This window comes from Microbacterium sp., from assembly GCF_036823965.1.
Classification (GTDB): Bacteria; Actinomycetota; Actinomycetes; order Actinomycetales; family Microbacteriaceae; genus Microbacterium.
This window is the reverse complement of sequence record NZ_DAITBE010000005.1, coordinates 1-111,694: the sequence shown is the minus strand read 5'-3', so window position 1 is coordinate 111,694 and position 111,694 is coordinate 1. Positions and strand designations below refer to the sequence as shown.

The 111,694-nt window shown below is 68.7% G+C and carries 110 protein-coding genes and 1 tRNA gene (1 of these 111 cut by a window edge); 70 read left to right on the top strand and 41 right to left on the bottom strand.

All coding sequences use genetic code 11. The annotated features are described in order from the left end of the window. The 3 genes from pnuC to sigJ all read right to left on the bottom strand — a co-directional run. Positions 1-696, bottom strand: partial view of a nicotinamide riboside transporter PnuC gene (gene pnuC, locus V7Z82_RS10325; protein ID WP_334151074.1) — the 5' portion only. It extends 18 nt beyond the left edge of the window; the window shows 696 of its 714 coding nt (coding positions 1-696); it begins with the start codon at positions 694-696; its stop codon lies beyond the left edge, outside the window. 14 nt (positions 697-710) lie between these two features. Then, positions 711-1,238 carry a GNAT family N-acetyltransferase gene (locus V7Z82_RS10320; RefSeq protein WP_334151072.1) on the bottom strand — a complete coding sequence of 176 codons (528 nt, stop codon included), beginning with the start codon at positions 1,236-1,238 and terminating at the stop codon, positions 711-713. Between the two features lie 119 nt (positions 1,239-1,357). Continuing rightward, positions 1,358-2,260: an RNA polymerase sigma factor SigJ gene (gene sigJ / locus V7Z82_RS10315; RefSeq protein WP_334151070.1), complete on the bottom strand. Its 903-nt coding sequence runs from the start codon at positions 2,258-2,260 to the stop codon at positions 1,358-1,360. A gap of 115 nt (positions 2,261-2,375) precedes the next feature. On the opposite strand from sigJ, the gene V7Z82_RS10310 reads away from it, so the two are divergent. After that, complete coding sequence (locus V7Z82_RS10310; protein ID WP_334151068.1) at positions 2,376-3,131, top strand: SDR family oxidoreductase; 756 nt, start codon at positions 2,376-2,378, stop codon at positions 3,129-3,131. Between the two features lie 8 nt (positions 3,132-3,139). Here the strand turns inward: V7Z82_RS10310 and V7Z82_RS10305 are convergent, their stop codons facing one another. Beyond that, positions 3,140-4,057: a DUF808 domain-containing protein gene (locus V7Z82_RS10305; protein WP_334151065.1), complete on the bottom strand. Its 918-nt coding sequence runs from the start codon at positions 4,055-4,057 to the stop codon at positions 3,140-3,142. Between the two features lie 153 nt (positions 4,058-4,210). On the opposite strand from V7Z82_RS10305, the gene msrB reads away from it, so the two are divergent. Together msrB and msrA are read left to right on the top strand one after the other, a co-directional pair. Continuing rightward, positions 4,211-4,687, top strand: coding sequence for a peptide-methionine (R)-S-oxide reductase MsrB (msrB, locus tag V7Z82_RS10300; protein WP_334151061.1), 477 nt, complete (start codon positions 4,211-4,213; stop codon positions 4,685-4,687). Then, positions 4,684-5,229, top strand: coding sequence for a peptide-methionine (S)-S-oxide reductase MsrA (msrA, locus tag V7Z82_RS10295; RefSeq protein ID WP_334151059.1), 546 nt, complete (start codon positions 4,684-4,686; stop codon positions 5,227-5,229). Before msrB ends, msrA begins: the two co-directional genes overlap by 4 nt. Before the next feature lie 87 nt (positions 5,230-5,316). Here the strand turns inward: msrA and V7Z82_RS10290 are convergent, their stop codons facing one another. The 12 genes from V7Z82_RS10290 to V7Z82_RS10235 all read right to left on the bottom strand — a co-directional run bounded on the left by V7Z82_RS10290 (position 5,317) and on the right by V7Z82_RS10235 (position 18,538). Then, positions 5,317-6,126, bottom strand: coding sequence for an alpha/beta fold hydrolase (locus tag V7Z82_RS10290; protein WP_442927608.1), 810 nt, complete (start codon positions 6,124-6,126; stop codon positions 5,317-5,319). 140 nt (positions 6,127-6,266) lie between these two features. Further along, the gene (locus V7Z82_RS10285; protein ID WP_334151054.1) at positions 6,267-7,718 is read right to left on the bottom strand and encodes a catalase; all 1,452 of its coding nucleotides are present in this window, start codon (positions 7,716-7,718) and stop codon (positions 6,267-6,269) included. A 70-nt stretch (positions 7,719-7,788) separates the two neighbouring features. Then, a complete protein-coding gene (locus tag V7Z82_RS10280) occupies positions 7,789-8,211 on the bottom strand; it encodes a Fur family transcriptional regulator (RefSeq protein ID WP_334151051.1) in 423 nt (140 codons plus the stop codon). A gap of 153 nt (positions 8,212-8,364) precedes the next feature. Next, positions 8,365-10,395, bottom strand: coding sequence for a hypothetical protein (locus V7Z82_RS10275; RefSeq protein WP_334151048.1), 2,031 nt, complete (start codon positions 10,393-10,395; stop codon positions 8,365-8,367). A 91-nt stretch (positions 10,396-10,486) separates the two neighbouring features. After that, a complete protein-coding gene (locus tag V7Z82_RS10270) occupies positions 10,487-11,476 on the bottom strand; it encodes a glycoside hydrolase family 130 protein (RefSeq protein ID WP_334151046.1) in 990 nt (329 codons plus the stop codon). A 32-nt stretch (positions 11,477-11,508) separates the two neighbouring features. Beyond that, entirely contained in the window at positions 11,509-12,351 is an 843-nt protein-coding gene (locus V7Z82_RS10265; protein WP_334151043.1) for a carbohydrate ABC transporter permease, read from the bottom strand. Next, the gene (locus tag V7Z82_RS10260) at positions 12,348-13,244 is read right to left on the bottom strand and encodes a carbohydrate ABC transporter permease (protein ID WP_334151040.1); all 897 of its coding nucleotides are present in this window, start codon (positions 13,242-13,244) and stop codon (positions 12,348-12,350) included. Before V7Z82_RS10260 ends, V7Z82_RS10265 begins: the two co-directional genes overlap by 4 nt. A gap of 4 nt (positions 13,245-13,248) precedes the next feature. Next, complete coding sequence (locus tag V7Z82_RS10255) at positions 13,249-14,517, bottom strand: ABC transporter substrate-binding protein (RefSeq protein ID WP_334151037.1); 1,269 nt, start codon at positions 14,515-14,517, stop codon at positions 13,249-13,251. Between the two features lie 55 nt (positions 14,518-14,572). Beyond that, the gene (locus V7Z82_RS10250) at positions 14,573-15,562 is read right to left on the bottom strand and encodes a LacI family DNA-binding transcriptional regulator (protein WP_334151034.1); all 990 of its coding nucleotides are present in this window, start codon (positions 15,560-15,562) and stop codon (positions 14,573-14,575) included. Between the two features lie 206 nt (positions 15,563-15,768). Continuing rightward, positions 15,769-16,695: a J domain-containing protein gene (locus V7Z82_RS10245; RefSeq protein ID WP_334151032.1), complete on the bottom strand. Its 927-nt coding sequence runs from the start codon at positions 16,693-16,695 to the stop codon at positions 15,769-15,771. Between the two features lie 176 nt (positions 16,696-16,871). Next, on the bottom strand, positions 16,872-17,525 hold the full coding sequence (locus V7Z82_RS10240; RefSeq protein ID WP_334151030.1) for an IMPACT family protein: 654 nt from the start codon (positions 17,523-17,525) through the stop codon (positions 16,872-16,874). A gap of 26 nt (positions 17,526-17,551) precedes the next feature. Then, entirely contained in the window at positions 17,552-18,538 is a 987-nt protein-coding gene (locus tag V7Z82_RS10235) for an aldo/keto reductase (protein ID WP_334151027.1), read from the bottom strand. Positions 18,539-18,749: 211 nt separating this feature from the next. On the opposite strand from V7Z82_RS10235, the gene V7Z82_RS10230 reads away from it, so the two are divergent. Further along, on the top strand, positions 18,750-20,246 hold the full coding sequence (locus tag V7Z82_RS10230; RefSeq protein WP_334151025.1) for an MATE family efflux transporter: 1,497 nt from the start codon (positions 18,750-18,752) through the stop codon (positions 20,244-20,246). Positions 20,247-20,368: 122 nt separating this feature from the next. Further along, the gene (locus tag V7Z82_RS10225) at positions 20,369-20,740 is read left to right on the top strand and encodes a hypothetical protein (protein WP_334151022.1); all 372 of its coding nucleotides are present in this window, start codon (positions 20,369-20,371) and stop codon (positions 20,738-20,740) included. A 118-nt stretch (positions 20,741-20,858) separates the two neighbouring features. On the opposite strand, the gene V7Z82_RS10220 is transcribed toward V7Z82_RS10225, so the two are convergent. Together V7Z82_RS10220 and V7Z82_RS10215 are read right to left on the bottom strand one after the other, a co-directional pair. Next, on the bottom strand, positions 20,859-22,568 hold the full coding sequence (locus V7Z82_RS10220; RefSeq protein WP_334151020.1) for an AMP-binding protein: 1,710 nt from the start codon (positions 22,566-22,568) through the stop codon (positions 20,859-20,861). A gap of 121 nt (positions 22,569-22,689) precedes the next feature. Beyond that, positions 22,690-23,157: an Lrp/AsnC family transcriptional regulator gene (locus V7Z82_RS10215; protein WP_334151017.1), complete on the bottom strand. Its 468-nt coding sequence runs from the start codon at positions 23,155-23,157 to the stop codon at positions 22,690-22,692. Between the two features lie 112 nt (positions 23,158-23,269). Between V7Z82_RS10215 and V7Z82_RS10210 the strand changes: the two genes are divergently transcribed. After that, positions 23,270-24,520 carry a trans-sulfuration enzyme family protein gene (locus V7Z82_RS10210; protein ID WP_334151012.1) on the top strand — a complete coding sequence of 417 codons (1,251 nt, stop codon included), beginning with the start codon at positions 23,270-23,272 and terminating at the stop codon, positions 24,518-24,520. 15 nt (positions 24,521-24,535) lie between these two features. On the opposite strand, the gene V7Z82_RS10205 is transcribed toward V7Z82_RS10210, so the two are convergent. Continuing rightward, positions 24,536-25,030: an acyl-CoA thioesterase gene (locus V7Z82_RS10205; RefSeq protein WP_334151009.1), complete on the bottom strand. Its 495-nt coding sequence runs from the start codon at positions 25,028-25,030 to the stop codon at positions 24,536-24,538. A 139-nt stretch (positions 25,031-25,169) separates the two neighbouring features. Between V7Z82_RS10205 and V7Z82_RS10200 the strand changes: the two genes are divergently transcribed. After that, positions 25,170-25,784: a ClpP family protease gene (locus V7Z82_RS10200; protein ID WP_334151007.1), complete on the top strand. Its 615-nt coding sequence runs from the start codon at positions 25,170-25,172 to the stop codon at positions 25,782-25,784. Then, the gene (locus tag V7Z82_RS10195) at positions 25,781-26,374 is read left to right on the top strand and encodes a ClpP family protease (protein ID WP_334151004.1); all 594 of its coding nucleotides are present in this window, start codon (positions 25,781-25,783) and stop codon (positions 26,372-26,374) included. Before V7Z82_RS10200 ends, V7Z82_RS10195 begins: the two co-directional genes overlap by 4 nt. Positions 26,375-26,392: 18 nt before the next feature. Here the strand turns inward: V7Z82_RS10195 and V7Z82_RS10190 are convergent, their stop codons facing one another. From V7Z82_RS10190 to V7Z82_RS10175, 4 genes are all read right to left on the bottom strand, one after another. Further along, on the bottom strand, positions 26,393-26,746 hold the full coding sequence (locus V7Z82_RS10190) for a helix-turn-helix domain-containing protein (protein ID WP_334151002.1): 354 nt from the start codon (positions 26,744-26,746) through the stop codon (positions 26,393-26,395). 307 nt (positions 26,747-27,053) lie between these two features. Further along, complete coding sequence (locus tag V7Z82_RS10185; protein ID WP_334150999.1) at positions 27,054-27,527, bottom strand: MarR family winged helix-turn-helix transcriptional regulator; 474 nt, start codon at positions 27,525-27,527, stop codon at positions 27,054-27,056. 14 nt (positions 27,528-27,541) lie between these two features. Continuing rightward, a complete protein-coding gene (locus tag V7Z82_RS10180) occupies positions 27,542-28,195 on the bottom strand; it encodes a GTP cyclohydrolase II (RefSeq protein ID WP_334150996.1) in 654 nt (217 codons plus the stop codon). A 43-nt stretch (positions 28,196-28,238) separates the two neighbouring features. Then, on the bottom strand, positions 28,239-29,141 hold the full coding sequence (locus V7Z82_RS10175) for a DMT family transporter (protein WP_334150993.1): 903 nt from the start codon (positions 29,139-29,141) through the stop codon (positions 28,239-28,241). A 116-nt stretch (positions 29,142-29,257) separates the two neighbouring features. On the opposite strand from V7Z82_RS10175, the gene V7Z82_RS10170 reads away from it, so the two are divergent. Continuing rightward, positions 29,258-30,094 (top strand): sulfurtransferase, encoded by an 837-nt coding sequence (locus tag V7Z82_RS10170; protein WP_334150990.1) that lies wholly within the window; start codon positions 29,258-29,260, stop codon positions 30,092-30,094. Here the strand turns inward: V7Z82_RS10170 and V7Z82_RS10165 are convergent. Then, positions 30,082-31,005, bottom strand: a complete 924-nt coding sequence (locus V7Z82_RS10165) for a hypothetical protein (protein ID WP_334150988.1) — start codon at positions 31,003-31,005, stop codon at positions 30,082-30,084. The genes V7Z82_RS10170 and V7Z82_RS10165 overlap by 13 nt on opposite strands. A gap of 304 nt (positions 31,006-31,309) precedes the next feature. Between V7Z82_RS10165 and V7Z82_RS10160 the strand changes: the two genes are divergently transcribed. Genes V7Z82_RS10160 through V7Z82_RS10150 form a run of 3 tightly spaced genes read left to right on the top strand, consistent with a single transcriptional unit; the run spans position 31,310 to position 33,784 of the window. After that, positions 31,310-31,984 (top strand): acyl-CoA synthetase, encoded by a 675-nt coding sequence (locus tag V7Z82_RS10160; protein WP_334150985.1) that lies wholly within the window; start codon positions 31,310-31,312, stop codon positions 31,982-31,984. Next, the gene (locus V7Z82_RS10155) at positions 31,981-32,337 is read left to right on the top strand and encodes a hypothetical protein (RefSeq protein WP_334150983.1); all 357 of its coding nucleotides are present in this window, start codon (positions 31,981-31,983) and stop codon (positions 32,335-32,337) included. The genes V7Z82_RS10160 and V7Z82_RS10155 overlap by 4 nt, the downstream gene beginning before the upstream one ends. A gap of 28 nt (positions 32,338-32,365) precedes the next feature. Next, positions 32,366-33,784: an MFS transporter gene (locus V7Z82_RS10150; protein ID WP_334150978.1), complete on the top strand. Its 1,419-nt coding sequence runs from the start codon at positions 32,366-32,368 to the stop codon at positions 33,782-33,784. A gap of 9 nt (positions 33,785-33,793) precedes the next feature. On the opposite strand, the gene purB is transcribed toward V7Z82_RS10150, so the two are convergent. Then, positions 33,794-35,176: an adenylosuccinate lyase gene (gene purB, locus V7Z82_RS10145; protein WP_334151503.1), complete on the bottom strand. Its 1,383-nt coding sequence runs from the start codon at positions 35,174-35,176 to the stop codon at positions 33,794-33,796. A 23-nt stretch (positions 35,177-35,199) separates the two neighbouring features. Further along, positions 35,200-35,712: a low molecular weight protein-tyrosine-phosphatase gene (locus V7Z82_RS10140; protein WP_334150975.1), complete on the bottom strand. Its 513-nt coding sequence runs from the start codon at positions 35,710-35,712 to the stop codon at positions 35,200-35,202. A 137-nt stretch (positions 35,713-35,849) separates the two neighbouring features. Here V7Z82_RS10140 and V7Z82_RS10135 point away from each other — a divergent pair, with 137 nt between their 5' ends. Both V7Z82_RS10135 and V7Z82_RS10130 read left to right on the top strand, forming a co-directional pair. After that, positions 35,850-36,113 carry a hypothetical protein gene (locus V7Z82_RS10135; RefSeq protein ID WP_334150973.1) on the top strand — a complete coding sequence of 88 codons (264 nt, stop codon included), beginning with the start codon at positions 35,850-35,852 and terminating at the stop codon, positions 36,111-36,113. After that, on the top strand, positions 36,110-37,390 hold the full coding sequence (locus V7Z82_RS10130) for a hypothetical protein (protein WP_334150970.1): 1,281 nt from the start codon (positions 36,110-36,112) through the stop codon (positions 37,388-37,390). The genes V7Z82_RS10135 and V7Z82_RS10130 overlap by 4 nt, the downstream gene beginning before the upstream one ends. A 9-nt stretch (positions 37,391-37,399) precedes the next feature. Here V7Z82_RS10130 and V7Z82_RS10125 read toward each other — a convergent pair whose 3' ends face one another. Next, the gene (locus V7Z82_RS10125) at positions 37,400-37,804 is read right to left on the bottom strand and encodes a phage holin family protein (protein ID WP_334150968.1); all 405 of its coding nucleotides are present in this window, start codon (positions 37,802-37,804) and stop codon (positions 37,400-37,402) included. A gap of 63 nt (positions 37,805-37,867) precedes the next feature. Here V7Z82_RS10125 and V7Z82_RS10120 point away from each other — a divergent pair, with 63 nt between their 5' ends. The 8 genes from V7Z82_RS10120 to V7Z82_RS10085 all read left to right on the top strand — a co-directional run bounded on the left by V7Z82_RS10120 (position 37,868) and on the right by V7Z82_RS10085 (position 48,032). Further along, positions 37,868-38,968, top strand: coding sequence for a histidinol-phosphate transaminase (locus V7Z82_RS10120; RefSeq protein WP_334150965.1), 1,101 nt, complete (start codon positions 37,868-37,870; stop codon positions 38,966-38,968). Positions 38,969-38,995: 27 nt separating this feature from the next. Then, positions 38,996-40,123, top strand: a complete 1,128-nt coding sequence (locus tag V7Z82_RS10115) for a thiamine pyrophosphate-dependent dehydrogenase E1 component subunit alpha (RefSeq protein WP_334150963.1) — start codon at positions 38,996-38,998, stop codon at positions 40,121-40,123. Further along, positions 40,120-41,100: an alpha-ketoacid dehydrogenase subunit beta gene (locus V7Z82_RS10110; protein WP_334150961.1), complete on the top strand. Its 981-nt coding sequence runs from the start codon at positions 40,120-40,122 to the stop codon at positions 41,098-41,100. The genes V7Z82_RS10115 and V7Z82_RS10110 overlap by 4 nt, the downstream gene beginning before the upstream one ends. Positions 41,101-41,146: 46 nt before the next feature. Further along, on the top strand, positions 41,147-42,499 hold the full coding sequence (locus tag V7Z82_RS10105) for a dihydrolipoamide acetyltransferase family protein (RefSeq protein ID WP_334150958.1): 1,353 nt from the start codon (positions 41,147-41,149) through the stop codon (positions 42,497-42,499). 1,041 nt (positions 42,500-43,540) lie between these two features. Continuing rightward, on the top strand, positions 43,541-43,873 hold the full coding sequence (locus tag V7Z82_RS10100) for a hypothetical protein (RefSeq protein WP_334150956.1): 333 nt from the start codon (positions 43,541-43,543) through the stop codon (positions 43,871-43,873). A gap of 63 nt (positions 43,874-43,936) precedes the next feature. After that, positions 43,937-44,800 (top strand): hypothetical protein, encoded by an 864-nt coding sequence (locus V7Z82_RS10095; RefSeq protein WP_334150953.1) that lies wholly within the window; start codon positions 43,937-43,939, stop codon positions 44,798-44,800. Then, a complete protein-coding gene (locus V7Z82_RS10090; protein ID WP_334150951.1) occupies positions 44,797-46,077 on the top strand; it encodes a peptidoglycan-binding domain-containing protein in 1,281 nt (426 codons plus the stop codon). Before V7Z82_RS10095 ends, V7Z82_RS10090 begins: the two co-directional genes overlap by 4 nt. Next, on the top strand, positions 46,074-48,032 hold the full coding sequence (locus tag V7Z82_RS10085; RefSeq protein WP_334150948.1) for an ABC transporter ATP-binding protein/permease: 1,959 nt from the start codon (positions 46,074-46,076) through the stop codon (positions 48,030-48,032). The genes V7Z82_RS10090 and V7Z82_RS10085 overlap by 4 nt, the downstream gene beginning before the upstream one ends. Positions 48,033-48,040: 8 nt before the next feature. Here V7Z82_RS10085 and V7Z82_RS18120 read toward each other — a convergent pair whose 3' ends face one another. Beyond that, positions 48,041-48,952: an NAD-dependent epimerase/dehydratase family protein gene (locus V7Z82_RS18120; RefSeq protein WP_442927612.1), complete on the bottom strand. Its 912-nt coding sequence runs from the start codon at positions 48,950-48,952 to the stop codon at positions 48,041-48,043. A 29-nt stretch (positions 48,953-48,981) separates the two neighbouring features. On the opposite strand from V7Z82_RS18120, the gene V7Z82_RS10080 reads away from it, so the two are divergent. Continuing rightward, positions 48,982-49,623, top strand: coding sequence for a ScbR family autoregulator-binding transcription factor (locus tag V7Z82_RS10080; protein WP_334150945.1), 642 nt, complete (start codon positions 48,982-48,984; stop codon positions 49,621-49,623). Between the two features lie 17 nt (positions 49,624-49,640). Here V7Z82_RS10080 and V7Z82_RS10075 read toward each other — a convergent pair whose 3' ends face one another. Next, positions 49,641-50,486 carry an AfsA-related hotdog domain-containing protein gene (locus V7Z82_RS10075; RefSeq protein ID WP_334150942.1) on the bottom strand — a complete coding sequence of 282 codons (846 nt, stop codon included), beginning with the start codon at positions 50,484-50,486 and terminating at the stop codon, positions 49,641-49,643. Positions 50,487-50,984: 498 nt separating this feature from the next. Beyond that, entirely contained in the window at positions 50,985-52,202 is a 1,218-nt protein-coding gene (locus V7Z82_RS10070; RefSeq protein ID WP_334150940.1) for an ROK family protein, read from the bottom strand. A gap of 101 nt (positions 52,203-52,303) precedes the next feature. On the opposite strand from V7Z82_RS10070, the gene V7Z82_RS10065 reads away from it, so the two are divergent. The 15 genes from V7Z82_RS10065 to rpsN all read left to right on the top strand — a co-directional run bounded on the left by V7Z82_RS10065 (position 52,304) and on the right by rpsN (position 65,999). Next, positions 52,304-53,629: an ABC transporter substrate-binding protein gene (locus V7Z82_RS10065; protein ID WP_334150937.1), complete on the top strand. Its 1,326-nt coding sequence runs from the start codon at positions 52,304-52,306 to the stop codon at positions 53,627-53,629. Continuing rightward, on the top strand, positions 53,626-54,597 hold the full coding sequence (locus tag V7Z82_RS10060) for a carbohydrate ABC transporter permease (protein ID WP_334150935.1): 972 nt from the start codon (positions 53,626-53,628) through the stop codon (positions 54,595-54,597). Before V7Z82_RS10065 ends, V7Z82_RS10060 begins: the two co-directional genes overlap by 4 nt. Before the next feature lie 89 nt (positions 54,598-54,686). Then, complete coding sequence (locus tag V7Z82_RS10055; protein ID WP_334151502.1) at positions 54,687-55,508, top strand: carbohydrate ABC transporter permease; 822 nt, start codon at positions 54,687-54,689, stop codon at positions 55,506-55,508. Positions 55,509-55,658: 150 nt separating this feature from the next. After that, positions 55,659-57,350 (top strand): glycoside hydrolase family 13 protein, encoded by a 1,692-nt coding sequence (locus tag V7Z82_RS10050; protein WP_334150932.1) that lies wholly within the window; start codon positions 55,659-55,661, stop codon positions 57,348-57,350. A gap of 130 nt (positions 57,351-57,480) precedes the next feature. Next, the gene (locus V7Z82_RS10045; RefSeq protein ID WP_334150930.1) at positions 57,481-58,464 is read left to right on the top strand and encodes a metal ABC transporter solute-binding protein, Zn/Mn family; all 984 of its coding nucleotides are present in this window, start codon (positions 57,481-57,483) and stop codon (positions 58,462-58,464) included. A gap of 104 nt (positions 58,465-58,568) precedes the next feature. Then, positions 58,569-59,378 (top strand): metal ABC transporter ATP-binding protein, encoded by an 810-nt coding sequence (locus V7Z82_RS10040; RefSeq protein ID WP_334150928.1) that lies wholly within the window; start codon positions 58,569-58,571, stop codon positions 59,376-59,378. After that, a complete protein-coding gene (locus V7Z82_RS10035; protein WP_045278375.1) occupies positions 59,375-60,235 on the top strand; it encodes a metal ABC transporter permease in 861 nt (286 codons plus the stop codon). Before V7Z82_RS10040 ends, V7Z82_RS10035 begins: the two co-directional genes overlap by 4 nt. Positions 60,236-60,388: 153 nt before the next feature. Further along, a complete protein-coding gene (locus tag V7Z82_RS10030; protein WP_334150922.1) occupies positions 60,389-60,805 on the top strand; it encodes a Fur family transcriptional regulator in 417 nt (138 codons plus the stop codon). 2 nt (positions 60,806-60,807) lie between these two features. Next, entirely contained in the window at positions 60,808-61,830 is a 1,023-nt protein-coding gene (locus V7Z82_RS10025) for a permease (protein ID WP_334151501.1), read from the top strand. Further along, entirely contained in the window at positions 61,823-62,620 is a 798-nt protein-coding gene (locus V7Z82_RS10020) for a TIGR03943 family putative permease subunit (RefSeq protein ID WP_334150919.1), read from the top strand. Before V7Z82_RS10025 ends, V7Z82_RS10020 begins: the two co-directional genes overlap by 8 nt. After that, positions 62,610-64,403 (top strand): hypothetical protein, encoded by a 1,794-nt coding sequence (locus V7Z82_RS10015; RefSeq protein WP_334150917.1) that lies wholly within the window; start codon positions 62,610-62,612, stop codon positions 64,401-64,403. Before V7Z82_RS10020 ends, V7Z82_RS10015 begins: the two co-directional genes overlap by 11 nt. 1 nt (position 64,404) lies before the next feature. Next, the gene (locus V7Z82_RS10010; protein WP_334150915.1) at positions 64,405-65,157 is read left to right on the top strand and encodes a DNA-3-methyladenine glycosylase; all 753 of its coding nucleotides are present in this window, start codon (positions 64,405-64,407) and stop codon (positions 65,155-65,157) included. Positions 65,158-65,283: 126 nt separating this feature from the next. Beyond that, positions 65,284-65,520, top strand: coding sequence for a 50S ribosomal protein L28 (gene rpmB / locus V7Z82_RS10005; RefSeq protein ID WP_042540533.1), 237 nt, complete (start codon positions 65,284-65,286; stop codon positions 65,518-65,520). Next, positions 65,520-65,690 (top strand): 50S ribosomal protein L33, encoded by a 171-nt coding sequence (gene rpmG / locus V7Z82_RS10000; RefSeq protein ID WP_017203558.1) that lies wholly within the window; start codon positions 65,520-65,522, stop codon positions 65,688-65,690. The genes rpmB and rpmG overlap by 1 nt, the downstream gene beginning before the upstream one ends. Before the next feature lie 3 nt (positions 65,691-65,693). Next, on the top strand, positions 65,694-65,999 hold the full coding sequence (gene rpsN / locus V7Z82_RS09995) for a 30S ribosomal protein S14 (protein WP_017829734.1): 306 nt from the start codon (positions 65,694-65,696) through the stop codon (positions 65,997-65,999). Positions 66,000-66,060: 61 nt separating this feature from the next. On the opposite strand, the gene V7Z82_RS09990 is transcribed toward rpsN, so the two are convergent. Together V7Z82_RS09990 and V7Z82_RS09985 are read right to left on the bottom strand one after the other, a co-directional pair. Further along, positions 66,061-67,389, bottom strand: coding sequence for a purine-cytosine permease family protein (locus tag V7Z82_RS09990; protein WP_334150889.1), 1,329 nt, complete (start codon positions 67,387-67,389; stop codon positions 66,061-66,063). A gap of 129 nt (positions 67,390-67,518) precedes the next feature. Further along, positions 67,519-68,925 carry a helix-turn-helix domain-containing protein gene (locus tag V7Z82_RS09985; RefSeq protein WP_334151500.1) on the bottom strand — a complete coding sequence of 469 codons (1,407 nt, stop codon included), beginning with the start codon at positions 68,923-68,925 and terminating at the stop codon, positions 67,519-67,521. 146 nt (positions 68,926-69,071) lie between these two features. Here V7Z82_RS09985 and pxpA point away from each other — a divergent pair, with 146 nt between their 5' ends. The 7 genes from pxpA to V7Z82_RS09950 all read left to right on the top strand — a co-directional run bounded on the left by pxpA (position 69,072) and on the right by V7Z82_RS09950 (position 75,931). After that, complete coding sequence (gene pxpA, locus V7Z82_RS09980) at positions 69,072-69,800, top strand: 5-oxoprolinase subunit PxpA (protein WP_334150887.1); 729 nt, start codon at positions 69,072-69,074, stop codon at positions 69,798-69,800. Between the two features lie 22 nt (positions 69,801-69,822). Next, positions 69,823-70,062, top strand: coding sequence for an acetyl-CoA carboxylase (locus V7Z82_RS09975; protein WP_334150885.1), 240 nt, complete (start codon positions 69,823-69,825; stop codon positions 70,060-70,062). Further along, positions 70,062-71,405: an acetyl-CoA carboxylase biotin carboxylase subunit gene (locus V7Z82_RS09970; protein WP_334150882.1), complete on the top strand. Its 1,344-nt coding sequence runs from the start codon at positions 70,062-70,064 to the stop codon at positions 71,403-71,405. Before V7Z82_RS09975 ends, V7Z82_RS09970 begins: the two co-directional genes overlap by 1 nt. Further along, positions 71,402-72,304 carry a 5-oxoprolinase subunit B family protein gene (locus tag V7Z82_RS09965; RefSeq protein WP_334150880.1) on the top strand — a complete coding sequence of 301 codons (903 nt, stop codon included), beginning with the start codon at positions 71,402-71,404 and terminating at the stop codon, positions 72,302-72,304. Before V7Z82_RS09970 ends, V7Z82_RS09965 begins: the two co-directional genes overlap by 4 nt. Continuing rightward, positions 72,297-73,265, top strand: a complete 969-nt coding sequence (locus V7Z82_RS09960; RefSeq protein ID WP_334150877.1) for a biotin-dependent carboxyltransferase family protein — start codon at positions 72,297-72,299, stop codon at positions 73,263-73,265. The genes V7Z82_RS09965 and V7Z82_RS09960 overlap by 8 nt, the downstream gene beginning before the upstream one ends. A gap of 270 nt (positions 73,266-73,535) precedes the next feature. Further along, positions 73,536-73,823 carry an HU family DNA-binding protein gene (locus tag V7Z82_RS09955; protein ID WP_017203554.1) on the top strand — a complete coding sequence of 96 codons (288 nt, stop codon included), beginning with the start codon at positions 73,536-73,538 and terminating at the stop codon, positions 73,821-73,823. Between the two features lie 98 nt (positions 73,824-73,921). Further along, a complete protein-coding gene (locus V7Z82_RS09950; protein ID WP_334150848.1) occupies positions 73,922-75,931 on the top strand; it encodes a cytochrome c oxidase assembly protein in 2,010 nt (669 codons plus the stop codon). 45 nt (positions 75,932-75,976) lie between these two features. On the opposite strand, the gene V7Z82_RS09945 is transcribed toward V7Z82_RS09950, so the two are convergent. Beyond that, entirely contained in the window at positions 75,977-77,050 is a 1,074-nt protein-coding gene (locus tag V7Z82_RS09945) for a hypothetical protein (RefSeq protein WP_334150845.1), read from the bottom strand. A gap of 116 nt (positions 77,051-77,166) precedes the next feature. On the opposite strand from V7Z82_RS09945, the gene V7Z82_RS09940 reads away from it, so the two are divergent. Continuing rightward, on the top strand, positions 77,167-78,576 hold the full coding sequence (locus tag V7Z82_RS09940; protein ID WP_334150842.1) for an ATP-dependent DNA helicase: 1,410 nt from the start codon (positions 77,167-77,169) through the stop codon (positions 78,574-78,576). A gap of 2 nt (positions 78,577-78,578) precedes the next feature. Here the strand turns inward: V7Z82_RS09940 and V7Z82_RS09935 are convergent, their stop codons facing one another. After that, positions 78,579-79,226, bottom strand: a complete 648-nt coding sequence (locus tag V7Z82_RS09935) for a biliverdin-producing heme oxygenase (RefSeq protein WP_045278362.1) — start codon at positions 79,224-79,226, stop codon at positions 78,579-78,581. 79 nt (positions 79,227-79,305) lie between these two features. Then, a complete protein-coding gene (locus tag V7Z82_RS09930) occupies positions 79,306-79,620 on the bottom strand; it encodes a DUF2470 domain-containing protein (RefSeq protein ID WP_334150837.1) in 315 nt (104 codons plus the stop codon). 83 nt (positions 79,621-79,703) lie between these two features. Between V7Z82_RS09930 and V7Z82_RS09925 the strand changes: the two genes are divergently transcribed. Together V7Z82_RS09925 and corA are read left to right on the top strand one after the other, a co-directional pair. Further along, positions 79,704-80,990 carry a serine hydrolase domain-containing protein gene (locus V7Z82_RS09925; RefSeq protein ID WP_334150835.1) on the top strand — a complete coding sequence of 429 codons (1,287 nt, stop codon included), beginning with the start codon at positions 79,704-79,706 and terminating at the stop codon, positions 80,988-80,990. A gap of 33 nt (positions 80,991-81,023) precedes the next feature. Then, complete coding sequence (gene corA, locus V7Z82_RS09920; RefSeq protein WP_334150833.1) at positions 81,024-82,040, top strand: magnesium/cobalt transporter CorA; 1,017 nt, start codon at positions 81,024-81,026, stop codon at positions 82,038-82,040. Between the two features lie 2 nt (positions 82,041-82,042). On the opposite strand, the gene V7Z82_RS09915 is transcribed toward corA, so the two are convergent. After that, positions 82,043-82,270, bottom strand: a complete 228-nt coding sequence (locus V7Z82_RS09915) for a multidrug transporter (protein WP_334150831.1) — start codon at positions 82,268-82,270, stop codon at positions 82,043-82,045. Then, on the bottom strand, positions 82,254-83,645 hold the full coding sequence (locus tag V7Z82_RS09910; protein ID WP_334150828.1) for an APC family permease: 1,392 nt from the start codon (positions 83,643-83,645) through the stop codon (positions 82,254-82,256). Before V7Z82_RS09910 ends, V7Z82_RS09915 begins: the two co-directional genes overlap by 17 nt. A 226-nt stretch (positions 83,646-83,871) precedes the next feature. Between V7Z82_RS09910 and V7Z82_RS09905 the strand changes: the two genes are divergently transcribed. Both V7Z82_RS09905 and V7Z82_RS09900 read left to right on the top strand, forming a co-directional pair. Further along, on the top strand, positions 83,872-84,522 hold the full coding sequence (locus tag V7Z82_RS09905) for an MIP/aquaporin family protein (RefSeq protein ID WP_045278357.1): 651 nt from the start codon (positions 83,872-83,874) through the stop codon (positions 84,520-84,522). A gap of 135 nt (positions 84,523-84,657) precedes the next feature. Then, positions 84,658-85,329: a GOLPH3/VPS74 family protein gene (locus V7Z82_RS09900; protein ID WP_334150823.1), complete on the top strand. Its 672-nt coding sequence runs from the start codon at positions 84,658-84,660 to the stop codon at positions 85,327-85,329. A 16-nt stretch (positions 85,330-85,345) separates the two neighbouring features. Here the strand turns inward: V7Z82_RS09900 and V7Z82_RS09895 are convergent, their stop codons facing one another. Further along, positions 85,346-86,296, bottom strand: a complete 951-nt coding sequence (locus tag V7Z82_RS09895) for an NADP-dependent oxidoreductase (protein ID WP_334150821.1) — start codon at positions 86,294-86,296, stop codon at positions 85,346-85,348. 157 nt (positions 86,297-86,453) lie between these two features. Between V7Z82_RS09895 and V7Z82_RS09890 the strand changes: the two genes are divergently transcribed. The 6 genes from V7Z82_RS09890 to V7Z82_RS09865 all read left to right on the top strand — a co-directional run bounded on the left by V7Z82_RS09890 (position 86,454) and on the right by V7Z82_RS09865 (position 91,527). Then, positions 86,454-86,666 (top strand): heavy-metal-associated domain-containing protein, encoded by a 213-nt coding sequence (locus tag V7Z82_RS09890; RefSeq protein WP_334150818.1) that lies wholly within the window; start codon positions 86,454-86,456, stop codon positions 86,664-86,666. After that, positions 86,663-87,622 (top strand): heavy-metal-associated domain-containing protein, encoded by a 960-nt coding sequence (locus tag V7Z82_RS09885; protein WP_334150815.1) that lies wholly within the window; start codon positions 86,663-86,665, stop codon positions 87,620-87,622. Before V7Z82_RS09890 ends, V7Z82_RS09885 begins: the two co-directional genes overlap by 4 nt. 46 nt (positions 87,623-87,668) lie before the next feature. Beyond that, positions 87,669-89,939, top strand: coding sequence for a heavy metal translocating P-type ATPase (locus tag V7Z82_RS09880; RefSeq protein WP_334150813.1), 2,271 nt, complete (start codon positions 87,669-87,671; stop codon positions 89,937-89,939). 47 nt (positions 89,940-89,986) lie between these two features. Next, positions 89,987-90,130 (top strand): hypothetical protein, encoded by a 144-nt coding sequence (locus tag V7Z82_RS09875; RefSeq protein WP_334150810.1) that lies wholly within the window; start codon positions 89,987-89,989, stop codon positions 90,128-90,130. Between the two features lie 77 nt (positions 90,131-90,207). Beyond that, the gene (locus tag V7Z82_RS09870) at positions 90,208-91,023 is read left to right on the top strand and encodes a hypothetical protein (protein ID WP_334150808.1); all 816 of its coding nucleotides are present in this window, start codon (positions 90,208-90,210) and stop codon (positions 91,021-91,023) included. Between the two features lie 78 nt (positions 91,024-91,101). Then, positions 91,102-91,527: a cupin domain-containing protein gene (locus V7Z82_RS09865; protein ID WP_334150806.1), complete on the top strand. Its 426-nt coding sequence runs from the start codon at positions 91,102-91,104 to the stop codon at positions 91,525-91,527. 46 nt (positions 91,528-91,573) lie between these two features. Here V7Z82_RS09865 and V7Z82_RS09860 read toward each other — a convergent pair whose 3' ends face one another. Next, positions 91,574-92,422 carry an alpha/beta fold hydrolase gene (locus V7Z82_RS09860; protein ID WP_334150803.1) on the bottom strand — a complete coding sequence of 283 codons (849 nt, stop codon included), beginning with the start codon at positions 92,420-92,422 and terminating at the stop codon, positions 91,574-91,576. A gap of 145 nt (positions 92,423-92,567) precedes the next feature. On the opposite strand from V7Z82_RS09860, the gene V7Z82_RS09855 reads away from it, so the two are divergent. After that, positions 92,568-93,707 (top strand): CaiB/BaiF CoA transferase family protein, encoded by a 1,140-nt coding sequence (locus V7Z82_RS09855; RefSeq protein WP_334150800.1) that lies wholly within the window; start codon positions 92,568-92,570, stop codon positions 93,705-93,707. 3 nt (positions 93,708-93,710) lie between these two features. On the opposite strand, the gene V7Z82_RS09850 is transcribed toward V7Z82_RS09855, so the two are convergent. Further along, positions 93,711-95,189: a PucR family transcriptional regulator gene (locus V7Z82_RS09850; RefSeq protein WP_334150798.1), complete on the bottom strand. Its 1,479-nt coding sequence runs from the start codon at positions 95,187-95,189 to the stop codon at positions 93,711-93,713. A gap of 73 nt (positions 95,190-95,262) precedes the next feature. Here V7Z82_RS09850 and V7Z82_RS09845 point away from each other — a divergent pair, with 73 nt between their 5' ends. Genes V7Z82_RS09845 through V7Z82_RS09815 form a run of 7 tightly spaced genes read left to right on the top strand, consistent with a single transcriptional unit; the run spans position 95,263 to position 104,396 of the window. Continuing rightward, complete coding sequence (locus V7Z82_RS09845) at positions 95,263-96,369, top strand: DUF917 domain-containing protein (RefSeq protein WP_334150795.1); 1,107 nt, start codon at positions 95,263-95,265, stop codon at positions 96,367-96,369. Next, positions 96,366-97,940, top strand: a complete 1,575-nt coding sequence (locus tag V7Z82_RS09840; RefSeq protein ID WP_334150793.1) for a hydantoinase/oxoprolinase family protein — start codon at positions 96,366-96,368, stop codon at positions 97,938-97,940. The genes V7Z82_RS09845 and V7Z82_RS09840 overlap by 4 nt, the downstream gene beginning before the upstream one ends. Positions 97,941-97,992: 52 nt before the next feature. Further along, positions 97,993-99,579 (top strand): ABC transporter substrate-binding protein, encoded by a 1,587-nt coding sequence (locus V7Z82_RS09835; RefSeq protein ID WP_334150791.1) that lies wholly within the window; start codon positions 97,993-97,995, stop codon positions 99,577-99,579. A 4-nt stretch (positions 99,580-99,583) separates the two neighbouring features. Next, positions 99,584-100,627, top strand: a complete 1,044-nt coding sequence (locus V7Z82_RS09830) for an ABC transporter permease (protein ID WP_334150790.1) — start codon at positions 99,584-99,586, stop codon at positions 100,625-100,627. A 3-nt stretch (positions 100,628-100,630) separates the two neighbouring features. Then, positions 100,631-102,451, top strand: a complete 1,821-nt coding sequence (locus V7Z82_RS09825; RefSeq protein WP_334150788.1) for a dipeptide/oligopeptide/nickel ABC transporter permease/ATP-binding protein — start codon at positions 100,631-100,633, stop codon at positions 102,449-102,451. Continuing rightward, positions 102,448-103,218 carry an ABC transporter ATP-binding protein gene (locus V7Z82_RS09820; protein ID WP_334150785.1) on the top strand — a complete coding sequence of 257 codons (771 nt, stop codon included), beginning with the start codon at positions 102,448-102,450 and terminating at the stop codon, positions 103,216-103,218. Before V7Z82_RS09825 ends, V7Z82_RS09820 begins: the two co-directional genes overlap by 4 nt. Then, positions 103,215-104,396 (top strand): M20 metallopeptidase family protein, encoded by a 1,182-nt coding sequence (locus V7Z82_RS09815; RefSeq protein ID WP_334150783.1) that lies wholly within the window; start codon positions 103,215-103,217, stop codon positions 104,394-104,396. Before V7Z82_RS09820 ends, V7Z82_RS09815 begins: the two co-directional genes overlap by 4 nt. A gap of 218 nt (positions 104,397-104,614) precedes the next feature. Here the strand turns inward: V7Z82_RS09815 and V7Z82_RS09810 are convergent, their stop codons facing one another. After that, positions 104,615-105,352, bottom strand: coding sequence for a DeoR/GlpR family DNA-binding transcription regulator (locus tag V7Z82_RS09810; protein WP_334150780.1), 738 nt, complete (start codon positions 105,350-105,352; stop codon positions 104,615-104,617). 55 nt (positions 105,353-105,407) lie between these two features. Between V7Z82_RS09810 and V7Z82_RS09805 the strand changes: the two genes are divergently transcribed. From V7Z82_RS09805 to V7Z82_RS09780, 6 genes are all read left to right on the top strand, one after another. After that, positions 105,408-105,761 (top strand): DUF4406 domain-containing protein, encoded by a 354-nt coding sequence (locus V7Z82_RS09805; protein ID WP_334150777.1) that lies wholly within the window; start codon positions 105,408-105,410, stop codon positions 105,759-105,761. A 151-nt stretch (positions 105,762-105,912) separates the two neighbouring features. Continuing rightward, positions 105,913-107,547 (top strand): ABC transporter substrate-binding protein, encoded by a 1,635-nt coding sequence (locus tag V7Z82_RS09800; protein WP_334150774.1) that lies wholly within the window; start codon positions 105,913-105,915, stop codon positions 107,545-107,547. A gap of 163 nt (positions 107,548-107,710) precedes the next feature. Beyond that, positions 107,711-108,670: an ABC transporter permease gene (locus tag V7Z82_RS09795; RefSeq protein WP_334150772.1), complete on the top strand. Its 960-nt coding sequence runs from the start codon at positions 107,711-107,713 to the stop codon at positions 108,668-108,670. Beyond that, positions 108,667-109,542, top strand: coding sequence for an ABC transporter permease (locus tag V7Z82_RS09790; protein WP_334150770.1), 876 nt, complete (start codon positions 108,667-108,669; stop codon positions 109,540-109,542). Before V7Z82_RS09795 ends, V7Z82_RS09790 begins: the two co-directional genes overlap by 4 nt. Next, the gene (locus V7Z82_RS09785) at positions 109,539-111,119 is read left to right on the top strand and encodes an ABC transporter ATP-binding protein (protein WP_334150767.1); all 1,581 of its coding nucleotides are present in this window, start codon (positions 109,539-109,541) and stop codon (positions 111,117-111,119) included. Before V7Z82_RS09790 ends, V7Z82_RS09785 begins: the two co-directional genes overlap by 4 nt. Before the next feature lie 50 nt (positions 111,120-111,169). Continuing rightward, a tRNA-Ala gene (locus V7Z82_RS09780) sits at positions 111,170-111,242 on the top strand. The last annotated feature ends 452 nt before the right edge of the window (positions 111,243-111,694 follow it).

Here is a 111,694-nt window from a genome sequence, read left to right as displayed (position 1 = left end):
CTCGGGTCGGCGAGGACTCGGGTCTGGCGGCAGGATCACGATCGGATGCTTCGCCTGCGACTGCGCGCGCCACCAGATGACGAATCCGGTCGCCGTGAAGAGCCCATAGAACACGTACATGAGCCCGGTGGCGTAGAACCCGGAGCTGAACAGCAGCGGGACGCCGACCACGTCGACGGCGATCCAGATCAGCCAGAACTCGGTCCAGCCCTTCGCCATGCCGTAGGTCGCGAGGAGCGAGCCGACGAAGGTCCAGGCATCCGCCCACACCGGCTCCCACGAGCCGAGCGCGCGGAACAGGGGCGTGAGCGCGACCGTGCCGACGATCATCACGAGGACGAGGCCGATCCGGGCGCTCGTCGGTGCCCATCGAGGACTGATCCGCCCGCCTTCAGCGTTGCGCCAGCGGATCCAACCGTAGATCGCGACCGCGATGAACATGATCTGGCGCCCCGCCTGGCCGAGCAGATGCGGCACCTCGGGGTCGGGGCTGAGGATCGAGCCGAGGAAGACGGTGAGGAGCAGCAGATTGCCGACGATGCCGACGGGCCACGCCCAGATCTTCCGACGCATCCCGCCGATCGCACTCGCGAGGCCGAAGGCGTTGCCGACCACCTCGCGCACCAGGAGCGTCTGCCCGCCGGGCAGCACCCACTGCGAGTTGAACGCATCGACGAGCCACTGCAGCGCATCCATCGTGGGCTCCGCGTTCAGGGGGCGACGTCGGGAGCGGGGCGCTCGTCGAGCACGAGCTGCAGGAAGGTGAGGTCGAGCCAGCGTCCGAATTTCGCGCCGACCTGCGGCAGGCGTCCGACCTCGTGGAATCCGAGCCGCTCGTGCAGCACGATCGAGCCGACGTTGGTGCTGTCGACCGCGGCGACCATGACGTGCAGGCCGTCGGTGCGAGCTCGGTCGATGAGCTCGACCATGAGGGTGCGCCCGATGCCGCGGCCGCGCTGATCGCCGCGGACGTAGACGGAGTGCTCGACCGTGTTGCGGAACCCGCTGTGCGGTCGCCAGTCGCCGTACGACGCGTAGCCGACGACGCCCGTCTCGTCGACGGCGACGATGACCGGGAATCCTCGTCGTGTGCGCTCCGTCAGCCACGCCGCGCGGTCGTCGACGTCGACCGCTTCCTCGTTCCAGATCGCGGTGGTGTGCACCACTGCGTCGTTGTGGATCGCGGTGATCGTGTCGAGGTCTGGAGCCTCGGCATCCCTGATCTGCACTGGGGTCATCGGTGGGCGTTCTCCTGCGGCTGCTGCGACTGCGCTTCGGGTGCGCATGGCTGACGCTAGCAGGATGCCGGGTTCCTGCACGTCACGTGTCAGGACGCAGCTTGTTGCCCAGGCATCGACTACGGCACCCAGGACGTCAGCTTCGTGGGGTTCATCATGATCCAGACGCGGGTCACGGCGCCAGCCTCGACGCCGAGGTTCACGACCGACACCACCGCGCCATGCTCGCGGAAGACGAGGGCGAGGCCGTCGCCGGTCTGCTGCTCCTCCATCCGCATGTCGGGGCGCTTGGCGGCGATCCCGAGGAGGAAGCGTGCGACGCGATCCGCGCCGCTGACCACGTTGAGCGCAGCGCGCACGATGCCGCCGCCGTCGCTGTGCAGCTCGACATCCGGCGCGAGCACCCGCAGCAGCTCGTCGATCCCGCCGGTGCGGCTCGCGGCTCGGAACGCACGCACCACGCGATCGTGCTCAGTTCGAGGCACTGCGGTCGCTCGCTGCTCACGCACGTGACGGCGAGCTGATGTCGCGAGCTGCCGCACCGCCGCGGAGGACCGCCCCACGATCTCGGCGATCTCCGTGAAGGGCACGTCGAAGATGTCGTGCAGCACGAACGCCACCCGCTCGGCCGGTGTCATCGCCTCGAGCACGATGAGCAGGGCGGTCGACACCGAGTCGTCGAGCGTGACGCGATCGAGCGGGTCGAGCACGTCGGTGGATGCCGCGATGCGTCCGCGCTCGCCGAAGTGATCGGCTGGCACCGGCTCGGGCAGCCACTGCCCGACGTACTGCTCGCGGCGTCGCCGTGCCGAGGTCAGCAGGTCGAGCGAGATCCGGCTCGCGACGGTGGTGAGCCACCCGGCGGGATTGATGATCTCGGCGCGCTCGGCATCCGTCATCCGATACCAGCGCACGTACGCCTCCTGCACGACGTCCTCGGCATCCGCGAGGGTGCCCGTCATCCGGAACGCCAGGGACAGCAGTCGGCGCCGTTCACCGAACACGTCGTCCTGCTCGTCCACACCGTCTCCTCGTCGCACGTCGATTGGAAGACTACCGACCTCACACCTCGTGGGGCTGCGTCGTCAGACGTGTGACAGGGTGACGAGCAGCGCACCCCGGATGAGAGGGAATCGGATGAGGATCGCCGTCGCAGGAGGCACCGGAACCGTCGGCCGGTATGCGGTCGACGCCGCGCACGATGCGGGGCACGAGGTCGTCGTGCTGTCGCGTGCGAGCGGCGCCGATGTGCGCACGGGTGCGGGGCTCGCCGCGGCCCTTGCCGGAGCGGATGCCGTGATCGACGTCACCAATCTCGCCACGACGCTGTCGGCGAAGACATCGGTCAGGTTCTTCGAGACCGCGGCGCATCACCTGCTCGCTGCCGAGCAACAGGCGGGCGTCGGTCACCACGTCGCGCTCTCGATCGTCGGCATCGACGGCATCGACACCTCGTACTACGCGGGCAAGCTCGCGCAGGAGCGCGCGGTTGCCGCAGGGCCCGTCCCGTTCACCATCGTGCGCGCCGGGCAGTTCCACGAGTTCGCGGGGCAGATCCTCGGGCTGGTGCGCGGACCGTTCGCGCCGATGCCGCGCACGCTCATGCGTCCGGTCTCGGCGCGCGAGGTCGGCGCGTACCTGGTGCAGGTCGCGGAAACCGGACCGATCGGCCGAGCGCGCGACCTGGTCGGCCCGCACGACGAGACCCTCGCCGATCTCGCCCGTCGGCAGCTCGCCTTCGACGGCATCCGTCGCCGCGTGATCGATGTGCGCCTGCCGGGTGCCTACGGCCGAGGGCTCGCGTCCGGTGCGCTCCGCGGAGGAGCGGATGCCGCGCACGGCACCGTCACCTTCGACGAGTGGCTGCGCAGCCCAGACCACGCCCGGTCCTGACGCCGCGCTCAGACGTGCACGTCGGCCGGGGACTCCTCGCCCTCGTGGAAGCTCGGCTTCGTGCCGAAGAGCTTCGCGACGCCGAGCACGATCCCGACGATGATCAGTCCGCCGACGAGACCCGCGACGGCCGAGAACAGGGTGTCGCCGATCCACACGATCACGGGGCCGGCCGGCTCGAGTGCGTGCTCGATGCCGTGCAGGATGTCGGCGCCGAAGTGCACGCCGACTTCGCCGAGGTTCACGAGCAGCAGGTGGCCGCCGACCCAGAGCATCGCGACGGTGCCGAGGATGCTGATGAAGCGGAACACGCCCGGCATCGACCGGACGATGCGCGTACCCGTGTGTCGGACGCGCTGCACCGGGCTCTTCGCCATCTTCAGACCGATGTCATCGATCTTCACGAGCAGCGCGACGGCGCCGTAGACGACGCCGGTCATGATGAGCGCGATGACGGCGAGGATCGCGAGCGTCGTCCAGATGTCGAGGCCGGCCTCGAGGTTCGCGAGCGAGATGAGCATGATCTCGGTCGAGAGGATCAGGTCGGTGCGCACCGCGCCCCACACCAGCTTGTTCTCGTTGCGGTCGCCCTCTTCGGCGTGGCCGTGCTGCACGCCGAACCACTCGAGCACCTTCTCGGCGCCTTCGAAGCAGAGGTAGGCGCCGCCGAGGATCAGGAGGTACGGCAGCACCCACGGCGCGAACGCGGTGAGCAGCAGCGCGATCGGGATGATGATGACGAACTTGTTCGCGAGCGATCCGACCGCGATCTTCGCGACCACCGGCAGCTCGCGTGCTGGCGTGATGCCCTGCACGTACTGCGGGGTCACGGCCGCGTCATCGATCACGACGCCGGCAGCCTTCGCCGAGGCCTTCATCGCGGCGCTCAGGATGTCATCGACGACGGCGAGCAGTCCTACCGACATGTGCGTCCCCCAGGGTGTGTTGTGCAGACGAGACACTCTATCCACTCCGCCGAAACTCACAGCCCGCTCCCAGGGCAGCGGGACCAAAACCGGCCCGACGTGGGTTGTGTTCTATGACGCCGCAGCCAGCGGCGCCTCACAAAGGAGACCATCGTGTCGAACGACTACCGCAAGACGTCAGAGGCCGTCAGCGACCTCACCCACCTGCAGTACGAGGTGACGCAGGAAGACGGCACCGAGCCGCCCTTCCGCAACGCGTACTGGAACACGCACGAGGACGGCATCTACGTCGACGTCGTCTCCGGTCAGCCCCTCTTCTCGTCGATCGACAAGTTCGACAGCGGAACCGGCTGGCCGAGCTTCACCAAGCCGATCGAAGCCTCGGCCGTGACGACCCGCACCGACCGCAAGCTGTTCATGACCCGCACGGAGGCCCGCTCCACCGGCGCCGACAGCCACCTCGGGCACGTCTTCGACGACGGACCGCGGGATGCCGGAGGGATGCGCTACTGCATGAACTCCGCGGCGCTCCGTTTCGTGCCGGCTGACCGACTCGAGGAAGAGGGGTACGGTCGCTACAGCACCCTCTTCACACCCCACACCACCGACAACGCCGAGGAGCAGTCATGACCGACACCGGAACCATCACCCGCACCCCCGGAACCGAGACCGCAGTGCTCGCCGGCGGATGCTTCTGGGGCATGGAAGACCTGATCCGCCGCCAGCCCGGTGTGCTCGACACCCGGGTCGGCTACACCGGCGGCTCGAACGATCACGCCACGTACCGGAACCACCCTGGTCACGCCGAGGCCGTCGAGATCGTCTTCGATCCCACCAGGACCACATACCGCGACATCCTCGCGTTCTTCTTCCAGATCCACGACCCGTCCACCAAGGACCGTCAGGGCAACGACCGGGGTTCGAGCTACCGCTCGGCGATCTTCCCGCTCAGCCCCGAGCAGGAGACCGTGGCGCGCGACACGATCGCCGACGTCGACGCTTCCGGCTTGTGGCCGGGCAAGGCCGTCACCACGATCGAGCCCGAGGGCCCGTTCTGGCAGGCCGAGGAAGAGCACCAGGACTACCTGATCAAGTACCCCAACGGGTACACGTGCCACTTCCCGCGTGCGGGCTGGGTGCTGCCGAAGCGCGCGGAGAGCGCTGCCGTCTGACGCATCCGAAGGCCCTTCGTCTCTCGAGACGGAGGGCCTTCGCCACGCCCGCCCCCCTGAGCGAGCGCAGCGAGACGAAGGGCCGCGTCAGCCCTCGGCGAGGAACGCGACCGCGGCTTCCTTGAAGTCGCGGGAACCCGGGGCGTTGAAGTGGTTGCGGTTCGGGATCTCGAAGAAGCGGCCGTCCGGAGCCGCGGCTGCCAGGGCGCGCGAGCCCTCGATGATCGCGTCCTTCGAGCCGGTCGCGAACAGGATCGGGCGGGTGGGAGCATCCGCCGGGTCCGGGTCGATCGTGCCGGACGCCCGCATGCCCTCGGCGAGGGCGATGAGCGCACGCAGATCGTTGCCCGGCACGCGCTCGGTCAGGGCGATGTAGTTCTGGGTGGTCTGGTCGCTCACCGGGGTGCCGTCGGCGATGTACGCCCGCACCTGTTCGAGGTCGAGCCTCGCGAGCGGGATGCCGTCGGGCACGCCGCCCAGCACCGCGCGGCCGATCCGCTGCGGCAGATCGCGCACGACCTCCCAGCCGACCCTGGCGCCGAGTGAGTAGCCGAGGTAGAACGCGTCGTCGACGAGGTACGTGTCCATGACGGTCTCGACATCGGTCGCGAGCGTGCGGATGCGGTAGTCCTCTGGCTGATGCGGCTTCGCACTGTGTCCGTGGCCGCGCTGATCGATCGCGAGCACCCGGTAGCCCGCGCGCGTCAGCTCGCGCACCCAGCCGGTGAGCACCCAGTTGTCGCGCGCATTCGATGCGAAGCCGTGCACTGCGACCACGACGGGAGCGTCGAGCTCTCCCCAGGTGTAGGTCGCGAGGCGGGTGCCATCGGCCGCATACACCTGCTGCGGCTCGGGCATGCTGGTCAGGTCTGAGAGGGGAACGGCCACGGGATCCATTCTGGCCCTCCGCGTCGCGAGGTCGGGGCACGGCGGGCTCGCGCACACGAAGGAGATCTCGCGTTCTGCGGGAGCATCCGACGAATCGGGCCCTGCAGAACGCGAGATCTCCGTCGTATCGCGCGAGCGGATGCCGCGGGTCAGACCTGCGCGCGCAGGGCCTCACCGAGCGAGGCGTCCACGTTCGTCCAGTACTGGAAGAAGTTCTCGCGGATGGCGTCGACCGTGATCCCACGGCCCTGACCGGTCAGCGTCTCGAGGAATCGGGCGCGCTGCTCATCGTCGAAGACCGTGCGGTAGAGCGTGCCGGCCTGACCGAAGTCGTCGTCGTCGAGGTGCAGGGTCGCGGCCGAACGCATCAGCTCGCCATCGGTCTCCCAGCTCGCCTCGACACCGGCCTGCTGGTCTGCCTCGGGTCCGCCGGCAGCGCCGTAGGAGTTCGGCGTGTAGGTGCGGTGCTCGGCCGGGTTGGACTGGTACCGCATCTGGCCCTCGTGCATGTAGTTGCGCACCTCGGCCGCGTGCGGCTGGTTGACCGGCAGCTGGTTGTAGTTCGCGCCGATGCGGTACCGCTGTGCGTCGGAGTACGCGAAGACGCGAGCCATCAGCATCTTGTCCGGCGAGATGCCGGTGCCGGGCACCTGGTTCCCCGGCGAGAACGCCGCCTGCTCGATCTCGGCGAAGAAGTTCTGCGGGTTGCGGTTCAGCGTGAACGTACCGACCTTGATGCGCGGGTAGTCCTTCTTCGACCAGGTCTTCGTGAGGTCGAACGGGTTGAAGCGGTACTCCTTCGCCTCCTCGTACGGCATGATCTGCACGTACACGTCCCACGCCGGGTGGTCGCCTCGGGCGATCGCGTCGAACAGGTCGCGACGGTAGTGGTCGGCATCCGATCCGGCCAGCTGCTCCGCCTCAGCCGCGCCCATCGCCTCGACGCCCTGCTGGGACAGGAAGTGGTACTGCACCCAGAAGCGCTCGCCGGCTGCGTTGACCCACTGGTACGTGTGCGAGCCGTAGCCGTTCATGTGACGCCAGCTGCGGGGCAGGCCGCGGTCGCCCATGAGGTAGGTGACCTGGTGGGCGGTCTCGGGGGAGAGCGTCCAGAAGTCCCACTGCATGTCGGCGTCGCGGAGGCCGGAGTCGCCGAGGCGCTTCTGCGAGTGGATGAAGTCGGGGAACTTCATGGCGTCGCGCAGGAAGAACGTCGGGGTGTTGTTGCCGACGATGTCGAGGTTGCCCTCGCTCGTGTAGAAGCGCAGCGAGAAGCCGCGCACGTCGCGCCAGGTGTCGGGGGAGCCCTGCTCGCCGGCGACCGACGAGAAGCGGATCAGCGTCTCGCTCGTCGCGCCGGGCTGGAACGCCGCAGCACGCGTGTACGCCGAGACGTCTTCCGTCACGACGAACTCGCCGAACGCTCCGCCGCCCTTGGCGTGCGGGTTGCGCTCCGGCACGCGCTCGCGGTTGAACGAGGCCAGCTTCTCGACGAGGTAGCGGTCATGCAGGACGGTGGGGCCGTCGGCGCCGACCGTGAGCGAGTGCGCGTCGCTCGGTGCCGGCGTACCGGTCTGGGTTGTCGTGGCAGGTTTGGTCATGGTGGTTCTCCTTCTGCGCGCAGGGTCGGCGAACAGCCCTGTCTCACGGCGAGACGGGGTGCGGCGTCGACTAGTGCGCGGCGTTCTGGCAACTGGGGCACAGGCCCCAGAAGGTGACTTCGGCTGTCTGGACGGTGAATCCGCCCGCGTCGGACGGAGTGAGGCACGGCGCATCGCCGGTGACGCAGTCCACATCGCCGACCGCACCACAGGAGGTGCAGACGATGTGGTGGTGGTTGTCATCGGTGCGCCGCTCATAGAGGGCTGCGGACCCTGCCGGTTCGATCCGGCGGATGAGGCCCGCCGTCGTCAGGTCCGTGAGGATGTTGTGCACCGACTGGATCGACGTGGTCGGAAGCACGCCGGACACTGCGCGGAAGACCCGCTCGGCGTCCGTGTGAGCCATGGAATCCAGCGCCTCGAGCACGGCGACACGGCCGGCGGTCGCCCGGAGGCCCGCCTGCCGAAGCGTCATGTCGAGTGCTGTCTCCATGGCTTCGACCCTACACGTTGTTTTGAGTAATTCAAATGTAGGGATGTCGCGGGCGTGTCACCCCAGGCATGATCAGCGGGCGATGTCACGATCAGCGGACGCATCCGCCGGATTCCTCAGCGAATCGTGACGGGCTCCGCTGATCGTGTCACCTCAGCTCCGGGTGATCGTGAACCCGGCCCCGCGCACGCGCACCCTCCCGCCCTGCACGGCCTGGCCGCGCTGCGATCCGTCCGCGTCGTATGACCGTCCCGACCCCGGCGCCAGCGCAGCCACCCGCTCGTCGCCGCGGGCGCCGTTGGCGTACAGCACGGCCGCGCCTCGGGTCGTCGAGTACACGGCGTTCACGATCCGCGGCTGGATGACCAGCGCGTCGAGGCGAACATCGCCGCGGCTCGTGCAGCGCACGGTGACGCCCTCGGCCGGCAGGTCGCCGCCGAGCAGCTGCGGCACGAGCATCCCGTCCGCCTCCGTGAGGCCGCGGTCGCCCGCGCCGCCGGCAGGCGTCTTGGTGCTCCACACCTTCCGCCGACCCTTGAAGACCTCCCACACCGCGTCGCCGGCATCCGGCGCCTGCCGCCAGACGAGACCGTGCAGGATGCCGCCGGCCTCCGTCACGTCGAACTCGACCCACTCCCCGCGGGCGAGGCGCACGTACGACCCGCCGGAGAGGTTGCCCTCGCCGATCCACGCGCCGCCCGACGGCGTCTCGACGACGGCCCCGGGTGAACGGCGCGCGGCCTCGGCCTCGAGCACGCGCAGTCCCGAGAACGAGGTGAGTCCGGTGATCGAGGTCGCGAGCTCGGCGATGTCTCGGTTCGCGTCGAGCAGCTGCATCGCGAGCAGGCCGTGGATCGTCGACTCGGCGCCGGAGTTCCGGTTCACGCGTCCGTCGGTCTCCACGCCGTCGAAGGTGACACCCGTCGCGGGGTCGTACACGGGAATCCCGGCGGTGTTCGCGCCGAAGAACCATCCGGCGGCGAGGCCCGCGAGCACGCGGTGACCCTCGCCACCTGCGGCGACCGCACCGGCGACACGTCCGTGCGCTCCATACGCGATCTGCGCCTCGGCCGGGATGGGCGCCCACGCGTTGTGCGGACCACCCGAGGCGAGCACCTGCGGGGTGAAGCGTCCGGCGTCCGCCATGGCGGCGGCCGTCCAGTCGCGTCGACGGAGCACCGCTCCGCCCCGCGCGAGCGCCTCCGGCGCCGCCGCACCCCAGGCGTGCCAGAACCCGAGCGAGCCGGTCCACGGCAGCACGGCCCCGAACGGCCAGCCCTTCGACGGGTCGGTGGCCATCGCCGCGACGCCTTCGCCGTAGGTCTGCAGCGCGCCCCGGCTGCGGGCGTCGCCGGCTTCGGTCGCAGCGGCGAGCCCGAGCATGGCCTCGGCTGTGGCATCCGCCCCACCGGCGATCAACCAGGCCGGCAGTCTGCGGCCGTCGCTCTTCACCCACTGCCCGGCGCGCGACAGCGACTCGCCGTCGAGCGCGTCGAGGCACAGGTGGAGTCGTGCGAGCAGGAAGGCCGCGAAGTCGGCATCATCCTGCCGGAACGCGGCATACCCTTCGCCGAATGCCCAGACCGATCGGGCGAGCCAGTACGACTCGGCAGAATCGGACGGATCGGGCAGCTCGACCGGGATCGCGCTGGGATTCAGCGTGCCGTCCTCCTGCTGCCACAGCACGACGCGGCCGGCGTTCGGACCCGACGTCGTCTGCAGGAAGGCGAGCGAGCGCAGCACGTCGCGCGCCTCGTCGCGGGTCTGCGCGTCGCCGGTCGCCTTCCACTCGCGCAGGAACACGATGGCCGCCCTCGCGATGTCGTCGGCGTTGTACGCACCCTGCGTCCAGTACCCGGTGACGGCGTCGCGGGTGCCGCCGCCGACCGGGCGGTAGCCGCCGGCTCCGTCGGTGTCGGCGTAGGTCCACGGTGCGAGCACGGTCGGCTTCGCGTCGATCCCGAAGGTCGTGTGCGTGTCGCCGGCTGCGACCGGAACCTCCGCCAGCAGGAACCGCAGGTGCGCGAGGTTCGTCAGTCGACGCCGACGATCGGCTTCGAGGGGCGCTGAACCCGTCGCGCCCTGGATCGTGGTCGTCGCGCCGACGGCGGCATCGACCGGGAGGAGGGCGAGGGCGGATGCCGTCGCCGCGATGGTCAGGAACGAGCGTCGTGAGGTGTCCATCTCTTCACTTCTTCGTGCTGTCGGTGGGTCGGGGTCTGATGGTGCGGGCGCCGGTCGCAGACCGGGACGTGGGTCGGGGAGTCGTCCGGGTTCAGGGGGTGCGCGAACCGGTGTCCCGCAGCGCGCGGCCCCACGGCTCGGCAGGATCGTGGATCGCGACGGCCAGGGTCGTGTCGGACTGCCCGTAGTACGCGAACCACTTCTCCTGGAACTTCACGAGCCCCTCCACGAAGGTGACGTTCGAGACGAGGCCGTGCATGTCCTCGAAGGTCTGGGGGCGCAGCCACGGTTCCTGCAGGCGGGCGATGACCGTGGTCGGCTCGTCCGGGTCGATCGCGATCTGGCCGCAGCGGTAGTCGACGTCGACCGTGCCGTCGTCGTGCACGACCCTCGTCGCGCCGTTCGTCAGGAACAGCAGCAGCCCGTTGTCGGTCACGACCGGCGAGGTGCCGATCTCGACGAGCGCCTCGTCCCAGGTGCCAGGGGTCGGCGAGTACATCGGCTCGGTGTCCGGCGTGCCGGGCGTCCAGTGGATCAGGTCGTCGCTGGTCGCCCAGTAGATCGCGCCCTCGCCGAAGTACATCCACCACTTCCCGTGCATCTGCTGCGGCACGATGACGCCGGCCTTCGACCAGTTGAACCCGCGAGGATCCATGGTCTTGAAGGTGTCGAAGTCGTCGAACAGCGGGCCGTGCTTGGTCCAGGTGCGCAGATCGGTCGAGGTCGCGAGGCACAGCTGCGCACTGCGGCGATCCCAGCCCGTGTAGGTGAGGTAGTACGTGCCGTCGATCAACGCGATGCGCGGGTCTTCGCAGCCGTAGGTCTCGTAGTCCTCGGACGGCGAGAGGATCGGCGCGTCCTCACGTGTGAAGGTCACGCCGTCCTTCGATCGGGCGAGGCCGATGTGGGAGATGATGTCGTCGGCGTGCGCCCGGTAGAGCAGCACGACCTCGTCGCCGTCGACGATGGCCGCCGGGTTGTAGAGGTTCGCGGACTCCCAGCTGTCGCCGCGGGGACGCAGGATGGGGTTTCCCTCGTACGGGGTGAACGGACCGAGGGGGAAGGAGGCTCCGGAGAACATGGATGCCCTTTCTGGTGGGACGGTGTGTGCGATCAGCCCTTGACGGCTGCGCCGAGGTCGGTGGCCTTGAAGAAGCGCTGGAAGACGACGAACAGGATGACGACCGGGAACGCGAGCGCCGTGGCGCCGGCGAGGATCGCACCGTTCGGGTTGGCCGTGGACTGCGCCACGTTGGAGATGTAGTTCGCGAGAGAGACGGCGAGCGGCTGCAGCGACGCATCCTTCGTGATCAGGAACGGCCAGAGGAACTCGTTCCACGGACCGATGAACGTGACCAGCACCACCGTCACCAGCACCGGACGGATCAGCGGGATCGCGACCGAGGTGAGCAGGCGGATCTCGCCGGCGCCGTCGATGCGGGCAGCCTCGAAGATCTCCACCGGCAGCGCCTTGAAGAACTGCACGAAGATGAACACCGCCGTCGTGTTGATGAGGAACGGCAGGATCATTCCGAGGTACGAGTCGCCGAGACCGTAGTTGCGGGTGATCTGCACGTACAGCGGGATCATCAGCAGCTGGAACGGCACCATCTGCACGAGCAGCATCAGCACCCAGATCACACCTCGGCCGCGGAAGTCGAGGCGCGCGATCGCGTAGCCGGCCAGCAGCCCGAACACGATCGTGCCGAGCAGCACGCCAGCCGTGAAGATCAGCGAGTTCAGCAGCGAGCCGACCAGGTCGATGCGGGAGTCGATCGCGATGAAGTTGTCGACCGTCCACCCGCTCGTCGGGAAGAGCTCGTCCGGGGAGTTGGTCGGGCTCGCCTGGAAGGCGCCGACGATCATGAAGTAGAACGGGAAGGCGAACCCGATCGCCGCGACCGTGAGCAGGATGATGCTCAGGATGCGCGGAGCCTTGCTTCTGCGTTTCATCATCGCTCCCTTGTCGCGCGGTTGGCTGCCAGCGACAGCATCCCGACCAGGATCACGAGGATCATGCCGATCGCCGCAGCCGTGTCCGGGTTCTGCTGCTGGATGCCCAGCTGGTAGATGAGCAGCACCGGTGTGGAGGAGGCGCCATCCGGGCCGCCGCCGTTCGTGAGCAGGTACGGCTCGGTGAAGAGGTTCGCTCCGGTGATGATCGAGAGGATCAGCACGAGCGTCGTGGCACTGCGGACGCCGGGGATCGTGACGTGCAGGAAGCGCTTGAAGGCACCGGCGCCGTCGGTCTCGGCCGATTCGTAGAGCTCCTTCGGCACGTTCTGCAGCGCGGCCAGGTACAGCAGGATGTAGAAGCCGAGCTGCTTCCAGGTCACGTAGAGCGCGATCATCGGCATCGCGAGTCCGCTGTTCACGAGCCAGGAGGGGTCTGGGGCGAGTGGGCCGAGGATCGTGTTGATCAGGCCGTTGCCCGAGAACAGCAGCATCCACACGCCGACGAGCGAGACGCTCGCGGTCAGGTACGGCACGTAGAACGCCACGCGGTAGGCGGCGACCCAGCGGATGCCGGTGTTCAGCGCCGCCGCCAGCACGAGCGACAGCACCGCGGTGAGCGGCACGTTGATCACGAGGAACACGAGCGTGTTGCGGAACGAGCCGAGCACGCGCGGGTCGGTGAGCACCGTGACGAAGTTGTCGAATCCGACGAACGGCCGGTCGACCTCGACGTTGGGTGCGGTGAAGAAGTAGTCGTGGAAGGCGATGTAGACCGCGAACGCGAGTGGATACGCGAAGATCGCGATCACGAAGACGAAGTACGGCAGCGAGAAGAGGCCGCCGATCGGTTGCGCACCCAGCAATCGGGTGCGCAACCGCCGCTTGTCGGTCATCAGGTCACTCGGCGACGAGCTCGTCGATCTTCGAGGTCGCGGTGCTGAGGAAGTCGTCGATCGACTCCTTGCCGAAGATCACCGCAGCGGAGTACTCGTCGCGGAAGGCCTGCCACGCTTCGACCGAGTTCGGGATGCTGGGCACATCGGCGGTCGCCTCTGCCTGCTCGGCGAAGGCCACGTAGTTCGGGTTCGCGGAGAAGTAGTCGGCATAGGTGCCGGTGAGGTCGGTGCGCATCGGCATCTGCCCCGTGGCCTCGAGCAGCGCGCCGTCGTTGTCGACGCTCGTCGAGAACTGCAGGAAGTCCCAGGCCGTGCCCTGGTTCTTGCACGCCGTGAACATCGAGACGCTCTTCGAGTCGGCGAAGGTGATGGGGTTCTCGCGGCCGTCGCTGGTCGGCACCGGCATGAACCCGACGTCGACCGTGTCGGCGTACGAGGGGATGGCCCACGGGCCGGCGAGCTGCATCGCGGTGGTGCCCGCCGACATGGCGTCGTCGGTGGATGCCTCGTTCGGCGAGAGCTTCTCGTCGTAGAAGGTCTTCCAGAACTCGGCGACCTCGCGCCCGGCATCCGAGTCGACCGTGGTCTTGCCGTCCTCGACCAGCATCGTGCCGTCGGTCTCGGCGAGGTAGAGCGGATAGAAGTCGAACCACGGCTGGTAGAACTCGCTGGTCGGGGCCGGCCAGATCGCGCTCTGCACGCCGGACTCGACGATCTTCCGAGACCCGTCGAGGAACGCGTCGTAGGTGTTCATCTGCGGGTTCTCGGGGTCGATGCCCGCGGCCTGGAACAGCGCCTTGTTGTACATGACCATGACCGGGTTCGACTTCCAGGGCAGCTGGTAGAAGCTGCCGTCGGTCGAATAGCTCTCGACGTCGCCGCTGCGCTCGGTGATGTAGTCGCTGCCGCCGTCCATCTTGCTCAGGTCGACGAGCCCGCCCTGCTTGACCCAGCCGGAGACGGCTGCGGGGGCGACGTTGTAGACGAGGCACGGCGCGGTGCCCGCCGTGATCGCTGCGGTGATGGCCTCCTCCGACGAGGAGCCGGCGGGGATCTCCTGCGCGTTGACCTTCTCGTCGGGGTGGTCGGCGTTCCACGCCTCGACCACCGCGGTGCCCCAGGCGAGCTCCTGCTCGTTGTTCGAGAGCCAGATGTCGATCGGGCCGGTGCCGTCGGCGGAGCCCTCTCCGCCACCGCCTCCTGCCGAGCATCCGGTGGCGACGAGCGCGACAGCGCCGATCAGTGCGATTGCGCGGACGTTCTTCTTCATGGTGTCCTCCTTGACACTGCGGGTGATGACGTTCGGGTGGTGATGCGGATGCCGACTACGCGGTGCTCTCGCGGAAGTGCACGACGTTGCAGTCGACGATCTCGGTGCGCGGCTGCGCTCCGAGGATGTCTGCCCGCAGGAGGCGGGCGGCGGCGCGGCCTCTGGCCGCTGGATCGGATGAGACGCTGGTGAGCGCCGGGGACAGATGGGCCGAGAGATGATCGTCGTCGAAACCCGAGATCGCCAGATCGCGCGGGATCACGAGGCCCTGCGAGCGGGCGAACGAGAGGCCGGCGATCGCCATGGTGTCGTTCGAGTAGAGGATCGCGGTCGGGCGGTCGGGAAGCGCGAGCAGCTCCTCGGTGAGGTCGCGTCCGCTGGCGGCGGTGAAGTCGCCCTCGCGGAGCAGCTCGTCGGTGCCGACCTCGGCGACGTAGGCGTCGGCGCGGGCTCGCGAGTGCACGTAGGCCAGGGGGCCGGAGACGTGGGCGATGCGCTGGTGCCCGGCCGCGCGCAGGTGGGCGATGAGTTCGCGGACCGGCGCCGCGTCGTCGGTGCGGACGCAGGAGAACTCGGTCGGCTGGTCGTAGGCGCCGACCAGCACGGTCGGCAGGCCGAGTTCGTCCAGGAAGGGGACGCGCCAGTCGTCGGTGCGCAGATCGAGCAGGAGCGTCCCGTCGGCGCGGCCGTGGCTGAGTGTTCGATACGCCCGCTCCTCAGCCGCACGGTCGGTGACGACCTGCAGGAGGAGTCCGGTCTCGGTCTCGGCGAGCACGGATTCGACGCCGGCGATGAAGGCGGGGAAGAAGGAGTCGTTCGCGATGACCGCTGGATCGCGGGCGAGCACCACGGCGACCGTGTTGGCGCGGCTGGTGGCGAGCGCGCGTGCGCTCTGACTCGGCACCCAGTTCAGCTTCTCGGCTGCGGCGAGCACCTTCGCGCGGGTCTCCTCGGAGGTCGGGCGGTTGCCGCTCAGCGCGTGCGAGACCGTGGCCTTCGTGACGCCGGCCTCGCGGGCGACATCGGCGATCGTCGTGCGGCTCATGCCACCTCCTCGTGGACTCGCCGGTGCATCGAGTTGAACCGGTTTGATCGAGTGTAAACCGGTTTGCGTGCGAGTGTCAACGGTCACGATTCGCGGAAGAGTGCACGATTCGCGGACGTCTCGCCCGGATTGATCGGCGAATCGTGACGATGTCCGCAGAACGTGACGGGCGGATGCCGTGGGGTGGGCGGATGCCGCGGGGGGCGTCAGACGAAGCGGACGGTCTGCTGCAGGCGGGTGCGCACGTCGAACAGCTCGTTGCCGCCGATCTCGCGCGCTCCTGGCACGCCCTGGCGCAGCACCATCGTCAGCGCGCTGCGGCGGACGACGACGACCGGCACCCCTCGGCTCGTGCCCAGTGAGGTCACGGCTTGGGCCAGGTCGTCATCCGGCAGCACGATGATCGCACCGCCGAACTTCACCTTCGCGGCCTTGGCGACGGCCCGCATCCTGGCGAGCGCGCTGGTGACCGGGGCGCGTGTGCCGAGGCTCGGACCCGTGATCTCGCCGCGGCGGAACCCGACGACACCACCGAAGTCCTCGCTCATCACGCCGTAGAGGCCGGACGGGCTGAGCACCACATGATCGAGCTTGTCGTCGGCATCCGCACCGGCAGCCACGTCATGCCAGACCGTGAATCCCATGCCCAGCGCCGAGACGGTGCGGGCGGTGTGCTCCTCGGCGAGGGCGTCCGCGAGCATCCGTCGCAGCTCGCGAGGGGCTGCGCGCACGAGCGCGGGATCGTACGGATCCGGCACCTCGACGCCGCGGCCGACCCATTCGCGGATGAGCACGAGGTAGCGCTCCCGCCGCCAGCCACCTGGGTGGCCGTAGGAGCGGGCGCGCGGTCGGGTGTCGGTGCGGGCGGCTGCGGGCGGACGCCATCCGCTCCATCCGGAGTCGGTGCCGGCATCGTTCACACCGGTTCGGCGGTCGTAGGCGGCGCGCCCCTCAGGGGTGCCGATCAGCTCCCAGGCGCGCTGCACCTGGATGAACACCGCGGCGTCGCCGCCGGTGTCGGGGTGCGTCTGCCGCATCCGCAGTCGGTATGCGCGCCGCAGCTCCGCGTCGTCGACGGAGGGGTCGACCTCGAGGATCTCGTAGGCCGAGGCAGAGAGCGGGCTGTCGAACATCGCACTCCTTCCGCGACCGCGGCATCCAGATTATCGGTCTGCTGTTGTGCGTTCGCCGGATCCGGACCCTTCGACAGGCTCAGGGACCCACCTGTGGTTGCTGATGCCCCAACCCTGGTCGCTGATGCCCGGCCCGGGGTTCCTGGGTTGCTGAGCCTGTCGAAGCATCGGCCACCTCAGTCGGGCACGTCGACGATGCGCTCGCTGCCGATCACCGGCATCACATCGCCCGAGGATGCCGCGGCGAGGTCGTCGTGGAGCCGCGCGAGCGACTCCGCCGGCACCCACAGCTCGAGCTGCGCGAGCGCTCCGTAGTGCGGCTCGCCGAGGGTCGCGCCGTGGTGCCCCGCCCAGTCGCGCAGCAGGTTGTCGTACCGCCCGGCGTCGGCATGCGGTACGTCGATGTGCACCTGCGTGAGCGCAGCCCGCCGCACCAGTGACGCGAGGTCGAGCGTCTCGGACACCGCCGAGGAGTATGCGCGCACGAGTCCGCCGGCACCGAGCTTCACGCCGCCGAAGTACCGCGTCACGACCGCGACCACGTCGGTCAGCTCGCGGCGCCGCAGCACCTCGAGCATCGGCACGCCGGCAGTGCCCGATGGTTCCCCGTCATCCGACGATCTCGCCTGATCGCCGAGCAGGCCGGTGACCATCGCGGTGCAGTTGTGGTTGGCGTCCCACGCCCGCTTGCGGATGCCGGCGATCACCGCCTCGGCGTCCTCGACCGATCCGACCGGTTCGACGCGCGTGAGGAAGCGTGACTTCCGGATCACGATCTCCTGCTCGACCGGCGCCGCGATCGTCGCCGGGTACGTGCGCGAGGAGGTCATCCGCCTCAGGATACCGAGCGCGCCGCTCAGCGATCGATGAACGACATCTGCTGCGGGTTGTACCGATCGCCGCTCACGCCGATCCGCGTCGCGAGCGCCGACAGGTCGGCGAGCTCATCGGCAGACAGCGCGACACCGGTGCTCCCCGCGTTCTCGGCGATACGGGCGGTGCGTCGGGTGCCGGGGATCGGCACGATCCACGGATGCTGCGCGAGCAGCCACGCGAGCGCGACCTGACCCGGCGTCGCGTCCTTCGAGGCCGCGAGCGCGCCGATGTGCGACACGAGAGCCTGGTTGGCCTCGCGGTTGTCCGCGGTGAAGCGCGGGATCGTGGCGCGGATGTCGTTGTCGCTGAACGTGGTGCGCTGGTCGACGGTTCCGGTGAGGAACCCCTTGCCGAGCGGACTGAACGGGACGAAGCCGATGTCCAGCTCGGCGAGCACCGGCAGCACATCGGTCTCCGGGTCTCTGGTCCACAGGGAGTACTCGCTCTGCAGGGCGGTGACCGGATGCACGGCATGCGCGCGGCGGATCGTCTCGGCGGATGCCTCGGAAAGACCGAGGTGGCGGACCTTGCCCTCGGCGATGAGCTCGGCGACGGTGCCGGCGACGTCCTCGATCGGCACGTCGGGATCGACTCGGTGCTGATAGAAGAGATCGATCACGTCGGTGCGCAGTCGTCGCAGTGACGACTCGGCCACGCGGCGGATCTGCTCCGGACGGCTGTCGAGTCCGACGCTCCTGCCGTCCTCGATCCGCCAGCCGAACTTCGTCGCGATGACGACGTCGTCGCGGATCGGCTCCAGTGCCTCTCCCACGAGTTCCTCGTTGACGAACGGCCCGTAGACCTCCGCCGTGTCGAAGAAGGTGACGCCGTGCTCCGGCGCCGATCGCAGCACGCCGATCATGTCGTCCCGGCTCCCTGGATTCGGGCCATAGCTCTGCGACATCCCCATCGCGCCGAGTCCGATGGCCGAGACCTGCAGGCCCTGTCCGAGAGTGCGAGTGTGCATGGGATTCCTTTCGCCGAGCAGTGGCTCTCCGCCGCCGTGCCCTCGACGGTACGCGCACCCGCAGCGGCGTGGGAGGGCCTGGCGGAACCTCCCTTCGCCGCTTCCTGAAAAAAGCGCATGCGGATCGCCGAATCGATTCGATAGGCTGGACGACAGCACTCTCGCAGTGTCGTCCCCCGATCCGCACCCAAGCTTCTGCGAGCTCCCCCTCATGGCCACCTCCCTCACCACGGGTCGCCCGTGGCGTGTCATCCTCGCCTTCTCGATCCCCCTCCTGCTCGGCAACGTCGTGCAGCAGCTGTACCACTTCGCCGACGCGATCGTCGTGGGGCGCCACCTCGGCGTGACCTCGCTCGCGGCGGTCGGTGCGACCGGTCCGCTGCTGTTCCTGCTGCTCGGCTTCGCGTGGGGTCTCACGAGCGGCTTCGCGATCCCGATCGCCCAGTCCTTCGGCGCACGCGACGACGCCGGGGTGCGCCGCTCCGTCGCGACCGGCGTCATCCTCTCGGGGATCACGAGCGTCGTCCTGACCGTCGCAGCCCCGCTCATCGCCGAGCCGCTCCTGGTGCTGCTGCAGACGCCACCAGAGCTCCTGGCCGAGGCGACGATCTTCACGCAGATCAGCTTCCTCGGCGCTGGCGCCACGATGTTCTTCAACTACCTCTCGGCGATCATCCGCGCGATCGGCGACTCGCGCACGCCGCTGGTGTTCCTGACGATCTCGTGCGCGTTGAACGTCGGACTCGTGGTGCTCATGGTCGGCCCCCTCGAGTGGGGCGTCGGCGGAGCGGCGCTCGCGACCGTGGTCGCGCAGGCGGTCTCCGTGATCCTCTGCCTCGAGTTCGTACGCCGGCGCCTGCCGATGCTGCACCTGCGGCGCAGCGACTGGCGTGTGACGCGAGCGGACTTCGCCGAGCACCTCCGCCTCGGTCTGCCGATGGGCTTCCAGGCGTCGATCATCGCGATCGGCACGCTCACCGTGCAGGTCGCCCTGAACACGCTCGGCGCCGACGCCGTCGCGGCGTACACGACGGCCTCCCGCGTCGACAGCCTCGCGGTCGCGCTGCTGTCCTCGCTCGGACTCGCGGTCTCGATGTACGCGGCGCAGAACCACGGTGGTCGTCGTCCCGACCGCATCCGCCGCGGTGTCGTCGAGGCGACCTGGATGGCGATCGGCGCCGGCATCGTGCTGGGCGGCCTGCTGATCGCGTTCGGCGCGCCCATGGTTCGTCTGTTCGTCGGCGAGGGCTCCGACACGGTCGTCGATCTCGCGCACCGCATGCTGATCGTGAACGGATGCGGCTACTGGGCCCTCGGCATCCTCTTCGTCCTGCGCGGCGCGCTGCAGGGTCTCGGGCACACCCTCGTGCCGACCGTCACCGGCGTGATCGAGCTCGTGATGCGCGTGGTCGCGGCGCTGGCGCTCGGCGCGCTGCTCGACTTCACGGGGGTCGCGCTCAGCAACCCGCTGGCCTGGCTCGGTGCGATCGTGCTGCTGGTGCCCGCCTACGTCCGTGCGCACAGGGCACTCGGACGGATGCCGATCGAACCGCTCGAGGCGACCGAGACTTCCGCCATCGCGATCGTCGGTCCGACCGACGGCTCGATGGTCGTCGACGCGGTGGTCACGCAGCCGGTGCGGACGATCCGCTCCTCGCGCCTTCGCCGGTTGACCCTCGGCCGCTCTCGGCGCCGCGCGCGCCGCTGACGGCGGGTTCTCGCGGAATATCCCCCTGAAGGATGATGCCGGTGGCACTTGAGACGGATGTCCTTCCCCTGACACTTCCTTAGTGTCGAAGATGCGGAGATTCCGCGGACCGGGGGGTCAGCATGACAACGTTCCGATTGGCGAACGATCTCGCCGCAGTGATGGTGCCGATCGGGATGGTCGGCGCGGGGCTCGCGGTGATCTGCGCGATCGTGGCGGGGGTCGCGATCATGCGGGGTGCCGGCGGACTGAGCGGGGGAGCGGTCGGGGTGTGGATCCCGTTCGCGCTCATGAGCTTCACCGCATCGTTCGCGAATCAGTGGGTGCCGCTCATCGTCTCGGGTGCGGCGCTCGCCGCCATGCTGGTGATCGGCGGTGTGGTCCGAGCGATCGTGAACGTCGCCGAGCCCGGCCGTCACAAGCGGCCCGCAGCCGTCATGACATCGACGACGGCACCCGTCACCGGCTCCGCGGCGGTCGTCTCCGCGTCGTGACGCGAGCTCGCCGTTCAGTATTCGGCACGACGGCGATATCGCGTGCGTGGCGTCGGCGTGACACCGGGGGGAGTCACGCCGACGCCGCGCCTGCTTGCTGCGCTGTGGAGGCGAGTCCTCAGCGGTAGTCGCGGTCGCGGTGCTGACCGGTCTCGTCGCCAGCCGCCACGCGCTCGGCCTCGCGGGCACGCAGCTCCACGCGGCGGATCTTGCCCGAGATCGTCTTCGGCAGCTCTGGAACGAACTCGATGATCCGCACCCACAGGTGCGAGGAGAGCCGGTCGTGCGCGTAGGCGAAGATCGCGCGGGCGGCGTCGGCCTCGGCGTCTCCGGCATCCGCAGTCAGGCACACGTACGCTTTCGGAACCGCGAGCCGGGTCGGGTCGGGGCTCGGGATCACGGCGGCCTCGATCACGAGTTCGTGCTCGAGCAGCACCGACTCGAGCTCGAACGGCGAGATCTTGTAGTCCGAGGCCTTGAACACGTCGTCGGAGCGCCCGACATACGTGAGGTAGCCGTCGGCGTCGCGCACCGCGATGTCGCCTGTGTGATGGAAGCCGCCGTGCCGCGACTCGGCGGTCTTCGTCGGGTCGTCGTAGTACCCGGCCATGAGACCGAGCGGCGACTCGGTCAGGTCGAGCGCGATCTCGCCCTCGGTCTCCGTGACCGAACCCGTCACCGGATCGAGCAGCACGACGGGATAGCCGGGCAGCGGCCGGCCCATCGAGCCGACCTTGACGGTCTGTCCGGGCGAGTTGCCGATGCATGCGGTCATCTCGGTCTGCCCGAAGCCGTCGCGGATCGTGCCGCCCCACGCGTCGCGCACGCGATCGATGACCTCGGGGTTGAGCGGCTCTCCGGCGCCGACCAGTTCGCGAGGTGGATGCGTCAGTCGGCCGAGGTCGGCCTGGATCAGCATGCGCCAGACCGTCGGCGGAGCGCAGAACGTGCTGACGTGGTGCGTGTCCATGACCTGCATCAGCGTGTTCGCATCGAAGCGCTCGTAGTTGTAGACGAAGACGGTCGCCTCCGCCAGGAAGGGCGAGTAGAAGCTCGACCAGGCGTGCTTGGCCCACCCCGGTGACGAGATGTTGAGGTGCACGTCGTCGGGCCGCACCCCGAGCCACCACATGGTCGACAGGTGGCCGACGGGGTACGACACGTGCGTGTGCTGCACGAGCTTCGGTCGATTCGTGGTGCCGGAGGTGAAGTACAGCAGTGCAGTGTCGGATGCCGGCGTCGCACCGTCGGGGGTGAAGACCGTCGCGGCATCCGCTGAATCCGAGAACCGTGCCCACTCGGCGGGGGTGCCGTCGCCGACGCCGATGCGCAGGATGCCCCGGTCGACGTCTGCCACCCGCTCGGCCAGGGCTCCGAGCGTCACGACGGCCCTGGCCCGACCGTGTTCGATCCGGTACGCGAGATCGGATGCCGAGAGCAGCGTCGAGGTCGGGATCGACACCGCGCCGATCTTGGTGATCGCGAGCATGACCTCCCACAGCTCGATCGTGTTGCCGAGCATCACGATCACGTGGTCGCCGCGGCGGATGCCGAGATCGGTCAGCCAGGCAGCGACCTGGTCGGAGCGCGCCGACAGCTCGCCGTAGGTCCACTGCTGCACGCTGAGATCGGCCGACACGATCTGCACCGCAGGGCGATCGGGGTGCTCGCCCGCGACGACGTCGAACCACTCGAGGGCGAAGTTGAACTCGTCGACCCGGGGCCAGGCGAAGCCGGCTCGAGCGGCCTCGTAGTCGGTGGCGTTCGCGAACAGGAAGTCGCGCATCTCGCGGATCGTGTGCGTGGCGGCGGTGGCACTGCGGCTCATGAAGGCTCCCTTGCTGACGTGCCGTTCCATCTTCGCGCACTCGACCGTTCCGGTCGCGGTTTCTGCCGCGATGCCGGGTCGGGAGCAGCATGGACTGCGACCGGGACGGCAGCGAGCGACGTCAGTGAGCGAGCAGACCCCTCCCGTCGCGCAGCTCGAAGACCAGCTGGGTCTCGGTGCCGCGCACGACCGGATGCACCGTGATGTGCTCGAGCACGATGTCACGGAGTGCCGTGGCATCCTGCACAGCGACATGCACGAGGAAGTCGTCCACACCGGCGACGTGGAACACCTGCAGCACCCGCGGAATGCTCGCGAGCGCATCGAACAGCGCGGTGACCTTCTCACCGGTGTGGTTCGCGAGCCGCACCTTGATGATCGCCTGCAGCGGGAAGCCGAGCGCCGCACCGTCGACCCTGATGCGGGTGTCGCGGATCACGCCGCGGTCCCGCAGCGCCCGCACGCGGTGCGCGCACGTCGACTCGGCGAGGCCCAGCTGGTGCGCGAGCGCCTTGTTGGTGACCTCGGCGTCGCGGGTCAAGACCGCGAGCAGCTCCAGGTCGATCTCATCGAGTTGTGCTTTCGCCAACGTGGGGCTCCTTCGGATGCCGGATATTGCACAGAATAGCGTCGATGATCAACTCCACTGCGGAGTCTGTCGAATTCCTGCGCATACTTCGTGATTCCGGCAACGTGGGAGCATGACTGCACCGCTGCATCCCGATACCGTCGCCGTCCACGCCGGCCGGTCCGACCTCGACGATCTCGGCGTGCATGCCCTGCCGATCGACCTCTCGACGACCAACCCGCTGCCGGACATCGAGCGCGGCGGTGATTCATACGAGGCGATGGCCACCGGTGGCCGACCGCCCGCGGATGGGAGCATGGTGTACGCCCGGCTGTGGAACCCGACGGTGGCGCGCTTCGAAGACGCGCTCGCCGAGCTCGAGCATGCGGATGCCGCGGTCGCGTTCTCCTCCGGCATGGCCGCGATGACCGCTGTGATCCTCGCGCACACCGGCGCCACCGGACGGCGTCACGTCGTCGCGGTGCGTCCGCTCTACGGCGGCACCGATCACCTGCTCGGCTCGGGACTGCTCGGCGTCGAGACCACGTACTGCCACCCGCACGAGGTCGGCGCGAGCGTCCGTCCTGACACCGCGCTCGTGGTGCTCGAGACGCCGGCCAATCCGACGCTGGAGCTCGCCGACATCGCAGCCGTCGTCCGCCAGGCCGGCGAGGTGCCGGTCGTCGTCGACAACACGTTCGCCACCCCGGTGCTGCAGAACCCGATCGATCACGGTGCGACGATGTCGCTGCACAGCGCGACCAAGTACCTCGGCGGGCACGGCGACGTGATCGCCGGCGTGGTGGCCTGCGGCGAGGAGACGGCGGAGGCGCTGCGGCGAGTGCGCGCGGTGACCGGTGGACTGCTGCATCCGCTCGGCGCGTATCTGCTGCACCGTGGCCTGACCACCCTGCCGGTGCGCATGCGCCAGCAGCAGGAGAACGCGCGCCGGATCGTGCAGTGGCTGATCGATCGCCCGGAGGTCGCCGAGGTGTTCTACCCGGGGCTCGACGGCGACCCGCACGGCATCCTGCAGCGGCAGATGCGCGGCACCGGCGCCATGATCGCGATGCGCATGCGGGGCGGGTTCGCCGCGGCATCCGCCGTCACCTGCGCGACGAGCCTGTTCACGCACGCGGTGTCGCTCGGCGGGGTGGACTCGCTGATCCAGCATCCGGCAGCGCTCACGCACCGACCTGTCCCGCCCGAGGCGCGCCCGGCTGCAGACGTGCTGCGCCTGTCGATCGGCCTCGAGAACATCGACGACCTGATCGCCGATCTGTCCCAGGCGTTCGAGAGCGCGGCAGTCGCGACTGCCGAGCCATCCCTTTCTGTGCGAGCCACCCCTGTGAGTGACGCACACAACGGGGCCGTTCGCGCGTAAGGGGGTGGCTCGGCGCTAGCCCGGCAGGCGGATGGTGCCGGTCGCGAGTCGTTCGGTGGGCATCCGATCGCGGTTGTACGTGATCTCGCTGTAGCCGTGCGGGGTCGGCACGCCATCCTCGTCGAGGCTCACGAACACGATCTTCTCGATCGTGAGGATGCGCTTGCGGGTGATCATGTTGCGGGCCACTGCGCGCATGGTCAGCGAGGTGCGTCCGAAGTGCGTGGCCTGCAGGCCGATCTCGATCAGGTCGCCCTGCACGGCCGATGCCTCGAAGTCGATCGCCGAGATGTGCTTCGTGACGGCACGGTAGTTGCCGAGCTGCACGATCGCGTAGATCGCCGCCTCCTCGTCGATCCACTTCAGCAGGCTGCCGCCGAACAGCGATCCGTTCGCGTTCAGGTCCTCGGGCCGCACCCACTTGCGGGTGCGGAAGTTGAGGCCGTCCTCCGACCACTGCCATGCCGGTGCCTGGGCGTCATCCTGCTTCTTCGGTTCCTTCTTCGCCATGCTGCCGAGACTACGAGCGTCATGATTCGGGGGTGTTACATCCTGCTTTCGGGCAGCTGCAGCGGGACTTCTGCTCACGGCAGATCGGCCGAAGGCAGAAACGGATGCCGGCAGGCTCGCTGCGACGGATGCTGGTGCCATGAGCGAAGACAGCCCCATCCCGCAGTTCGGTCCCGAAGCCCGTCGCGCCCTGTTCCACGAGCGGGTGCTGGTGCTCGACGGAGCGCTCGACGACGACAACGGCACGCTGCTGATGACGCAACTGCTGACGCTGTCCGCCGAGGATCCGCGCACCGACATCGCCCTCTGGATCCACTCGCCGGGCGGCTCGGTGCCGTCGATGCTCGGGATCCGCGACATCATGCACCTGATCCCGAACGACGTCGCGACCCTGGCGCTCGGGCTCGCCTGCAGTGCAGGACAGTTCCTGCTCTCAGCAGGCACGAAGGGCAAGCGACGGGCGCTCCCGCATGCCCGGATCCTGATGCATCAGGGCTCGGCCGGCATCGGAGGCTCGGCCGGCGAGATCGAGACCCAGGCGGATGACCTCAGGCACATGCGCGACACCGTGCTCGGCCTGATCTCGGACGACACGGGGCAGTCGGTCGAGCGCATCTTCGAGGATTCCCTGCACGACCGCTGGTACACCGCCACCCAGGCCAGGGACTACGGATTCATCGATGAGGTCGTCTCCTCGATCGCACAGGTGATGCCGCGCCATCGCGAACGCGTCGGATTGGGGGCGGGCGCATGAGCGGCTACACGATCCCGAACGTGATCGCGCAGCATCCGCGAGGAGAGCGCATCATGGACGTCTACTCGCACCTGCTCGCGGAGCGCGTCATCTACCTGGGAACCGGCATCGACGCCGGAGTGGCGAACGCGCTGATCGCCCAGCTGCTGCACCTCGACGCCGACAGCCCGGAGAGCCCGATCCAGTTCTACATCAACAGCGAGGGCGGTGATCCTGGGGCGGCGCTCGCGATCTACGACACCATGCAGCACATCCGTCCGGCGATCGCGACGACCTGTGTGGGGCAGGCGATCGGGCCTGCCGCACTGCTGGTCGCTGCAGGTGCCCCTGGAGAGCGGGCGGCGCTCGCCCACGCGCGGATCGTGCTGCACCAGCCGGCTGGGCAGTCGCGCGGCGCGATCCCTGATCTCATCCTCGCCGCGGATGAAGTCGTGCGCGTTCGGTCGGACATGGAGGAGATCCTGGCCAGGCACAGCGGCCGGGCGCTCGGCGAACTGCGCCTCGACACCGATCGGGACCGCGTCTTCACGGCGACGGCAGCGCGCGAGTACGGCCTGATCGACACCGTGCTCGGTGCGCGAGCGGCCTGAGCGCGGCGCTGCCGCGGCTCAGGCGGCGAGGGCGAAGACGGCGCCGGATGCCGAGACGGCGGCGGATGCCGGGGCAGTGACCGATCGGAGCTCGTCGGCGATCGCGCTGGTGAGCTCGATCAGGCTCGTGTCGAGGGCCCCGGCGATCGCCGCGATCATCTCGCTCGACGGCTCCTTGAGGCCCCGTTCGACCTCTGAGAGGTACTGCGGCGAGACCCCTGCGCGATCGGCGGTCGCGGAGAGGATCTCGTCCCGTTCATGTCGTCGCCGGCGAAGCTGTTCGCCGAGCAGCTGACGCCACAGCGGCTCTGGAGCGCCCTGGGGCGATCGGGCGGGACGGGGTGCGCGCGGGAACGGGGCGATGTCGGGCATGTCTCACGGTAATCCGCGGCATCCGCGTCGTTCGACCCGTTCTGCTCAGAGCAGAACGGGTCGAATGCGCTCGCCAGTCGTTCACTCCTGCGTCTCTGAGTATGTGAACGCCGCCTTGTTACGTTCTTCCTGCTGGCAGAACGGGAAATGGGGCCGGGCTCCCGCACGCTGAATGGGTACTCGGGGGAGTACAGGAACGTGGACGCGATCGAGACATCGCGTCCACGTTCCGTCTCTGTTCGCACCGATCTGCGCCATCGCGGCCCGATCGGCGACGGTGTGAACGTGCGAGCACTCGTGCAGAACGTCAGAGCGCGGCGGTCACGCCAGGGAGCAGCTTGCCGAGGATCGAGCGGAGCTGTCCGCGCTCCTCCTCGCTGAGCGGATCGAGCACGAGCTCGCGCACCTGCTCGACATGGACAGGTGCCGCGGTGCGCAGCATCTCCCGCCCCGCCGCTGTCAGCGTCGCCGACAGCGTGCGCTTGTCGCTGCCGCATGAGGTGCGAGCGACCCAGCCGCGCTCCTCGAGCGAGTCGAGGGCGTGGCTCAGGCGCGATCGGCTGAGTCCGGCGATGTGGGCGAGCTCGGTCATCGTGACCGCATCCTGGCCCTGCCCGGCGAGCGTGATCAGGATCGCGTAGCGCGCGTGGTTGAGCCCGACCTCGTCCTTCAGGGTCCGATCGAGCACCTGCGGGAGCAGCTGCACGAATCGGATGACCGGCAGCCAGGTGTCCATCTCGGCGTCATCGAGTCGACGCGGATGCTGCGGCGTCTGCGTCATGGTGCTCCCTGGAGTCACGCGGCGGACAGGTCGAGGGTGTGGGCGGTGTGGTCGCGCTTCGCCTGCAGGTAGCGGGTGTTGGCCTCCGACAGGTGCACCTCGGTGGGGACCCGGTCGGCGACCCGGATGCCGAGCGCCTCGAGCTGGGTGGCCTTGTCGGGGTTGTTGCTGAGCAGTCGGATGCTGTCGACGCCCACCGCTCGCAGCATCTGGGCGGCGACGGTGTAGTCGCGCTCGTCTTCGCCTCGCCCCAGCGCCAGGTTCGCCTCGTAGGTGTCGAGCCCGGCGTCCTGCAGCGCGTACGCGTCGAGCTTGGCGTACAGGCCGATGCCGCGGCCCTCCTGGCGCAGGTAGAGGAGGAAGCCGCCCTCGGCGGCGATCCGCTCGACGGCCTCACGCAGCTGCGGACCGCAGTCGCAGCGCTCCGAACCGAAGACGTCACCCGTGAGGCACTCGCTGTGCGGCCGCACGAGGGGTGCATCACCGCCGGCCGCTGAGCGCTCGAGAGCAGCGCGCCAGTCGCCGAGTCCGAGCAGCAGGTGCTCCCGTGAATCGACGAGTCCGTCGAAGGTGACGACGTCGGCCGTCGTCGCGTAGCCGTCCGCGAAACGCAGGGGGACGCGCACCCGGGTCCGCTCGGTCGCGACGACGGTTGAAGTTTCAATCATGAGGGGTGAAACGCGCCGCGCGCCCGGGTATTCCCGCGAGTTCTCAGTCCGTTCGCGAGCGGTCGACTCGCGAGCGCCGCACGAGCTTCAACTCGCTGGCGAGGATGCCGAGCACGACGAGTGCACCGCCGATCAGCGCGGTCGCGGGGAGGCGCTCGCCGGCGATGCGTCCGATCACGCCGGCCCAGACCGGCTCGCCGGCGTAGATGATCGTGGCGCGGGTCGGCGAGACCGACTTCTGCGCCCAGTTCATCGTCAGCTGGATCAGGCAGCTCGCGGCGCCGAGGCCGACTGCGCAGCCCACCCAGATCCAGGAGAACTCCGGGAAGCCCTCGCCGACGACCGGCATCGTGAGCAGGCCGAGGATGCCGGCGGTGAGCAGCTGCACGACCGTGATGCGGCCGAGGTCGATCCTGCCGGCGAACACGCTGATCAGGATGATCTCGGCCGCGATCGGCAGTGTGCTGAGCATGGTCGCGATCTCACCCGCGCCCAGGGTCAGCGAGAGGGCATCCGGTCCCGCGATCAGCATCAGTCCGACGAAGGCGAGCCCTGCTCCCACGAAGGCCATCGCCGGCGGTCGCTTGCGGAACACCGCCCACTGCGCGAGCGGGACGAGCGGCACGTACATCGCCGTGATGAACGCTGACGTGCTGCTGTCGATGGTCTGCAGTCCGACGGTCTGCAGGCCGTAGCCGAGGTGGATCATCACGCCGATCGAGACGCCGGCCCCGATGTCCCGCCAGCGGATGCCGCGCAGCACACGTCGGAAGATCACGACGCTGATCAGGCCGGCGACGAGGAACCGCAGCCCGACGAAGAACCACGGGCCCGAGTGCTGCATGGCCCAGTGCACGAGCAGGAACGTGCTGCCCCAGACCGCCGTGATACCGATCAGGGCGAGTTCCTGCGGCTGCAGGCGCATCCAGCGCAGACGTGAGGGCATGAGGACCCTTTCTCGTCGGTGCCGGATCGAGCCTAGTGCCGGATACCGCGGTCGCTCGCGCGTCAGAATCCGACATGCTCGGGCTCGCTCGGCGCTGGGATGGGTAGCCTCGCAGCATGACCAACTTCATCACTGCGGACGAGCTGCACCACCTGCTGACTGCCGAGGCGCCGGTGCGCGCGCTCGACGTGCGCTGGCGGCTCGATCGGCCGGACGGTCATGCCGACTACCTCGCGGGGCACATCCCGGGAGCCGTGTACGTGCCGCTGCACACCGAGCTCGCCACGCACGGCGAGCCGAGCGAGGGCCGGCATCCGCTGCCGTCGACCGAGACGCTGCAGACCGCCGCTCGCCGGTGGGGCGTGCACGCCGGTGACACGGTGGTCGCCTACGACGACGCCAAGGGGCTGGCGGCATCCCGCGCCTGGTGGCTGCTTCGTCAGGGCGGTGTCGATGTGCGAGTGCTCGACGGCGGCATCCGCGCGTGGCAGGCTGCAGGGTTCGACGTCACGACCGATGACGTCGAGCCCCAGCCCGGGGACGTCGTGCTCGACGAGATCGGTGCAGAGGCGCTGACGATCGACGAGGCTGCCGTCTTCCCGGCATCCGGCGTCCTGCTCGACGTGCGCGCGCCAGAGCGCTACCGCGGCGATACCGAGCCGCTCGACCCGGTGGCCGGGCACATCCCGGGAGCGCACAACCTCCCGACCGGCGTGCACCTCGACGCGGATGGCAGGATACTCGACCCCGACACGGTCCGCGCGAACTTCGCCGCGGTCGGCGTGACGGCAGGAACTCCGGTGGCCGCGTACTGCGGATCCGGCATCACGGCGGCGCACTCCGTGCTCATCCTGAACGAGATCGGGATCGACGCGAAGGTCTTCCCGGGGTCGTGGAGTCAGTGGGCGAACACGCCCGGTCGTCCGGTCGCGACCGGGGATCAGCCCGGCTGATCGGCGGCGCGCTCGCCGTAGCCCCAGCGCAGTTCCAGGACGCCGGGTCCGAAGGCTCGACGCACCTGATGCACCGAGGTGCCCCCGCCGAGGGATGCCGGAACGATCGTCGACCCTGTGGGCGTCTCGATGCGCTCCTCACACCAATCGGGCAGGGCATCGGGATGGAACCTGGTCCAGACGAGCAGCTCGCGGCACTGGCGCGCCAGTGCGTGCCCGGTCTCGCGCATCGCCGGATACCCTGGCGGGTACTCCACCGACCATTCCACGACGGCCGTGTCCGGCGCGGTCAGCGGCACATCGAGCTCGAACAGCACACCGTGCACCTCGCCGTTCGGATGCGAGTAGCGCGCCGCGATACGGCCGCCGGCCGCGGCCGAGATGATCGGCGCCGGGGTGCGAACGCCCGGGGTCATCTCCAGGAACGGGATCGACACGACCGTCCCAGTGGTCGACTGCACGATGCTGCGCGTCATGCAGAAGGCGACGTTGCCCGCGGCATCCACGTCCGTCACCGAGTGCGTCGTCAGCTCCCGCGATGTGTCCGGGTACTCGGCACCGAGGGCGGCGAAGGCCTCTCTCACGGCGCGCTCGACCTCCTGCTCGTCGAGCGGGAACCGGTTCGGGCCGAGCGGTCCGGTGCGGTGCGAGCGGAGCAGCGCGGTGAGCGCGCCGGCGTCGAGGTCGAGCAGCTCCTCGATATCGGCCAGCGCAGCGAGTGACTGCGGGCCCTCCGGGCGTCTGGCGCCGGAGCGCCAATAGCTCAGTGTCGCCAGCGAGACCTTGGTGCCACGGGACTTCAACTGCCGCTCCAGCCTGGTCAGCGTCACGTCCTTCGCGTTGATCGCGTCTCGGAATGCGCCGGCGAAGGCGTCATCCCTCGCTCCGAACGGGTCTGTCCTGAAACTCATCACAGGCCCCCTCCGGTATGTGAAGATCACAGCTCTAGAGTGAGCATACGACCGCACGCGGACGCGTCAAGGGACGGGGCGGAGGCGCTGTGGTCGCCCGACTGATCGCCGTACGCCGGGTGCCCGAGTACACGAAGCGTCAGTCAGACGCAGTGACGCCCCCCTTACTGCGTGTTCCGTGAGGCCTGTCGGCAATCTGGGGAGCGCCGCGGGCCTCACGGAGAGGGCACCGCCGCGCGCGGCGGCAACCGCTCCGAACCCCCGCGTAGACTGGGGGGAACACTCCGGAGGACCCTTCTCAGCCATGTCTGCCCCTGCTCGCGCATTCACGATGCGCACCATCCAGCTGCTGCGTGCGCTGTTCGCCGCGGCCGCTGCGCTGATGATCACCTTCTCCTCGGACCACTCGGCGCCGATCGGTCTCTCCGTGTTCAGTGGCTTCGTCTTCGTGTCCGCCCTGGCGCACATCCTCGCCGCCTGGCTCGTGCTCCCGGCCGGCTCACGCTGGTCCTCCGTGCTGCTCGCCGCGATCGGCGTCGTGGCCGGCATGGTCTCCGGCGTTCCGATGTGGCGCAGCGACGACCTCTTCTTCATCGTGGTCGTCGCCTGGGGCGTGCTCAGCGGTGGCGTCGAACTGCTCGCGGGCCTGCGAGCCCGTCGCGCGGCCGACCCGCTCGCCCGTGACGCGATCACGGTCGGATCCTTCGGCATCCTGCTCGCCGTCCTGCTGCTGCTGATCCCCGCCGGATTCATCCAGGAGTACTCGATCACCGGTGCCGGCGACTTCGTGCTGTCCGGCATCATCCTCGGCGTCGGGATCTTCGGCGGCTACGCTGCAGTCGTGGCCGTGTTCCTCGCGATCGCCGGCCTCACGCCGCGCCGCGTGGATGCCGTGCCCACCGATGACGCGGCCGCCGCCGCCCCTGACGCCGGACCCGATGCCGCCCCCGCGACGGCCCCGCATGGAGGAGAGCGATGAGCGACGAGAAGCCCAGCCGCCGCGACATCCTGCGCCCGCTGCATCTGCTCCTGATCGCGCTGGGGTGCGGAGTCTTCGCGACGATCGTCACGCTCGTCTCGACCGGTGCCTTCACGGCGCGCGTCAACGCATCGATCGCGAACGGCACCTATGACGGGCTGACCCCGGTCGCGCTCGGCCTCGTCGTCGGCGGCGGAGCGTTCATCGCGACGCTGCTCATCCTGGCGATGCTGATGCTCGCGATCGACCCGGCCGACGTCACCAAGACGGTGGATCGCCCGGTGCTGTATGACCCGGAGCCCGAGGCGGATTCGTCCGCGACGTCGAGCGAGTCGGGCGACCGCAAGGAATAGTCGCGCTCGGGATCGGCTTGTCCCTGAGGTGACTGCCTCCGTCGAACGCGCCTCCATCGGACTGCGGTCGAAGCGAGGCCCCGTGCTCGGGGCGCTGATGCTGTCGACCGGGCTCATCGCGATCGACGCGACGATCCTCGCCACGGCGGTCCCGAGCATCGTGCGCGATCTCGGCAGTTACCAGCAGTTCCCGTGGCTGTTCTCCGTGTACCTCCTGGCCCAGGCCGTGAGCGTGCCGATCTACTCGCGGTTCGCCGACACCATCGGCCGCAAACCGATCATCATCCTCGGCATCGCCCTCTTCCTCCTCGGCTCGATCCTCTGCGGATTCGCGTGGAGCATGCCCGCGCTCATCGTCTTCCGGATCATCCAAGGCCTCGGCGCCGGTGCCGTCGCACCGATGTCGATGACGATCGTCGGCGACATCTACACGGTCGCGGAGCGCGCGAAGGTGCAGGGCTATATCGCCAGCGTGTGGGCGATCTCCTCCGTGGTCGGCCCCGCGCTCGGCGGGCTCTTCGCCCAGCTCGACGCCTGGCGGTGGATCTTCTGGGTGAACATCCCGCTCTGCCTGATCGCCGGATGGATGCTGCTGCGCACGTACCACGAGCAGAAGCAGACGGTTCGGCACCGCATCGACTACGGCGGCGCCCTGCTGCTCACGGTCGGGCTCACCGGCATCATCCTGGGGATGCTGGAGGGCGGCAACGCCTGGGCATGGCTCTCGGTGCAGAGCGTGATCTGCTTCGGCGTCGGTGCGGTCGCGCTCGTAGCCTTCGGGTTCGTGGAGCGCCGGGTTGCTGAACCGATCGTCGATCTGCGCCTCGCCGCGCGACCACTCATCCTCACGACCACGATCGTCTCGCTGGGCGTGGGAGCGCTGATGCTCGGCGTCACGAGCTTCGCGCCTGCCTACCTCGAGGGATCCACGGGGATCGCTCCGCTGCTGTCGGGGCTCGCGGTCGCCGCGCTGACGCTCGGCTGGCCGCTGTCCGCCGCCAACGCCGGGCGCCTCTATCTGCGCATCGGCTTCCGCCGCACGACGCTGATCGGCATGAGCATCACCACGGTCGCGGCCATCGCGCTGGCAGCGGTCGCCTCGTGGCCGAACCCGTTCACGGTCGCGGCTGTCGCGTTCCTGTTCGGATTCGGACTCGGCTGGAGCGCGGCGCCGACCCTGATCGCCGCTCAGGCCTCGGTGGGCTGGGGCGAACGCGGAGCCGTCACGGGCATGAACGCGTTCGCACGGTCCGCCGGCAGCGCGGTGGGCGTCGCGGTGTTCGGGGCGATCTCGAACACGGTCATCGCCCAGGGTGCCGGTCCGGATGACCCGGCCACGATCATCCACGCCTCGGTCTGGGTCTTCATCGCGGTCGCGATCACCGCGGTCCTCACGCTGATCGCCGCCGCGTGCATGCCGAAGGACGGCGCGGCGACCTCGTCCTGACCGGCGCGACTATCGCGCGAGCTGCTCCGCGATGCCGGTGTACGTCGCCGGCGTCAGCGCGAGGAGCCGCTGCTTCGCGGCATCCCCGATCTCCAGCGTCTCCACGAACGCCGCCAGGTCGGCTGCGCCGACGCGGTGCCCGCGCGTGAGCTCCTTGAGCAGCGCGTAGGGGTCGGTGATCGTCGAGCGTCCGGCGACGACCTCGGCGCGGATGACGGTCTGGATCGCCTCGGCGAGCACTTCCCAGTTCACGTCGAGGTCGGCGAGCAGCACGTCGCGCGACAGCGAGATCGCGTTCAGGCCGCGGCGCAGGTTGTCGAGCGCGAGCAGCGAGTGACCGAACGCCACGCCGATGTTGCGCTGCGTGGTCGAGTCGGTGAGGTCGCGCTGCAGGCGGCTGGTGACCAGGGTCTGGCCGAGCGAGGCGAGCAGGGCGCCAGAGATCTCGAGGTTGGCTTCGGCGTTCTCGAAGCGGATCGGGTTGATCTTGTGCGGCATCGTCGACGAGCCCGTCGCACCGGCCACCGGGATCTGCGCGAAGTAGCCCAGCGAGATGTAGGTCCAGATGTCGGTCGCGAGGTTGTGCAGGATGCCGCCGGCGTGACGAACGCGGTCGTAGAGTTCGACCTGCCAGTCGTGCGACTCGATCTGCGTGGTGAGCAGGTTGAAGCCGAGTCCGAGGCCCTCGATGTACTCGCGGGCGATCGTGGGCCAGTCGGCGTCGGGGTCGGCCGCGAGGTGCGCCGACCAGGTGCCGGTCGCGCCGGAGAACTTGGCGAGGTAGTCGGATGCCGCGATCTGCGCGCGTACGCGCTCGAGACGCCACGCGAACACGGCGATCTCCTTGCCCATGGTCGAGGGCGTCGCGGGCTGGCCGTGCGTGCGGGAGAGCATCGGGGCGTCGGCGTGCTCGACGGCGAGTTCCCGCAGCTTCGCGATGACGGTGTCGAGGCCGGGCAGCCAGACCTCTTCGACCGCGCGCTTCACGGTGAGGGCGTAGGAGGCGGAGTTGATGTCCTCGCTCGTGCATGCGAAGTGCGTGAGCTCGGCGATCGAGTCGAGGCCGAGCGTCGAGAGTCGATCGCGCACCAGGTACTCGATGGCCTTCACGTCGTGCTGGGTGACGGCTTCCTTCTCGGCGAGCCAGTCGATCTCGGCCTGCCCGAAGTCGCGGTACAGGGCGCGGAGGCGGTCTTTGTCGGCATCCGACAGCGGGGAGGTCTCGAACAGCGAGCGGTCCGTGAGGGCGATCAGCCACTCGACCTCGACCTCGACCCTGGCACGGTTGAGTCCGGCCTCGGAGAGGAAGTCGGCGAGTCCGGCCACGGCGGCGCGGTAGCGTCCGTCGAGCGGGCTCAGGGGCTGCGGCGGAAGCGAAGGCTGGAAAGTCAGGGGAGTCCTCCTGATCGGGCCCGTCAGATGCGGGGGGTGCGGGGGAGACGCAGTGCGGGTTCGAGCTGTCGGAACAGGCCTCTGGTCGCCGTCTCAATCATACCGAGCACCGAATCGAACATTTCCGTGCCCGCATAGTAGGGATCGGGCACATCGTGGGTCGACGCATCCGGGTCGAAGGCCAGCAGCAGCGTGACCTTGCCCTCTTGATCCTCGTCGGACGCCCACTCGCGCAGGATCCGTTCGTGCGTGCGGTCCAGCGCGACGACCAGGTCGTTGTCGGCGAACGAGGCCAGGGTGAACTGCCGTGCGCGGTGCTGCGAGCCGTCGTAGCCGCGGCGCGCGAGGGAGTCGATCGTGCGGTGATCTGCGCGTTCGCCCAGATGCCAATCGCCTGTGCCGGCGCTGCGCGAGACGATCCGCGAGCCGAGTCCCTGGCGTTCTGCGAGATCGCGGAAGACCACTTCGGCCATCGGTGATCTGCAGATGTTCCCCGTGCACACGAAGATCACGCGAAAGGGATCCGTGGCTGTCACTCACCCATTCTGCCTGGAGTCGGCGATCCTGCACAGTTCCGGTCACTCCTCCTGCACGGAATATATTCCCCGCCGTCGCTCCACGCGGCCCGTCGCACGCCCCTCGTCAGGTGCTCCGCGCCGCGGATGCTGGACGCATGTACTCCTTCATCATGGCCGAGGCCGGTACCTCGGACGACGTCTGGAACCGGTTCTGTGCTGCGGGGGAGCTCCGCACGGCGATCGGGATCGTCGAGGACACGGCCGCCGCCCTCGCGCGCCTCGTGCTCGACACCGCATGGGATGCGGAGGGTGTCAGGGCGCTGCAGGACGCGCTCTCGGCGATGCAGCTCGCATCGGAGCACGAGCTCGGCGAGCTGCACATCCGATCCGCCGAACTGGACAGGGCGGGCACGGTGTGAGCGACGACCTCGACATCCGTCATGGCGGAGCGATCGCCGTCGACACGGAGGTGCTTCGTGATGTCGGCCATCGGCTCGCGCTGCTCGCCGCAGGACTCGATGACGCGCGGGCGGCGGTGCGCAGGGCGAGTTCTCTGCTCATCGACGTCAGCGGAATCGGGGCAGAGGTCGACCTCGTCGCACTCGCGGACGGCGGAGAGCGGATCAGTGGACTGCGCGAGCGGATGCGTGATGCCAGCGAAGGGACCCTGCTGATGGCCGACGCCTACGAGGTGGTCGAGCTGCGAGCGGAGGCCGACGCGCTCCGCCTGGTCGGCGGTGCGGCCGCGGATGCCGTGCAGGCTCGGCTCGATCGTCTGCTGGCGTCGGACGGGCGGCTCGAGGCGATGTCGGATTGGCTCATCGCCGGCTGGAAGGACGGACGCTTCGACGGACTCGACCGCCAGTTCGATCCGGGCGGTCTGTTGACCCCGTTCCTGATGGGCGGCGCGGCCGCCGCCGTCCTGACCGGCCTCGGCATGCTGCGGCCCGGCACGACATTGCAGGGGACGGCGGATGCCGTGTCGGTGGCCGCGGTGCGAACCAGGACCCCTGACGGGCCGCCGACGAGTCTGGCCGGCGCATTCACTCGACTCCCGACCGCGCCAGGGGCGCAGTTGACGGTGGAGCGGTACACGCTGCCGGACGGCACCCGGCAGTTCATCGCCTATGTGAAGGGCTCGCAGTCGGTGGCGGTCGGCGGGTCGCAGCCGTGGGACATGCGCTCGAACCTGCAGCTCTACACCGGCCAGACGTCTGCCTCGTACCAGGCGACCCTCGACGCGTTGGAGGCCGCCGGCGCCGAACCGGGAGACCGAGTGGACGTGGTCGCCCATTCGCAGGGCGGGATCATCGCCGGGCACCTCGCCATGGAGAGCGGCTACGACGTGCGAGTGCTGCTCACGGCCGGCAGTCCGGTCGAGCCGGTCCTGGACGACGACCAGCTGCTGATCCAGCTGCGGCACACCGATGACGTCGTCTCGTCGCTCGCCGGCGGAGGATCGCCTGCGGGCACCGGTTCGCCCGACAGCTTCACGGCCGAGCGAGTCGGCGATCCGATCAGAGGCATGCAGGACCTCGTGCTCGCCCCGCACCAGATGGACGCCTACCTCGAGACGGCGGAGATGGTCGACGAGTCGGGCGACCCGCGCCTCACGGCGCTCGATGCGCGGTGGGCCGAACTCGACGATGCGGTCGAGATCACCTCGACCGAGTTCCGTGCCGAACGGACCGGCTGAGCTGCGCGCTCAGTCGCGGCGGGGCTTCTTGCTCTGCGGACGCAGGATGAAGCCGAAGACGCCGTTGATGAGCGAGATGATGATCGCCGCGAGGACGCCCCACCAGAAGTCGCCGACCGTGAGGCCCCAGCCGAAGCCGCTCGTGATCCATGCGGTCAGCCACAGCAGGAACCCGTTGATCACGAACCCGATCAGGCCGAGCGTGAGGATGTAGAGCGGGAAGGCGACGATCTTCACGACCGTGCCGATGATCGTGTTCACGAGCGCGAAGATCGCGGCGACCGCGAGCAGCGTGAGCACCAGCTGCAGCGTCTCCCCAGGGGGGAAGGCGATGATCATGACCTGCAGAGCGGGGATCAGCGTCACGACCCACAGGGCGAACGCGTTGACGACGACTCGGATGATGAAGCGCATGGTGCGCCCAGTCTTCCACGACCGACTCGATATGTCAGCGATTCCAGCTCGTAGACTCATCACGTGACCGACGAGATCCTGCCCCGCATCCGCCCCGCCATCGCCGCGCTCGCGCCGTATCGCCAGGGCAAGCCGGCGGGGCCGGACGCGTTCAAGCTCTCCAGCAACGAGAACCCCTTCGACCCGCTGCCGTCGGTCGTCGAGGCGCTCACGCACGTCACGCCGATCAATCGCTACCCGGACGCCACGGCCGGACGCCTGCGGGAGCGGCTCGGTGCCCGCTACGGCGTTCGTCCCGATGAGGTGCACGTCGCCTCCGGGAGCGTCTCCATCCTGCATCAGCTGATCCTCGCCACGTCGTCGGTCGGCGACGAGGTCGTCTACGCCTGGCGCTCGTTCGAGGCATACCCGAGCCTCCCGCTCGTCGCCGGAGCGACCGGCGTGCAGGTTCCCCTTCGACAGGCTCAGGGGCCCGGCAGCGGGGGACGCCACGACCTCGACGCGATGGCGGATGCCGTCACCGACCGCACCAGCGCGATCATCGTGTGCACACCGAACAACCCGACGGGGCCGGTCATCACGAGCGCCGAGTTCTCAGCGTTCGTCGACCGGGTCCCCGCCGATGTGCTGATCATTCTCGATGAGGCATATGCAGAGTTCGTCACCGCCCCCGACGCGGTGAACGGTCTGGAGGAGCGCATCTTCGAGCGGCATCCGAACGTCGTGGTGCTGCGCACCTTCTCGAAGGCGTACGGTCTCGCCGGTCTCCGCGTGGGCTACGCGATCGGGCACGAGAAGGTGCTGGATGCCGCGCGAACCACCGGCATCCCCCTCTCCGTCACGTCTGCGGCAGAGAACGCGGCGATCGCGAGCCTCGATGCCGAGGCCGAGCTGCTCGAACGCGTCGCGGCGATCGTCGAGCGCCGGACGCTGCTGGTCGACGGGCTCCGCGCGCAGGGCTGGGATGTTCCCGACGCGCAGGGCAACTTCGTCTGGCTGCCGACCGGCGACCGCACCGACGAGGCAGCAGCAGCGTTCGTCGAGGGCGATCTCATCGTGCGGCCGTTCTCGGGCGACGGCATCCGCATATCCGTCGGCGAGCATGAATCCGTGGACAAGGTCCTACAGGTTTCGGGATCCATTGTGCGCACCCTCCAGCCCTAGGTGCCCAACCTCGGATAGCGTGGAACGGTGACCTCGTCAGAGACTGAACTCGTCCGCGTCCTGGAAGCGGACGGCCGCTTCGCGCCCAGTCCGGCTGCCGAGAGATATCTGCCGTTGATCGAGGCGATCAGCGATGCGGAGCTCGAGCAGTTCTACCGGGACATGGTCGTCATCCGCGCCATCGACACCCAGGCGACCAACCTGCAGCGTCAGGGCCAGCTCGCACTGTGGCCGCCGAGCCGCGGGCAGGAGGCCGCGCAGGTCGGCTCCGGCCGCGCCGCTCGCGCGCAGGACACGATCTTCCCCTCGTACCGCGAGCACGCCGTCACGCGCATCCGCGGTGTCGATCCGGTCGACATCATCAAGCTGATGCGTGGTGTCTCGCACGGCGGCTGGGATCCGACGGATCCGAAGAACGGCAACACCCGCCTGTACACGCTCGTGCTCGGGTCGCAGGTGCTGCACGCCACGGGCTTCGCCATGGGCCGCCTGTTCGACGGGCGCTCCGGCACCGGAGATGTCGAACGCGACGAGGCCGTCATCGTCTACTACGGCGACGGCGCTTCCAGCCAGGGTGACGTGCACGAGGCGATGGTCTTCGCGGCGAGCTACCAGGCGCCGACGGTCTTCTTCCTGCAGAACAACCACTGGGCCATCTCGGTGCCGGTCTCGACGCAGTCGCGGGTGCCGCTCGTGCAGCGCAGCGCCGGGTACGGCATCCCCAGCGTGCGGGTCGACGGCAACGACGTGCTCGCCAGCTACGCCGTCTCTCGCGTCGCGCTCGACGAGGCCCGTGCGGGTCAGGGGCCGCGTGCGATCGAAGCGGTCACGTACCGACTCGGCGCCCACACCACGAGCGACGACCCCACGAAGTACCGCGGCAACGACGAGGAGGAGTCGTGGGCGCTGCGCGACCCGATCACTCGCATGCGCGCGTTCCTCGAAGGACGGGGTGCCGCGGCATCCTTCTTCGATGACGTCGACGAGGAAGGCGCGGATGCCGCCGAGGACCTGCGTGCGCGCACGGTCGAGCTCGGCTCGCCGCCGGTCGCGAGGATGTTCGACCACGTCTACAGCGATCCGCATCCGCTGATCGAGGAGCAGAAGGCGTGGCAGGCGCGCTACGAGGCATCGTTCGAGGGAGGGCAGGCATGACGCTCGAGACGATGCCGCTCAGCAAGGCGATGAACGCCGGGCTGCGCGCGGCGATGGAGAACGACCCGAAGGTCCTGCTCATGGGCGAGGACATCGGCAAGCTCGGCGGAGTCTTCCGCGTGACCGAGCATCTGCAGCGCGACTTCGGCGAGCGTCGGGTGCTCGACACCCCGCTCGCGGAGTCCGGCATCGTCGGCACCGCCATCGGACTCGCGATGACCGGCTTCCGTCCCGTCATCGAGATCCAGTTCGACGGCTTCGTGTTCCCCGCGTTCGACCAGATCACCACCCAGCTCGCGAAGCTCACGAACCGCCATGAGGGCGCACTGAGCCTGCCGATCGTCATCCGCATCCCCTACGGCGGACACATCGGCGCCGTCGAGCATCACCAGGAGAGCCCGGAGGCGTACTTCGCGCACACTCCCGGTCTCCGTGTGGTGTCGCCGTCGACGCCGAACGACGCGTACTGGATGATCCAGGAGGCGATCGCCTCGAACGACCCCGTGATCTTCATGGAGCCGAAGAGCCGCTACTGGCAGAAGGGCGAGGTCGACCTCGAGTCGTCCGCCGCCCCGTTGCACGCCTCGCGTGTGGTTCGCCGCGGCACCGACGTCACGCTCGTCGGGCACGGCGCGATCGTCACGACCCTGCTGCAGGCGGCCGCGCTCGCCGAGTCAGAGGGGACCAGCTGCGAGGTCGTCGACGTGCGCTCGCTCTCGCCGATCGACTACGCGCCGATCCTCGACTCGGTGCGCAAGACCGGACGCATGGTCTACGCGCAGGAGGCGCAGGGATTCACGAGCGTCGGCAGCGAGGTCGCCGCGACCGTCATGGAGCGCGCCTTCTATGCGCTCGAGGCTCCGGTGCTCCGTGTCTCCGGCTACGACACCCCGTTCCCGCCCGCGAAGCTCGAGGGCATCTACCTCCCGGATGCCGACCGCATTCTCGAGGCCGTCGACCGCTCCCTGGCGTACTGACACTCCCGCTCGTTCCACCGACACTGTCGTTCCGAAAGGACCGCTCATGAGCACGCAGAACTTCAACCTCCCCGACGTCGGCGAAGGCCTGACCGAGGCTGAGGTCGTGACCTGGAAGGTCGCGCCGGGCGACACCGTGGCGATCAACGACGTCATCTGCGAGATCGAGACGGCGAAGTCGCTCGTCGAGCTGCCGTCGCCGCACGCCGGCGTGGTCGGCGAACTGCTGGTCGGCGAGGGCACGACGGTGGAGGTCGGTACGCCGATCATCACGTTCGTGACGGATGCTCGGGACGACGCCGGTGCCGGCGTGGTCGTGACCGCGGAAGCACCCGCGCCGGAAGAGGGCGGCGGATCCGTGCTCGTCGGCTATGGCACCGGCGGCGGCGCGACGTCTCGGCGCAAGCGCCCGGCCGAGCGCCAGGTGCGTTCATCGGTCGGCGTGATCGCCAAGCCGCCGATCCGCAAGCTCGCGCGCGACCTCGGCGTCGACCTCACCACGGTCGCCCCGACGGGCGCCGACGGCGAGGTCACCCGCGACGACGTCATGAAGCTGGCCTCGCAGGCGAGCGTGTTCCGCAACATCGAGACCCCAGAGTGGGGAGCCGTTCGCGAGGAGACCGTGCCGGCGCCGCAGAGCGCTCCGGTCGGACTCGCCCGCGGCCTGGCGCCGACCCCCGCATCCTCCGGCGATGACTCGCGCACCGAGTCCATCCCGGTGAAGGGCGTGCGCAAGGCGACCTCCTCGGCCATGGTGCAGAGCGCGTACTCGGCCCCGCATGTGACCGTGTGGAAGGAGATCGACGCGAGCCGCACGATGGAGCTCGTCAAGCGCCTCAAGGCATCGCCGGACTATGCCGACATCCGCGTCTCGCCGCTGCTGATCATGGCTCGCGCCGTGATCTGGGCTGCCCGCCGCACGCCGATGGTGAACGCGGCCTGGATCGAGACCGATGGTGGAGCCGAGATCGCCGTGCGCCACTACGTGAACCTCGGCATCGCCGCAGCGACGCCCCGTGGCCTGCTCGTCCCGAACATCAAGGACGCGCAGGACCTCGGCATGAAGGAGCTCGCGCGCGCGCTCAACCGCCTCACGGTCACGGCGCGCGAGGGCAAGACCTCACCGGCAGATCAGCAGGGCGGCACGATCACGATCACGAACATCGGCGTGTTCGGGATGGATGCCGGCACCCCGATCATCAACCCCGGAGAGGCCGGGATCGTCGCCATGGGCACGATCAGTCAGAAGCCGTGGGTCGTCGACGGCGAGGTCCGCCCGCGATGGGTCACGACGGTCGCCGGTTCGTTCGACCACCGCGTGATCGACGGCGACGGCATGAGCCGCTTCATCGCCGACGTGGCTTCCGTGCTCGAGGAGCCTGCGCTGCTCGTCGACTGATATTGGCCGTCACTGAAGGTGCTTTCTCTTCAATCGAAGTTGAACCACTCAAACGAAGGTGATCCAAAACGGCGTAGTTGATCCCGGTAAACACAGGGATCGCGGGTTCGGAGGCGGTGAGATGGCACGCAAGGAAGCACGGGCAACACCGGCGATGCACTCTCCTCGGTGGCCTGACGAGCCATCGACCGTGGTGCCGCTGATACTCGGCTTCCACTTCAAGCGCGGATTGACCGTCTCCTTGCTGCTTTGAGCTGACCCCGCCACGGCAGATGCGCTGGCGGGGAAGGGCGGAGACCCTACGCGGTCGGTCCCGCGGGAGGCCCCTGGCTTCTACTTCCGGGCCATGCAGCGAGTTCCAGGCTGGGCATCTCGACGACCTGCAGGATGCTGGAATGGCACTGTCGCCAGTTCAGATGCCAAATCGGCTTGTGGTGCGCGAGGCGATTGCGTCAGACGTACGCAGACTCGACCAGTGCGCGGAGTGGTTCCATGTCGGCGTTGTTGCGTCCGAGCTTTCGCAGCTGCGAGAAGCGTCGCCTCACGGCGCAGCCGGGGAAGCCCTCGTACCGCTGGTCGAGAAGCCGGCACCGGAAGGAAAGTTGAGCTCAGCGATGATGTGGCCAGCGGCCACGGCCGCAGGCGTGCGTGCTGCGCCCGGTGCGTCGATTGCTGACGGTATCCTCGCGTGCCTTTTCGACGGCCTCGAATGCGCGAGGTTTTAGCTCGAAGTACGCCCTGTCCAGTCAGTCTCCGCCGCGATAGGCGCATACGCATCAAGGAAGGGGTACGGCCTTCCGCATCATGATGCTCGTGATGCGGCCGACCGGGTCATGCTCAAACGGGCGCAGTCGCGCTTGAACACCACGGCGACCCATGACGCCGGTTTCGCTCGCTGTCATCCGTGACCACGACATTGCATCCGACATGCCTTTCGTGCGCAGGTCAATAGTCAGGCGTGTTGTAGCCTGGGCCAGAGACATAGCAGCCGCTATGTTTAGCTCGTCGGGAGGTCCGACGAGTGAACATGGAAGGCACTTCATGATGAAGAAGAAGATTGTCGCGGGAGTCATCGCTAGCGTGATGGCGCTCGGGATGACGGCGGTCGTGGCGGCTCCGGCAAGCGCCGGCATCAAGCTCTACCAGAACAACGATTACAAGGGCGACTACCTGGGTGACTTCGGGACGGGGACGAGCTACGTCGGAACTGTCGCAGACAATCGCGCGTCGTCTCTCAAAGTAACGTCGCCCGCAAACTACGCGGTTTTGCACCAGTTCCGTGACTTCGGTGGACAGAAGACCGGGGCGTTCTACACGGGCACGCCAGCGCTCAGCGGATGGGGCTTCGACGACATGACGTCCAGCATCAGCTGAACGACGCAAGTTCGAGGGGGTGGGGTCGCCCACCCCCTCGAGATGTTCCTGGAGGAGAACCCAATGACTGACAGACGACGCGTGCCAGCGACCGCGTTCATGCTTCTGGCGCTTGTGCTCACAGGTTGCAGTGCCGACGCTGCGCCGGCACCTATCGAAGCCGAACCCCTCCCCGAAGTCAGCATCGAAGACTACGGAGACGTCACTGCGAAGCTCGACTACGACCATGCCGTTGCGGAGACGCCCGCTTCAGCACTCAGTCTTTCGAGCCCGGACTATGTCGTGCGCGTACTTCATGCCATCGCTACCATCGCTGACACATGCATGGTTGAAAAGGGGTTCGAAGCTACAGCTAACGACAAAGATTGGTCTCCCTTCATTCCAGAAGAAGATAGAACGTACGGGATTTGGAGCGTTGCCTACGCATCCAAATATGGCGTCTCCCTCTCTCCGGAGGCCGGTCCGGCGACGGTGGATGTCATCTCGATGGGCGTCGAGCAGAGCAAGGCGTACGACACTTGCGCGACCGAGGCAAAAGAGTCCCTGATGGACCAGCTCGTGTTTTCGCAGGACGCGAACATCGACGCTCAGATTCGTAGCCGTGCATATGAGCTCACTCTCGCTAGCGATGAAGCCAAGGACGCGAAGCTCGACTGGCAGACCTGTATGGAGGAGAGAGGCATCGTCCTCGACCCCGCGGACGGCCGGCCCGTACAGCAGTACCAGGAGCAGGGTAAAGAGGCTGAGATTGGCGCTATCGTGATCGAAGCTGAGTGTGCCCGCTCGACTGGGGCTGTGCAGACTTTGTACGACATTCAAGCTCGATACGAGGCGGCGCTCATCGATTCCCAATCGGCGCAGGTTGCATCCTTCGTCGAAAAGCGTGACGCGGCCATCAAGGTGTTCGATAAGGCCATTTCAGGATGATGGGCATCAGGCGGCGCCAACAGCTCGCCGCCGCGAATGCCGATGCCGATGCCGATGTCGATGACCTATCGGTGGCACCGCTCAGGAGAGTGCAGAATCTCGGTCGAATTGTGGCGTTCGCGGTCGTCACCGCGCTACTGGTGGGCGCTGCCTTCATTGTGGGCGGCTTGGTGAGGTCGCCGCAGGACCAGGCATTGGCGAACGTTGATGCTGACGTGGAGGTCTTTGCCCAGGTCGAGGACCGGGTCGTGAGCGATAGCTTCATGTTGCCGGCTGTTGCCGTCGCGGGAGCTACGGTGGACGTGCTTATTGCAGAAGCCCCGCGAGAAGCGTCTCAAGTTGCACCTCCCGCGGCCACCACACCCGGTTCACCGGAGGTCGCCCCATCACTCAGTCCGGCCGAACCGGAGACCTCACCGTCCGAGCGTGCGGTGGTGTCGCGAATGGCAGTGGCCGACGGCGCCACAGTGACGTACGGGACCCTGCTGGGAGAGGTTTCCGGACGGCCCGTCTTCGCGTGGCCGTCGTCTGTGCCGTTGTTCCGCGACATCGTCGTCGGAGACCGGGGTTCCGACGTGACAGCCGTTCAGCAATCGTTGGCGGATATGGGGTACAGCGTCACCGTCGATGGGGTCTTCGGTGCGGCGACGTTGGACACGCTGCGACTTCACTATCGCAAAGCTGGGTACGAGCTGCCTTTCGTTGCTGCCGGCGTCCGCGGACTCTCGTGGCGAGAACTCATCGGGGTGCCGACGGGCGACGGCGTGGTGCAATCGGCGGCGGCGGTCGGCGCTCTGCTGGGCGCCGAAGCGCCGCTACTCAAGTTGCGAACCACGCCGCCCGCACTGGAAGCCCAGGCGACGGCGGTGGAGATTGACCAGCTCGCTGCGGGGGCTGAGGTCAATGTTTCGGTCGCAGGTGCGACACCGGTTACGAGCACCGTGGTGAGTGTTGGGGAATTCGTCACCAACGAGGAGACGGGTGTCTCGGGGTATCCCGTCAGAATTGCACTCCCGCAGGACGTGCCTGTAGACGCGAGTACCGCAGTGCAGATTGGACCCGTCACGAGTTCAGAGGCGTCGCTCGCTCTGCCAACTGTCGCTGTGCGACAGGAGGGGAGCGCTTCGTTCGTCCTCGTTCCCGCAGACGACGGTGAAGAGGACGACTCGCCATATGAGCGCATCGATATCGTCGTAGTCGCTCAGGCAGACGGATGGGTCTCCATCGAGCCGAACGACGCATTGCCGCTCGGCACCGATGTCTTGGTCTCGCCGTGAGCACTGAGCCGGTCATCGAGCTCGATGACGTCAGCCGCGTGTTCGGTTCCGGCCCGACCCAGACCACCGCACTCAACTCCGTGTCACTCCGGGTGATGCCTGGCGAGTTCGTGGCCATCATCGGCCCATCGGGGTCAGGGAAATCGACTCTGCTCAACGTGCTCGGGCTCCTGGACCGGAGCACGAGCGGGCACTACCGACTCAATGGCGTCGACGTGCAGTTACTGGGCGAGAGTGAGCGCAACCGCCTCCGCAACGAGACGCTCGGGTTTGTGTTCCAGGACTCCCGCATGCTGCTGATGGACACGGCCGCCGGGAACGCGAGTCTCGGCTTGAAAGTCCGCGGGACGCCGTGGGCCGCACGGGCGTCTCGGGTAGGGGTAGCTCTTCATCGGCTCGGCCTCATGCATCGGATGAGCGAGCGCGCCATCAACCTCTCGGGAGGCGAGCGGCAGCGAGTCGCGATTGCACGCGCGATTGCGACGCAGCCCGCCGTAATCCTTGCGGATGAGCCGACGGGTGCGCTCGACTCGAAGAATTCGGACAGCATCATTGCGCACCTTCGGGAGCTGAATCAGCAGGGCGTGACCGTCGTCATCATCACTCACGACACCACAGTCGCGGCCGCCGCGGACCGTCGCGTGGAGATTGTCGACGGCGCTATCGTCTCGGACTCAGACCACGCCCGAGCCAACGAGCTAGAGAACACTCGCCGAGAGCCTGCGGTCGAACGGGAGCGCGGCCGGTCCGCACGGAAACGCTTCTTCATCCGCCTGTGGGACGAGTTCTGTGATGCCCTCTCGGTCCACAGCAGCAAGCCTGCGCGTGCGCTGCTGCTCCTGACAGCCTTCATGCTCGGGGCCGGTGGCCTCGTGTGCTCCATCGGTATCAGCGAGAGTGCAGCTGCGCAGGTCACCGAGCGACTGACACGGGCGAGCCTCGACGAAGTCGTGGTCCGCTCGGCATCTGCGTCAGCGTACGACGAGGGCTTCTACGCGCCCGAGGGGAAGGCGGCGTCCGCGATTGCTGGGCTCGAGGGGGTGAAAGGCACGGGGTTCGTCGCGAAGATCTCCGCCGCGGAAGCCCGCATCACCCTGCTTCCGAGCGGAGCAGTCGCGAGCCAGCCCGTGTTCGGCGGGCCCATACTCATCGCGGATGCCGGGTACCTCGATGTCCTCGGGGCCGCCGCATCTCCCAGTCACGCTACGGACCTGTTGTCCGCCAGTTGGGCCCCGAGAGTAGCGTTGCTCGGCGTCGACGCTGCTGCGTCGCTCGGTGTTGGCACGACGGGTCCCGGCGCTCAGGTGTGGGTGGATGGCGAACCTGTTGACGTCGTCGGCGTGATCGCCGAAACCGGACGCAACCCCGAACTCCGTGACTCCATCGTGCTGTCTCAGGCGGCAACCGGCAACCTGACGCCGGACAACGCGTCGCTCGTGGTCCGCACGGTGCCGGGATATCCCGCCGCACTCTCGGAGGCCATCCCCTTGGCAGTGAATCCGGGGGACCCCTCGCAGGTGAGAATCGAGACCGTCGCAGACCTGCGCAACCTTCGCTTCGGTGTGGCCACCGATCTCGGGACGCTCGTCGGAATCGTCTCGGTCCTGCTCCTGCTCCTCGCAAGCATGAGCTCGGCCATCGCCATGTATTTGTCTGTTCAGGCGAGGTCACCCGAGATTGCTCTTCGGCGCGCTCTCGGGGCGAGCCGCGGCTCGGTCTGGCGGTTGTTCACTATGGAAGGACTCGTTATAGGCGCGGCGGGAGGAGTGTCGGGTGCTGCTCTCGGCGTGTGCGCAGTCGTCGTCGTGTGCATGCTGCAGGGCTGGACGCCTACGCTGTCGCCTTCCGTGCTCGTCCTTGGGTTGTTCGCCGGATGCGCGTCGGGAGTGTGTTCTGCCACCTACCCAGCAATCGTCGCGGCCCGAGCGGACCCTGCTATCGCGATTCGCGGCTGACAGATGACTCAGCGTCGTCCGAGCACCGTCCGATACCACGCCCATATGGGCGACTCATCCGTGTGCTCGCGGGCTATCCCCTGAATCCCCGACGAGAAGTAGTTGTGCGCCGTAAGCATCCCTGCTTGGTGCGGACTCGCCCCTACAGCGAGTGCTGCGTCGAATACCCTGTGAGCTGGCTGTTCATCCGCGTAGGAAATCGAGTGCGCTTGGCTGAGGAGGTCGAGTAGCGAGATGGGAGCGCCATGGTCTGCGTTCAGCGCCCGGCCGGCCAGCTCAGGCATCGCGGCAATGGTCCAGACCTGCGATGCAAGCTGTTGCACTGGGACCGCTGAAACCAGCGGCGACGGACGTGGAATCATTCGCATAGCCTCAAGAGTCCGCACCGCAGTCGGAATGACCCGAGTATCCCCGATGCCGTATGTCAGATGGGGCCTGATGACCGTCCCGCCGTAGGCGAGCACATGTTCTTCCGCGACGGCCCGCGTCCGGCTAATCATCGACGTAGGCGCCACGAGGGTGTCCTCCCCCGCACCAACAAAGGGACCTTGCCCGTACACGCCGGTCGTGCTCAGGTACACCACGCGCTGCACCCCCGCTCGCGCTGCAGCGCGCATGAGGGCCCGTGCTCCGACGTCGTTCACCGTGACAGCCAAATCGCTGTCCGGACCCACGTAGCTCGCACAGTGCAGCAACGTATGAACCCCGTCCAGCAGCCTAGCGAGCGAGTCCGGATTGAGAAGGTCGCCCACGACCACGTCGGTGCCGCGCCGCGCTTCTTGAGGAGGAGTCCGGAAGAGTGCACGCTTGCGAACGTCGGGCCGTTCCCGAACGACCGCGCCGCCCAGAAAGCCGCTTGCGCCCGTGACAGCCACGGCTGGACGCGCCGGAGACACCACGACTTCGGATATCCGGTCCATTAAACTGAGGGCTGTAGAGAGGAGGCCGATTGCAGAGGCGCGCAGAGGAAACACGAGAAGCGATTGTTCAGGCAGCAGCCGAGATATTTGCCGAGCAAGGCTACGCTGCGACGACTCTCCGCGACATCACTGGTCGGGTCGACCTTACTCTCGGGGCGCTCTATCACTACTTCGAGTCCAAGCAGGTTCTTGCCTCCGACATCATTCGGCGCCAGCACGAGACTTCCTTCAGCACTCTGCAATCCGTGACGCGTGCAGACATGTCGGGCATTGCAAGTATCGTGCTGCTGTCCCAGGCCTTGGCCGAGCAATCGCGGGGAGATGCGATAGTCCGCGCAGGCTTGCGACTCAGCACTGAGTCCGTCGATGAGCTCGCCACCGTCACGGCGACGCCTTACCGCGACTGGATCTCTGCCTGCCGAGTGCTTCTCGAGCGCGCGAGTGCGAAGGGCGAAACCAGGCCGGGGCTGGACCTGGATGCTGCCGCTGAGGTGATCATCTCCGCGTTCAGCGGCACCCAGTTTCTCGCGGCGGCCCTGGGGCGCAGCGACCGCATGCTGGAGATGCTCGCCGCGATGTGGCCGATAGTCCTGGCTGGGGTGCTCGCGGACGCCGATGACCCCGTGCTCCTGAGCATTCCCGACCTGCTCGGATTGCGAGCGTCGGCGTGAACAGACGGAATCGCAGCTCACGCCGCCACCTCAACACGCGCGCTTAGTATCGTCCTGTCGTCTCGGCCAGATACGACCACGGCGAAAGCATCCGGCGTCGAGTGCGAATTTTCTGGAGAAACTCGTACTCGAAGCGGCTCATCCAGGTCCGCGTATCTCACGTAGCGGCCGTCGAACTGGCGGATGTCCGTGCCGAGCCGACCTGCGGCTCGAATGCATGCTTGCTTCACCGCCGCGAACAAGAGAATGCCCGGCGTGTGATCGACTGCGTGGTCGAAGAAAAAGGCATCTGTTGGGTCGAAAAGCACGTCCCACTCCGTCCCGCTGGCACTGGCCTGGACGAGCCGCACCGCGTCCGGCGATTCGTAGGGCTTCCGCGGGAACGATTGCCCCGCGATGTCGCCCCTAAGGCGCTTGTACATCGCAGCCGTGACGACCGTGAGCTCGCCCCGACCGCTCGCGAAGACTTCGCCGTCGGCCCGAAAAGTGACGGCTGTAGTGACGCTGCGCAGCGCTCCGGTTGAAAGTTTCGGGTGCAGTGGGCTCACGTGAGCCGTGAGTTCGCCGGTCGCCTCCGTTTGTTCGACTGTGAGTTCCATGCGGCCCATGATGAACGCCCAGCCGATCGGAACATCCCAGGCGAGATGGCCGTACGCGATGGTGGCCTGTCGAAGGTACTCGGCAACAAGAAGCGAGTTTATGGTTCGGGCACTACTGGCGAAACCGTTCAACTCCGCAGGCTGACGGAGGCGGAACTCAACGTCTCGTGCCGACGGTTGGCGGTAGGAGTCGATGAACACCCCTTCAACTGCTTCTCGGTGCACCAAGTCGCGAGTCATCGTGACCCACGCGCTCTCGCCCATCCCGCTCCCACCCGTACCCTTCGAACACTGACGCCGAAACATAGCACACGTTTTGTATCGCCCCTGAACTCCAGCGCGTGCGATGTGTTGCGAACATATCGGTAGATATGCCCGGGTTCGGATGGTCACGCGCCAGTAGTGATGCGGGCGAAGTATCGCCCCGGCCGCTCTCGGCGTGTACGCATCCAGGAACCGGTCAGGCACTCGGGCCAGTACGGTTGCTTGCTATTGCAAATGGCTGTTGAACAACGTTCCTGAGCCAGCGGAAGGTTGGTGCAGACCGCAGGCCGCGGCACTCTTACGGCACATCCGGAAAATCAGTCGCGCTCTCCAGGACCTTCCGTCGCCACTTGACGGACGCCTGGTCATCTTGGTTCGAAGTGCAGCGGGCCGTTCGCCCGGTTGGGGGAGCAACCTGAACCCGCACGACCTCCGGGACCCGCTCGGTTCAGACGGCTCACATCCGCGCTCGGCGACCCAGTGGATGCGGCGTCTGCGCTACGCCGACGCCTGCAGCCGGTGCTGCGCCAGCTGCGGCACGGCCCGTTCGCGTGCGGCCTTGCGCGCGGTGGCGACCGCGCCGATCGACACGACCTCCGCGCCGAGCGTCGAGGCGAGCAGTTCCGGCGCCGGCAGGTGCAGCTCCTCGGGCAGGATGCGGCGAGCAGCCGCGAGGACCGGCTCGATGCTCTCGGCGACGCCGCCGCACACGATCACGCGCGCAGGGTCGTACATGCTGCCGAGCACGCCGACCACGCGGGCGACCGTGGCGCCGACGCGCGAGGTGACGAGCAGGGCATCCGCGTCTCCCGATGCCGCGAGCGTCAGCAGCAGTCGGGGGTCGATGCGCTCGCTCGCGACGAGGCGTCCGACCGTGCTGTCGGCAGCGATCTCGCCGCGCTCGACCGCAGTACGCGCCTGATCCTGCACCGAGTACCGCAGACCGAAGGCCGATCCGACGCCGATGATGTGATCGAAGACGACGCCCTCGCCGACCCCGCCGTGCGCCCCGTGCAGCACGTGCCCGTCGACGACCACACCGCCACCGAAGCGCTCGCTCGCGAGCAGGGCGACGTAGTCGCGGCATCCGATCGCCGCCCCGACCGCGCCCTCGGCGATCGCAGCGAGCTGTGCGTCGTTCTTGATCTCGACGACCGGCGCTGTGTCGCGCAGCGCCTCGGCGAGGCCGGGGTTCGTGCGTTCCCAGAAGCCGTCCGGATGCGGGGGCGAGATGCCGTTCCGGCTCACCGGCGCAGCGACGCCGACGCAGAGCGCCAGCACCTGCTCGGGCTCGACCTCCGCTTCCGCGAGTGCCAGCTGCAGCTGCTCGAGGATCGCGGCCCTGCGCTCCTCGGAGGTCTGCGTCGGGTCGACCTCGATCCGGTGGTTCACCAGCGTCCGGTCGAGCAGGTCCGCGACGGTGACGGCGAGGTGGCGGTCTCCCGCGTCGATGCCGACCACGACGCCGAGGTCGGATGACAGTGCGAAGCGACGGGCGGGCCGGCCTGCCCGGTAGCTGCCGGCGACCCTGGCGTTCGGCAGCTCGTGCAGCATCGATGCGCCCACGAGCGTGTCGATCGCGTCGATCGCGGTGGAGCGCGTGAGCGATGTGCTCGCCATCACCTCGGTGGCGGTGAACTCACCGGCGGTCCAGGCGAAGTCGAGTACGGCGCCCACACTGGCGCGGCCGGTCCCGAGATCGGAAAGTTCTGCCACAGCACTTGACCTTTCGTCGTCTCCAGTGAGACAGTACTCCAGGAACGAGTAGATTCGCTGACTAGATTTAGTACGTGGATCTACACATCGAAAGGACGACGATGTCTGACAGACGAACACGCGCGGTGCGACTGATCGCCGGGGCCCTCGGCCTGACGCTCGTCGGCGCCGCTCTGACCAGCTGCGCCGCAGGCTCCGCGACGGAGACCATCCGCTTCACGTTCAGCAAGCGCGAGGCCATCGAGTTCATGACCGCTCTCGTCGCGGACTACAACTCCTCGCAGGACAAGGTGAAGGTCGAGATCGACACCTCCGGCGTCGACGTGGTCTCGGCGAGCTTCGTGCGGGGCAACCCGCCGGACATCATGCTCGCCAACTACAACTACGAGATCGCGCGCTTCGTGCAGCGCTGCGCGCTCACCGATCTGTCGGAGACGGATGCCGCGGCCGGCATCCGCGACGACCTGCAGCCGCTCATGGAGCAGTACGGCTCCTGCGAGGGCCGCACCAGTGCGCTGCCCTACTCGGTGATGGCCGCATCGGTCATCTACAACAAGGACATCTTCGAGGCGCAGGGCCTCGAGGTCCCGAAGACCTGGGACGAACTGCTCGCGGTCTGCGAGCAGCTCAAGGCCGCAGGGATCGACCCGTTCTACGCAACGTTCAAGGACGACTGGACGGTGGCGCAGGGCTGGTACGACTACACCGCCGGCGGCTCGGTCGACGTGATCGACTTCTTCGACGCACTCGCCACCGAGGGCACCGAGGTCGGTCCGGATTCGGAGGTGTCGTTCGAGAAGGACTTCACCGAGCCGATGGACCGCATGATGCAGCTCGCGAAGAACTACACCAACTCGGATGCCGCGAGCCGCGCATACGGCGATGGCAACCTCGCGTTCGGCAAGGGCGAGGCCGCGATGTACCTGCAGGGGCCGTGGGCGTTCAGCGAGATCGAGAAGACCGCACCCGACCTCGCGCTCGGCACCTTCCCGCTGCCGATGACCGACGACCCGGCCGACCTCGGCGTGCGCGTCAACATGGACCTCGCGGCGATGATCCCCGAGGGCTCCCGTCATCAGGAGGCCGCGCGCGACTTCCTCGAGTACCTGTATCAGCCCGACCACATCCAGCAGTACAACGCCTCGCAGCTCGGCTTCACCCCGACGACGGGCGCACCGGCGCCGGACGACCCTCGCGTCGAGGGGATGATCGAGTACTACGACAACGGTCAGATCTACCAGGGCCCGTCGGTGCTGGTCCCCAAGACGCTGCCGATGTTCAACTACGCGCAGGCCATGGTGCTCGGCGCATCGACGACGAACACGCTGCGCACGATGGACGCGGACTGGGCGCGCATCGCGTTCCGCGCGCCGATCCCCACCACGCAGGATTCAGCATCAGGCGAGACAGAGGAGTCCGCACCATGACCGACACCGCGCTGCCGAACGCGGCAGCTTCGAACATCACGAAGCCCAACACCCCGACGACCGACACCACGGCGATCGTCACGGGTGGCGCCCGCAAGATCCGTCGGCACACCCGCCGGGTCGAGCCGATCTACTACTTCTTCCTCGTCCCGACACTGATCCTGTTCACGCTGGCGATCACGGTTCCCGGCGTCATGGGGATCTTCTTCAGCTTCACCGACTCGATCGGCATCGGCGAGTGGAGCTTCAACGGACTGACGAACTACGTCGCGATGTTCAGCGATCCGTCGATCCTGCAGAGCTACCTCTTCACCTTCGGGTTCTCGATCGCCACGGTCATCGTGGTGAACGTGATCGCCTTCATGCTCGCGGTCGGGCTCACCTCCCGCATCCGCTTCAAGACCGGGCTGCGCACGATCTTCGTGATCCCGATGGTGATCTCGGGCATCATCATCGCCTACGTCTTCAACTTCCTGTTCTCGAACTCGCTGCCCAACGCGGCAGCGGGCTCCGGCATCCCCTGGCTCGAGACCAGCCTGCTCGCGAACCCCGACCTCGCCTGGGTCGCGATCGTGATCGTGACCGCCTGGCAGGCGGTCCCCGGCACGCTGCTCATCTACATCGCAGGGCTCCTCTCGGTGCCAGGCGAGGTCTACGAGGCGGCGAGCATCGACGGCGCGAGCAAGACGCAGCAGCTCACCCGGATCACGATCCCACTGGTCGCCGGCTACGTCGTGATCAACATCATCCTCGGCTTCAAGGGCTTCCTGAACGCGTACGACATCATCGTCGGACTCACCAACGGCGGCCCAGGCACCTCCACCCGCAGCGTGGCGATGACGATCATCGCCGGCTTCAACGGCGGCGACTACGCCTACCAGATGGCGAACGCGACGATCTTCTTCATCGTCGCCGTGCTCATCTCCCTGCTGCAGCTCTCGCTGACCCGCGGAAGGAACGCACTCTGATGTCCGCACCTCTCACCACCGCACCCCTCCCGGGTGCCGCCACGGCCACCGAGGCCATCACCACGTCCGGCAAGAAGCCGCGAGTCCGCATGGAGCGCGTGAACTGGTCGGGCACGATCATCCTGATCCTGTGCGCCGTCACGGTGCTGCTGCCGCTGTACGTGACGATCTCGATGGCGTTCAAGACGACCGGCCAGGCGGTCGACGGCAACGCGTTCTCGCTGCCGGCCCCGTTCAGCATCGAGGGCTTCGTCGAGGCATGGAACCTCACCAAGTTCCCGGTCGGTGCAGGCATCTCGCTGCTAGTGACCGCGGGTACCGTGGTCGCCACGATCATCCTCGCTGCCTTCGCCTCGTACGCGATCGTCCGCAACTGGGACCGCAAGCTGTTCCGGTACTCGTTCTTCTACCTGCTGGCGGCGATGTTCATCCCGTTCCCGGTGGTCGCACTGCCGCAGATCCAGCTCACCGGACGCGTCGGACTCGACAACCCCTTCGGTGTGATCATCCTCGCGACGATGTTCCAGCTGAGCTTCAGTGTGCTGCTGTTCACGGCGTTCCTCCGCTCGATCCCGATCGAGCTCGAGGAGAGTGCTCGCATCGACGGTGCGACGACCTGGCAGACGTTCTGGCAGCTGATCTTCCCGCTGCTCGCCCCGATGAGCGCCACGGTCGGCATCTTCGCCTTCCTCTACGCCTGGAACGACTTCATGATGCCATCGCTGATCATCTCCGATCCGGCGCTGCAGACGCTGCCGGTGCGGCAGAACCTCTTCCAGAACCAGTTCAGCAACAACTACAACGTGTCCTTCGCCTCATACCTGATGGCGATGGCGCCCGCGATCCTGGCGTACCTGTTCACCCAGCGCTTCGTCATGGAGGGCGTCACGCAGGGTGCCGTCAAGGGGTGATCGGATGCTTCGACGGGCTCAGCGCCCCATGGGGTGGGGCATCAATACCCCATGGGGTGGGGCATCAGCACCCCATGGGTCCCTGAGCTTGTCGAAGGGCGAAGGACCATCGCAGAACAACCGCAACAACCGAAGGAGCAGTTCTCTCTCATGACCGATGCGACTCTCACCGAGACCCGCACATCCGCCGACGCCGCGGCATGGTGGCGTCAGGCGGCCGTCTACCAGATCTATCCCCGCAGCTTCGCCGACGCGAACGGCGACGGACTCGGGGATGTCCCCGGCATCCTCTCCCGCGTCGACTATCTCGCGGATCTGGGGATCGATGCGGTCTGGTTGAGTCCGTTCTATCCGTCGGAGCTGGCCGACGGCGGCTACGACGTGGCGGACTACCGCGACGTCGACCCGCGGCTCGGCACGCTCGCCGACTTCGACGCGATGGTGGCGGCGCTGCATGCGCGGGGCATCCACGTGATCGTCGACATCGTGCCGAACCACAGCTCGGATCAGCATGCGTGGTTCCAGGAGGCGCTCGCCGCCGGCCGTGGCTCGGCGGCGCGCGAGCGCTACATCTTCCGCGACGGATCCGGCCCCGACGGTGCAGAGCCGCCGACGGACTGGATCTCGGTGTTCGGCGGCAGTGCGTGGGAGCGCGTCGAGGACGGCCAGTGGTACCTCCACAACTTCGCGGTCGAGCAGCCGGACTTCAACTGGGATCACCAGGAGGTGCGTGACGACTTCCTGCAGACGCTGCGCTTCTGGTCGGATCGCGGGGTCGACGGATTCCGCGTCGATGTGGCGCACATGCTCACGAAGGATCTCTCCGAGCCCCTGCCGTCGCAGGCCGAGCTCGACGCCATGGATCGCACCTCGGGCACGCATCCGACCACCGACCGCGACGACGTGCACGAGATCTACGCCACGTGGCGCGAGGTGTTCGACTCCTACGATCCGCCCCGCACCGCCGTGGCGGAGGCCTGGGTCGCGACGCCGGAGCGCCGGGCGCGATACGCCTCGGCTGCTGGTCTCGGCCAGGCGTTCAACTTCGACCTGCTCGTCGCCGACTTCGATGCCGAGCAGTTCCGAGGCATCATCGACGACAACCTGCAGCAGGCGCAGCGGTCGGGATCGTCGACCACGTGGGTGCTGTCGAACCACGACGTCACGCGGCACGCGACCCGGTACGGACTCGCCCCGCTCGAGGGACGCGCGGTGAAGCAGGGCACCGAGTGGGTCAAGGCAGGAGGGCCGGCCGACATGATCGACCGTGAGCAGGGCCTGCGGCGCGCGCGTGCGGCGTCGCTGTTCATGCTCGGACTGCCGGGCAGCGCCTATCTGTACCAGGGTGAGGAGCTCGGGCTGCAGGAGGTCGCCGAGATCACGCCGGAGCAGCGCCAGGATCCGGGATTCTTCCGCGGGGCGGCGTTCGACGGACTCGGCAGGGACGGATGCCGCGTGCCGCTGCCCTGGTCGGCCGACGGCGTGTCCTTCGGCTTCGGTTCGGCCGAGGCGCACCTGCCGCAGCCGGCCTGGTTCGCCGAGTACGCGGTGGATGTCGAAGCTGCCGACCCCTCGTCGACGCTCGCCCTCTACCGCGAGGCGCTGCGCCTGCGGCATCCGCTGCAGACCGGCGAGACGCTCGAGTGGATCGAGACCGGACGCCCCGACGTGCTGCGCTTCGCGCGTCCGAACGGCTGGCAGGTCGTCGCGAACTTCGGCACCGAGCCGTTCGAGCTCGGGTCGGATGGCGCTGACGTCGTGCTCTCCAGCGCAGACCTCGACGGCTCGTTGCTCCCGGGCGAGACGACGGCGTGGATCGCGCCGGCCGGACTGCTCGACTGAGCCGCATGGGCTGAGCGTCGCAACGACGCAGGCGTCGCGGATGGCCGCATCCCGGAGTGGGGTGCGGCCATCCGCGTCCGGCCGAGTCGCCGAGTTGATAATGGTTCTCATTAGCACGTAGAGTGTGAGCATGAAGAAGCTCGCCGCCCCCCTCGCGCTCACCTCCGCTGCTGTCCTCGCGCTCGCCGGCTGCTCGGCCACGCCGACGTCGGCCACAGAGGGTGACGGCACGATCCAGGTCGTCGCCAGCACCAACGTCTACGGCTCGATCGCCGCGCAGATCGGCGGCGACCGCGTCGACGTCACCTCGATCATCGAGTCCGCGACGCAGGACCCGCACTCGTACGAGGCCACCGCCCGCGACCGACTGACGGTGCAGAAGGCCGACCTCGTGATCGAGAACGGCGGCGGATACGACGCCTTCGTCGACTCGCTCCTGAAGGACGCCGCCGACCCGCACGTGGTGACCGCCGTCGAGTTCTCGCACGACTTCCCCGGCAACGAGGGGCATGACGAGGAGGGACACGACGAGGCGGAGCACGACCACGCCGACGATGCGGAAGGTCATGAGGGCCACAACCACATCGAGGGCTTCAACGAGCATGTCTGGTTCGACCCGCACACGATGATCCATGTCGTGGAGGCCATCTCCGACGAGCTCGCCGAGCTGGATCCCGAGGGCAAGGCCGACTTCGAGGCGAACGCCGCGAAGATCACGGCCGACCTCGAGGGATTCGAGGCCGACCTGGAGGGGCTCCAGGCGCAGGCAGAGGGCAAGACGGTGTTCATCACCGAGCCGCTGCCCGGCTATCTCGCCGCTGCAGCAGGTCTCACCGACGCGACGCCGGAGGGCTTCGCCGAGTCGGTCGAGGAGGGCAGCGATGTCGCCCCCGCCGTGCTGCTCGAGTCGCTCGACGTGATCAACAGCGGAACGCTGACCGCACTGCTCACCAACGCGCAGACCGGAGGGGCCGAGACGCAGCGCGTCGAGGAGGCCGCGAAGGATGCCGGCATCCCGGTCGTCGCCTTCACCGAGCTGCTCGAGGACGGATCGTCGTACTCTGAGTGGATGCGTGATGCGATTCAGAGCCTCGCCGCCGCGATCCAGTCGTGAGTCGGGCCCTTCGACAGGCTCAGGGACCCAGCGGGGGTTCGGCTCAGGAACCCAGCGGGGGTTCGGCTCAGGGACCCAGCGCTGGCGGCCCGTCGGATGCCGCGGTGCCCGTTCTCGAGATCTCGAACGCCTCGCTGCGCCGTGACGACCGTGAGCTGTGGTCGGGTCTCGACCTGACAGTGAACGCCGGAGAGTTCATCGCCGTGCTCGGGCCGTCGGGCTCCGGCAAGACGACGCTGCTGCGCAGCATCCTCGGACTGCAGCCGCTTTCCTCCGGGACGATCCGCGTCGCCGGCCAGCCGGTGCATCGTGGCAACGCGCGCATCGGATACGTGCCGCAGCAGCGCTCGCTCGCCCCTGACACCAGCATGCGTGCCCGCGACCTGGTCGCACTCGGCGTGCAGGGCAGCCGCTTCGGCTTCCCGATCCCGCACCGCGGTGACCGCGCCAAGGTCGACCACCTGCTCGAATCGGTCGGTGCAGCGCACTACGCCGAGCGCCGGGTGGGGATGCTGTCGGGCGGCGAGCAGCAGCGGCTCAGGGTCGGACAGGCGCTCGCCGACGAGCCGTCGCTGCTGCTGTGCGACGAGCCGCTGTCGAACCTCGACCTCGCGAACCAGGTGGCGGTCACCGACATCATCGACCGCCAGCGCCGTGAGCGCGACGCCGCCGTGCTGTTCGTCACGCACGACATCAACCCGATCCTCGGTCGCGTCGACCGCATCCTGTACATCGCCGGCGGGCGGTTCCTGCTCGGGACGCCGGACGAGGTGCTGCAGACCCGCGTGCTGACGGAGCTGTACGGCACCCCCGTGTTCGTGCTGCGTGCAGGGGACCGCCTCGTGGTCGTCGGAGTGCCCGATGCCGAGCCCCACCACGAGCACGGCGACCATGAGCACGGAGGCGCAGCATGAGGCCGCTGGTCGACTGGAGCGATGTCTTCTCCTTCCAGGACTATGGTGAGCTCGTCGCCCTGCTCGCGAACTCGATCATCGCCGGTGCGGTGCTGGGCATCGTCGGCGGCCTGATCGGGGTCTTCGTGATGCAGCGCGACCTCGCGTTCGCAGTGCACGGCGTCAGCGAGCTGTCGTTCGCGGGTGCGGCGGCTGCGCTGCTGTTCGGTGGCAGCGTCGTTGCCGGGTCGCTCGGCGGCGCGCTCGTCGCTGCGATCCTGATCGGCGTGCTCGGCGCGAAGGCCAGAGATCGCAATTCGATCGTCGGTGTGCTGATGCCGTTCGGCCTCGGCCTCGGCATCCTGTTCCTCTCCCTTTACGACGGTCGCAGCGCGAACCGCTTCAGCCTGCTCACCGGGCAGATCGTGTCGGTGTCGAGCCCCGATCTCGGCTGGTTGATCGGCATCAGCGCGGTCGTGCTGATCGGGCTGCTGGTGATGTGGAACCCGCTGCGGTTCGACTCGCTCGACCCCGAGTCCGCAGCCGCTCGCGGTGTGCCGACGCGTGCGGTGAGCCTGATCTTCATGGTGCTGCTCGGACTCATCGTCGCGGTCAGCGTGCACATCATCGGCGCACTGCTGGTGATGGCGCTGCTGGTCACACCCGCCGCGGCCGCCATGCGAGTCACCGCAGGACCGGTGGCTGTGCCGCTGCTGGCCGCGCTGTTCGGCTTCATCTCGGCCGTCGGCGGCATCCTGCTCGCCCTCGCCGGCACCCTTCCGGTCAGCCCGTACATCACGACCCTGTCGTTCACGATCTACGGCATCTGCTGGATCGTGCAGCGCTCGCGGGCTCGGGTGCGGCGCGTGCGCGCGTGACGTTTCGCGGAGGCCGTGACGTTTCGCGGATCACTTCGTGGTGAAGCGTCCGCGAATCGTCCCCACGCCCGCGAAACGTCGCGTCAGGAGCGACCGATGACCCGACTCGATCTCTCCCAGCCCGCGGCGATGCGCGCGGTTTAGACTCTCGGTATGGCTCAGCGGAACACCTGGCAGCGCGAACGCGTGCGCGAAGCGCTCGCCGACGCGCGCGGATTCGTGAGCGCGCAGAACCTGCATGCCTCGCTCCGCGATGACAACACCGGCATCGGACTCGCCACGGTCTACCGCGCACTGTCGGGGCTGGCCGCCTCCGGCGACGCCGACTCGCTGCAGAGCCCCGAGGGCGAGGCGCTCTACCGCGCCTGCACCACGCAGGGCCACCATCATCATCTGATCTGCCGTTCGTGCGGACTCACGGTCGAGATCGAGGCCAAGGATGTCGAGCAGTGGGCGCACCGCACCGCTGCACTGCACGGATTCACGGATGCCGCGCACGTCGTCGACATCTTCGGCCTCTGCACCCCCTGCGCCAAGAAGCGCGAGAGCGCCGGGGCAGCATCCGCGTGAGCCTGCTCACCCCGCCGCGGCACTCGCATCGCCCGACCCGGTCGCCGCGATCGGCGTGGGTCGGCCTCGGCATCGGCGCGGTCGTCGTCGTCGCGCTGTTCCTGATCGACCAGTTCCTGCCTGCGCTGTTCCCCGCCTCGCTGCCGACCCGCGCGCAGGACGGCCTGACGCTCGCGCTCAGCGTGCTCATCGAAGCGCTGCCGTTCGTGGTGCTCGGCGTCGTGCTCTCGATCGTGGTGCAGGTGTGGCTGCCCGCCGATGTGATCCACCGGTGGCTGCCGAAGCGGGCGTGGGCTCGCCGTGCAGTGCTGTCGCTGCTCGGCATGCTGATCCCGGTCTGCGAATGCGGCAACGTGCCCTTCGCACGCGGACTCATGATGCGCGGGCTCGCCCCGGCCGAGGCGCTGACGTTCCTCATCGCGGCGCCGATCGTGAACCCGATCGTGATCCTCACCACGCACGCGGCGTTCGGGTGGGACGGCGGCATCCTGATCGCCCGTCTCGTCGGCGGCTACCTGATCGCGAACCTGATCGGCTGGATCTTCAGCCGTCACCCCGATCCGAACTCCCTGCTGACGCAGCGCTTCATCGACACCTGCGACCGCGTCACGCACGAGCACGGCACCCCGATGAAGCGCAGCCTGACGCAGTTCCTGGTCGAGCTGCGCGCGGTGATGCCTGCCCTCGTGATCGGCTCGGCGCTCGCCGGCGCTGTGCAGGTGCTGATCCCGCGAGACATGCTGCTCGCGATCGGCTCGAACCCGGTGCTCTCGATCGTCACGATGATGGCGCTCGCGATGACGGTCGCGATCTGCTCGAATGTCGACGCCTTCTTCGCACTGTCGTTCGCCTCGACCTTCTCCTCCGGCGCGCTCATCGCCTTCCTGCTGGTGGGGCCGCTCGTCGACATCAAGATGCTCGCGCTCATGCGCACCACGTTCACCGGGCGCACGCTCGCGGTGATCGTCGGCGTGGTGGTCGCCTCGGCATTCGCGATCGGGATCGGGGTGAACGTCCTTGTCTGAGCAGGTCTCCTCGCGCACTCGCGCACGCGCGCTCGGCTCCCGGTGGTTGGGCGTCGGCCTCGCCGCCCTGATCTCCGTGGTCACGCTCGGACTCGCCGTCACCGGCCGGCTGACGCTGTACATCAGCCCCGAGTCGGTGTGGTTCGCAGCCGCCGCAGCGGTCGTCACCCTGGCCGGAGCGATCTGGTCATGCACGCTGCCGCTCGGCGTCGAGGGCGACCATGGCCATGATCACGGCCATGACGACGTCGTGGATGCCGCTGAGGGCTCCGTGCCCGCGGCATCCCCTCGGCGAACGCTCGCGACGGTCGGCGCCGTGACCGGCGGCGTGATCGCCTCCGGTGTCGTCGTCGCGGCGCTGGTGCTGCCGCCGGCGACGCTCTCGGTCGAGCTCGCGATGTCGCGCGCTGAGGAGCAGACCGCCCTGTTCGCCGGAGCGGACACCGTGTCGCTCGGCGTCGCAGACACCTCGACGTTCGGCGTCGGCGACTGGGCGAGCGTCTTCGCGACCGCGACGAACACGGCAGCCTACGACGGCGCCCCGGTGAAGCTCACCGGATTCGTCACGCCGGGCTCTGACGGCGTGAACCTGACCCGCCTCGTGATCACGCACTGCGTGATCGACGCGCAGACCGCGACACTGCCGGTGACGGTGGATGCCGCCGAGTACCCGACCGGCCAGTGGGTCGAGGTCACCGGCACGATCCGCGCGGATGCCGACGGCGAACTCCACGTCGAGCCGACCGACGTCGTCGCGATCGACGAGCCTGGGGACCCGTATGAGTACTGACGACGAGCGCCCGAACGTCCCGGCGGTCCCGCGGACGCGCGCCGAGATGCGCGCAGCCCGTGAGGCAGAGGCCCGTGCAGCGGATGCTGCGGCTGCAGAGGCGGATGCTCAGGAGGGAATTGCCGAGCCCGACGACTCGGTTGCTGCGCCCGTCGAAGCACCCCAGGCCGTGGACGGGGCCCTTCGACAGGCTCAGGGACCCGCTGCTGTCGAGCCGACGGATTCGGTCGAAGCGCCTGCGACGGAGCCTGCGGTTCCGGTGGCGCCGCGGGACTGGATCGCTGCGCCGAAGGGCTGGGTTGCTGAGCCTGTCGACGCATCCCAGGATGTGGACGGACCCCGTCGACGGGCTCAGGCGCCCACTGCCGTCGAGCCCGAAGACCGGGTTGCTGCGCCGGATCCCGCGAAACCGCGCCCTTCCCGCCGGTTCGTGCTCACGATCGCGGCTGTGCTCGGCGTGCTGGTGCTGATCGGCACCGGGCTCGGCGTCGTCAGCCTGCTCCAGGGGCCGCGGATCACGAATGTCCAGGCCGACCCGCGGCAGGCGATCGAGTCGTCCGGCAGCCGCGTGATCCTCACGGCGAACCAGTCGCTCACCGACATCGACCCTGCGCAGGTCACGGTCGAGCCGGCGGCGCCGTTCACGGTCGATGCGGCGGGCCGCGGCATCGGCATCCGTTTCACCGTCCCCCTCGACGACGACACGAAGTACACGATCACCGTGGCCGACGTCGGCGGCGCCGGGGGTGGGCCGACCTCGACCCTCACCACGAGCTTCACGACACCGGCATCCAACATCTTCCTGCTCACCCGCGACGTCGACGGCGACGACAAGATCTTCCGGACGGATCTCACGGGCGAGAAGGCCGTGCCGGTGTTCGCCGCCTCCGAGATCAACGACTTCCGCGCGACGTCGACGAAGCTCGTCGTGGCAGTCGGCGGCGACGACGGCTCGACGCTGCTCGTGATGAACCGTGACGGCACGGATCAGCGCGAGCTGCCGTTGCCTGGCACGGGGTACGTCGGCGCGATCCAGGTGTCGGAGCGCGGTGGACTCGTCGGATACAGCTACTCCGACGTCGAGCTGAGCGACACCGAGGGCCGCGCGAGCGTGCTGGTGACGCAGTCGCTGACCGGCGACGATGAGCCGCAGGTGACCGAGGTCGCCGGTGTCGAGGCGAGTGTCTTCGCGTGGCAGTTCGTGCCGGACAGCTCCGCCGTGCTGTTCATCGACTTCGACGGCGCCCTCTCGCTCCTCGACCGCTCCACCGACGCCGGCGTGCAGTCGCTCGGGCTGGCGGCGAACATCCAGGGCGTGTCCCGTGGCACGTACACCGCGATCATCGAGCGTCTCGACGGCGCGGTGGTCGAGTTGAACCTCACCGATGGATCCGAGGTGCCGCTCGCGGCATCCGATCCCGACTACGGCGTCGCCAGCACGATCACGCCGTTCCCCGGCGGAACGCTGCGCCACGTCGTCTCCCGAGACGAGAACGGCATCCCCCAGGGGCAGGCGATCATCCGAGTCGGCGACGACGGAGCGGCAGAGCCGATCGTCGAGGTCGGCGCGACCGATTCGATCCTGCAGGCGTGCGCCTCGCCGAGCGGACAGTATGCGGCGGTCGTGATCGCTCCGGACCTCGCGAACAACCCCTACGACGGGATGCTGCTGCCGCTGCCGCAGAACATGGAGACGCATCTGATCGACCTGCGAACCGGAGACGAGATCGTGGCGCTCACCGGCTTCGACGCGTCGTGGTGCCAGACGGCGCCGCGGTTCTGAGGTGGGTGGCTCCGGGCTGCATCGGGCCACGCGCGGCGAGCTGAGCGGGCTCCCCGTCGAGGTCGCGCCGCGGCTGCTCGGTGCGGAGCTGCGCACGATCGTCGCGACGCCGCGCGACGAGGGCGATGCGCCGGTCGAGGTGCGGCTGCGGATCACCGAGGTCGAGGCATATCACGGCGCAGGGACCGGGCCGCTGCCCGACCCCGGTTCGCACGCTCGCATGGGACGCACCGCGCGGAACGCCACGATGTGGGGTGAGCCGGGGCACCTGTACGTCTACCTCAGTCACGGCATCCACTCCTGCGTCAACGTGGTCGCAGGTCGTGAGGGCGAAGCCGGTGGAATCCTGTTGCGCGCCGGCTCCGTGGTCGAGGGGACGGACGCCGCCGCGCGGCGCCGTGGCGCATCCCTGCCGCTCACCGCGGTCGCCCTCCGCGACCTCGCGCGAGGGCCCGGCCGTCTCGGCCAGGCCGTCGGTCTCCGGCATCCGCTCCACGACGGCATCGATGCCGTGACGGGAGAGGCCTGGCACGGCGCCGGTGCCGAGCTCTGGCTCCGGGAGCCGCTCGCGGAGATCGCGACCGGACCTCGCGTCGGTGTCGCCGGCATCGCAGGGACGGATGCCTTTCCGTGGCGCTTCTGGATACCGGGCGACCCGACCGTCTCGCCGTTCCGCTGGGGGAGGGGCGCGCAGTCGGCGAGTCCGCAGCATCCGACCCCCGACACGCCCGGGTCCGGAGCCATGCTAAACTGACTCCTTGTCTGCGCACACTCCTGTGCGCAGTTCGCATGCTGTCGGGCCTCGAGGGGTCGGATCGCGTGCAGACAAGGGATCTTGGGTGGGGCCGTCTGGCCTCACGGTAGAGAAGGAGTCACCATCATGGCAGCAGTGTGCCAGGTGACCGGAGCTGTTCCCGGTTTCGGTCACAACGTCTCGCACTCGCACCGCCGGACGAAGCGCCGCTTCGACCCGAACGTGCAGAAGAAGACCTATTTCGTCGCATCGCTCGGTCGGAAGATCACGCTCAACGTGTCCGCCAAGGGCATCAAGGTGATCGATGTCCGCGGCATCGAGAACGTGGTCAAGGACCTCCAGGCGAAGGGTGTGAAGCTCTAATGGCCAAGAAGGCTCAGGACGTCCGTCCGATCATCAAGCTGCGTTCGACGGCAGGTACGGGTTACACGTACGTGACGAAGAAGAACCGCCGCAACACCCCCGACCGCCTCGTGCTGAAGAAGTACGACCCGGTCATCCGTCAGCACGTCGAATTCCGAGAGGAGCGTTGATCAATGGCTAAGAAGAGCAAGATCGCTCGCAACGAGCAGCGCAAGGTCATCGTCGAGCGTTACGCAGAGCGTCGCGCCGAGCTGAAGAAGACCCTCGTCGACCCGAACGCCACCGACGAGGCCCGCGAGGCCGCACGCGTCGGCCTGCAGAAGCTGCCGCGCAACGCGTCGCCGGCTCGCGTGCGTTCGCGCGACGTCATCGACGGCCGCCCCCGTGGTGTCCTCACGAAGTTCGGCATCTCGCGTGTCCGCTTCCGTGACATGGCACACCGTGGCGAGCTGCCCGGCGTGACCAAGTCGAGCTGGTAAGTCTCAGCAGACAAGGGGCGAGGATCTTCGGATCCTCGCCCCTTTCGCGTCCCCAGGGGTGTCAGGCCAGGTGCTGCTCGTCGATCTTCGGCGCCCCCGCGGTCGCGATGGTGGGCGGTGGCTGCAGGCTGAAAGCGAGCCAGGATCCCACCGCCGCTATCACGAAGGTGATCACCGGTGCGAGTGCCCCGAACACGGTTGCTCCGGCGAGCTCGGTGAGCAGGATGCCGACGGTCGCGGCCACGACCCAGGCGAGGGCGCCCAGTGACACCGCGGGAAGCTTCTCCCGGCGCACCTCGGGGACCACGTCCTTGCCGCGCAGCATCCAGATGAAGACCAGTGCGATCGCGACCCAGGCGACGACGAAGACCCCCTGCCAGGCCAGAGCCTTGAGCAGCCACGAAACCACGTTGGTCAGCATCAGCACGTAGGTGATGATGCCCGCGACGATCACCCACACCCATCGTGGCAGCGCGAGACGGAATACCCGGGTGGCGAACGCGTCGAGGTTGCTGGAGGCGAGGAAGTAGTTCGCGGTGTTGATGCGGGTCTGCGAGATGAAGATCACCAGCAGGCCGAAGAAGCCCATGGAGCCGAGGAAGGCGTCGACGACACCCGTCTCGCTGCCCTCATGTCCGGTCGTAGCGATGATGTAGATGCCGACGAGGCCGTTCACGATGAAGGTGAAGAAGTAGAACACCCAGCCGAAGGTGAACTGGCCGTGGAACTTCTCGTCGTTCTTCCGTCCCATGCGTGCGTAGTCGAACGTGTACATCATCATGATCCATACCCCCATGTAGATCAGGTACGAGGTGACCCAGCCCGGAAGAGGCCCGGCAGCTGCGACGTCGAAGATGCTCGTCGGTGCGCCGTACTTCACGGTCGCGAAGACGACCACGAGGATGAGGCCGAGAGCATAGATCGGCAGCAGGAAGCCGTTGAGGCGGTCGAGCCATTTCTGCACAGGTCCGGAGGCGAGCGGGATCGCGTAGGCGACGACGAGCGCGTACCAGAGGTTGAGCTCACCGCCGAATGTCTTCTGGAACGCGATCGCGATGATCGAACCCTCGAAGACGCAGTAGTAGATCGCGGTTGCAGCGAAGATGAGGGTCGCAAGGGCCGATCCGACGAGACCGAACATCGACCGGGAGGTCAGTTCGACAGTCAGCCCGGTGCGGGCGGCGTGCCGGGAGAGGATGAGGTTGACGACGCCGTAGGTGGCGACGGTGAGCACCATTCCGATGATGGTGTCGACGAGACCGACCGCTCCGGCGGAGGCGACAGCGACGTAGATCCAGAACATGGCGGAGAAGAGGGCCCACCAGGCCATCGAGAGCGACCATCGGGGGGCTCGTTCGGACGTGGGCATGACGTAATCGGCGTAGGCCACAGGGGCTCCTTCGGGTGGGCTGTGCGCGCAGGACGGCAGAGTGCCGGTGAGCAGTGAATGTAGTGACCTGGACGCCGCGAAGGAATCGGCCGATTGCCCTGTGTTGCGCGGACGGCTATGCAGACTGCACTACGAGGCGACGACGTGCAGGGCGAGGAGCAGGGTTGCGCGGATCTCGCCGTCCTGCAGGTCGACGCCCAGCAATTTCTCGATGCGCCGGATGCGATAGGCGAGGGTGTTGCGGTGGATGAACAGCTCGTCGCCCACGGCTCGCACCGTGCCGCTGTGGCGGAGATACGAGCGCAGCGTCTCGGTGAGAGTGCCGGTGGGATCGGCTTCGTCGAGCGGCGCGAGCACGCGATGAGACAGCGATCGGAGGCCGGACGATGGCAGCGAGCGCACGATCGAGGCGATGTCGAGCGCGGGCAGCGTGCGCACTCCGGCGACGAACGGCTCCCGTGTCGCCATCCGCAGGGCGAGAGACAGCTCCTCGAAGGCGAGATTCTCCGCGAAGACGACGCCGACTTTGGCGGCATCGATCGTCGCCGTCACGCTGTCGACGATGCGGCCCTCGCCGGACGGGTGCTGGAGGAGGAACACGGTGCGCTCCGGCTGTTCGAAGAAGCACACGACCCCGAATCGTGACTCCAGATGCACCTGCAGGCGCCACGCGATCAATCGCGCGTTCGCCGTCGATGCTGAGGGCTCGCAGGCGATGGCGATCAGTTGCCACGGCGCGCTCGTATCGAAGCCCGCCGATTCGGCGAGGAGGATGAGATCGTCCGGTGCCGTTGCGTCATCGAGGGCGGCCTGCACGAGCTGCGCTCCGGCCGCGGAATGCAGCGGCGAGGAAGAGGCGAGTGTGTACGACAGCTGCATCGCCAGCACAGCAGCGACCGGACCGAGCAGCGGCTGAAGGAGCTGGTCCTCCGTCCCGCCGCGGATGCGAAGCGTGAATCGCGCACCGGAGCCGCCCGGCAGCGCCAGCATCGTGGATGGGGCACCCGACCGTGCCGTCGGGCCGGCCGAGGCGAGCGCGAAGTCGCCGGGGTCCATCAGCTCGACCTGCGCGACGATCTCTTCTGCGATGCGCTCCAGCACAGTCACGATCGGCACGCCGTGAGTGGCGAGACGCGTGCAGTCGTCAGCCAGTTCCCACCCCGCTCGCACGACTTCGTATCGCTGCGCGGCCAGCTCCTGCCAGATGTGCCGCGAGAACTGCAGCAGCGGAAGATCCTCGGGCAGCTCGAGGAGGGGGATGCCGTGCTGATCGCATGCTGCGATCAGTCCGTCCGGTACAGCCCCGTGGACTCGACCCACGCTGAACGCCAGAGCGCTGATGGGCACGGAGGCGAGGCGCTCGACGTACGCCTCCCAGGTGCGGAGGTCTTCGAAGTGCAGGGCCATGCCGGTCGTGAGCATGAGTTCGCCGCGCTGCAGGAATGGAGTCGGATCCATCAGCTCTGACTGCGCGCATCCGCTGATAGGGCCGTTCAGATGGCCGTGATCGCGGTCGGTCCGCAGAGCGATTCCCATGACGTCGTCATCGAGCAGATCTAGGACACGCATGGATCTCTCCGATGTTCATGTCGAGTCGTGTTGTGCAGAGTTCACTTGCATGCTGCGCAGAATGAGCATACTGCCCAACGATGCAGACGGCGAGTGGCGGCTACTGTGGCCGCATGGCAGCCCGGGAACGCGTACTCATCAACTCTGATATGGGCGAGGCATTCGGCCTGCACTCCTTCGGCAATGATCCGGAGCTGATGCAGATCATCGATCTCGCCAACGTCGCGTGCGGCTTCCACGCCGGCGACCCGGGAGTCATGCGCGAAACCGTCGCGCTCGCCAAGAAGCACGACGTGCGCGTGGGCTCGCACCCGGGACTCCCCGACCTCGTCGGCTTCGGCCGCCGACGGATGACGATGCGGCCCGACGAGGTCGAATCGTTGATCCTGTATCAGACGGGCGCGCTCCTCGGCTTCCTGCACGCAGCAGACATGCCGCTGAACCACGTCAAGCCGCACGGCGCGCTCTGGGGGATGCTCGCGGACGATGCCGAGCTCATGCGGGCGGCGGCCAGGGCGGTGCGCGTCTTCGACGTTCCGTTCCTCGGACTCGCCGGCACCCAGCACGACCGCGTCTGTGCGGAGGAGGGCGTCCCCTTCATCGGGGAGCTCTACGTCGACATGAACTACAACCCGGACGGAACGCTGGCGCTCGTCCGTGCCGCGCATCAGACCGACCCGCAGGCGGCATCCGACCGTGTCGCCACGGCGCTTCGCGGCGAGCCCATCGCGGCCGCCGACGGCTCACTGATCGACGTGCGCTTCGCCAGCGTTTGCGTGCACTCGGACTCCCCAAACGCTCCCGATGTCGCTCGCGCCGTGCGCGCGACCATCGACGCTTGAATCCGCAACGAAAGGACGGCTCATGGCCGATATCGTCTCGCCACTGCCCGGCATCTTCTATCGCAAGCCCGGACCGGGCAAACCCGTCTTCGTCGAGGAGGGAGACACGGTCGAAGTCGGACAGGCCATCGGAATCGTCGAGATCATGAAGCAGTTCTCCGAGATCCGCTCCTCGGCGGCCGGCATCCTCTCTGCTTTCGCCGTCGAAGACGGCGGCATGGTCAACCCGGGCGATGTGATCGTCACGGTCACCGCGAACTGATGCGCCGCCTGCTCATCGCGAACCGTGGCGAGATCGCCGTGCGGATCGCGAAGTCCGCGCGTGCGCTCGGGATCGAGACCGTCACCATCGCGTCGGAACCCGATCGCGACTCCCTGGCGACCCGGGTCGCCGATCAGTCGATCGTGATCGGTCCGGCCGCCGCGAAGGACTCCTACCTCAATCCGGAGGCGGTGCTGGCCGCAGCCAAGGAGACGGGCTGTGATGCGGTCCACCCCGGCTACGGATTCCTCAGTGAGAACGCCGGCTTCGCGCGCGCCGTTCAGGACGCCGGACTGATCTGGGTCGGCCCCGACCCAGACACCATCGAGCTGATGGGCGACAAGTCCAATGCGATCCGCGCGGCTCGTGCGGCCGGGGTGCCGGTTCTCGCCGGAAGCGGTGGACCGCTCGGCCCCGAGGACGACGCTCTGGCGATCGCCCGCCGCGTCGGCTACCCCCTGCTCGTGAAGGCGAGTGCGGGCGGCGGAGGCCGCGGCATCCGTCATGTCGCCGTCGAGAGCGAGCTGCTCTCGACGATCGAACTCGCCCAGACAGAGGCGGGGAGCGTCTTTGGCGACCCGAGTGTGTACCTGGAACGCTTCGTACCCCACGCGCGGCACGTCGAGGTGCAACTCCTCGGCGATGGCGAGAACTGCGTCCACCTGGGCGACCGTGACTGCTCGCTGCAGCGCCGCTCGCAGAAGGTGGTCGAGGAGGCCCCCGCACCATCGATCCCCGATCATGTCCGCGAGCAGATGCGCGCGTCGTCCGTTCACCTGGCGGTGTCGAGCGGATACCGCGGCGCCGGCACCGTGGAGTTCCTCTATGACGCGGAGCGCGAGGAAGCCGCCTTCATCGAGATGAACACGCGGCTCCAGGTGGAGCACACGATCACCGAGGAGATCACCGGGATCGACCTCGTCGCGGAACAGCTGCGGATCGCCGACGGCGGGGCGCTCGGATACGTGCAGGAGGACATCCACCTCCACGGTCACGCGATCGAATGCCGGATCAACGCCGAGGATCCTTCGCAGGGCTTCTTCCCGAGCCCCGGCACGATCTCCGTGCTCGAGTGGCCCGAGGGGACCCGCGCCGATTCCGGTTTCGAGGCCGGCGACGTCGTGGCGCCCTTCTACGACTCGATGATCGCGAAGCTGATCGTGCACGCCGCGACCCGCGAAGAGGCGATCAGCGCCATGAAACGGGCGCTGGAGAGCACGCGCATCGCGGGCATCAAGACGACGATCCCGCTGCATCTCCGTCTGCTCGAGGACCCTCAGGTCCTCGGGATGACGCACCACACCAAGACCATCGAGAGCGGCACGATCCTGGAGGAGCTATGACCCCGTCGACCAGCGCGCCGAGCGCGTCGCGGTACACATGGGGAGGGGACGAGTTCCTCTTCGTCGAGGTCGATGAGGCGATGAGCCTGTCGGCCAACTTCACCGTGATGGCGATAGCGAAAGAGCTTTCGGCAGGCGCGCACGACGGCATCGTCGACATCTGCCCCGCGAACGCTTCCCTGCTCGTCCGGTTCGATCCGGACCGACTCTCACACACAGCGCTCGAGGCGATCGTGAGGAACATCGAGAACGGCATCGGAAGTCAGGGGGGTGCGGAGCTCTGCACCCGGATCATCGATGTGCCGGTCTGGTACGACGACCCCTTCACCGCCGAGGTCGGCGCGCGGTTCCGGGAGGGCTACCACCAGGATCCGACCGGCAACGATCTCGACTACGCCGCAACCGTGAACGGACTGGAGGGCCGGGCCGAGTTCATCCGTCGCCACCAGTCGCAGCCATGGATCGTGAGCATGGTCGGCTTCGTCGCCGGGCTCCCGTTCCTCTACCAGCTCGTGGAACAGGAGCAGCAGCTGGTGGTTCCCAAATACCTCAGCCCGCGCACCGACACACCCAAGCTCACCATCGGTCATGGCGGATGCTTCGGAGCAATCTACTCCGTGCGGGGAGCGGGTGGCTATCAGATGTTCGGGGTCGTCGCGCCGCCGATCTACGACCCGGAGCAGCGGCTCGCGGACTTCACCGAGTCGTCGGTGCTGTTCCGGCCGGGCGACATCGTCAGGTACCGATCGGTGGAGAAGGACGAGTACGAAGCGATCCAGGCTGAGGTCGAGGCAGGGACCTGGCGCTGGCGTCAGGCACCGGTGACGTTCTCCCTCGAGGCCTGGCAGCGCGATCCCGAGACGGCGAACCGGAAGATGATGGAGGCCCTCGATGCTTGAGGTCGTGCAACCCGGTCTTCAGACCACGGTCCAGGATGAGGGGCGGCCCGGCTACTACAGCCTCGGCTTCCCGCAGGGCGGTTCAATGGATCAGGAGTCCGCTCGCCTTGCCAACGCTCTCGTGGGCAACGAGTCATCGGCGGCGGTGCTCGAGTGCACCTATATCGGACCTGTCCTTCGTGCTGCTGTCTCCATGACGGTCGCGGTGGCAGGAGCACCCGTCGACGTGCTCGTCAACGGCGAACCGCGCGAGGAGTGGACGCGGATCGACCTGGAGGCGGGGGACACGTTGTCCTTCGGCATGATCCAGGGTGGCACCAAGTACTGGATCGCGGTGCGCGGCGGCATCGATGTGCCCGAGGCGCTGGGCAGTCGCTCGACATACGTGATCGGCGCGATCGGCGGAGTCGGCGGTCGCGCGGTCGCAGCGGGAGACGAGCTCCCGGTGGGGACGTCGGCGCTGCCACTGCCGGCCGCCGACGCACTCGACGCCCGCCACCGGCCTTCGTTCCCACGATCACAGGAACTGCGCATCGTGCGCGGATTGTACGACCACCTGCTCACAGACGAAGGCATCCGACGTCTCGTGGAAGAGGAATGGACGCTGACTCCGACGGCTGACCGGATGGGACTGCGCTACGACGGGCCCGGTGTCGAGTGGCGTGAACGTGAGCAGCCATTCGGTGCGGGTCAGGACCCGTCCAACATCGTCGATGCGGGTTACGCGGTGGGATCGATCCAGATTCCCGGTGGCACGCAGCCGATCGTTCTGCATCGCGATGCGGTCTCCGGCGGCGGGTATGCCATGGTCGCGACGGTCATCTCCGCGGACATGGATCTGCTGGCTCGCGCGGCGCCCGGTACGGTCACCCGGTTCGTGCCGGTGAGCATGGACCAGGCCCTGGAGGCTCGGCGACAGCGGACCGCCCGGATCGATGCTGCCGTCGCATCGCTCGGCTAGGCGTCGCGCCGAAGGGGCGAGGACTCACGGATCCTCGCCCCTTTTCGCGTGCCGACGGCCGGTCATCGACGCTCGCCGATCACGCTGATCGGCCCGAAACCTGTGAACAGAGTGACAAAAGTGGTGCAACACGCCCTGGAAATCGCCAAAACCCGCGAAATGACGCGGAAATGTCGTCTGGCGTTGATACATTCAAGGCGGTCACTCGACCAGGAGCATCCGCTCCGACACCCACAACGATGCGACGGGATCTCGTCGCTGGAGGATGACATGGCTGACAAGTCCATCACCAAGACCGAGCTCGTCGCGAGCATCGCAAGCGCCACGGGCCAGAGCCAGGCCACCGTCTCCGGTGTCCTCGACTCGCTGTTCGCCACGGTCTCCGACGCCGTTGCCAAGGGCAGCAAGGTCTCGATCCCGGGCTGGATCTCGTTCGAGCAGGTCGACACCGCTGCCCGCACGGGCCGCAACCCGCAGACCGGCGCCGAGATCAAGATCCCGGCAGGCAAGCGCGTCAAGGTGACCGCTGGCTCCAAGCTGAAGGCAGCCGTCAAGTAATTCGACGCTCCTCAGGAAGGCCGTCCCCGTTCGGGGGCGGCCTTCCGGCGTTCTGGGCGCGGTCAGCCAGGACGGATGCCGCGGCTTAGGCTGGAGGGGTGAGCACCCGCGCCCAGACGACCAGCCGGAGTTCGGCGTATCGTCTCGCAGGCGTCGTGGTGCTGCTCGCGGCCGCCCTCGTCGGTGTGATCGTCGCCCTGCTCATCGGCGGCGGCGCCTCGCCGCTGCTGCTGCAGGACCCCGGCCCCTTCGTCCGCTGGGCGATCCCGGTCGCGAAGCTCGTGATGAACGTGTCGGCGGCGGCGATGCTCGGCTCGCTCGTGCTGGCCCTGTTCGCACTGCGCAGCGAGACCAAGCCCTTCGACGCCGCGCTGAACGTCGCATCCGTCGGCGCCGCCGTGTTCACGGTCTCGGCCGGCTTCACCGGCTTCCTCACCTTCATGGCGGCGTTCAACCCGAAGCTCAGCATCGAAGCCGAGTTCGGCTCGCAGCTGGGCAGATACCTGCTGCAGACGCCGCTCGGCCAGTCCTGGCTGATCACGACCATCCTCGGCTCGGTCATCACGGTGCTCGCGTTCGCCTGGCGCACGTGGACGCCGACGCTGATCACGGCGATCCTCGCCGCCGCATCGTTCCTGCCGCTGGCCACACAGGGGCACTCCGGTGAGCTGTCCGGCCACAACGTCGCGGTCAACTCGATCCTGCTGCACACGATCGGCGCGGCGGTCTGGCTGGGCGGCCTGCTGCTGCTCGTGCTGTTCCGCGGTCGCGACGATGTCGACACTCCGCGTCTGGTGGCCCGGTACTCCTCGCTCGCGATCGCGGCCTTCGTCGTGGTCGCGGTCTCCGGCGTCGCCCGCTCGGTGGTCGCGCTCGGCGACTGGAGCCAGCTCGCCACCCCCTACGGCGCCATCCTGATCATCAAGGTCGTCCTGCTCGGCGGGATGGGGCTGCTCGGCGCCTGGTACCGCTCGCGGCTCATCCCGAAGCTCTCCGGCGACCGTGCATCGCGGTGGTTCTGGATCCTCGTGCTGTGCGAGGTCTCGCTGATGGGGCTGGCATCCGGTGCCGCAGCCGCGCTCGCTCGCACGCCCCCGCCCACGGGTGAGGAGGTCGCGTTCGCGCGCACCCCTGCCGAGGTGCTCACCCGCTCGGCCGTGCCGCCGGACTTCACGATCGATCGCTGGTTCACGGCCTGGGATATCGACATCCTCTGGCTGGTCGCCGCGGGCTTCGGTCTGTTCCTCTACCTCGCCGGCGTCATCCGCCTGCATCGTCGCGGCGACCGCTGGCCGATCCACCGCACCATCTTCTGGGTGCTGGGCCTGCTGCTGCTCGTGTGGGTCACCGGCGGACCGATCAACGCGTACCAGGAGTACCTCTTCAGCGTGCACATGCTCGGGCACATGATGCTGTCGATGGCGATCCCGCTGCTGCTGGTCACCGGCGCTCCGGTGACGCTGGCGCTGCGCGCGATCGACAAGCGCGACGATGGCACCCGCGGCGGCCGGGAATGGATCCTCTGGGCGGTGCAGTCCCCGTTCTCGCGGGTCGTGACGCATCCGTTCGTCGCCGCCGCGATCTTCATCGTGTCCCTCTGGGCGTTCTACTTCACCGACCTCGTGCGGTGGTCGATGTACGAGCACCTCGGGCACGAGTGGATGGTCGCCCACTTCCTGATCTCCGGCTATCTCTTCGTGCTCACGCTCGTCGGCGCCGACCCGATCCCGTATCGCCTGCCGTACCCCGGCCGCCTCATCACGCTCATCGCGATCATGGCGATGCACGCCTTCTTCGGCGTCGCGATCATGATGCAGGAGGGTCTGATGGTCGCCGACTGGTTCGGCTCGATGGGGCGCACCTGGGGCCCCACGCCCATGGACGACCAGTACATCGGTGGTGGCATCGCCTGGTCGATCGGTGAGATCCCGACGCTCATCCTGGCGATCACGGTCGCCATCCAGTGGAGCCGGAGCGACACCAAGCTGCAGCGTCGACGTGACCGGCACGCCGACCGCACCGGGGATGCCGAGCTCGAGGAGTACAACGCGAAGCTCGCCGCCATCGCAGAGCGGGATCGCCGCGCGGAGGAGAAGGCCCGCGGCTGAACCGGGAACCTCCCCGGTCGAGTCGAGAAGGCCCGCGGCTGAGGCTCAGTCCTGCGGCGTCTCCTCGGGTGATCCGACGCGGATCGACGCGGAGCCGTCCGGCAGGATGACGATCGAGCCGTTCACCGTGAACGGGACGTCCTCCGACACCTCCTGGATCGAGCCGTCGAAGAGCGACTTGATCTCGACCTCGAGATGCGCCACGGCATGTGCCGGTGGGATCTGCCAGTGTCCGGTCTCGTCGGGCGTGACCGTGACCTGAGGCTGCGTGGCGATCGACCACACCGGCAGCGAGGCGATGCGATTGCGCACCTGCAGGCCGAAGGGGCATGCGGTCGGCTGCAGCACCTCCTGCGTGGCGCACTCCTGCAGGAACTGCTCGACACGCTGCTGCACGACATCGACGAACTCGTCGGTCGGCGTCGTCTGCACATCGAGCGGGGTGACGGCGAGCGGCGTGTCGGCGAGCACGCCGATACCGCTCGACTCCGCGATCGGCGTGTCGACGGTGACGGCGTACAGGCCGGGGGTGAAGACGAGGAGCGGCAGCGGATCGAGGGTCCCCGCGTCCGCTCCGGCACTCGATACCTGCCGGCGATCGACCTCGAAACCGTTCACCGCGAACTGATCGGCACCGCGCAGCGTGAGATCGACCACGGCGAGCGGGCTGGTCCGGAAGCGCCAGTTCGGGGTGACGCCGACCCACCCGTCCTGCTCGATCATGAAGGTGCTCGTGCCACGGTGTCCCGAGGCCTGATAGCTGACGGTGACCTCGGTGCCCTGCTCCGCATGGTGCTCGGACTCCACGTGCACGTCGGTGAGCGGCGCGAGGGCGGAGTGGCGGAGCATCGCTTCGGATGCTGCGGTGTCGATGCCGGCGGCGGAGAGCGTCGCCCGGTCGATCGCGACGCCGGGGATCCGGAGAGCGTCAGCCGCGCGGCCGGCCGAGAGCAGGTCGAGGTAGCGCACGACGAACGCGGACGGGCTGTAGAACTGCTGGTAGAGCGTGGCGCCGCCGGCGCCGATGGCCGCGATCAGCACGAGGCCGACGACGGCCAGCAGCGCGAGATCGACGCCGAGACGGGAGCGCCGAGGCGCCGTCGTCTCCACCGTGTGCATGGCGCAAGTCTAGGGATGCGGCCTGGGACGACGCCGAGCGTCACGAGGGCGTGGCGGATGCCGGGCCGTAGCATGGGAGGAGCATCCGCGTCCGCCCGCGTCCCTCTGAGAGTTCCGTGTCCCTTCCCGCCCTGTCCGACGAGCAGAACGAGCTCTTCCGACTCATCGAGGACACGAACGAGCACGTCTTCATCACTGGGCGTGCCGGCACTGGCAAGTCGACGCTGCTGCAGCACTTCTCGTGGCACACCAAGAAGCAGATCGCGATCTGCGCACCCACCGGCGTCGCCGCGCTCAACGTCGAGGGGCAGACGATCCACTCGCTGTTCCGGCTGCCGATCGGTCTGATCGCCGACGGCGACATCGATCAGAACGATGCGACCAGACGCATCCTCAACGCGATCGAGACCCTGGTGATCGACGAGATCTCGATGGTCAACGCCGATCTGATGGATGCGATCGACCGCTCGCTGCGCCAGGCGCGCGGACGCCGCGGTGAGCCCTTCGGCGGCGTGCAGGTCGTGATGTTCGGCGATCCCTACCAGTTGGCGCCGGTGCCGCCGCGCGGCGACGAGGCCCGCTACGTGCAGGACCACTACCGCTCCTTCTGGTTCTTCGACGCCCACGTCTGGGCCGGGCCTTCGACAGGTTCAGGGGCTCATGGGTACGGCTCGTCGGACCAGCAGGGGCTCTTCGAGGTCGACACCCGTGCCGAGCTGCATGTGCGCGAGCTCGTGCAGATCCACCGCCAGTCGGATGACGGCTTCAAGGCGATGCTGAATGCGGTGCGGTACGGGCGAGTCACGGCCGAGATCGCCGGGGTGCTCAATGCGCAGGGTGCTCGCACACCCCCCGACCCGGAGCCGGGTGAGGTGCCGATGATCACGCTCGCCACGCGCAACGACATCGTGAACAGCATCAACAGCCGCCATCTCGCTGCCCTGGCCGGCAAGGAGCAGACCGCCAAGGCAGAGGTGAGCGGCGACTTCGGTCGTGGCGAGGCGTCACTCCCGGCCGAGTCGGAGCTGAAGCTCAAGGTCGGCGCCCAGGTGATGTTCCTCCGCAACGACACCTCGATGTCGGGTGAGCCGCCGCGCTGGGTCAACGGCACGATCGGCACTGTCGTGCGTATCCTCGGCAGCGCGGTGCGCGTCGACATCGACGGCGAGGAGGTCGACGTCGAGCCGGCCGTCTGGGAACGCTTCCGCTACGCCTACGACCAGAACACGAAGAAGCTCAGCCGCGATGTGGTGGCCGAGTTCACGCAGTTCCCGCTGCGACTGGCGTGGGCGGTGACGATCCACAAGTCCCAGGGCAAGACCTACGAGCGGGCGATCATCGACCTCGGCTCCGGGGCGTTCGCGCCAGGACAGACCTACGTCGCGCTGAGCCGACTGACGTCGCTCGACGGGCTGTATCTCTCGCGAGACCTGCGTCCCCGCGACATCAGAGTGGACGAGGATGTGCGACGCTTCATGCGCGACGCCTGGCTCGCGGCGTCCACGCCCGAGCTCCCGAAGGGCTGAGGTCAGGCTGCGGCGCGAGCCCGGTCGAGGTCTTCGAAGAGTTCGGTGTTGAAGCGGTAGGCGAGGAGGACCTCGTCGATCACGCGCTCGCGCTCCGCGGCATCCCACGGTGCGGCGTCGAGCTGCTCGCGGTAGACGTCCTTGAAGGCGGAGGGATCGGCGATGTCGTCGAACAGGTAGAAGCCGATGCCGTTGGTCTCGAACCCGAACCGGCGTGCCATGACGCGGCCGATGAAGATGCCGCCGGACAGGTCGCCGAGGTAGCGGGTGTAGTGGTGCGCGACGAACCCACCGGCCCACGTCGCGCCGACCTGACGGATGCGCTCGACGTACCGCTGGGTCGTCGGCAGCGGCGTGATCTGCTCGCGCCAGTCAGCGCCGAGCAGGAACTCGAGGTCGGCTTCCAGCGCGGGCATCCGCGTGAGCTTGTCGCTGATGAAGACGGATGCCACGGCATCCTGCCGCATGCGCTCACCGGCGGACTCGAGCGCTTCGTAGATGAAGTAGTGCTGCGCGACGAGTGCGATGTAGTCCTCGCGCGATCCCTCGCCCTTGAGGAGGTCGGACATGAAGCCGGCGCCCTCGCTGCGGGAGTGCGAACCGGAGGAGCGCTCGCGCAGCGCGGCGGAGAAGGACAGGATCTCGGACATGACCCCAGTGTAAGGGTTGCCTAAGTCGTGGCGAAACCCTGCGTTGCCATGAAGACCGAATGCGTCAGCTGAGTGCGGTTCAGGCGTGCGGTCGAGGCTCGATGCCCAGTCGCTCGCAGGCGACGTCGTACAGCGCGACGACCTCGCGGCGCACGGCCGGGCGGTCGGAGATCGGCCCACCGGGCCATGGCACCTGCAGCTCGGCGGTGGTGTCGCCGCGGGTGACGTCCCAGCGGCCGCCATCGCCGTCGAACCCGGTCATCACGGCGTGCGTGACCTCGCCGTCGCCGGCCTCGCCGAAAGCTCGGGCGATCAGGATGTTGTCGTCGGTGTGGTCGCCGTTCATGTGACGCAGCACGGCGGCGATCACGTCGGCATCGAAGGAGTGGGGCACATCCACACTCTAGGCGGCGTCGTCCGATGCGAACTTTCAGGATCCGCGTTCTAGACTCGTGAGACATCTCTCGGGGGTTCTACATGCAGCTTCTCTCGTCGCGCCGTTGGCGTGCCGCAGCGGCCAGTGCGGCCGTGCTCGGTCTCATGCTCACCGGTTGCACCGCGGAGGACACCTTCACGTACACCCCGCCTGCCCAGGTGGACGGCCCGATCGCCGACGACACCGTCGCCGCGATGCAGGCCGCGGTGGACAACGCGCTGGTCGCCTCCGGCGCCTCCGGTGCCGTCGTCGGCGTCTGGGTGCCGTGGAGCGGCAGCTGGGTCACCGGCGTCGGAACCCAGGGACGCGAGGGCGAGCCGCTCGACACCGACATGTCGTTCCGCGTCGCCGACGTCACCCGTCTGATGACCTGCGACGTGCTCTACGCACTGGCGGATCGGGGGACGGTCGAGCTCGATGCCGCGGTGACCGACTACGTCTCAGGCGTCGCCGACATGGCAGACTCCGGCATCACGCTGCTCGACCTCTGCAACGGCACGAGCGGTGTCGGGTCGTCGGAGCAGCGCGTCGCGCCCGCCTGGCTGAACACTCCTGAGCGCGTGTGGGCCCCGCTCGAGCTCGCAGGGTACGGGCTCGGCAGTGAACGGGTCGCACCGCATACCACGTACCGCGACTCGGACGCGGGATACCTGCTCCTCGGCCTCGCGCTCGAGCGCGCATCCGGCATGTCGGCATCCGAGCTGATCGCCGAGTACGTGACGGATCCCCTCGACCTGCCGAACACCTCGCTCCCTGGCGTCGCGGCGGCGCCGCCGTCGTCCGGACCGGTCGTGAACGGCTACTACCTGAACCCGGTCGAGGGCGGCTACGACTGTGCAGCTCCGGTCGACATCACGGTCCTCTCGTCGAGCAGCGGCTTCACGGATTCGGGTGCCGTCTCGACGATCGACGACCTCGGGCGCTACGTGCAGGCCGAGGCGAAGCAGGTGCTGCGCACCAAGGAGACGCCCGACCGCTTCGCGGCCCCGCTGCCGATGAGTCCGGATGCACCCTCCTGGTACCAGGGCACGGGCGGTGCGATCCTCGTCGGCTCGATGATCGGTCAGGGCGGCTGGACCCCCGGCTACGCGACCGCAGCCTATTCCGACCCGGCCACCGGATTCACCGTGGCCGTCGTGCTCAACGATTCGACCGCCGGCGCGGCGTTCGCGCAGTGGCTCTCGTGGGAGCTGGCGGCGATCGCATCCAAGGCGCCGGCAGCCGACGGCCAGACTGCACCGGAGTTCGGTCTGCCCTTCACGGCCGAGCAGTACCACCAGATGATCGCGGACAACGCGCTCCCCTGCGTGGCGCCGCCCGCCGAGTGATCACGGTCTGACCCCAGGCCGAGAGGGAGTGCGATGGCCATCGTCGACAATGCGATCTACGTCGACGGCGTGCGCACCGAGAACCCGCAGAGTCTCAGCGAGACATTCGAGCTGATGCGCGCGCGGGGCGGCATGAGCTGGATCGGCCTCTATCGCCCGAGCGAGCAGGAGATCCGCGAGGTCGCCGACGAGTTCGGCATCCATGCGCTCGTCGTCGAAGATGCACTGTCGGGGCACCAGCGATCGAAGCTCGAGCGCTACGGCGATGTGCTGTTCATGGTGCTGCGTCCTGCCCGCTACCTCGACGAATCCGAGGAGGTCGAGTTCGGCGAGGTGCACGTGCTGGTCGGTCCGGACTTCGTGGTGACCATCCGGCACGCGGAGTCTCCCGACCTGGCGCGGGTGCGCGAACGGATGGAGTCGGATCCGACGCTGCTGAAGCACGGGCCTGAGGCGGTGCTGTACGCGATCCTCGATGAGGTGGTCGACGAGTACACGCCGGTGCTCGCCGGGCTCGAGAACGACATCGACGAGATCGAGAGCCAGTTGTTCGTCGAGGATGTCGACGCGACGCAGCGGATCTACGAGCTCGGCCGCGAGGTCATCGAATTCCAGCGCGCGACGCAGCCGCTGTCAGGGATGCTCGACGCGCTGCTGCGCGGATCCGAGAAGTACCAGGTCGACGAGGAGCTGCAGCGCTATCTGCGCGACGTGCTCGACCACACGCTGCGGGTCGCGGATCGGGCGACCACGTTCCGCACCGTGCTCGACAATGCGCTCACCGTGGAGTCGACGATCGTCGCCCGGCGTCAGAACGACGAGATGCGTCGGATGACGGAAGTCAGCATCAAGCAGAACGACGAGGTCAAGAAGATCTCGGGGTGGGCGGCGATCCTGTTCGCGCCGACGCTGGTCGGCACGATCTACGGCATGAACTTCGACCACATGCCGGAGCTGCACTGGGTGCTCGGCTACCCGATGGCCGTCGGGCTGATGGTCGCGATGGGCTTCGGCCTCTACTGGATCTTCAAGCGCAAGGGCTGGCTCTAGCCTCAGTCGCCCTCGGCGGCAGTGCCGTCGGCCTCGGGCATCCCCGGTCCCGGTCCTGGTCGCACCTCGGCATCCGGCAGGATGTCGATGCGGGTGGTGCCGTCGTGCTCGGTGACCTCGATGCGGGGTGCGGCATCCGCCTCGGTCGCATCGGGAGCCGACGTCAGCTGATCGTGGCGCTTCTCCTCGCTCGTCATCTCCGTGGCCGTGCTGTCATCGTGCGTGCTCATGGTCGTTCCCTTCGTCGGTGTGCTGGACGGTGTGATCGGTCTGGCTGGTCATCCGGTCGGAGCGGCGCCGCGCGAACCTGGCCAGGAAGTACAGGACGGCCCCGACCGCCAGCAGGATCCCCCCGAACAGCCAGACGAGCGGGCGCTGCTGGGTCAGGAGCAGGACGCACGAGGCGATCCCGAGGATCGGCACGAACGTCCAGACCCGGAAATGGTCGTGCTCGACGCGGTCGCGGCGGAGCACGAGCACCGAGATGTTCGCGCTGAGGAACACGAAGAGCAGGAGCAGCACGACGGTCTCGGCGAGCGTCGCCAGGTCGCCGATGAGCGTGAGGCCCATCGCGACCAGCGTGGTCGTGAGGATCGCGACCCACGGGGTCTTCCGCTTCGGGAGGACGCGGGCGAGCGCCGACGGCAGCAGGTGCTGCTCGGCCATGCCGTAGGTGAGCCTGCTCACCATGATCATGGTGAGCAGCGCGCCGTTGGCGACCGCGATCAGTGCGATCAGGCTGAAGAGCCAGGAGGGGATGCTGACGCCTGTCGCCTCGACCACGGCGAGCAGCGGCCCCGAGGATTCCTGGAGCTCGGAGGCCGGCAGCGCGATCGAGCTCGCCAGGCCGACGAGCAGGTAGACCGCGCCGGCGGTGAACAGCGCGGCGAAGAGTGCGCGCGGGTAGGTGCGCCGCGGATCCTTCACCTCTTCGATCATGTTGGCGGAGGTCTCGAATCCGACGAAGGAGTAATAGGCGATCACCGCGCCGGCGAGCACCGACAGCGCCACGCTCGTCCCCTCCGGAGCCTGCGTCACACGGGAGATGTCACCGCCCCCGCCGCCGACGAAGATCGCGACCACAGCGATCACGATGACGAGACCGCTGAGCTCGATCGCGGTCATCACGAGGTTCGCACCGAGGGATTCCCGGATGCCACGGGCGTTGAGCGCTGCGACCACGGCGAGGAAGACGATCGCGACCGGGATGGTCGGCAGATCGATGAAGGTGCGGAAGTAGTCGCCGGCGAAGGCGATCGCGAGCCCTGCAGCACTGGTCACTCCGGCGGCGAGCATGCTGAAGCCGACGAGGAACGACACCAGCGGACTGCGGAAGGCGCGCTCGGCGAAGACGGCTGCGCCGCCGGCCCGCGGGTACTTCGTGACGAGCTCGGCGTAGGAGCCTGCCGTGAGCAGGGCGAGGCCGAGCGCCAGGAGCAGCGGTGCCCACAGCATTCCGCCGACCTTCTCTGACAGCACGCCCATCAGCGCGTAGATGCCGGCGCCGAGGACGTCGCCGAGGATGAACGCGAACAGGAGCGGGCCGGTGATGGCTCGTCGCAGGCGGGTGGGCGCTGCGGACTCGGCCGCGATCTCGGATGGCATCCGCTCACCGTACGCGCGCGCTGCATCGAGGGGCACGGGGTTGACATGGCGGGGCCCGCCCCGTGGTTCCGCGGATCGAGCGCATCCAGGATTCTCACAGAAATGCCGCGCGTCGCGCGCGTCACGACTCTTCGGGGCCGATATATTGTGGTCGCGCGAGAGGCCGGGGGGCCGAGTGCGCGGGTGATCCCGTGGACCACTCACGATTCGAGAGAGAAGGCAACTCATGACCGGTACCGCACGCAAGGCAGTCGCGGAAGCGCTCGCGACCTTCCTGTTCGTCCTCGCCATCATCGCCGCGGTGAACAGCGGGAGCCCGCTGACCCCGCTCGCCATCGGCTTCACGCTCGCGGTCCTCGTCTACTCGACCGGCCACATCTCCGGCGCGCACCTCAACCCTGCCGTCTCGGTCGGCGTCTTCCTGCGCGGCGGCCTGAGCGTCACCGACTTCATCGCCTACCTCGTCGCCCAGCTCGTCGGCGGCGCGCTCGCCGCCCTGGCGAGCCTCGCCGTGTGGCCCACCGGTGACAAGGCGATGATCATCGAGGTCGGCCCCGCCTTCCTCGTCGAGGCGCTGTTCACGCTGATCCTGGTGTGGGTCGTGCTGAACTCGGCCACCTCGAAGGACACCGCTGGCAACTCGTTCTACGGCCTCGCGATCGGTGGCACGGTGTTCGTCGGCGCGGCAACGGTCGGCTCGATCTCGGGCGGTGGCTTCAACCCGGCCGTCGCGCTCGGCCTCGCCGTCAGCGGCCACTTCGCGTGGAGCTCGCTGTGGCTCTACTTCGTGGCGCCGATCGTCGGCGGCATCATCGCCGCACTGCTCTTCCGCCTGCTGAACACGGACGACGCGAAGAAGATCGCCGTCGCCGAGTAGGCGCCGACTCGTTCGACCGAGAGCGCCGCGGACCCTCAGGGGTGCGCGGCGCTCTCGCATGCGCGCGGCATCCGCCCCTCGTCGTCCGTCCTGCGGGGGATGCGAGCGGTGGGGGCGCGGCTCTACGGTGGGGGCATGCTGATCGTCGAAGAGCTCCACCTGCTGCTGCTGCGTCCGGACGGCCGTGTCGAGGGCGCGGCCGGCGGGTACCGTCTGTACGGCGAGATCGGTGCCGTCATCGTCGATCTCGCAGAGCACGGACGAGTCCGCGTCGGCGAGGATAGGCATCCGCGCGTCGAGGTGGTGTCGGCCGATCCCACCGGGAATGCGGTGATGGATGCCGTGCTCGCCAGGCTCGTGCCGATGAGCGGCAAGCGCCTGCAGTCCATCGTCACCTCGTCGAAGCTCGATCCCCGCGACGACGTCGTCGCCTCGCTCATCGCGCAGGGTGTGCTGGCGCACGGCGAGCGAGGGTTCTTCGGCCTGGGCGCCGAACGCACCCCCGAAGCGGATCCTGGTCCGGAGATGCTGCTGCGCGCGCGCCTCGCAGCGGTGCTCGCGGGTTCGGCGGCGCCGACGCAGGCGGACCTCACGCTGCTCGCGATCCTGCAGGGGCTCAACGTCGCCCATCGGGTGCTGCAGCAGGAAGCCGGCGGACTCTCCGCCGGGCAGCTGCGGAAGCGGATCATCAGCCTCACGTCGGGCTCGGCGGCAGGGGATGCGGTCTCCTCGGCGGTGAACACTGCGATCGCAGCGGCGATGATGGCGGCGATGACTCCGGTGATCGTCGCGACCACGATCACCTGACGTCGGCGCTGTCCGCTCAGCCGGATGCGGTCGTGAGCACGATCTTCCCCGTGGCATGCCCGGCGATCGAGCGGGCGTAGGCCTCGCGGACGTTCCCGAGCGGATGCAGCGAGTCGATCGGCAGCTCGATCTTGCCGTCGGCGATGAGCTGGGCGATCTGCGCGAGCTCCCTGGCGCCGGCAGCGGCGCCGCCGACGCCTGCGATCGGATGCCGTCTGCGGGCCTCGTAGTCGGCGATCGAGTTGATGCGTTCCGGCGGCACGCCGAGCGCGAGCGCCAGCTCGACGGTGCCATGACCCACGGTGTCGAGCACGACGGTGAATCCCTGCGGGGCGGCGGCTCGGAGCTCGCGCTCGAGCGCAGGGCCGTACGCGTGCGGGTGGACGCCGAGCCGGCGCAGCATCGCGTGGTTGCGCTGACTCGCGGTGCCGTGCACCTGCGCGCCCAGCCGCACGGCGAGCTGTGCGGTCACGATGCCGACGCCCCCGGCGGCCCCGCTGACGAGGACGACGTCTGCCGGGCCGAGATGCTGCGACGCGACGCTTGCGACCGCGGTGCGCCCGACCACGTTGAGGGCGCCTGCGGCGAGGAAGGAGAGCCCCTGCGGCATCCGGACGAGCAGCCGATGGTCGATCACGAGGTGGTCCGCCTGCGCGTGGAAGCGGAGACCGCCGAACACCCGGTCGCCGATGCGCCATCCCTCGACCCCGTCGCCGAGCGCGGCGATCGTGCCCGCGAAGTCGTAGCCGTTCCCCGACGGCAGGTTCCGCTCGTACGCGTCGTGCAGCGGGAGCCCGCTGAAGATCTTCCAGTCGACGGGATTCACCCCGGCCGCGGCAACGCGCACGAGCACCTCGCCGGTGCCGGGAACGGGGATCGGGCGGTGCTCGAGCTCCAGCACCTCCGGGCCGCCGAACCGCCGGAACACCACGCGTCGCGACACCAGCTGGGGATCATCCGCGATCATGCGCTCAGCATAGGGGCGGGGGAGTCGGGGGCGGCGATGGCTGGCGGAGGGCGTGGCGGGATGGCCGCGTCCTGGTGGCCGGATGGCGGAATACCCGAGCACGGGCTAGAGTTGCTACCAATACCCCCCAGGGGTATCAAACAAGGAGGAGAGCACCATGGCGACGAACGAGTATCAGGTCACTGGAATGACGTGCGGGCACTGCGAGATGTCTGTCCGCGAGGAGGTCGGCCAGGTCGCCGGCGTCGAGGGCATCCAGGTGAGCGCGCAGGCCGGGACGCTCGTCGTCACCGGCTCCGATGCGATCGACGACGCCCAGATCCTCGCCGCGGTCGAAGAGGCGGGGTATTCAGCGGTGCGGTCGTCATGAACGCAGGCGCGCGGCTGGCCCTCTACGGGGCCGGGGTAGTGGCGGCATTCGGCGTCGCGTTCGGCATCGCCGCTGCGGTGGCGCCGGACGACGTCGCCGCCGACTGGCAGCAGGGGAGCGAGATGGAAGACCACGGACAGGGACATGAGCCGACGGATGCGACGGCGACCACGTCGGTCGCGAGCGCGCTCAAGGGGTTGGCGCTCAGCATCGACGGGTTCGTGCTGTCGCCGATCGAGGCGCCGGGGTTCGTCGGCGAAGCGGGCACGCTCAGCTTCGAGATCCAGGATGCCGCGGGGGATGCGGTGACCGAGTACACGACAGCGCACGACCGCGATCTGCACCTGATCATCGCCCGCTCCGACGGAACCCGGTTCCAGCACGTGCACCCGCACCTGGACGAGTCGACCGGCACCTGGTCGCTGCCGTGGGAGTGGGCGGAGGCGGGGACCTATCGGGTGTTCGCCGATTTCACACCCGCAGGCGAAGCGGCGTCCGGATTGACCCTCAGCCGCACGGTGCAGGTGGCGGGGGCGTTCACTCCAGTCGTGGCGGAGCCGAGCAGGGTCGACGAGGTCGACGGCTTCACGGTCTCGCTCGACGGCGACCTGGTCGCCGGGTCGTCCAGCGACCTCGCGATCACCGTCTCCCGCGACGGGCAGCCGGTCACCACGCTGGAGCCGTACCTCGGCGCCTTCGGACACCTCGTCGCCCTGCGCGACGGCGACCTCGCCTTCCTGCACGTGCACGCCGAAGGCGAAGAGCCGCAGCAGGGCGAGACGGCGGGGCCGGAGATCGTGTTCGTCGCCGAGGCGCCGACCGCGGGTCGGTACCTGCTGTACCTGGACTTCCAGGTCGACGGCGTGGTGCATACCGCCGAGTTCGTGGTCGACGCCGGCCATGGCGGCGACGCTGCGGACGACGAGAGCGAACCGCACTCCGACGACGCGCACTGACCACCGTCACCGTTCATCAGCCACGAGCAAGAGAAGGAACAGCAGCATGAGCACATCAGCGCCCCCGACCGCGGGAGCCGGCATCGAGCTGGAGATCGGCGGCATGACCTGCGCCTCCTGCGCGATGCGGATCGAGAAGAAGCTGAACAAGCTCGACGGCATCACGGCGACCGTGAACTACGCGACCGAGAAGGCGAGGGTCACGGTGCCGGACGGCTACGACCCGGCGTTGTTGATCGCCGAGGTGGAGAAGACCGGGTACACGGCTGCGATGCCGGCCCCGAAGGGGGCCAAGGGAGCAGGGGCCGCAGACCGCGACGGAGGTGACTCCGACCCGGAGCTGCGCTCGTTGCGCAACCGCCTGATCGGCTCGATCGTGCTCACGGTTCCGGTGATCGCGATGGCGATGATCCCGGCGCTGCAGTTCACGTACTGGCAGTGGGCGTCGCTCGCGCTCGCCGCGCCGGTGATCCTGTGGGCGGCCTGGCCCTTCCACCGCGCGGCCTGGATGAACCTCACGCACGGCGCTGCCACGATGGACACGCTCATCTCGATGGGCACGTCGGCCGCCTTCCTCTGGTCGCTGTATGCGCTGTTCTTCGGCACGGCGGGCACCCCGGGGATGGCGCACCCGTTCGAGTTCGCGCTGGCACCGTCCGACGGCGCGGCGAACATCTACCTCGAGGTCGGCGCAGGGGTGACGATGTTCATCCTGGCCGGGCGATACTTCGAGAAGCGCTCGAAGAAGCAGGCGGGGGCCGCACTGCGGGCGCTGCTCGAGCTCGGCGCGAAGGAGGTCTCGGTGCTGCGGGACGGCGTCGAGGGGAAGATCCCCGTGGAGCAGCTGCGGGTCGGTGACGAGTTCATCGTTCGTCCCGGTGAGAAGATCGCGACGGACGGTGTCGTGGTCTCGGGCACCTCGGCGATCGACGCATCCATGCTCACAGGGGAGGCGGTTCCCGTCGAGGTCGCCGCAGGCGATGCAGTGACGGGTGCCACGACGAACGTCGGGGGACGGCTCGTGGTGCGGGCGACCCGCATCGGCTCCGACACGCAGCTGGCGCAGATGGCCAAGCTCGTGGAAGACGCCCAGACCGGGAAGGCAGAGGTGCAGCGGTTGGCCGACCGCATCTCCGGAGTGTTCGTGCCGATCGTGATCGTGATCGCCGTCGCGGCACTCGGCGGGTGGCTCGGTGCCGGGTTCCCGGTGACGGCCGCCTTCACCGCTGCCGTCGCGGTGCTCGTGATCGCCTGCCCGTGCGCGTTGGGGCTCGCGACGCCGACGGCGCTGCTGGTCGGCACCGGTCGCGGTGCGCAGCTGGGGATTCTCATCAAGGGGCCGGAGGTGCTGGAATCCACCCGGACCGTCGACACCGTCGTGCTCGACAAGACCGGCACCGTCACGACCGGCAGGATGACGCTGGTCGATGTGGTGGTCGAGCCGGGCACTGACCGCGCCGAGCTGCTGCGGCTGGCCGGCGCGCTGGAGGATGCCTCAGAGCACCCGATCGCGCAGGCGATCGCCAAGGGCGCGACGCAGGAGGTCGGAGCACTGCCGAGCCCTGAGGGCTTCACGAACATCGTGGGGAAGGGGGTGCAGGGTGTCGTCGACGGGCATGCGGTGCTCGTGGGCCGTGCGTCGCTGCTCGCCGAATGGTCGCTGCAGCTGAGCGGAGAGGTCGCGTCCACCAAGGCGCGCGCCGAGGGCGAGGGCAAGACCGTCGTCGCCGTGGGCTGGGACGGTCGGGCCCGCGGCATCCTCGTGGTGGCTGACGCGGTCAAGCCGACCAGTGCGGAGGCGATCGCGCAGTTCAAGGCGATCGGGCTGACGCCGGTGCTGCTCACCGGCGACAACGAGGCCGTCGCGAGGCAGATCGCCGCCGAGGTGGGGATCGACGAGGTCATCGCCGAGGTGCTCCCGAAGGACAAGGTCGATGTGGTCACCCGCCTGCAGCGCGAGGGGAAGGTCGTCGCGATGATCGGCGACGGCGTCAACGACGCTCCCGCCCTCGCGCAGGCCGACCTCGGACTCGCCATGGGAACCGGCGCCGATGTCGCGATCGAGGCATCCGACATCACCCTGGTCCGTGGTGATCTGCGCAGCGCGGTCGATGCGATCCGGCTGTCTCGCAGGACGCTCGGCACCATCAAGACCAACCTGTTCTGGGCGTTCGCGTACAACGTCGCGGCGATCCCCGTCGCGGCTCTCGGCATGCTCAACCCGATGCTTGCCGGGGCGGCCATGGCGCTGTCCAGCGTCTTCGTCGTCGGCAACAGCCTGCGCCTGCGCGGGTTCCGAAGCATCGCCAGGGGATGACGCGAGTCGACCTGCACCATCCACCCGAGAATGAAAGGGAACCACCCATGAACGACCAGCAGAGCACCGCCAGCTGTTGCAGCAGCGGCCCGAAGAATCCGCTCGTGGACGGCGACGGCCGCACGAGCCTCCTCGGCGGCGGGGAAGCGCAGGATGCCGTCGGCGAAACGAGTTCGTGCTCGGCCATGTGACCGGACCGGGTCGGGCGCAGGTGCGCTCGGCCCGGTTGCCGTTCTTCTCCCAGGCGACCGTGTGACAGATTGGGCAGGTGGACACCTCCCCAGCCCCCGCCCGCACGCTCCTCGTCGGGTACGGCAAGCTCGCCCGGCGCCTCGCGCCGAAGCTGCTCGCGGACGGCGGCGAGGTCGTCGCCCTGCGTCGCAGCGACAGCACCCTGCCCGACCGCGTCGTCGGCATCCGCACCGATCTGGCCGAGCCGCTCGCCGAGCCGCTGCCGGCGGTCGATGCGATGGTCGTGACGCTGCCGCCGGGCGACCCGGGCTACCGTGTGGTGCTGGGGCATGTGGCCGATGCGCTGCCGGCTGTACCCGCGCGCACGATCTTCGTCTCGTCGACCGGGGTGTTCGAGGCCGGGCCGTTCGACCGGACGATCACCGAGGCAGATGAGCCGGCCCCGACCGGCGATCGCGCCCGCGGACTCCGCGACGGCGAGCTCGCGGCGCGGGCGCTGTTCGACGCCGTGATCGTGCGACCTGCCGGGATCTACGGTCCCGGTCGCGAATTCCTGCTGCGCCAGGTGCGCGAGCACGCCGTCGTGAACCACCGCCGACGCACCAACCGCATCCACGAGACCGATCTGGTCCGCGCCCTCGACGTGCTGCTGCGGATGCCGGAGCCGCCGGCGCTCGTGCACGGAGTGGATGCCGCACCGGCACCGCTCGGCGAGGTCGTGGCGTTCATCGCCCGGGAGCTCGACCTGGACGTCCCGCCGGACGACCCGACTGCGGGGCAGAGCGGCACCGTGCTCGACGGCACGCTGCTGCGCTCCGTGCTCGGCGACCTGCGGTACCCGAGCTACACCGACGGCTACGCCGAGATGATCCGCGGATCGCGCACGGAGTGAGCGCACCACATCGCGCTCCGTGCATCATGGGGCCGCGATCCATAGCGCGCCGCGTCACGCTCGCGCACACTGACACGCATGCGCGTGCAGAAGCGGGGCGACAACAGCCATGACTGGGAGCTGTACCACGGCGAGGGTCGAGTCGGCATCGAGTGGTACTTCCAGCAGACCACCGCGCTGCCGACGTCGGTGATGCTCTACCGGCTCGAGCCCGGTGCCGAGGAGGGGCAGCATCACCACCTCGAAGGCGATCCGGACAGCTGCTCGACGAACAGCTCCGACGAGATGTACATCGTGACCAGCGGCGAGGTCGTCGTGACCTCGGGGGAGGAGCGGCGGGTGCTCCGCGCCGGCGACGCGTTCTACGCCCCGGAGGGCCTGCTGCATGGGGTGCGCAACGAATCGGATGCCGTGGCTGAACTCGTGCTCGTGTTCGGGCCGCGAGGGCCGCATCCGTTCTCCCAGACCGGCACCGAGGCGTTCGACGCCGAAGCGGATCGCTGAGTCGTCGGATCGCTGAGTCGTCGGATCGCTGGGTCGCTGATGCAGCTCAGCGCTGCTCCTCTGCCCGCGCGACCGTGCGCAGCAGCGCCGCGGCCAGATCGGGCCACAGCTCGTGCGGGATCAGGTGCCCCATGTCCGGATGCACCTGGAGTTCGGCGCCGGGAATCGCCTCGGCGATGTCGACCGCCGACGCCCAGTGCAGCACGTCGTCCTCGCGGCCGTGGAACACGAGGGTCGGCACGGTCACGGACTTCAGGGCATCGAGCCGCTCGGGTGCCCGCTTGAGCGCTGCCCACTGCCGGGAGAAGCCCTCCGGGAAGTAGCCGCGGTCGTACGCCTCGCCGGTCGCCGCGACATGCCATTCGACCTGCGGGTCGTAGCGCCCGGGCGGGGCCGCCCGCAGCACGGTCTCGGTGAAGGCGATCGCCTGCTCGCGGGTGATGCGCACCGGCGGCTCGGCGAGTTCGGGGCGCTCGCCGTGGAGCACGTAGCGGAGCGACTGGCCGGGGATGGTCGAGAGCAGCCCGAGGCTGCGGACGCGCTCCGGATGCTCGATCGCGAGCATCTGCGCCATCATGCCGCCCATCGAGTGACCGGCCACGTGCGCCGATTCGACGCCGAGGTCGTCGAGCACTCTGAGCACATCCTCGGCCAGGTCGGACAGGTCGTACCCGCCGTCGACCTCGTCCGGTCCGCCGAAGCGCTGCGAGAACCCGGTGTCGCGGTTGTCGAACCGCACGACGCGCACACCGCCCTGGGTGAGCATCGCGATGAAGCGCTCATCCCAGGCGAGCAGCTGCGCGCCGCCGCCAGACACCAGGACGAGCACGGGGGCATCGGCATCACCGAACGCCTCGTAGTAGAGGCGCACATCCGCGGCATCCGTGTAGGGCATGGCTGCGAGCCTAGGGCGCGACGCGGCATCCGATCATGTGGCATCCGCCCACCGCGCGTCAGCCTCGGTGTGCGCAGTGCCCATGAACGGAGACCGGCGGCGCGGGTAGCGTCGCTCGAAGGACGAGCATCGAGGGGGATCGTGCATGGACGACGACGCCGACTTCCGGCCGCTGACCGGCATCCGGGTGGTCGACTTCACTCGACTGCTGGCCGGTCCTTCAGCGACCATGACGCTCGCCGAGCTCGGCGCCGACGTGATCAAGGTCGAGCAGCCGGGCATCGGCGACGAGACCAGGCACTGGGGTCCGCCCTTCGTGCACGGCGCGAGCGCGTACTTCCACGCGATCAACCGCGGCAAGCGCAGCATCGCGCTGGATCTCGCCGACCCGCAGGACCGTGGCACGGCGCACCGCCTGATCGGCACGGCGGATGTGCTGGTCGAGAGTTTCCGCCCCGGGGTCGCCGATCGACTCGGCATCGGCGCCGCCGCGATGCGGGTGGCGTTCCCTCGACTGGTCTACGCCTCGATCAGCGGGTTCTCGCAGCAGGGGCCGCTCGCGGCCGAACCCGGCACCGCCGTGACGGTCGAGGCCGAGTCCGGTCTCATGTACGTGACCGGGTACGAGGGTGCCGATCCGGTGCGCTCGGGCGTCGCGATGGTCGACATCGCGACGGGCATGTCGATGATCAACGGCGTGCTCGCCGCGCTCCTGCAACGCGAGCGCACCGGCCGAGGGCGACGGCTCGAGTTCTCGCTGTTCGCGACCGCGCTGAGTTCGCTCGGGACCGTGATCGCCGCGACCTCGGCCGGCGGGCCGCCGTCGAAGCCGTGGGGCAGCTCGCATCCGTCGATCGTGCCGTACCGCGCGTTCGCCGCCGCCGACGGGCAGGTGGTGCTCGGCGCGACGAATGACGCGATGTTCGCCCGACTCGTGCACGCGCTCGATCTCGGCGCGGCGCTCGGCGTCGAGCGGTGGGAAGGCAATCAGGCCAGGGTCGAAGGTCGGGACGAGCTCGAGCGGGTGCTCGGCGACTGCGTCTCGGCGCTCGAGGTCGATTCGGTCGTCGAGCGGCTGCAGGCGGCGAGGGTGCTCGTGGCGAGGGTGCGGAGCCCGGAGGATGCCGCGCGCGGCCCCCAGGCCGAGGCGCTCGGCCTGATCGAGCACGACGACGGTGTCTCGATCGTGCGTTCGGCGCTGAGCACGAACGGCACCGCGCGACTCGCTCGTGCCCCGCAGCTCGATGCCGACGGCGATGCGCTGCGCGCCGAGCTCGCGAACTGATCCCTACCCGGCGCCGAGCAGCCGAACGCGGCAGGCGAGCTCGACCGCGAAGCGGGCGTCGGGCTCGGTCAGGTCGATGCCGAGCAGCTCGCGGATCCGCCGCATCCGATAGCCGACGCCGTTCGGATGCAGCATCAGCTCCTTGCCGGCGTGCACGAGCGAGCCGTCGTGCGCCAGGTACGCGAGCAGGGTGCGCACCGATTGCAGCGCGCGCTCGGCGCCGAGCTCATCGAGGGGGCGCAGCACGTCGTGCAGCAGCTCGCGGCTGATCGGCGAGGCGTACACGTCGAGCAGCACGCGGCGCAGCCCCGTGACGTCCGTGAGCTCGACCCCGCCGAAGCGCCCGGCGGCGATCGCGGATTCGGCGGCGATCCGCGCCTCGGCGGCCGACTGCCGCAGCCCGAGCGCGCCGAGCTGCGGGGTGCCGAGTCCCAGCGTGTAGGTCCAGTCGGAGCCTGCGAGCTCCTGCGCCTGGCGTTGGATCAGGATCGCGATCTCGCGCACCCGCCGCTGGTGGTCGCCGGCGCCATGCTCCTCGGTGCACACGAGCATCAGATCGTCCTGGAGGAAGGCGACGTGCCAGAGCTCATCGCGCGCCTCGACCAGCTGCAGCGCGAACAGCTCGAGCGCCGGCTGCACGCTGCGCGGCGCGCGGGCGTCGGTGTCGCTCGGGCGGGTGGGGGCGAGCCAGGCCACGACGTGCGATTGGGGGAGTGGCAGCCCGAGCCGAGCGGCCTGCCCGACGAAGCCCTCGGCGCGGGTGGAGTCGGCGAGCACGAGCTCGACGAGCAGATCTGCGCGCGACTGGGTGGGCGCGTAGCGGTCCCGGCTCTGCCGTTGCGCGACGCGCGACAGCAGCGAGGCGATCACCGGCAGCGACACCTCGGTGGCGCCATCGGTGCTCCCGGCGACGAGACGCCCGACCGGCACCTCGCCGATGAAGACCGCGTCGGTGTCGGTCCAGGAGACCTCCGGATCGGCGTTCAGCGACAGCTCGGTGCCGAGCACGCTCCCCGCCGCGGCCAGGATGCTCTCGGTCGTGCTGCCGGTGTCGCCGGCCGCCGCGGTGGCGGCTGTCACCGCCTGCGCCCCGCGCATCATCGCCTCGGATGCGCCGCCGGAGATCGCCCGGTCGATGACCTTCGCGAGGTCGGCGGCTCCGACGCCGGCCGCGGAGAACACCGGCACCCCGCCTCGCTCGGCGAGCACGGTCGCGGTCTCCGCGAGTGCGAGCCCAGTGGTGAACACGATGCCGGCGAGACCGCGCGCGCTGGCCTGGCGCAGTGCGACGTCGACGCGGAAGGGCGGCGGCTGCTCGTCACCGGGGACGATGGCGAGGGTGCCGGCGGTGAGCGCGTCGAGCCGGTCGACCGCGACGAGGTCGACGCGGGTGATCGGGCGATCGTCGATCGGGCCGGCGACGAGCCGGAGTCCCAGTCGGTCGGCGTCATCGCGGAGATCTCGCAGCGAGTACTGTGCCATGCGCACAGTATGACCCGAAACACTGGCGGATCGGAACATTGTCACGCTGCGGAACGCTCCGTACCGTGAACACATGGCCCAGATATCCCCTGCCGCACGCACGTCGGCGCCGATCACCGAGATCACCGCGGACGACGTCGCCGCCCTCGGCATCGGCACCGCGATCTTCGGCACCGGCGGCGGTGGCGCCGTGTACACGAGTCAGATCATGGTCGAGAAGGCGCTCCGCGAGCACGGACCCGTGCCGCTCGTGACGGTGGCCGATCTCGACGATGACGATGTCGTGATCCTGATGTCCGGCATCGGCGCTCCGACGGTCGGCATCGAGATGCTCTCGGCCACCGGCCAGATCCATGCGCTGCTCGCCGAGGCGGAGCGGCTGCTCGGCCGCAGGGTCACCACCCTCATGGCTGCGGAGATCGGCGGCGGCAACGGCGTGCAGCCGATCGGCTGGGCAGCCCGCCTGGGGCTCAAGGTGCTCGACGCCGACGGCATGGGCCGCGCGTTCCCCGACGCCGCGATGGTCGCGATGAACGTCGCCGGCATCCCGTGCGCGTGGGCCGTGCAGAGCGACGTGGTCGGGAACATCTCGGTCATGAAGACGATCGACCTGCACTGGCTCGAGCGGCACGCCCGCGCCCTCACCGTCGCGAGCGGCTCGATCTGCATCGGCGCGCACTACCCGATGACGGCCGACCAGGTGCGCGGCGCCGTGATCGAGGGCACCGTGAGCGCCTCGATCCGCGTCGGCCACGCGCTGATGTCGTCGTCCGATCCGGTCGCGGCCGTTGCCGAGGAGCTCGACGCCCGCGTGCTGATGACCGGCAAGATCACCGACCTCGACCGCCGTACCGCCGGCGGCTTCGTCCGCGGCTCGGTCACGATCACCGGCACGGGTGGTGACAGAGGACGCCTGCAGCGCCTCGAGCTGCAGAACGAGAACCTGCTCGTCCTCGAGGACGGCGAGGTGCTGGTCAGCGTCCCCGACCTCATCACGATCATCGACGCCGAGACCGGCCACGCGATCACCACCGAGATGCTGCGTTTCGGCCAGCGGGTCTCGGTGCTCGCCTGGGCGTGCGATCCGATCTGGCGCACGCAGCGCGGACTCGAACTCGCCGGCCCTGCCGCGTTCGGCTACGACCTCCCCTACGTCCCCTTCGAAGGAGCAGCGCGATGACCGCTCGTGACCTGTCCATCGGCGTCGACGTCGGCGGCACCAACACGGATGCGGTCGTGCTCGACGGCGACGGCCGGGTGCTCGCCTGGACGAAGCGCGCGACGACGGATGACATCACCGGCGGCATCCGAGCCGGCATCCGCGATGTGCTCGCCTCGATCGGCGACGACCGCTCCCGCGTCTCGCGGGTCATGCTCGGCACCACGCACGCGACGAACGCGATCGTGCAGCGCCGGCAGCTCGACAAGGTCGCGATGATCCGGCTCGGCGCCCCTGCTGCGACCGAGTACCCGCCGCTGACCGGCTGGCCCGAGGACCTCGTCAGCATGGTGCTCGCGGGGTCCGCGATGCTCGGCGGCGGCCACATGGTCGACGGCACCCCGATCGCGCCGCTCGACCGCGACGGCATCCTGCGCTTCGTCGACGGACTCGACCGCTTCGACGCGATCGCCGTCGCCGGGATCTTCAGTCCCTCGTCTCCCGAGCAGGAGCTCGAGGTCGCCGACCTGCTCCGTGGACACCTGGGTCCTGACGCCAGGGTGTTCCTGAGCCAGGACATCGGCCCGACCGGTCTGCTGGAGCGCGAGAACGCCACGCTGCTGAACGCCGCGCTGTACGGCGTCGCCCGCTCGGTGACCGAGGCGCTGGTCACGGTCGTCGACGAGGAGGGCCTCGACGCGGCCACCTTCTTCGCCCAGAACGACGGCACGCTCATGTCGCTCGACTACGCCGCGCAGTACCCGGTGCTGACGATCGGCTCGGGACCCGCGAACTCCATCCGCGGCGCCGCCTACCTCTCGGGCCACGACGACGCGATCGTGATCGACGTCGGCGGCACGACCTCCGACCTCGGCGTCGTTGTCGGCGGGTTCCCGCGCGAGTCCACGCTGCCGCGCGAGATCGGCGGCGTGCGGACGAACTTCCGGATGCCCGACATCCTCAGCCTCGGCATCGGCGGCGGCACGGTCATCGACGTCGCCTCCGGTCGAGTCGGACCCGACTCGGTCGGCTACCGCATCAACCAGGAGGGCTTGCTCTTCGGCGGTTCGACGCCGACGCTGACGGATGCCGCTGCGCTCGCCGGCAGCCCGGTCGACGGCCGCTCGCTCCCCGCACTCGACGGTCCGATGACCGCAGCGCTCGAACGCGCGCTCGCTGTCGTCGCAGACCGCCTGGAGGAAGCGGTCGAGCGCCTCTCGCTCGGTCGCCTGGACATCCCGCTCGTCGTCGTCGGCGGTGGCGGGTTCCTCGTCCCCGATCACCTCGCGAGCGCCGGACGCATCCTCCGACCCGATCACGGCGGTGTGGCGAACGCGGTCGGCGCCGCGATCTCGCTCGCCGGCGGCCGCGCCGATCAGATGGCTCCGATGGGCGACCGGGACTCGGCGATCGAGCAGGCATCCGAGGCCGCGATCGCGAAGGCGATCCAGGCCGGCGCCGATCCGCTGCAGGTGTCGATCGTCGACGTCCTCGAGACGCACGTGCCCTACACCGCCCACCCCACCGTGAACGTGACCGTGAAGGCGGCCGGTCCGCTCGCCCGGCTGTCCGCCGACGCCGTGGTCCGCTGACCGCACTGCGTCACCACCAGCTGTATCCCGCACCCGAAACGAGGAGATCGCAATGAAACGCAGTACCGCAGTACCCGTGGCCGCCGTTCTCTCTGCGCTCGCGCTGACGCTGACGTCCTGCGCGGGTTCCACCGACCCGTCCGAGTCGTCCGGAGATGTCGTCTCCGGCGGCACCTTCGTCACCGCGGTCGGCGACGACCCCGGCGACCTGAACCCGCTGAAGGCCGTCTCTCCCGACACCTTCGCGGTCGTCAGCCTCGCCTACGAGTCACTGATCGCCGTCACCTCCGAGGGCGATCTGGTGCCCTGGCTCGCTGAGAGCTGGGAGGAGACGGGCACCGAGGTCGTCTTCACCCTGAAGGACGGCATCACCTGCACCGACGGATCCGAGTTCACCGGGCAGACGGTCGCCGACAACCTGAACTACAACGCCGACCCGGCCAACGCGACCTTCTCGTACGGCTCGGTCATCGACGAGACGATCTCGGCGACCGCCGATGGCAACGTCGTCACCGTGACCAGCGCGGCGAACAACCCGTTCCTGGCTGTCAACACCGGCACCATCATGCTGGTGTGCGACGCGGGGCTCGCCGACCCGACGACGCTGTCTGACGCGACCGACGGCACCGGGCTCTTCGGCCTGAGCGACATCAAGCCGGGTGACACCTACACGTTCACCAAGCGCGACGACTACACCTGGGGTCCCGACGACGTGACGAGCGAGACCGCCGGTCTGCCCGACACGATCGAGGCGCGCGTCATCACCGATGAGAGCACCGCGGCGAACCTGCTGGTCTCCGGCGAGATCAACGCCGCGACCATCTCGGGTGCCGACCGCTCGCGTCTCGACGGAGCCGGCCTCACCCACACGGGCGTGCGCAACCCGGTGGGCATGATGCTGTTCAACGAGAAGGAGGGCCGCCCGTTCTCCGACCCGCTCGTGCGCGAAGCGCTCTCGATCGCGATCGACCGCGACGAGGTCGGCACGGTCATCGCCGACGGTGAGGGACTCGAGTCGGTCTCGCTCGTCACGAAGAACCCGCTGCTGTGCGTGGCCGACGAGCCGGGCTGGACGCTGCCGGACACCGATCTCGACCGTGCGGGCGAACTGCTCGACGAGGCCGGCTGGACGCTCGGCGACGACGGCCTCCGCACCAAGGACGGCAAGCCGCTCACCATCAAGTTCGTCTACAACGCCCCCACCTCGACGCACGCCGCAGCAGCGGAGCTCGTCAAGGAGACCTGGGACGGCCTGGGGGTGACGACCGAGCTCTCCGCGAACGACGCGGCGGCCTGGTCGGAGCAGCTCTACTCGACGGCGGACTGGGACACCGGCTGGGTGCAGATCGCTCCCGGCGGACCTGTGCTGCTGTCGGTCTTCTTCGACGGCGCCACCCCCGATGAGGGCGGGTTGAACTTCATGTGGGTCGACAACCCGGAGTATTCGGCGCTCGTGGCCGAGGCCTCCAGCGCGACGCCGGACGCAGCCTGCGGCATCTGGAACGAAGCCGAGAACGAGCTCATCGAGCGGTTCGACGTCTTCCCGGTGATCGACAACATCCTGCCGACCTACCAGTCCGGTGCGACTTTCGATCAGCCGAACTTCATCCAGCCGACCTCGATCCGGATGCTGGGCTGACACCATGACGACGACTCCTCCTCTCGCGACCGCCGAGGTGGCCGACACCAGCACGGCCGCCCTGGCGGCGCGGGTGGAGGAGCGCCGTCTGCGGCGGGGGCTCTCCCCGCGGACAGCCTTCCTGTTCCGCCGCCTCGGCCGACTGGTCATCTCGCTCGCCGTGGTGATCGTGGCCTCTTTCCTCCTGATGTACCTCGTGCCGGGCGATCCGGTGCGAGCGGCGCTCGGCCAGAGCGCGACCCCGCAGCTCGTCGAGGCCACCAGAGCGCAGCTCGGACTCGATCGCCCGATGTGGGAGCAGTTCTTCCGGTTCATCGGCGGGCTGTTCACCGGCGACCTCGGCACCTCGGTGCGACTGCAGCGTCCGGTCGGCGACGTGATCGCGCAGCGCTTCCCGACCACGCTGCTGCTCGCGGTGCTGGCGTTCATCATCGCCGTGATCGGTGCGCTGCCGGCAGGTATCGGCGCCGCCGTGCTGGCTCGCTCCGGCCGCCGCCGCGGGCTGACGATGGCGGTCTCGGCCGTGCTCGGCATCCTGATCGCGGTGCCCAGCTTCCTGGTCGCGGTCGGACTCATCTCGCTGTTCGCGGTGCAGCTCGGCTGGCTGCCGGCAGCCGGCTGGGGATCGCCGGAGGATGCCGTGCTGCCGGTGATCGCGCTCGCGATCGGCCCGATGGCGTACCTCGTGCGCATCGTGCAGGTCGAGATGCTCGCGGTGCTCGACACCACGTACATGACGACGGCGCGGGCGAAACGTCTCCCGCGGCACCTCATCCACCTGCGCCACGCGCTGCCGAACATCGTGACCGCATCGCTCACGGTCGGCGGCCTGATCCTCGCGGGGCTGACCGCCGCGACCGTGCTGATCGAGACCGTGTTCTCGATCCCGGGCCTCGGCACCATCATGGTGTCGTCGGTCGGTGCCAAGGACTATCCGATGGTGCAGGGCGTGGTCATCGTCTACGCCCTGATCGTGCTCGGCGTGAACCTCGTCGTCGACCTGATCCTCGCCACCATCGATCCCCGCTCGTCGATCACGGAGGGCTGAGACATGTCGCTGCGCAAGAAGCTGCTGAACCCGACCGCGATCTCGGCGATCGTCGGCTGCGCCCTGCTGCTGTTCATCGCGATCGCCGGCCCGACGATCTGGGGCCCTGCCGCCGACACCACCGACGTGTCGTCCCGCCTGCTCCCCGCAAGCGCCGCGCACCCGTTCGGCACCGATGAGCTCGGTCGCGATGTGCTCGCCCGCGTGCTGGTCGCGACCAGGCTCACCCTGCTGCTGACGCTCGGCGCCACGGCGATCTCGCTCGTCGGCGGGATCGTGTTCGGCCTCGTCGCCAGCATCCTGCCGAAGCACCCGCGCCGCCTGTTCACCGGACTGCTCGACATCCTGCTCGCCTTCCCGTGGCTGCTGATGGTGCTGTTCTTCACCGTGATCTGGGGCGCGACCGCGACCGGCGCGATGCTCGCGATCGGCTTCGCCGGCATCCCGTCGTTCGCGCGCCTGGTCTACAACCTCGCGGCATCCGTCTCGGGTCGCGACTACGTGCGCGCGGCCAGGGTCGTCGGCGTCGGCCCGATCGGCATCCTGCTCCGGCACGTGCTGCCGAACATCGCGAATCCGTTCTTCGTGAACGCGGCGGCCACTGCCAGCGTCACGCTGCTGTCGTTCGCGGGGCTCTCCTTCCTCGGGCTCGGCGTGCAGGCTCCTGCGTACGACTGGGGTCGGATGCTGCAGGAGGGCATCCTGCGCATCTACATCAACCCGCTCGCCGCGATCGGCCCCGGCATCGCCGTGGTGCTCGCCGGTCTCGTGTTCACGCTGCTCAGCGAGGCGGTCGCCGGATCCCGCGGACAGGGCTTCCGTGCGGTCGCCGCTCGGGCGACCGGCGCGGTCACGCTCACGCCGCGTCGCCGCCGGGGTGCGCCGGAGAGCACCACGGCGGCCGCGACCGATGTGATCGCCGAGATCACCGACCTGCGCATCGCGTTCGCCACGGCCGACGGCGGTGTCATCGAGCGAGTCCGAGGCGTCGACCTTCGGGTCTCGCCTGGCGAGATCGTCGGGATCGTGGGCGAATCCGGTTCGGGCAAGTCGCTCACCGCGATGGCGCTCGCCGGACTCCTCGGTGACGACGCCCGCATCGCGACCACAGCCCACCGCTTCGATGACATCGACATGACCCGGACGCTCAGCTCCGCCGACCGGTCGAGGCTGGGCGTCGAGCTCGGCATGATCTTCCAGGACCCGCTCACCTCGCTCAACCCAGCGCTCACGATCGGGCGACAGCTGACCGAGGTGCCGGAGGTGCACATGGGGATGCGTCCGGCGCAGGCCCGTGCACGTGCCGCCGACGCGCTCGACGCGGTCGGCATAGCGAACGCCGCCGCCCGCCTGAAGCAGTATCCGCACGAGTTCTCCGGTGGCATGCGGCAGCGGGCCATGATCGGGATGGCGCTCACCGGGCGCCCCCGCCTGATCATCGCGGACGAGCCGACGACCGCCCTCGATGTCACGGTGCAGCGGCAGGTCATGGACGTGCTGCATCGCGCGCAGGAGGAGACGGGCGCTGCGATCGTGTTCATCTCGCACGACATCGCGCTGGTCTCGGCGTTCTGCGACCGCGTGATCGTGATGAAGGGCGGCCGGATCGTCGAGACGCTCGATGCTCGCCGCATCCGCGAGGATGCGCGGCATCCGTACTCGAAGGCACTGATCGCGTGCCTGCCGGACATGACGAGCGACCGTACGCAGCCGCTGCCGGTGATCGCACCGGAGCTGCTGCCTGAAGCGCTCGACGATGCAGGCCTTCACGACGACGCCTCGCACGAAGACGCCACGAACCACGACCGGGAGGTGTCGGTGTGAACGCACTCGAGATTGAAGACCTGAGCGTCCGATACGGCCGCACCCGAGTGGTCGAGCGGGTGAGCCTCGCGGTGCCGAAGGGCCGGACGGTCGGTCTGGTCGGCGAATCGGGTTCGGGCAAGAGCACGATCGCTGCTGCGGCCGTCGGTCTCGTGCGTCCGGAGTCCGGCTCGATCACGGTCGACGGCGTCGAGGCGGTCGGCGGCGGGTCCGCTGCGCGCGGCGCGCGGCGGCGGATGCAGCTGGTGTTCCAGGACCCGTTCTCGGCGCTCGACCCGCTGATGCCGATCGGCGACTCGATCGCCGAGGCGCTGCGGGCGACCGGACGCCGGTGGACACGTGCCGAGCGGATCGCCCGCGTGCGCGAGCTGCTGGCGCAGGTGCACCTCGACCCCGACCGTGCGGGAGAGCGCCCCGGCGCATTCTCCGGCGGTCAGCGGCAGCGCATCACGATCGCCCGCGCACTGGCGGGTGAGCCGTCGGTGCTGATCGCCGACGAGGTCACGAGTGCGCTCGACGTGTCGGTGCAGGGCGCGATCCTCAACCTGCTGCGCGAGCTGCAGGATGAGCTCGGACTCTCGATGCTCTTCATCTCGCACAACCTCGCGGTCGTGCGCTACATCAGCGACGAGGTGTGCGTGATGCGCAACGGGAAGCTCGTCGAAGCCGGACCGACCGAGACGCTGCTCGCGAACCCCGGCGACCCGTACACGCAGGATCTGCTCGACGCGGTGCCGGTGCTCGGCCAGCGGATGCAGTTCGGATGACCCGGTTCGACGCTGCCGCCGAGCTGCTGCGCGACGACCTGATCGCGGTGCGCCGTGAACTGCACGCCACGGTCGAGGTCGGACTGGACCTTCCGCGCACGCAGGCGATCCTGCTGCGGGAGCTCGAGGGGCTCGGACTCGAGATCACCCGGGGCGCGGCGCTGACGTCGATCACCGCGGTGCTGCGCGGTGGACGCCCCGGACCGGTCGTGCTGCTGCGCGGCGACATGGACGGACTGCCGATCACCGAACGCGCCGACGAGTCCTTCGCGTCGACCTCCGGCGCGATGCATGCGTGCGGGCACGACCTGCACATGGCAGGGCTCCTCGGCGCCGTGCGGCTGCTGGTGGCGCGGCGCGACGAGCTGCCCGGCACGGTGGTCTTCATGTTCCAGCCGGGCGAGGAGGGCTACGCCGGCGGTCGGGTCATGATCGAGGAGGGCGTGCTGGATGCCGCTGGCGAGCGAGCCGTCGCGGCCTACGCGATCCACGTCGACAGCGCCACCCCGTTCGGCCAGCTCGTCACGCGCGAGGGGTCGATGATGGCGAGCGCCAGCGCGCTGCGGATGACGCTGCACGGCACCGGCGGCCACGCCGCATTCCCGCACCTCGCGATCGATCCGGTGCCGGTCGCGGCCCAGCTCATCCTCGCAGTGCAGACCTTCGCTGCTCGTCGGCTCCCCGCCACGGATCAGGCGGTCATCTCGATCACCCGCCTCGGCAGCGACTCCGCGGCCGGCAACGTGCTGGCATCCGCCGTCACCCTCGAGGCGAACATCCGCACGCTCTCGATGACCACGCTCGACGCCGTGCGCACGCAGCTGCCGACGATGCTCGTCGGGATCGCCGAGGCGAACGGATGCCGGCTCGATGCCGAGTTCATCGCCTCGTACCCGGTGACGTACAACGACCCGGCCGAGACCCGCGAGGTGCTGGCCGTGCTCGACGAGCTCCTCGGCCCCGAGCGCGTCACCCGCCTCCCGGAGCCGTCGATGGCATCGGAGGACTTCTCCTATGTAATGCAGGAGGTGCCCGGCACGCTGGTGTTCGTCGGCGCCGCCACGGCATCAGGACCCACGCCGATGCACGCGGAGCACACGGTCTTCGACGACGGCGTGCTGCCGCTGCAGGCTTCGCTGCTCGCTGAGCTCGCGTGGCGCCGCCTCGCTCGCGGGTGACCGCCTGGCCCCTGAGGTCGCCGTGCCTTGGGCCTCTGAGGTCGCCGTGCCCTGGGTCCCTGAGGTCGCCGTGCCTGGGTCCCTGAGGTCGCCGTGCCTGGGTCCCTGAGCTTGTCGAAGGGCCCGACGCTTCGACAAGCTCAGCGACCCAGAGCGTGAGCTCAGCGACCCAGGGGCGTGAGCTCAGCGACCCAGGGGCGTGAGCTCAGCGACCGCCCTCAGCCCACGACCGGCAGCTCGTCGATCAGCGGGTTGCGGTCGAGCGGGTCGACGACGATCCCGGCGACGGCGTCGAGCGCGATCACCGGGAAGTGCGAGACGGCGCCGACCTTCTCCTCGCTGCCGAGCACGTAGGTCGCGGCGCTCCTGGCGGCGAGCGCGCGCTTCGTGACGGCGTCGTCGACGGATCCGGTCGTGAGGCCGTGCACCGGGTCGATGCCCGTGACGCCCAGGAAGAAGGCGTCAGCCGACAGGTGCTGCACTGCCTCCATCGCGAGGGGACCGCTCGCGACCATCGAGTGACGCGAGAGCTCGCCGCCGATCAGGATGATGCGGGCGTCGGAGTGCTCGGCGACCGCGAGGGCGACGGCAGGGCTCGGTGTGATGACCGCGAGCGATGCGTCGCGCGGGAGCATCCGCGCCATCGCGAGCGTGGTGGTGCCGGCATCGAGCACGATCGTGGATGCCGGGCGGATGAGCTCGACCGCCCGGCGCGCGACGCGCTCCTTGCTCTCGGTGGCGAGCCCGTGCCGGAGCTGCACCGGACGATCTGCCGGCGGCACGGGAAGGGCGCCGCCGTAGACGCGCACGAGCCTGCCCTCATCGGCGAGTTCGCGGAGGTCGCGGCGGATCGAGTCCTCCGACACCCCGAGATCGTGGGCGACGGTCTTGGCGACCACTCTGCCGTCCCGGTCGAGGATGTCGAGCAGATGAGTCTTGCGCTGTGCGCCGAGCATACGGTTCCTTCGTGAAGTTGCACGTTGTTGCACGTTTCAGGTTACAGTCTTCGACATGACATCACCACTCCTGATCCTCATCGCCGGCCCCTACCGCTCCGGAACCGACGGCGACCCCGACCTGATCGCCCGCAACCTCGAACGTCTCGAGGAGGCCGCTGCCCCGATCCACCGACTCGGGCACGTCCCGATGATCGGCGAATGGGTCGCGCTGCCGATCCTGCGCGGCATGACGGATGCGGATGCCGAGGGCGACGTCATGTACGAGACCGCGCGTCGGCTGCTGCAGCACTGCGACGCCGTGCTGCGGCTGCCCGGAGCATCCGCCGGCGCAGACCAGGACGTCGTGATCGCCCGCGAGCGCGGCCTGCCGGTGTACTTCTCGCTCGACGAGATCCCGGCGGCGTAGCGCCCACGGGGCGCGAGCCTAGCGCAGGCGCTCCCGCTCGCGTCCCGTGTGACCCTGTCTGACGCCCCGTTTCCTTGCGTGTACCGCGCCGCTCTGCGCCGATCCTGCCCTGGATAGCGTCGAAAGCCCGTGCCTACCGAGAGGACCGATCGTGGCATCCGCGAGAAACCCCCGCCGTTTCGGAGCTGCCGTCGCAGCCGCCGTCGTCGCTGCACTGACCCTGACCGCCTGCGCTGCCGGCACGTCGGCCGACGCCCCGGAGTCGAACGGCGAACCGGTCAAGGGCGGCGATCTCGTCGTCGCTGCGCGTTCGGAGCCGCCGCAGCTCAACCCGCTGGTCGACCAGACCGGTGGCGCGCACGTGCTGACGCCGGTCGTCGACTCCCTCGTGTGGGACAACGGCGACGGCACCTACGGCACCTGGCTCGCGACCGAGTGGGAGGTGTCGGATGACGCCCGCGTGTACACGTTCACGCTGCGCGACGACGTCACGTTCCACGACGGCACCCCCTTCGACGCCGAGGCCGTGAAGGTCAACTTCGACTACGTCGCCGACCCTGCGAACAAGTCCACCGGCTCGGTCGCGAAGCTCGGTCCCGTCGCCGAGGTGCTCGACGAGTACACCGTGCGCATCACGCTCGAGCAGCCGGAGTCGAGCTTCCTCACGCTGATCGCAGCCCCGTACTTCGGCATCGTCTCGCCGAAGCAGCTGCTCGACGACCCCGACTCGCTCGCCTCGACCGTGGTCGGCACCGGCCCGTTCAAGTTCGACGAGTGGGTCAAGGGGCAGAGCCTCAGCTACGTGCGCAACGACGACTACGACTGGGGCCCAGAGGGCACTCACGAGGGCGCCGCGTACCTCGACACGATCACCTACCGCTTCCTCCCCGAGGACCAGACGCGGTACAACGCGCTCATCACGGGTGAGGCCGACATCGTCGACTACATCGCGCCGGAGTATGCGGAAGAGGTCAAGAGCAACGACGCCTACGGCTCGGAGGAGTTCCTGCTCCCCGGTGTCGGCTTCACGCTGCACCTGAACACGCGCACCGCTCCGTTCGACGACGTGAAGGTGCGCCAGGCGCTGCTGCACGGCATCGATCGCGCGGCGATCGTCAAGAGCGCCACCTTCGGCGCCTACCCGGTGCAGGAGTACCTCGCGACGACCACGCCCGACTACAAGAAGGACCTCGAGAACGTCATCGACTTCGATGCGGACGCCGCCGGGGCACTGCTCGACGAGGCCGGCTGGACCGAGACGGATGACGAGGGGTACCGCACGAAGGACGGCGAGCGCCTGAGCACGGTCATCCCGTACGCCGACAACGACCAGCTCGCCCAGCGCACGCTGGAGCAGGTGCAGATCGACGGCAAGGCGCTCGGCTTCGAGATCGTGCTGCAGCCGGTTCCCGCCGCGGACTTCTCGCAGCGTCTCTACAACGGCGACTACGGCATCATGCCGTCGTTCCAGTCCGAGGCGACGGGCATGCAGCTCTGGCGTCTGTACGGCGGCGACAACGTGTCGGACGGCTCGTCGATCGGCTCGAACGCCTCGTTCCTGTCGGACCCCGAGCTCGATGCACTCCTGGCACAGGCCAGGGCGAGCGCCGACCCGGTGGCCCGCGCCGACTTCTACGGCCAGGCGCAGGAGCTGCTGCCCGAGCTCGCCCCGTCGATCCCGCTCTACTCGCGTGCTCGCGTCGTCGCCTGGCAGCCGAACATCCACGGCGTCACGTGGGACTACGCGTGGCCGCAGCCGTACCTGTTCGACGCCTGGAAGAACTGACGGATGCTTCGACAGGCTCAGCACCCCAACCACCGGGGTCCTGAGCCTGTCGAAGGGCCCTGCCCCGCACGCGCCCGGGTCCCTGAGCCTGTCGAAGGGCCCTGCCCCGCACGCACCTGGGTCCCTGAGCCTGTCGAAGGGCCCAACCCGTGAAAGGAGAACCATGAGCCTCGCCGTCTGGAGGGTGCTCCCCCGTCTCGGTGTGAGCCTGATCACGCTCCTCGGAGCCGCGACCCTCACGTTCTTCGCGCTCCGTCTGGTACCGGTCGATCCGGCGTTCGCGATCCTCGGGGCCGGGCAGCAGCAGGTCGACATCAGCCCCGAGGTGCTCGCCGTCGTGCGGCAGGAGTACCACCTCGACGAGCCGCTCCTCGTGCAGTACTTCCTCTACCTCGGGCGTCTCGTGCGCGGCGACCTCGGCATGTCGTACGTGCAGGAGCAGCCGGTCGGCCAGCTCCTCGCCGCCCAGGCGGGGCCGACCGTTGCACTCGCGCTCGCGGCCACCCTGCTCGCGATCGTGATCTCCCTCGTCGGCGGGGTGCTCACCGCCGGCCGTCGGCTTCCGAGCTGGATCTCCTCCGGACTCGAGCTCGTCCTGGCATCCACCCCCGTGTTCTGGCTCGGGTTCATCCTGATGCTGGTCTTCGCGGTGTGGCTGCGCGCCCTGCCCATCCTCGACAGCGGCGATCTGCGGTCGCTCGTCCTCCCGGCGCTCACCCTCGCGCTTCCCGCTGCGGCCCTGCTGCTGCAGGTGCTGCGCCAGTCGCTCGACGACGCGCTGGAGCAGCCGTTCATCCTCTCCGCCCGGGCCCGCGGCCTCGGCTCGCTCGCGGTCACGGTCCGGCACGCGCTGCGGCATGCAGCGGTGCCGTACCTCACGATGCTCGGCTTCTCGTTCGGTGCGCTGCTCGGCGGCGCCGCGATCACCGAGACGCTGTTCAGTCGTCCGGGCCTCGGCCGCCTGCTCGTCACCTCGGTCGCCTCGCAGGACATCCCGGTCGTGATCGGCGTCGTGCTCGTCGGCACCGCGGTGTTCATCCTCGTCAACACGCTCGTCGATCTGTCGTACGGACTCGTCGATCCGAGAGTGCGCGAGACCGGCCGGAAGGAGGTCGTCGCATGAGCGGTGGAGTCGTCGCCGAGGCCGTCGCGCCCCGCGCCACCGTCGTCCGCTGGCGCGGCTGGGTGCGGCTCGCCGCAGACATCGGCACGCTGCTGTGCGCGCTGGTGCTCATCCTCTTCGTGCTCGCCGCCCTCTGGCCGCAGCTGCTCACCGGGCAGGATCCGCTCGCCGCTGATCGCGCGCTGATCCTCTCCCCGCCGTCGCCGGTGCATCCGCTCGGCACGGATGAGATCGGCCGCGACGTGCTGGCCCGCATCATCTACGGCGCCCGCAGCTCGCTCGTGCTCGGCTTCGGCGCCGTGCTCATCTCGCTCGTCTTCGGCACGGTGCTCGGCCTGGTCGCCGGGCTCTCGAACCGGGTGATCTCGACCATCACGCTGCGGCTCACCGACATCGGCGCCGCGTTCCCCGAGCTGGTCCTGGCGATCCTGATCCTCGCGCTGTTCGGCGGCGGGCTCGCGACCGCGACGATCGCGATCGGCATCGCCGGCATCCCCTATTACGTCCGCGTGGTCCGCGGCGAGACCCTGCGCGTACGCACCTCCACCTATATCGAGGCATCGCGCAGCATGGGACTCTCGCGTCCTGCCGTGCTCGGCCGGCACCTGCTGCCGAACGCCGTTCGGCCGGTCGTCGTGATCGCCACGATCGGCCTCGGCGGGGCGACGCTCGCGGGCGCCGCGCTGTCGTTCCTCGGACTCGGCAGTCCGCCGCCGACCCCGGAATGGGGCTCCATGCTCTCCAACGCCCGCAACTTCCTGACGCTCGGGTGGTGGGCCGCGGTGTTCCCCGGTCTCGCGATCACGCTGTTCGTCATCAGCACGACCGTGCTCGGTCGACGACTGCAGGCACGACTGGAGGGACGCGGATGAGCGCGCTGGTTCGGGTCGCGGGGCTTCGGGTCTCGTTCGGTGGTGGAGGAGCCGCGAGCACCGTCGTCGAGGGCGTCAGGTTCGACCTGGCCCCCGGTGAGTGCGTCGCGCTGGTCGGCGAGTCCGGCTCGGGGAAGTCGGTGAGTGCGCGGAGCCTGCTCGGCCTCGTCGGCGCCGGCTCGCGCGTGCACGCCGATGTGCTCGAGATCGACGGGCAGGATGCTCGGACGTTCTCGGAGCGCCGCTGGCGCACGGTGCGCGGCCGACGGATCGGCTACATCCTGCAGGACGCGTTGTCGTCGCTCGACCCGCTCCGCACGGTCGGCAAGGAGGTGCAGGAGGCGATCGCCGCGACCGGCGGACCCCGTGGTCGCGCCGGTCGGGCTCGCGCGCTCGAGCTGCTGCGCCGTACGCATGTGCCGGACCCCGAGACCCGCATCGACGAGCGTCCGTCCCAGCTCTCCGGCGGACAACGGCAGCGGGCGCTGATCGCCACCGCCCTCGCCGGAGACCCGGCGGTCCTGATCGCGGATGAGCCGACGACCGCGCTCGACGTCTCGGTGCAGAAGCAGATCCTCGAACTGTTCGGCGAGCTCAAGGCGCAGGGCATCGCGCTGCTGCTGATCAGCCACGACCTCGCGGTGGTGTCGCAGCTGGCCGACCGGGTGATCGTGCTGCAGGGCGGCGCGGTCGTCGAGTCGGGGAACACAGCAGACGTGCTCTCGTCACCCGCGCATCCGTACACCCGATCGCTGATCGACGCGGCTCCGCATTTCGATTCGGGGCCGGGGGATGCCGTCGCCGCATCGGATGCCGCGGACGAGGCGGAGGTCGTGCTCTCCGCCGAACACGTGAGCAAGACGTTCCGGCTGCCGGGCGGCGTCGAGCGGCACGCGGTGCAGGACGTGTCGATCGCGGTGCGCAGGGGGCGCTCGCTCGGTGTGGTCGGCGAATCCGGCTCCGGGAAGACGACGCTCGCTCGCATCCTCGCCGGGCTCGCGACCGCCGACGGCGGCACCGTCCGGCGAGCGAGCGACGACCCGCGAGATGTGCAGTTCGTGTACCAGGACCCCGGGTCGTCCTTCGATCCGCGGTGGACGGTCGGGCGCATTCTCGACGAGGCCGTCGCACTGCGGCATCCGGGTCTCGCTCGCGCAGAGCGCAGCGTTCGCGTGCGTGACTGGCTGGAGCGGGTCGGGCTGTCCGGTGAGCTCGCCGACCGTCGCCCGGCATCGCTCTCCGGCGGACAGCGCCAACGGCTCGGGATCGCGAGGGCGCTCGCCGTGGAGCCGGCGGTGGTCGTGCTCGACGAGCCCGTCTCGGCGCTCGACGTCGCTGTGCAGAAGCAGATCCTCGAGCTGATCGCCCGCCTGCAGCAGGAGACCGGCGTCGGCTACCTCTTCATCTCGCACGACCTCGGCGTGATCCAGAAGGTCTGCGACACCGTCGTGGTGCTGCGTGACGGCACGGTGCGCGAGGCCGGTCCGACCTCGGCAGTGCTGCGCAATCCGGCGGATGCGTACACGCGGCTGCTGATCGACGCGGTGCCCTCGCTGCCGCGGGCGTCGCGAGGCTGAACCGCTGCGGGAAGACGCCTCTTTCGTCGTGATACCGTAGAGACGTTCAAGGGCCTATGGCGCAGTTGGTAGCGCGCCTCGTTCGCATCGAGGAGGTCAGGGGTTCGAATCCCCTTAGGTCCACAGAGCAGACGGCCGGTCGGAATCACGAGAGTGAATCCGACCGGCCGTTTCTGTGTCTCGGGGCATGAGCTGCAGCCTGGTTCTGCGGGAGCGCGGCTGGGGAGTCCCGCGCGACCGGCACCGCGCTGACCCGGAATACCGGGCGACACGCCCGGCGGTCGGCCCTGATTTGCCGGACCCCCGGGATCCGCGTAAGTTATTACTTGTTCGCCCCACAGGGAAGCGGAGAGGCCGAGAGCTTCACCCCCCTCAAGCGGAGAACCACCTCCTCATCTTCACTCGATTGAGTGTCATGACCTTCGGGTCTAGGATGGGAGATTCCACCCCTTCTGCGATGGCTTTCGGTGTGCAGCGGATCTGAGATCCGCACGGCGCGCCGATTTGACTTGCTGGATCGGGTGGGTAAGATAGAGAAGTTGCCCTGCGGGCCTGGTTGTGATGACTGGGTCGTG

Excerpts from the sequence above, each read along its gene's own strand:
- V7Z82_RS09985 (WP_334151500.1), bottom strand. The coding sequence starts at position 68,925 with ATGGGAATCGCTCTGCGGACCGACCGCGATCACGGCCATCTGAACGGC.
- V7Z82_RS10310 (WP_334151068.1), top strand. The coding sequence starts at position 2,376 with ATGAGGATCGCCGTCGCAGGAGGCACCGGAACCGTCGGCCGGTATGCG.
- V7Z82_RS10250 (WP_334151034.1), bottom strand. The coding sequence starts at position 15,562 with ATGAGCCGCACGACGATCGCCGATGTCGCCCGCGAGGCCGGCGTCACG.
- V7Z82_RS09935 (WP_045278362.1), bottom strand. The coding sequence starts at position 79,226 with ATGTCCGAGATCCTGTCCTTCTCCGCCGCGCTGCGCGAGCGCTCCTCC.
- corA (WP_334150833.1), top strand. The coding sequence starts at position 81,024 with ATGGCCATCGTCGACAATGCGATCTACGTCGACGGCGTGCGCACCGAG.
- rpmB (WP_042540533.1), top strand. The coding sequence starts at position 65,284 with ATGGCAGCAGTGTGCCAGGTGACCGGAGCTGTTCCCGGTTTCGGTCAC.
- V7Z82_RS09845 (WP_334150795.1), top strand. The coding sequence starts at position 95,263 with ATGGCCCAGATATCCCCTGCCGCACGCACGTCGGCGCCGATCACCGAG.
- V7Z82_RS09865 (WP_334150806.1), top strand. The coding sequence starts at position 91,102 with ATGCGCGTGCAGAAGCGGGGCGACAACAGCCATGACTGGGAGCTGTAC.
- V7Z82_RS10210 (WP_334151012.1), top strand. The coding sequence starts at position 23,270 with ATGACTGCACCGCTGCATCCCGATACCGTCGCCGTCCACGCCGGCCGG.
- V7Z82_RS10255 (WP_334151037.1), bottom strand. The coding sequence starts at position 14,517 with ATGAAGAAGAACGTCCGCGCAATCGCACTGATCGGCGCTGTCGCGCTC.
- V7Z82_RS09875 (WP_334150810.1), top strand. The coding sequence starts at position 89,987 with ATGAACGACCAGCAGAGCACCGCCAGCTGTTGCAGCAGCGGCCCGAAG.
- V7Z82_RS10060 (WP_334150935.1), top strand. The coding sequence starts at position 53,626 with ATGACCGACACCGCGCTGCCGAACGCGGCAGCTTCGAACATCACGAAG.
- V7Z82_RS10105 (WP_334150958.1), top strand. The coding sequence starts at position 41,147 with ATGAGCACGCAGAACTTCAACCTCCCCGACGTCGGCGAAGGCCTGACC.
- V7Z82_RS10050 (WP_334150932.1), top strand. The coding sequence starts at position 55,659 with ATGACCGATGCGACTCTCACCGAGACCCGCACATCCGCCGACGCCGCG.
- V7Z82_RS10285 (WP_334151054.1), bottom strand. The coding sequence starts at position 7,718 with ATGACCAAACCTGCCACGACAACCCAGACCGGTACGCCGGCACCGAGC.
- V7Z82_RS09805 (WP_334150777.1), top strand. The coding sequence starts at position 105,408 with ATGACATCACCACTCCTGATCCTCATCGCCGGCCCCTACCGCTCCGGA.
- V7Z82_RS10110 (WP_334150961.1), top strand. The coding sequence starts at position 40,120 with ATGACGCTCGAGACGATGCCGCTCAGCAAGGCGATGAACGCCGGGCTG.
- V7Z82_RS09965 (WP_334150880.1), top strand. The coding sequence starts at position 71,402 with ATGACCCCGTCGACCAGCGCGCCGAGCGCGTCGCGGTACACATGGGGA.
- V7Z82_RS10035 (WP_045278375.1), top strand. The coding sequence starts at position 59,375 with ATGAGGCCGCTGGTCGACTGGAGCGATGTCTTCTCCTTCCAGGACTAT.
- V7Z82_RS09945 (WP_334150845.1), bottom strand. The coding sequence starts at position 77,050 with ATGCACACGGTGGAGACGACGGCGCCTCGGCGCTCCCGTCTCGGCGTC.
- V7Z82_RS10205 (WP_334151009.1), bottom strand. The coding sequence starts at position 25,030 with ATGGCGAAGAAGGAACCGAAGAAGCAGGATGACGCCCAGGCACCGGCA.
- V7Z82_RS10290 (WP_442927608.1), bottom strand. The coding sequence starts at position 6,126 with ATGGATCCCGTGGCCGTTCCCCTCTCAGACCTGACCAGCATGCCCGAG.
- V7Z82_RS10170 (WP_334150990.1), top strand. The coding sequence starts at position 29,258 with ATGACCAACTTCATCACTGCGGACGAGCTGCACCACCTGCTGACTGCC.
- V7Z82_RS10185 (WP_334150999.1), bottom strand. The coding sequence starts at position 27,527 with ATGACGCAGACGCCGCAGCATCCGCGTCGACTCGATGACGCCGAGATG.
- V7Z82_RS10135 (WP_334150973.1), top strand. The coding sequence starts at position 35,850 with ATGTACTCCTTCATCATGGCCGAGGCCGGTACCTCGGACGACGTCTGG.
- V7Z82_RS10225 (WP_334151022.1), top strand. The coding sequence starts at position 20,369 with ATGACAACGTTCCGATTGGCGAACGATCTCGCCGCAGTGATGGTGCCG.
- V7Z82_RS10270 (WP_334151046.1), bottom strand. The coding sequence starts at position 11,476 with ATGTTCTCCGGAGCCTCCTTCCCCCTCGGTCCGTTCACCCCGTACGAG.
- V7Z82_RS10240 (WP_334151030.1), bottom strand. The coding sequence starts at position 17,525 with ATGACCTCCTCGCGCACGTACCCGGCGACGATCGCGGCGCCGGTCGAG.
- V7Z82_RS10125 (WP_334150968.1), bottom strand. The coding sequence starts at position 37,804 with ATGCGCTTCATCATCCGAGTCGTCGTCAACGCGTTCGCCCTGTGGGTC.
- rpmG (WP_017203558.1), top strand. The coding sequence starts at position 65,520 with ATGGCCAAGAAGGCTCAGGACGTCCGTCCGATCATCAAGCTGCGTTCG.
- V7Z82_RS09795 (WP_334150772.1), top strand. The coding sequence starts at position 107,711 with ATGAGCCTCGCCGTCTGGAGGGTGCTCCCCCGTCTCGGTGTGAGCCTG.
- rpsN (WP_017829734.1), top strand. The coding sequence starts at position 65,694 with ATGGCTAAGAAGAGCAAGATCGCTCGCAACGAGCAGCGCAAGGTCATC.
- V7Z82_RS10095 (WP_334150953.1), top strand. The coding sequence starts at position 43,937 with ATGACTGACAGACGACGCGTGCCAGCGACCGCGTTCATGCTTCTGGCG.
- V7Z82_RS09790 (WP_334150770.1), top strand. The coding sequence starts at position 108,667 with ATGAGCGGTGGAGTCGTCGCCGAGGCCGTCGCGCCCCGCGCCACCGTC.
- V7Z82_RS10065 (WP_334150937.1), top strand. The coding sequence starts at position 52,304 with ATGTCTGACAGACGAACACGCGCGGTGCGACTGATCGCCGGGGCCCTC.
- V7Z82_RS10195 (WP_334151004.1), top strand. The coding sequence starts at position 25,781 with ATGAGCGGCTACACGATCCCGAACGTGATCGCGCAGCATCCGCGAGGA.
- V7Z82_RS09910 (WP_334150828.1), bottom strand. The coding sequence starts at position 83,645 with ATGCCATCCGAGATCGCGGCCGAGTCCGCAGCGCCCACCCGCCTGCGA.
- V7Z82_RS09850 (WP_334150798.1), bottom strand. The coding sequence starts at position 95,189 with ATGGCACAGTACTCGCTGCGAGATCTCCGCGATGACGCCGACCGACTG.
- V7Z82_RS10265 (WP_334151043.1), bottom strand. The coding sequence starts at position 12,351 with ATGATGAAACGCAGAAGCAAGGCTCCGCGCATCCTGAGCATCATCCTG.
- V7Z82_RS10180 (WP_334150996.1), bottom strand. The coding sequence starts at position 28,195 with ATGATTGAAACTTCAACCGTCGTCGCGACCGAGCGGACCCGGGTGCGC.
- V7Z82_RS10160 (WP_334150985.1), top strand. The coding sequence starts at position 31,310 with ATGTCTGCCCCTGCTCGCGCATTCACGATGCGCACCATCCAGCTGCTG.
- V7Z82_RS10175 (WP_334150993.1), bottom strand. The coding sequence starts at position 29,141 with ATGCCCTCACGTCTGCGCTGGATGCGCCTGCAGCCGCAGGAACTCGCC.
- V7Z82_RS10305 (WP_334151065.1), bottom strand. The coding sequence starts at position 4,057 with ATGTCGGTAGGACTGCTCGCCGTCGTCGATGACATCCTGAGCGCCGCG.
- V7Z82_RS09840 (WP_334150793.1), top strand. The coding sequence starts at position 96,366 with ATGACCGCTCGTGACCTGTCCATCGGCGTCGACGTCGGCGGCACCAAC.
- V7Z82_RS10100 (WP_334150956.1), top strand. The coding sequence starts at position 43,541 with ATGATGAAGAAGAAGATTGTCGCGGGAGTCATCGCTAGCGTGATGGCG.
- V7Z82_RS18120 (WP_442927612.1), bottom strand. The coding sequence starts at position 48,952 with ATGGACCGGATATCCGAAGTCGTGGTGTCTCCGGCGCGTCCAGCCGTG.
- V7Z82_RS10200 (WP_334151007.1), top strand. The coding sequence starts at position 25,170 with ATGAGCGAAGACAGCCCCATCCCGCAGTTCGGTCCCGAAGCCCGTCGC.
- V7Z82_RS10320 (WP_334151072.1), bottom strand. The coding sequence starts at position 1,238 with ATGACCCCAGTGCAGATCAGGGATGCCGAGGCTCCAGACCTCGACACG.
- V7Z82_RS09835 (WP_334150791.1), top strand. The coding sequence starts at position 97,993 with ATGAAACGCAGTACCGCAGTACCCGTGGCCGCCGTTCTCTCTGCGCTC.
- V7Z82_RS10165 (WP_334150988.1), bottom strand. The coding sequence starts at position 31,005 with ATGAGTTTCAGGACAGACCCGTTCGGAGCGAGGGATGACGCCTTCGCC.
- V7Z82_RS09855 (WP_334150800.1), top strand. The coding sequence starts at position 92,568 with ATGGACGACGACGCCGACTTCCGGCCGCTGACCGGCATCCGGGTGGTC.
- V7Z82_RS10045 (WP_334150930.1), top strand. The coding sequence starts at position 57,481 with ATGAAGAAGCTCGCCGCCCCCCTCGCGCTCACCTCCGCTGCTGTCCTC.
- V7Z82_RS09810 (WP_334150780.1), bottom strand. The coding sequence starts at position 105,352 with ATGCTCGGCGCACAGCGCAAGACTCATCTGCTCGACATCCTCGACCGG.
- V7Z82_RS10275 (WP_334151048.1), bottom strand. The coding sequence starts at position 10,395 with ATGGACACCTCACGACGCTCGTTCCTGACCATCGCGGCGACGGCATCC.
- V7Z82_RS09970 (WP_334150882.1), top strand. The coding sequence starts at position 70,062 with ATGCGCCGCCTGCTCATCGCGAACCGTGGCGAGATCGCCGTGCGGATC.
- V7Z82_RS10220 (WP_334151020.1), bottom strand. The coding sequence starts at position 22,568 with ATGAGCCGCAGTGCCACCGCCGCCACGCACACGATCCGCGAGATGCGC.
- V7Z82_RS10230 (WP_334151025.1), top strand. The coding sequence starts at position 18,750 with ATGGCCACCTCCCTCACCACGGGTCGCCCGTGGCGTGTCATCCTCGCC.
- V7Z82_RS09830 (WP_334150790.1), top strand. The coding sequence starts at position 99,584 with ATGACGACGACTCCTCCTCTCGCGACCGCCGAGGTGGCCGACACCAGC.
- V7Z82_RS09815 (WP_334150783.1), top strand. The coding sequence starts at position 103,215 with ATGACCCGGTTCGACGCTGCCGCCGAGCTGCTGCGCGACGACCTGATC.
- V7Z82_RS10075 (WP_334150942.1), bottom strand. The coding sequence starts at position 50,486 with ATGGGCGAGAGCGCGTGGGTCACGATGACTCGCGACTTGGTGCACCGA.
- V7Z82_RS09900 (WP_334150823.1), top strand. The coding sequence starts at position 84,658 with ATGCTGATCGTCGAAGAGCTCCACCTGCTGCTGCTGCGTCCGGACGGC.
- V7Z82_RS10280 (WP_334151051.1), bottom strand. The coding sequence starts at position 8,211 with ATGGAGACAGCACTCGACATGACGCTTCGGCAGGCGGGCCTCCGGGCG.
- V7Z82_RS10015 (WP_334150917.1), top strand. The coding sequence starts at position 62,610 with ATGAGTACTGACGACGAGCGCCCGAACGTCCCGGCGGTCCCGCGGACG.
- V7Z82_RS09960 (WP_334150877.1), top strand. The coding sequence starts at position 72,297 with ATGCTTGAGGTCGTGCAACCCGGTCTTCAGACCACGGTCCAGGATGAG.
- V7Z82_RS09885 (WP_334150815.1), top strand. The coding sequence starts at position 86,663 with ATGAACGCAGGCGCGCGGCTGGCCCTCTACGGGGCCGGGGTAGTGGCG.
- V7Z82_RS09825 (WP_334150788.1), top strand. The coding sequence starts at position 100,631 with ATGTCGCTGCGCAAGAAGCTGCTGAACCCGACCGCGATCTCGGCGATC.
- V7Z82_RS09785 (WP_334150767.1), top strand. The coding sequence starts at position 109,539 with ATGAGCGCGCTGGTTCGGGTCGCGGGGCTTCGGGTCTCGTTCGGTGGT.
- V7Z82_RS09955 (WP_017203554.1), top strand. The coding sequence starts at position 73,536 with ATGGCTGACAAGTCCATCACCAAGACCGAGCTCGTCGCGAGCATCGCA.
- V7Z82_RS09915 (WP_334150831.1), bottom strand. The coding sequence starts at position 82,270 with ATGAGCACGCACGATGACAGCACGGCCACGGAGATGACGAGCGAGGAG.
- msrA (WP_334151059.1), top strand. The coding sequence starts at position 4,684 with ATGACCGACACCGGAACCATCACCCGCACCCCCGGAACCGAGACCGCA.
- V7Z82_RS10260 (WP_334151040.1), bottom strand. The coding sequence starts at position 13,244 with ATGACCGACAAGCGGCGGTTGCGCACCCGATTGCTGGGTGCGCAACCG.
- V7Z82_RS09890 (WP_334150818.1), top strand. The coding sequence starts at position 86,454 with ATGGCGACGAACGAGTATCAGGTCACTGGAATGACGTGCGGGCACTGC.
- V7Z82_RS10245 (WP_334151032.1), bottom strand. The coding sequence starts at position 16,695 with ATGTTCGACAGCCCGCTCTCTGCCTCGGCCTACGAGATCCTCGAGGTC.
- V7Z82_RS09895 (WP_334150821.1), bottom strand. The coding sequence starts at position 86,296 with ATGATCGCGGATGATCCCCAGCTGGTGTCGCGACGCGTGGTGTTCCGG.
- V7Z82_RS10155 (WP_334150983.1), top strand. The coding sequence starts at position 31,981 with ATGAGCGACGAGAAGCCCAGCCGCCGCGACATCCTGCGCCCGCTGCAT.
- V7Z82_RS10090 (WP_334150951.1), top strand. The coding sequence starts at position 44,797 with ATGATGGGCATCAGGCGGCGCCAACAGCTCGCCGCCGCGAATGCCGAT.
- V7Z82_RS09925 (WP_334150835.1), top strand. The coding sequence starts at position 79,704 with ATGCAGCTTCTCTCGTCGCGCCGTTGGCGTGCCGCAGCGGCCAGTGCG.
- V7Z82_RS10190 (WP_334151002.1), bottom strand. The coding sequence starts at position 26,746 with ATGCCCGACATCGCCCCGTTCCCGCGCGCACCCCGTCCCGCCCGATCG.
- V7Z82_RS10030 (WP_334150922.1), top strand. The coding sequence starts at position 60,389 with ATGGCTCAGCGGAACACCTGGCAGCGCGAACGCGTGCGCGAAGCGCTC.
- V7Z82_RS10235 (WP_334151027.1), bottom strand. The coding sequence starts at position 18,538 with ATGCACACTCGCACTCTCGGACAGGGCCTGCAGGTCTCGGCCATCGGA.
- pxpA (WP_334150887.1), top strand. The coding sequence starts at position 69,072 with ATGGCAGCCCGGGAACGCGTACTCATCAACTCTGATATGGGCGAGGCA.
- V7Z82_RS09975 (WP_334150885.1), top strand. The coding sequence starts at position 69,823 with ATGGCCGATATCGTCTCGCCACTGCCCGGCATCTTCTATCGCAAGCCC.
- V7Z82_RS09860 (WP_334150803.1), bottom strand. The coding sequence starts at position 92,422 with ATGCCCTACACGGATGCCGCGGATGTGCGCCTCTACTACGAGGCGTTC.
- V7Z82_RS09880 (WP_334150813.1), top strand. The coding sequence starts at position 87,669 with ATGAGCACATCAGCGCCCCCGACCGCGGGAGCCGGCATCGAGCTGGAG.
- V7Z82_RS10055 (WP_334151502.1), top strand. The coding sequence starts at position 54,687 with ATGGAGCGCGTGAACTGGTCGGGCACGATCATCCTGATCCTGTGCGCC.
- V7Z82_RS09905 (WP_045278357.1), top strand. The coding sequence starts at position 83,872 with ATGACCGGTACCGCACGCAAGGCAGTCGCGGAAGCGCTCGCGACCTTC.